The sequence below is a fragment of the Pseudoalteromonas obscura genome (assembly GCF_030135505.1).
GTDB classification, from domain to species: Bacteria; Pseudomonadota; Gammaproteobacteria; order Enterobacterales; family Alteromonadaceae; genus Pseudoalteromonas; species Pseudoalteromonas obscura.
Genome location: NZ_JASJUT010000009.1, coordinates 128,696 through 244,038, shown reverse-complemented (window position 1 = coordinate 244,038; position 115,343 = coordinate 128,696). Strand labels below are relative to the sequence as shown.

Below are 115,343 nucleotides of genomic sequence, written 5' to 3'. Positions count from 1 at the left end.
CTTCGAACGATTGGTAGCTGATGGGCTTTGAATGTGCGGTGGCTTGCGCGCGAAATAGTGTACAGATTTGGCTTTGACAGGTTTGAGGATCAGGCAGTACTTCGGTAACCATAATATTGGCAGGTACAGTGATATGCTCGAACAGGGACGCTGAAGAGACGAATGAAACGCTGGTATAGGAGCCTCTAAAGCCCGCTCTGTAGGCTTGGTTAATGAATGCAGATAACGGTTCATAAGTACCTATCATTGCAATGGCTGTGACCTGGGTGGTTAATATCTGTGTTAGGGCTTTGGCAACATCATTGGTATTACGTCTAAAGCGCGCAATCACGACTGGTTCAATCCCTTGGTTCTTGAGCGCTTGGCGATGGCTTTTTTCTAGCGTTAAACCAAATTCATCTGCTTGAATAAAAAGGGCTACGTTTTTGTGTCCTAACTCTTCTACAAGATATTTCACTTGATCCTTGGCCTCATCCAAATAGCTCGCCCGAAGTTTGAAGATCGGAAAACCTGGATTTTGATATAAAAATTCAGCGCCAGTATAAGGCATTAATAACGGCAGTTGGTGCTTTTTTAATATGTCTTTAATTGCATGGGTGGTGGGCGTGCCCATATTACCAATGAGGGCATCAACGTTTTGGTGTTTTATTAAATAGTGAGTATTATCGACGGCACGACTTGGTTCGTATCCGTCGTCTAAAACCAGTAATTTAATATGTGGTTGTTCAGGTCGTTTTTTCTGATTTGCATAATTGAAGTAGAGTTCATGGCCTTGTTTAAGCTGTTGGCCAATATGACTCGCTGGACCGCTCAGAGCGACGCTCATTCCCAGTTTTATGGTTGTTTTAGCGGGGGTCGCGAAACACAGCAATGATTGTAATAGAGCTGCACTAATGAGGATCGCTTTTAGAAATAATTTCAGCATAAACTTCCGATAACAGTGACTGATAGGCCTGTTGCACTTGCTTCTTAGATTGTAACCTTAGTTCTTGAGGTAATTCTTTTGGCTGATGTCGCTGTAATAATAGTAGAATTACATATTGTTGGGCAATCTTTGACAAGGAATTTATGATGCTAGGTTGTGTTTTTATGAGCTGCTCTACAAATGGTGCAATTTGTTGCTCATTGGCAAGTTTAGATTTCAGATAGGCGAGTTGTTTGAGCTGCGATTCACTGAGGTCTTTGTTTGGCGCTGAGCAGAGAAAGCTGCGTACCAGTTGCCAGGGAAGCTGCGCATACAATTCACTGAGCGCAAAATACAACTGTTCCGCAAATGTACTCAACTCTAGTTTTATGTCGATTTGACTATCTTTGTGGACCACCAAGACTGCAAATTCTCCACTGGCTTTATCTTGTTTGAAGCCGAGCTTTAACGGCTTAAATCCTAAGTTTTGCCAAAAATCGAGTAAATTCGCTTGCGCGCCAAAACTACTGCCGAAATAACTGACTTTGTCGGCAAGTTGGTGCATAGAAAAGCGGATCAAGGCACTGCCAATACCGTACTTTTGGTGGGATGGGGCCACAGCGATACGTGCTATACGCGCCCCTCGATGAGTGCAAAATTTACTGTTACCCATTAATTGGCTCAGTTGTTGCGCCATTAAATGGCCTGCTGGTCGTCGAGTTCCCAGTGCAATATGGGCGGCCAAGTCGCCATCAAGAGCCCCTTCTAAATTTACCAAGCAAACCGCGACAGGGTGGTTATTTTGAAAAGCAATAAATAAGCGATTACTTGGGCTGTCGAGCAGCTGTCGCAGATCATTAACCGACGTTTGATAGTGGGCCAATACAAGTAATGCAAAGACTTGCTCAAGGAGTGCCTCATTTTCAATGAGGACATTGTTGTCGACGCTGAGGTAGCTAATTTTGTCTAGCTGAGGCGAAAGAGTTGCATACTGACAGTCGAGAGCCAGCAATTGGCGCATATGTTGCTCCAACGGGTCGCCTTGGGCATAACGTATGGGTTCAGCCAAATGCAGATCTAAATAGTCGGGGTGTTTAGACTTTAAGTCGTCTTGAAATCGTAGTGTGTAACCGCGGCCATTGCCCTCATAGCCAACTAGGGTGCTCGCAAAAATCACTCTAGGGTAGCGCGCCAACAACTGCTTTAGGAGCGGCACGGGAATGGCTGCCGCTTCATCAACCAACAAGATATCGATTGCAGGCTGTGTAGCTAATAAAATATCAGGTGGAATATAACTCAGCGTACTAACTTGATTTTTATTTATTTCTGGTGGTGTCAATCCAAGCGCATTGCAAAAATGGATAAAGCCATTTTGCACTGCACGGCGCTGCTGAGCACACAAAACGATATTTTTGCCGGCAAACTGTGCTGCTATCAATCCAAGTGCGGCTGACTTGCCTCGACCCCTGTCTGCACTCAATAAGACGGGTGTGTTTGGATGTTGTTGCAGATGGGTGACTATTTGGCTGACAGCTTGAGATTGTGACGTTAAGTTCTGTGTCTGACATGAAGCACTGTATGTGGTGGGTAATTTGGGCCCACCTTGTTCACTGAACAGCCAGCATTGCTGCCGCTGCAAATGGTGGGCTAAGCGTGCCAAAAAAGGGCTCTTGTGCGTTTGTTCACCTTCAGAGAGCCAGCGTGCTAGGGCTGGATCGCACCATGTTGAAAGTGCTGATAATTCTGGTAGCAATAATACGAGTAATCCGCCAGCTTTGACTGTGCCTGTGCAAGCAGCCAGTTTGTTGGGAATAATACCGCTATAGCCATCATACAGAACAAACTCGAACTCTTGACCCAGTATTTGGTGCAAGTGTTGTGGCCACAAAGCCTCAGGCCAACTGGCATCATCGCTGAGTATCAATTGCTCAGCGGATTGAGCAAGCTGCAAAAAGCAACGCATCCCCCAATCCCTGCTGCCACACAACAGGAGTAATTGACGGTGCCTTGCTATTTTTAACCCTGCCAGTTGGGGTTTTAGACTAAATGGCTTGCAATCTTGCATACGCTGTTACGAGCCATTTGGTACCGACGTCATCAAAGTTCACTTGTATACGAGATTGTGCACCAACACCTTCGTAATTGAGTACGTTACCTGCACCAAATTTTGCGTGCAGCACCCGTTGTCCTAGGTTGAAGTCACTGTCTTCAAATGCGGCATGGCTGACTGATGCGCTGAAGCGATTGGTGCTAGCTGGCCTAGATACTTGGGTTTTAATGCGGATCTCTTCAGTACAGTCGTCAGGCAGTTCGCGCAAAAATCGAGAGGGACTATGGTATTTCTCTTGGCCATACAAACGACGGCTTTCGGCATGGCTGATATAGAGCTTTTGCATCGCACGTGTCATGCCAACATAACATAGGCGACGCTCTTCCTCTAAGCGGCCTGATTCTTCATGGCTTTGTTGTGAAGGGAACATGCCTTCTTCCACGCCCACCATAAATACCAGTGGGAACTCTAAGCCCTTGGCAGAGTGAAGCGTCATCATCTGTACCGCATCTTCGTGCTCGTCGGCCTGCCCTTCGCCAGACTCCAGTGATGTATAGGCCAAGAAACCTTGCAGTGGTGAAGTAAACTCTTCTTCAACTGGTAATTCAAACTGACCACAGGCATTGATCAATTCTTCCAAGTTTTCCACTCGTGCGCGGCCCTTTTCACCTTTTTCCGCTTGATACATAGCCAATAGCCCAGAGTGCTCTATGGTGGTTTTTGCTTGCTCAGCAAGCGCCAACTCGACTAAATTTTCATCAAGTTGTTCAATCAATTCAATAAAGCGTGTTACGGCTGTTGCAGCGCGCCCTGCTAAATGTTTTTGATCAATAACGGCTTTAGCTGCGTACCACAGCGGGAGAGATTCATTACGAGCGCAGTCGCGAATATGGCTCAATGTTTTGTCGCCAATCCCGCGCGCTGGTGTATTGATAACACGTTCAAACGCGGCGTCGTCATTACGATTGCTGATCAGGCGCAAGTATGAAAGGGCATCTTTGATTTCTTGTCGCTCGAAGAAGCGCATGCCGCCATAAATACGATATTTGAGCCCTTCTTGGAGAAGTGCCTCTTCCAGTACACGAGATTGGGCATTGTTGCGGTATAAAATGGCACAGTCTGTCAGTGCGTTACCATCTTGCAGCCAAGACTTAATTTTACCTATGGTGAAGCGTGCTTCGTCTAATTCGTTAAATGCGGCGTAAATTGAGATGGGTTCGCCTTGCGTGCCGTCGGTCCAAAGGCTCTTACCCATGCGCTCAGAGTTATTTTGAATGAGGGCATTGGACGCTTTCAAAATCGTACCTGTGGAACGGTAGTTTTGCTCAAGGCGTATTGTATCGGCATCAAAGTCTTTTAAAAAGCGTTTGATGTTCTCAATTTTTGCGCCACGCCACCCATAAATACTTTGATCATCGTCGCCAACGATCATGATGTTATTGTCGCCACCGGCAAGCAAACGCAGCCATTGATATTGAATGCTATTTGTATCTTGGAATTCGTCTACCAGCATATGTTTAAAGCGCTGTTGGTAGTGGCGTAGTAGAGTAGGTTGCTGCTGTAGTAATTCATAGCAACGCAGCAATATCTCCGCAAAATCAACTAAACCCGCTCTATCACAAGCCTCTTGATAGGCAGTATAAACATTGAGCATAAGCTGCTCGCTGGCATCATAGGCTTGGATATCTTTGGGGCGTAAGCCTTCATCTTTTCGCGCGCTGATATACCAGCTCAGCTGCTTTGCTGGCCACTTTTTCTCATCAATGTTCATGGCCTTGAGCAAGCGTCTGATCATACGTTGTTGATCGTCGGAGTCCAATATTTGGAATGACTCAGGTAAGTTTGCTTCGCGGTGATGGGCACGCAGAATACGATGAGACAAGCCGTGGAAAGTACCAATCCACATACCTCCGGCTGGGCTTTGTAGAGTTTCTTCGACACGTGAGCGCATCTCTTTGGCGGCTTTATTAGTAAAAGTCACGGCAAAAATACTGTAAGGAGAGGCGTGTTCTACCTGCATAAGCCACGCGATTCGGTGCACTAACACCCGAGTTTTTCCGGAGCCAGCACCAGCCAGAATAAGCATATTGCTCAGTGGTGCAGCAACCGCTTCACGCTGCTTGTCATTCAAGCCATCAAGTAATTCAGATACGTCCATCTTTGCGCCTAATTCGAAAAGTGAGGGCAAAGTATACCTAGCGTCTTATTTAAAGCCCAGTTTTCAAAGTGTAATTTGACAAGGGTGTTAGTTAGTTAATTGAAATTAAAAGAGATTTAATTTTTTATTTACTGTCTTTTTATACAGTTTTTTAGCCTAAAATCTCTTTTAACCGTTTTTGCATTTCTTGAACTAATAAATCGGGCTGAAACTTAGACAGAAATGCATTACACCCCACCTTTTCAACCATGGCTTGGTTGAAGCTGCCGCTCAATGAGGTATTCAATATGACATATAGGTCCTTGAGCCGTTCATCATTGCGAATTTCATAGGTGAGCCGATAGCCATCCATCACAGGCATTTCAGCATCTGTGATTACCGCCATGAGCTCTTTGTTAACATCAATGCCTTCATCAGCCCAGTGCTTGAGCAGGTTTAGGGCTTCTTGTCCGTCGGTTGCGGGAATAATTTCAATACCAATTTGCGCAAGCGTATCAGATACTTGGCGTCGTGCAGTGGGGGAGTCATCTGCGTGGAGGATTTTACGTCCCTTAAACTCACTCAAAATGGTGTTGTCTAGCACGCCTTCTGGGATCTCGACATCGTAATCAATGATCTCTGCCAAAACCTTTTCAACATCAATGATTTCGACGATGTGCTCAGCGCCATCTCGCTGAACTTTCGTCAATGCTGTCAAGTAGTGATTGCGGCCAACAGATTTCGGGGTTGGCATAATGTCTGACCATGTCGTATTGACGATATGATCTACTTTGCCAACTAAAAAGGCTTGGACGGTACGATTGTATTCGGTGATAACCAAGTTGCTGTCATCGTCATACTCTGTGGGGGGCATGCAGATGGCTTGGCGCAAATCGATAACCGGGATCGACTCACCGCGAATATTGGTTACCCCTGCCACTTTGGGGTGTGCATTGGGCATTTTGTTCAGGTGAGGTAGTTTTACAACTTCTTTAACTTTAAAAACGTTCAATGCAAACAGGTGTCTACTGTGTAAATGAAATAGCAATAATTCAAGCCGGTTTTCACCCACTAACTGTGTGCGTTGATCAACTGAAGCTAACACACCCGCCATACTTTCACCTCGTCATCTAGCTGCTTTTCAAAGTATACACATATAACTGTTAAAATTACGAGTTCTTTACCACAGTAATGCAAAAATGCAATATTTGCTGAAAATTTCTGAATAAATCAACTTTTTCCCTTGAAAGCATTGACTTGTTGCTTGACTGATAGATGATGTCATACAGGGATCAATACACAGTTTTGGGATAATAAATGCCGATCGTAATAAAGCGCATGCTGTTACAAATCCAAAATCACATCAATCGCGCCAGCTGGCAAATCCTTGTACTCGCCACAGCATGCCATATGCTGCTGACTTGGGGAATGTTATGGTTTGCACAAGAGCACGCGCTGTTACCGTTTAGTACCTTTGTTTATTATTATGTCGTGACCACATCGACAGTGGGGTACGGCGACTTCAGTGCTACTACTGAAATGGGTAGGTGGGCTGTTGCATTGGTGCAAATTCCATTTGGGTTAGCGCTATTTGGTGTTTTACTAGGGAAAGTTGGTCAAGAAATTACAATATGGGTAAAAAGAGCAATGAAAGGCGATAAAGATTTCTCTCATTTAAACGATCACATCATCATTTTTGGCTGGCACCCAACGCGCACCGAAAAAATGATCGAGTTTATTCTTGCCGACAACAAACGGATTGAACGGCGAATTGTACTTGCTGTGCATGAAGATATGGAGCACCCTTTACTGCGTTACCCTCAAGTGGACTTTGTGCGTCTTGCCAGTTTTACCGATGATATTGAATTGTCTCGCACTGCTATCGGCGCTGCTGCTAAAGTGATAGTTGACGGCAAAGATGATGATCACACATTCACCACTGCACTCAAGTTGAGTCCAATTGTGCAGGCTAGCGCACACATTTGTGCCCACTTCATCGATGAGACTAAGGCAGAGCTACTGCGTTTACATTGCGAAAATGTAGAGTGCTCAACGGCCATGTCAGCCGAAATATTGGTGCGTTCTATGCAAGATCCTGGTTCGAGTCGTATTCAAGAAGAATTGTTGTCAACACTGCGTGGCGATACACAGTTTAGTCTGCAAATACCAAGCTCGGTAACGAGTTGTAAGTTTGGCCAGTTGTTTATGTTTTTTAAAGAGCATCACAATGCCACTTTGCTAGGAGTTGCGCACGACCGAAGTGGTCAAAATATGGATTTGAACCCACCGTTGAGTTATGGGCTGACGGGCGGGGATATTATTCACTATATTGCACCTCAACGGGTTTTAGAGAAAGAGGTAGCTTGGGAGCAGTTATGAGCGAATTGATGTTGATGGTGGGGGTTGTGTGTGTTTATCTAGTACCCATTGCTCTGGTTGCTGGCAGTAAACGCTCCAAAGGCCATGAGAAGAATGGCTGGTTAATCGGTACCTTGTTCTTCTCGTGGATAGCCTTGTTGTTATATGTCACCATGATCCCCAAAACAGGACGAGTAAAACCTCGTGGCAAAAAGCATAGTTAGGGTCATCTTTTTGACATTTCAATGATGTGGCGCCACTCCTGCTCTGTCACTGGCATAATTGAGAGTCTTCCGGCTTTTTTCAGTGAAAGATCGACAATCGCATCATCTGCCTTAATCGCTTTGAGTGTCACCTGTGACGAAAGCAGCTCCACAAATTGCACGGTCACACCTATCCACCTAGGCTTGTCTGGTGTGGACTTTGGATCATAGTAATCACTGCTGGCATCAAACTGATAGGGGTCTGTTTCGGCAGCTTTGGTTACTTGTGCAATTCCTACTACAGCAGGGACTTTGCAACTTGAATGGTAAATAAAGACTTTGTCTCCTACTTGCATTTGATCGCGCATAAAATTGCGCGCTTGGTAGTTGCGGATCCCTTCCCAAAACGTACTCTGTTGTACATCACTTTTTAAGTCGTCGATAGAATATGCGTCAGGTTCAGTTTTGAATAACCAATAAGCCATTATAAGTACTCAATTAAAAGTAGATTAGTGTATTATTATCACTAATCGCAGTAACTACAATGGTGAGGTAGCGAATGAGTCAGGTTTTACAAAATTTGCTTGATTTATTAAGTTTAGAAGAGATTGAGCAGGGGATTTATCGCGGACAAAGTCAAGACTTAGGCTTTCCTCAGGTTTTTGGTGGCCAAGTGATGGGCCAAGCGCTGTCAGCCGCAAAATACACATTGCCTGAAGGCCGTTATATAAACTCTTTGCACTCATACTTTTTACGTCCAGGTGATGCGAGCAAACCTATCGTATATGATGTTGAAAATATTCGTGACGGGCGCAGCTTTAGCACTCGCCGAGTGAGTGCTATCCAGTATGGCAAGCCGATATTTTATATGACTGCGTCTTTTCAAGGCGACGAGCCTGGGTTATCTCATCAAGCGGAAATGCCCAACGTACCAGAGCCAGAAACACTCAAATCGGCATTACAGTTTTATCAAGACAATGCACATTTGATCCCTGAGGCGTTGAGGCCGAAGTTTACGCAAGAAATGCCCCTTGATATGCGGCCTGTGAACTTTCAAAACCCTTTCCAACCGCAAAAGGCGCAAGCGAAGCGTCATGTGTGGTTTAAAGCCAATGGTAAAATGCCTGACGAAAGGCGGATCCATAATTACTTGCTGGCCTATGCGTCTGATTTCGAGTTTTTACCCACTGCACTACAGCCCCATGGCTTGTCATTTATGCAGCCCAACATGCAAGTTGCCACGATTGATCACGCAATGTGGTTCCACCGTCCGTTTAGATTAGATGAGTGGATGCTTTATAGTGTGGATAGTCCAAGTGCGAGTAATGGCAGAGGTTTGGTGCGCGGACAATTCTTTACCCGCACAGGAGAGTTGGTCGCATCGACGATCCAAGAGGGCGTAATGCGCCAACGATAGTTTGGCGCATTATCTAAAGCTACACAGTATCGTTGATAGACTGCCAGATCCGCGCTGGCAGTAACTCAGTAAGGAAGGCTTGCAGCTCTTCCAGCTGTGTTTCTGCCTGAATCGTTTGCTGCTCAGAAATACTGATAAACCCCTGCTCGCGCAGTGCATTTATGAAGTTACTCAGAACCTTCTTATCGAAGAACTCTGGGCTCTTAATACCATGTAACGTCCCTAAGCGATTAGCCAAAATATCGCTCTCACGCTCTAAATCAACACGCTTTATCCCTTGGTTATTGATCACTAAACTGCTGGTAATGGCATAGCGCTCTAGTGTTAAATGACACACCTTGCCAAGCATTTCGAGTTTTGCCAGCGCACGATTATCTTTACTGGCTACGGCATTTGTTCCGTCAAAAGTGATCAACTCATGCTGTGCAAAGCTTTCTAATATCTCGGTGATATAGCCGTTTCGCATAGGGGTTAAAAACCACTCTTTGGCAAACAGTGGATACAGCGTTTTCAATTTTTGTTCAGCGTCTTTTACACTCATGCTGTAGCGGTTGAAGAGCATTTGGGCCAGTACACTTGGCACCGCAAAAAGATGCAAAATATTGTTGCGATAATAATTGAATAGGGTGCGCTCTTTTTCCTTAATGGTGATGATCTCACCAAGCTCATCTTGCAAGATGTCAAATTTTTCAAGCTTTAATGCATGGGCTAGCAGCGCCTCAGCATCTTCATCTGGCTGTGTGATGTGCTCGTTGTATTTGGCGTGCTTTTGCAGCGCCAAATAAAAACGCAGTTGCTCAAGTAGTTTTTGCTTGCTCAGCGCAAATTGCTCGTTGCAAAGTAGGATTGTTGCGAGCACATTAATGACGTTCAGTGCGGCGCTGGCGTTGATGTTGGTCATGATTTGATCAGCGACATTTGCCACTTGGCTATTCAGCCAATGGGGCTTGGTTGTCTCATCGGCACTAATGTCTTGACGCCAGTCTGGTTGATGCTCATTTAAGTACTGGTTTAGATGTATAGGTTGACCAAAATTAAGGTAGCCTCGGCCGTAATTACGGAGGTTTTTAATTGCTTTGAAAACCCCAAGCACAGATTCATTCTTTTTATGATTGCCGGCAAGTTCCTTGAGGTAAGTATTGATCTCCATAACATGCTCATAACCAATATAGACTGGCACGATAGAAATAGGCCTATCTATGCCTCTGAGCATAGATTGCATGGTCATGGCTAACATGCCCGTTTTGGGTGGCAATAATCTACCTGTGCGGCTGCGTCCACCTTCAGTATAAAACTTTACAGAGTAGCCTTTAATAAATAGCTGGCTCAAATACTCTTTAAATACGGCTGAGTAGAGTTTGTTGCCAGCAAATGAACGACGGATGAAAAAAGCCCCTGAGCGGCGGAAGATCCCCCCTGCTGGGAAAAAGTTGAGATTCACACCTGCCGCAATATGCGGTGGAACAAGACCTTGATGATAGATTACATACGTTAGTAACAGGTAGTCCATATGACTTCTATGACATGGCACATAAATGATCTCGTGACCTTTATCTGCGAGTGTACGGACTTCATCTGCATTTTTTACATCAATGCCGTTATAAAGTTTATTCCATAGCCAGGTGAGTACTCGATCTGCGACGCGCACCATAGCATCAGAATAGTTTGCGGCAATTTCGTCAAGTAACTCCTGAGCATTGAGTCTTGCCTCGTGGTGGCTTAAACCTTTGGCTTTAGCCTCTTCGGCAATGGCTTTTTTAATACTCGGGGCTGCGAGAATTGAATTAAACAGCGCTTCGCGTGACGGCAGTTTAGGGCCTGTGGCAGCGAGTTGCTGGCGGCGGAAGTGGACCCGAGCAACGCGCAGTAATTTTTGTGGCAATTCTTCGACATCGGCTTTGTCGTTCATCAGCTGTTCGATGGCGATGGGTGCTGAAAATCGCACTAGATTGTCACGACCTGAGAACAAAACGACCAGTGCTTTTCGCAACCAACTCGGTGTAAGAGAGTGGCCTAATAATGTTGCCAACCCCGGTTTTTCTTTACCGGGATCTCGACCCCAAAACACCGATACAGGCAATATTTGTGCTTGTGTTTCCGGGTTCGCTTTCAAAGCGTGAAAAATTTCTTTACTTAATTGCAGCGCGTTACTGGGTTTTGCTGACTTTGAAAAAAGTGGCGTAGGATTTTGCATCGCGATAAAACGCGGGACTTCTGAATTACCAATTTTTTGCATTTGCATTGGACTAGGCAGCCCCAGTTTTTGGCACATGCGATCAATGGCTGCGAGATCTGAATGTGAGTTTAATCTCGTGACATAAAAAGTTGGCAGGTTTGGATCTAAATCGAATTGCTCGACCGGGTTTTCTGGCAACAGTTTACTTTTAACTAAAAGCCAATTAGTCCAGCGTGCAAGCACGTTGAGACTTTGGGATATAAAGCGCATACGCAGTACCAAATAGTAATTTTTGCAATAGAATATCAAGGATTAACTGGACTGACCATTGTCCAGTGTGCTCCGTCCCCAGATGTTTGCTACCTTTGTGTATTGGCAGGGTTGCTGATTAGCATGGATCCTGAGTAGCCAATGTGTTGATTAGTATAGTAGATGCACAGTAGAACACATTTATTAATTAGGACGTAGTGACCCTTTATTTCTTTAAGTTGTGACAATAATTCGAAGCAATAGAATTACCTTATATTAGAGAGTCAGACTGTTAGTTAGGTGAGGCAAATTTATTGCATTTAGCTGTTGCATTTATCACCAGTATCATTATAATGTGCGAACTTTCTCGGCTTCTGGCCGCTGAAAGTATAAATGAAAGTCTGGATTTCAGGCTATTAAACAGGAACTCCGATTTGGAGTTCGATGGTAGAAATAAAAGAACAACCGACTTCTTAGGTATTTTAAGATAGTTTCGGCGGTTTTTTTATGCTCTTTTTAAATGCTCTTTTAATTGAGGTTTAAGAATGTCAAATCAACGCATTCGTATTCGCCTAAAAGCTTTTGACCACCGTTTGATTGACCAATCAACGGCGGAAATCGTGGAAACTGCGAAGCGCACTGGTGCTCAGGTACGTGGTCCAATCCCACTACCTACACGTTTTGAGCGTTTCACTGTATTGATCTCTCCGCACGTAAACAAAGACGCGCGTGATCAGTATGAAATCCGCACCCATAAACGTCTGATCGACATCGTAGAACCAACTGACAAGACTGTAGACGCTCTAATGCGCCTAGACCTTGCTGCTGGTGTTGATGTTCAAATCAGCCTGGGTTAATCGAAAGATTAGAGAGGTTTTAGGAAAATGGCATTAGGTCTAGTCGGTCGTAAAGTGGGTATGACACGTATCTTCACTGAAGATGGTGTATCTATCCCTGTGACAGTTATCGAAGCGACGCCTAACCGTGTAACTCAGATCAAATCTGACGCTACAGACGGTTATAACGCGCTTCAAGTTACTGCAGGCGAGAAAAAAGCAAGCCGTGTAAACAAACCAGCAGCGGGTCACTTCGCTAAAGCTGGCGTTGAAGCGGGTCGTGGCCTGTGGGAATTCCGTCTTAACGGCGGAGAAGGTGAGTTTGAAGTAGGTTCAGAACTAACTGTTGAACTTTTCACTGAAGTGAAAAAAGTAGACGTTACTGGTACTTCAAAAGGTAAAGGTTTCCAAGGTGGTGTTAAGCGCTGGAACTTCAGCATGCAAGACGCTACACACGGTAACTCTCTATCTCACCGTGCTCCTGGTTCAATCGGTCAAAACCAGTCTCCTGGTAAAGTTTTCAAAGGTAAGAAAATGGCCGGTCAAATGGGTAATGTTCGTTCTACGACACAGAACCTTGAACTAGTTCGTGTTGACGCTGAGCGTAACCTGCTTTTAGTTAAAGGTGCAGTACCTGGCGCTATCGGCGGCGACGTTATCGTTAAACCTGCTGTTAAAGCATAAGTCCTGGAGATTTAGTGATGGAATTAGCAATTAAAGGCGCTGGTGCGCTTGAAGTTTCCGAAGCTACTTTTGGACGTGAGTTTAACGAAGCATTAGTACACCAAGTAGTTGTTGCTTACGCAGCAGGTGCTCGTCAAGGTACTAAAGCTCAGAAGACGCGTTCTGAAGTACGTGGTGGTGGTAAGAAACCATTCCGCCAAAAAGGTACTGGCCGTGCACGTGCTGGTACAATCCGCAGCCCAATCTGGCGCAGCGGTGGTGTGAGCTTTGCAGCTAAGCCGCAAGATCACAGCCAAAAAGTTAACCGTAAGATGTATCGCGGTGCGATCAAGAGCATCTTATCTGAACTAGTTCGTCAAGAGCGTCTTGTTGTTGTTGAAAACTTCGGTTTAGAAGCACCTAAGACTAAAGAGCTAGTAGCTAAGCTTAAAGAGCTTGAGCTGAAAGACGTATTAATCGTGACTGAAGAAGTAGATGAGAATCTATTCCTTTCATCTCGTAACCTGTACAAGGTTGATACTCGTGACGTAGCTGGCATCGACCCAGTAAGCCTAATCGCTTTCGATAAGGTTCTAATTACTGCAGGTGCTGTGAAGCAACTTGAGGAGTCATTAGCATGATCAGTGAAGAACGTCTTTTAAAAGTAATTCTTGCTCCACACATCTCTGAGAAAAGCACTATCTCTGCTGAAGCGAACAACACTATTGTGTTCAAAGTAGCAAAAGATGCAAACAAAGCTGAAGTTAAAGCAGCTGTTGAAAAGCTTTTTGAAGTAGAAGTAACTGGTGTTCGCACTCTAAATGTTAAGGGTAAAACAAAGCGTACAGGCATGCGTTTCGGCCGTCGTTCAGACTGGAAGAAAGCCTACGTTACTCTTAAAGAAGGCAGCGAGCTAGACTTTGTCGGCGGCGCCGAGTAATAAGGGGAGTTAGAATTATGGCACTTCAAAAGTGTAAACCAACTTCTGCGGGTCGTCGTCACGTCGTTAAAGTGGTTAACCCTGATCTACATAAGGGTAAGCCATACGCTCCGCTACTAGAGAAGAACTCTAAATCAGGTGGTCGTAACAACAACGGTCGTATCACGGTTCGTCACATCGGTGGTGGTCACAAGCATCACTATCGTGTAATCGACTTTAAACGCACTAAAGACGGCATTCCAGCTGTTGTTGAGCGTCTAGAGTATGATCCAAACCGTAGCGCAAACATCGCTCTTGTATTATATGCAGACGGTGAGCGTCGTTACATCATCGCACCTAAAGGTGTTAAAGCAGGTGATGCAATCCAGTCTGGTGTTGATGCACCAATCAAAGCTGGTAATACATTACCAATGCGTAACATCCCAGTAGGTACTACAGTACACAATGTTGAGCTTAAGCCTGGTAAAGGTGCTCAGATTGCACGTTCTGCTGGTGCATATGTACAGATCCTAGCGCGTGAAGGCCAGTACGTGACTCTACGTCTACGTTCAGGTGAAATGCGTAAAGTTGAAGCGGATTGTCGCGCAACTATCGGTGAAGTAGGTAACGCTGAACACATGCTACGTTCACTAGGTAAAGCTGGTGCTAACCGTTGGCGTGGTATCCGTCCTACAGTTCGTGGTGTTGCCATGAACCCGATTGACCACCCACACGGTGGTGGTGAAGGTCGTACATCTGGTGGTCGTCACCCTGTGTCTCCATGGGGTAAGCCTACTAAAGGTGCTAAGACACGTAAGAACAAGCGTACTGATAAATTTATCGTACGTCGTCGTACTAAGTAATAGTTGAGGAATTGCCATGCCACGTTCTCTCAAGAAGGGTCCATTCATTGACCTACACTTGCTGAAGAAGGTAGAGAAGGCGTTGGAAAGCGGTGACAAGAAGCCTATCAAGACTTGGAGCCGTCGTTCAATGATCATCCCTAACATGATCGGATTGACCATCGCTGTCCATAATGGTCGTCAGCACGTACCTGTATTCGTTACAGACGAAATGATCGGTCACAAACTAGGTGAATTTGCACCTACACGTACTTACCGCGGTCACGCTGCGGATAAGAAAGCTAAAAAGCGTTAATCGGAGGGTATGATGGAAGCATTAGCTAAACACAAATTCGCCTCTGGTTCGGCGCAAAAAGCACGTCTAGTTGCTGATCAGATCCGCGGACTTCCGGTTGATCGCGCGCTAGAAATCCTAGCGTATAGCCCAAAGAAAGCGGCTGTATTGGTTAAAAAAGTACTTGAGTCTGCTATCGCGAATGCGGAGCACAACGAAGGTGCTGACATTGATGAGCTTAAAGTGGCTAAAGTATTTGTAGACGAAGGTCCTACAATGAAGCGTATTATGCCACGTGCTAAAGGACGCGCAGACCGCATCCTTAAGCGTTCAAGCCACATCACTGTTGTGGTTTCAGATAGCTAGGAGATATAAGTAATGGGACAAAAAGTTCATCCTACTGGTATTCGCCTAGGTATCTCAAAGCCTTGGGTATCTACTTGGTACGCGAATACAAAAGATTTCTCTGAGCAGCTTTTTGGCGATCACAAAGTGCGTCAATACCTTACTAAGGAATTGAAAAACGCTTCTGTGTCTAAAATCGTTATCGAGCGTCCAGCTAAATCGATCCGTGTAACAATTCACACAGCTCGTCCTGGTGTTGTTATCGGTAAAAAAGGTGAAGACGTTGAAAAGCTTCGCCAAGCTGTAACTAAGCTTGCTGGTGTACCTGCACAAATCAACATTGCAGAAGTACGTAAGCCTGAGCTAGATGCACAATTAGTTGCTGACGGTATCTCTTCACAGCTAGAGCGTCGTGTTATGTTCCGTCGTGCTATGAAGCGCGCAGTTCAAAATGCAATGCGTCTAGGTGCTAAAGGTATCAAGGTTGAAGTTAGTGGTCGTCTAGGCGGCGCTGAAATCGCACGTTCTGAGTGGTACCGTGAAGGTCGTGTACCTCTACACACTCTACGTGCTGATATCGATTACGCTACTTCAGAAGCTTTGACTACTTACGGCATCATCGGTGTTAAAGTTTGGATCTTCAAAGGCGAAGTTATCGGTGGTCTTCCACTGAAACAAGAGCAAGAGAAGCCAGCTAAACGTGCACCGAAGAAAGCTAAGAAAAGTGCTAAGTAAGAGGTAGCGACTAATGTTACAGCCAAAACGTACAAAATTCCGCAAGGTACACAAAGGCCGCAACCGTGGTCTTGCTACTAGCGGTAACAAAGTTAGCTTCGGTTCTTTCGGCTTGAAAGCGACTGGCCGTGGCCGTATGACTGCTCGTCAAATCGAAGCAGCTCGTCGTGCTATGACGCGTCATATCAAGCGTCAAGGTAAAATCTGGATTCGTGTATTCCCAGATAAGCCAATTACAGAGAAACCGCTTGAAGTTCGTATGGGTAAAGGTAAAGGTTCTGTTGAATACTGGGTTGCTGAAATTCAGCCTGGTAAAGTACTTTACGAGATGGAAGGTGTTTCAGAAGAGCTTGCTCGTGAAGCATTCGACCTAGCTGCTCGTAAATTACCTTTCAAAACAACATTTGTAACTCGGACGGTAATGTAATGAAAGCTAGCGAATTAAAAGACAAAAGCGTAGAAGAGCTTAAAGCTGAACTTCTAGAGCTTCTTCGTGAGCAGTTCAACCTGCGCATGCAAGCGAGCACTGGTCAGCTAGCTCAAACTCACGAGCTGAGAAAAGTACGTCGCAGTATTGCGCGTGTTAAAACGGTTATTAACCAGAAGGCAGGTGCATAATGAGCGATAAGATCCGTACTCTTCAAGGTCGTGTAGTTAGCGACAAAATGGACAAGTCAATCGTTGTTGCTATCGAGCGTCAGGTTAAACACCCGATCTACGGTAAATTCATCAAGCGTACAACTAAGTTGCACGCACATGATGAGAACAACACAGCACTAGCAGGTGACGTCGTGACTATTCGCGAATGTGCGCCAATCTCTAAGAAAAAATCTTGGACGCTAGTTGACGTGATTGAACGTCCTAAGAAAGCTTAATTTTTAATTAAGTTTACTTATTAAAACCCCGGCCTTGGTCGGGGTTTTTGTTTTTCTAAATATCAGTAGAGCTTCATGAGCATTTCAATTCAATGGGCACTCTATTGAAATGGCATTAAAATATCTGCTTTGTTGTATTTTTAGGGTCAAAATGAGCTGTAGGTGACTTATCCATGCGAAATTATATTTATTTATCAATAGTAACGGGTTTGATGCTGGGTGGGTGTAGCATGATCCAAGTAGTAGAGGATACCTCCGTCATACTCCCAACAGAGTTACAGTCAGATACACAGTTGCTGCGTTTGAAGCGACCTGAGCGCGAGCTTTTTGGTGAAATTGTTGACTATCAGATTGACAACTACACCATCACCGAGCAACGAGTATCAGAGTTAGAAGCAGAAGAGCGCCTTATAGCAAAAGATTTCCAACGCACTGGGGTAATCGACTTTTTCCTCTTTGATGGTGCCGTCTCTTACCTGAAAAAAAAGTATGCCATAAATACTGCGAGATCATTTTCGTTTAACCTTGTGCAAAACCAACAGCAAAAAGTAGATGCTAAATGTTGGATGTATGCCTTGTCAGAACAAACAAGACAATCTGACAACAGTTTTGGCTTTAAGGGTCATATCAACAGCTCATCGACTGAGTTCTCATCACGTCAAAAAACAGAGCTGCTTTGTGAGTTGGCTCATGAAAAGAAAAGCTGGCAATTGCGTTTGGAGTCATCTAAAGAAGGGCCAATTGCATTGGAGCTTAAATCAGAAACGGAGGCGTTTGCAATTAAGACAATCGATCGTGCCGTTTCATTTTTATCAAGCAATAATGGCAGTGAAACTCGGGAATTACCAAGGTGGGCCTCCAAAGATGCTGGGGTGGAGCTATCTTATGACGGTGAAGTAGTCGCCGCATATTCATTTATTGGTCAGCAAAAAGTCTGGTTGTCATCTCAACTTAGTATAGAGCACAAAGAGTTGCTACTTGCGATGAGCCAGAGCTTGTCGATATTAAACTGGCAAGATAAGCAGTGGAACGATCGTGACTATTTTCAAATGTGAGTTTACGACTAAGCTATAGTGCTCTGATGCTAGGATATTCTCTTAACAATACACTCAAAAGCAACTTAGTGAAGTGGGGGCTTTTGATATCCAGATTTGACGGCTCCCTCAAAGCATTATTATCACTAAATTCAGCCGCATGTAAGATAGATTAATTAACGCCACATTAGTGTCAAACGTGTTATCGGGTCAGTTTATAAACTGACCCGTCGTTTAGATTAGATAACTCGAGAAAAGCGGGTATTTTTAATCTGTTGTTGTAAGTAAGCGTCAAAACACATGCAGATAATCCGGATAAATAATGTGCCTTTGGCTGTCACTGTGATGGTGCTCTGATCGTTGATAACAAGGCCATCTTTCTCCAATGGCGCAAGTGCGATACATGCATGCTCAAAATACTCATCGAAATCGAGATTGAACTGCTCACTAATAGATGATTTGTCTAGTTCAAAATGGCAGATTAGCTGCTTTATAACTGCCGCTCGAATGAGGTCGTCTTGGGTCAGTGATATCCCTTTACAAATTGCATTACCTTGTTCTGAGACAGCATGATAATAGGGTCTTAACTCTTTCTCGTTTTGTAATATGGCATTGCCAATCTGCGAAATGGATGACACACCCAAGCCTAATAAATCACAGTTACCATGGGTGGTATACCCTTGAAAGTTTCGGTGCAATTGACCCTCGCGCTGTGCAATTGCTAGCTCATCATCGTGTTTTGCAAAATGGTCCATCCCAATGTATTGATATCCCGCGTGTGTCATACGTTCAAGAGTCGCCTTGAAGATCGTCAGTTTTTGATCTGGCGTTGGCATATCTTGCTCTTTGAGTTTTCGCTGGGCTGCAAATCTATCTGGCAGGTGAGCATAGTTAAAGAGAGAAACACGATCTGGTGCCAGATCGATAAGTTGCTCTATGGTTGCCTTATAAGTCTCCGGGGTTTGATGTGGCAAGCCGTATATCATGTCCATATTGATGGATTTAAAGCCCAGAGCGCGCGCTTGCTGCAAAACCGTGAGTACTTCGTCAAGTTGCTGCGGGCGATTAACAGCAGCTTGTACTTCGTCATTAAAGTCTTGAACACCAAATGATACGCGGTTGAACCCCATCTCTTTTAGCGACACTAACATGCCATCAGCCAGAGAGCGCGGGTCTATTTCAATGCTGCGTTGTGCAAGATGGGTAAACTCAAAGTGCTGCTCGAGGGCTGAAATGAGCCGCACCATTTGAGCTGCGGTTAAAAATGTTGGTGTACCACCACCTAGGTGTAGTTGCTCGACATGATAATCCTTAAACAATGGTGCTTGCGCCTCGATTTCTTGAACTAAATGATCAAGATAAACATCGGCTTTGGACTGGTGGCGGGTAATAATCTTATTGCAGCCACAGTAGTAACATAGCTGATGACAAAAGGGGATATGGATATACAGCGACAACGCACGGTTAGATGAATTGGCAATGGCGTTGGTCAATGCAGTTTGATCATATCCGGAGGTCAATGATAAAGCGGTGGGGTAAGAGGTATATCTTGGACCAGAAATATTATACTTCTGGATCAGGGAATCTTCCCAATGAGGTAGTTTAATCACGATCGCACTCAAAAAATATTACACTTGTTCAGTATAGGTGTTACTAAATTAGCAGAGTTTGATCTGACGCAATGGGGTGATTATTAGGCAATACAGAAGGCCTCGTATTGCCTAAAAGTGCGTTAAAGTTGGTAACGTTTGGCTGTGGCAGCGAGATCTTCGGCCAGTGTGGCGAGTACAGTAGCATCAGTGGACGCTTTTTCTGCGCCTTGCGCCGTTTCCTTTGCTGTCCCAGTGACATCGCGAACCCCTTGGGAGACCTGCTGTGTTACGGCATTTTGCTGTTCGGTGGCACTGGCTATTTGGATACTCATATCACGGATCGCGATGACTGAGTCTGATACTTGTTGCAAAGTTTGTCCTGCTTGGTGAATTTGATCAGCTGTGGTTTCAGCATTGTCGACATTACTTGCCATGAGTTCTACTGAGCGCTGTGCTTCTTGTTGAAGCCTAGAGATCATGGCTTGAATTTCTTCTGTACTTTGCTGCGTGCGACTTGCTAGGCTGCGTACCTCATCAGCCACTACCGCAAATCCGCGGCCTTGTTCTCCGGCTCTGGCCGCTTCAATGGCAGCATTGAGTGCAAGTAAGTTGGTTTGATCTGCAATGCCACGGATGACATCAAGGATAGATCCTACCGATTGAGTTTCTTCTGCAAGTTTTGAAATGGTTTGGCTGACATTGTCAATGTCTGCTTTTAATGTAGTGATTGAGGTTGTTGTTTGTGCAACGGCATTCAGCCCATGTTGCGAAGATTCTTCTGCGGCTGTCGCTGTATCCGCTGCAGATTGGGTGCTTTGGGTGATATTTGAAACGGTCTGAGCCATTTCATCCATTGCTCTATCGGTATTCTCTAACTGCGCCATTTGTTGCTCAGCACCTTGCATTGCCTGTGTCGTGATGGCACTCATATTGTGCGCTGTCGCAGTCAGCGTATCTGTGGACTGATGGATCTGTTCGATAAATGTCCGAAGATTCGACACCATTTCTGACATCGCTTGGTATATACCACTATTGGTTTGGCTTTGATCGAAGTGAACAGTTAGGTCGCCTGTGGCAATCTTTCTTGCCATAGCTTCGATTTCTCGTGGTTCCCCGCCAATTGGTAGCTTGATAATTCGGCTAATAAACCAGCTAAAAAATACGCCACATACAATGATAAGCAATGCGAGTGTGATGACAATAAACTTGGCATTGGCGCTGGCTGCTTGCACTATTGGTCCTAACTCATCTTGTGATGCTTTGATATCTAACTTGATATTTTCAACTTGGGCTGCGACGTCTGGGCCAATTTTATCCAGTGACTGTGTTATTTCCGTATTACGTTTGATGATGACCTGATAAACCTCTTCTAGCCCAGCTTGATACGCTTCTAAGGGGGCTATAAACCGCTGATATTGACTTGTTTGAGATTGTTGCAATAATTGTGTTGCTTGCGCATTTAACGAATTTAGTGTGTCTTTCGCCACCTGGTAATCCCGCTCAGCATTGGCCACTAAAAACTGGTTTGTTGATAAACGGCCTTGTTGCAACAAGCTTCGTAGCGCACTGATTTTATTTACTTCCTCAATGGACTGCGCATTATCCATCATGGTGCGCAATTGATTATCTAGCTCAGGTCCATGTTTATTCAAAGTACTGTTAACTATTTGGTGGCGACGCTCATATAAAGTGATGACTTGTCTAAAGCTGCGTTCATATCGTTCTATTTGTTTTTGGCTATCAGTGATGATGCTGAGTTGGGAGGTGTCAGAATATTGGGCTTGGGCTTTATCGAGCAGCGTTTCTAGTAGTTCTAATCGCTGGTCAAATTGGGCAATATTTGCATCGCTTTGATGCTTTAAGTATTTAATGGCTTGTAACCTTACCTCTAGTAAATTCGCCTGAATCCGTCCAGCCAAATTACTGTCTCTTGCTTTGGTACGGTATTCGACAAAATTATTGAATCCGCTGCTCAATCCCCAAAAAGCCGTAATAGAGAGTACGATTATCATCAATATCATTACGCCGAAGGCGCCGTTAAGTTGTTGGCTTAAACGCCAGTTTTTTATCATATAACACCCTACATGCTCGCACGAGCTATGAGTTTAATTGCATAAAGGTAAAAAATAGTTCTTTTAAATATACTGCTTTTCTAATATTTTATTATTAATTTGGCGAAAAAAAATACCCAAGTAAAGGCTTGTGAGTGAAATTGTTTGATTGTGATCAATAGTCACATCTAATTTCTTAGCTGCTGATAACTAATGATATTCGTTGCAATAGATGAGATAACAAGTTGTTTTTGCTTGCTAATTGAGCAAGTTTGAAGTGTGGCAATATGAGAAAAATTTAAGTGGTTTTGGTACGACACATGTTATGTCGTACCAAAACTTTTTGGAGATTAAAGTTTAAATTGATTTACTGTGGCATTAAGTGCTTTGGCTAAGTCATTTAAGTCTCTTGCCTCATCTGCTAATAGGTGCGCGTGGTTGGCAGTGCTATTCACGAGATCATTGATGGCGTTAAGGCTATTGTTGATGTCTTCAGCTACCACTGTCTGTTCTTCCGTAGAGGTAGCAATTTGATGACTCTGGTCCTGTACAGTATTAACCGAATCTGTGATATTGCGTAGTGCATCTAGCACTTCTTGTGTCTGTTCCACAGAGCTTTGTGCACGTTCTTGACCTTGCTGCATCATGGTTGATGCTTGCTGCGCAATTTGCTGCAGTCGTGAGATCATATTGCGAATATCATCTGTCGATTCCTGTGTTCTGCTGGCAAGACTTCTCACTTCATCGGCAACCACAGCAAAGCCTCGACCTTGTTCTCCGGCACGGGCAGCCTCAATCGCGGCGTTTAAGGCAAGTAAGTTGGTTTGCTCTGCAATGCCGTTAATGACATCAATAACAGCGCCAATATTACTGGTTTCTTGCTCTAGCCCTGCCACTACTTTTGCTGCGTCGCCAATGTGGCTAGCCAGTTCAGTCATCACTTCTTGTGCTTGACTAGAGCGCTGTGCGCCATCATTTGTCATGGATTGTACAAGATCTGAAGCGCGGTTCGTCTCATGGGCATTGCGAGAGATTTCGGTAACGGTTGCAGCCATCTCGGTCACCGCTGCTGAGACACTATCGACCTGTTCTTTTTCTTGCTGTATCTCGGCATTGGTATTGTTAGAGACATCACGCAGTTGAGCTGATGCACCACTTAATTGTTCGGCTTGCGCAGCGGTATCAATCATCATGGCACGTAACTTGTCGATAAAGGTGTTCATATGCATGGCCAATTGACCCACTTCATCCTGACTTGAAATATTGATACGACGCGTTAAGTCACCTTCACCCGATGCAATGTCACGCATTGTGTCAGTTAGGGTGATGATAGGGCGTGTGATCATTTGCGTGGCGAGTAAAATCATCGCGACAATGATAGATAAAATCACAATCACCGCAGTTACCGTGCTCATGACGGCCTCATTGACCGGCTCGTCAATGAGGCTTACCGGGATCAAAATACCAACATGCCAGTCAAGTACAGGGGTATCTAGTTTTACACTGTTGAACACCACGTAGTACTCTTGGCCCTGCAGGGTTACCGTAGCTGTGCCATCGTCCTGTCGGTCAATTAGGCGGGTTAATTCAGTAAAACCACTGGTATCTTGGAATTGTTGCTCAAGGCCTGCTAATCCTTCTTTACCTCGTGGCCCTGCGTCAGTTGTAGACAAATTATGGCCAGTACGCTTTGATAGATGAACGACTTTTAATTCATTATCTAGTAAAAAGCCGTAGCCTTCACCGTCGAACTGAATATCTTCGACCATGGCGCTAATTTTATTTATTTGTAAATCTACGCCGCCTACCGCGACTAATTCACCTTGCTTATTATAAATAGGTTGTTGTACGACGGCAGAGACATCCCCTGTGTTGATATCAACAGAGAGCGCACCGACATAGAGCTTGCCGTGGTTCAAAGCGTCTTGCCACCAAGGGCGTTTATAGGCGTAATAAGGGCGTCCATCGGCGAAATTGGACGTACGCTCATTTTCTTTGAAATATTCACCAGTTCTAGCAGAAGCCATGAAAGCAGAAAGAATGTTTTCATCGCTTTGGCTGATGCGCTGAAAGTCTTCATTTACTTCGCTGTAGCCTTTATCTCCTGTGAGGCTTTGTTCCCTAACAGAATAATTGTCAAACCAATTCACGTTGTGCGGATTGGTTACGAATGTGCCAACTACTTTGCCGTATTGGGCGAAAAAAGATTCCATAGACAACTTTTCAGAGTAAATATAACTCTGTGCTTCGCGCTCGATACCTTGACGCGATATTGTTGCGATATGATTAACAAAATAAGTAGAAGCCAGCATAAGTAGCACAGAGATTGTGCCGCCGATTAAGATGAGAATTTTTTTACGAAGAGATAAGTTTTCAAACATGACATATTCTTTTTATTGGGACAGCGCTAACATAATAAAACCATATCTCAATTGATAGATCTACCTAATTTACACGGAGTATGAGCAAGGTGAGACATGAGCATTTATCATATCGCTCCAACAAAAATAAAAAAATAGTAAAGAATCATCAAATTGCAGTTGCAAATTTATAACCTAAAGCTGAGGAAATGCCGATAGCGTTTTTCATCATGCTGTACTAACATTATGACCCATTATAGGTAAAATTAAGAAAATATGATGAATAATAAGTTGATCGTTTTAGGGGCTGGGTGGTTAGGCAATGCCCTAGCACACAGCGCTAAATCTTGCGGTTGGAGTGTCCAAGCGACGCGAAGGCAGGCTGATGTATCAGAGGATATTCAAGCGTTCTGTGTGACTGATACTAAACTTCATCATTCTCTTACGCTATCTGATGCGTATTGGGTGTGTGCCATTCCCCCGCGCATGCGCCAAAGCGACAGTCATTATTTAGAGACTTTAACGTGCGCACTTGAAGCGGCAAAATCAATGCAGTGCAAAGGGTTTTTACTGTGCTCATCAACAGCTGTGTATGGGACTGAAGCGGGTACTTATGATGAACATTCGCCACTGGCAGCACAAGATTCAAAACGGCAACAGATTTTACAAAACGCAGAGCAAATGGTGCTGGCACAACAAGGCAAAGTAATACGTTTGGCTGGCCTCGTCGGTCCTGGCAGAGAGCCGGGACGTTTTATTGCCGGTAAACATTTATCAAGCTCTTCCAATGCTACGGTCAATATGGTGCATCAACAAGATGTGGTAGAAGGGATCATGTGCATTTTGACAAATTGGCATACAGCTCAGTCAATTTACAATTTGTGCCATCCATCTCACCCGACCAAGCAGCAATACTATCAAAACCATTGTGAGGCCTATGGTAGTGAACTTCCCAACTTTGCCAGCGACGAGGTTGTGTCTAGAGTGATCGATGGCGCAGCGATCACTGAGCTGGGTTTTCAGTACCGCAATATGATTTGAGCGCCTCTTACTTTTTGAACGTGAGGTGACCACCAAGGCGGTACTTACTGCCAGGCGATATAAGTCGTGCAAAGCTGACGATGCCTTGAGAGGACCATGTTCTTCTGATCATCTGTAGGCACGGCTCTTCGTTAAACATGTTCAGCCATTGGCAGACTTCTTCATTGGGCATAATGGCCTCAACGGTATGGCGAGCCTCAGTGAGCGGGGCAACATGGGTCAAATATTCATGGGGCGTCAAAGTGGTAAAGTTCTGTTGTAAATATTCTGGCGCAAGTGCCGGATTGACGAAACGTTCTTCGACTTGAATGGGCTCTTCATTTTCGTGATGGACAATAACACTGCGATAGACTTGACTGTCTATCTCTACACCCAACGCGATTGCAATTGGCGCGATAGCAGACATTGACTCCAGTGATAAAACAACACAACTGTAGTTGCCACCACGCTCTTCCACCTCATCTGCGATATTACGGATCTCTAACAGTGAAGATTGAGATTTAAGACTCGCAACAAACGTCCCCAACCCTTGACTGCGGGTGAGCACGCCATCTTCGGTTAACTCGCTCAGCGCTCGCCTAGCGGTCATACGGCTTACTTTAAATTGATCAGATAACTCATTTTCAGACGGTACACGTTGATGCTCTTGCCAAGTTCCAGCGCGAATTTGATCAATAATGTGTTGTTTAATTTGTGCAAACTTAGGTTGTTCTGGCACTGTCTGCTACCGTGTAATAAAAGCTTATTCATAAAGGTGGCATAGCTATCTTGTATATACAAGTATTCTTGCTAAACTTGTATCAATTTTCTCCAACTGAGTGTAGACAGTGATTGAAGTAGATTTAGTAATAACTGATGCAAATATAGCCACAATGGACGACCAAGTCACAGGCGCTTATGGCATCATAGAAAATGCCGCGATAATGATAAAGGGCGACACCATTTTTTGGTTAGGCAAAGAATCTGAGATGCCTGAGTTCGATGCACTTGCAACGCCAGTTACGTCGGCAAAAGGAGCCTGGTTGACGCCTGGATTGATCGATTGTCATACCCATATTTTATTTGCTGGTTCACGTGCGGAGGAGTTTGAAAAGCGTTTAAATGGGGTGTCTTATCAGCAAATTGCTGAGCAAGGTGGAGGTATTGCCACTACGGTTAAGGCAACGAGGCTGGCCTCTAAAGAAGAGCTTTTTGTTGTTGCAAAACAGCGTCTAAATGCGTTGCTAAAAGAGGGAGTGACAACCGTAGAGAGCAAGTCCGGTTATGGTCTAGATACAGAAAGCGAGCTTAAATTACTCGAAGTAAACCAGATATTGGATGACCATCACCCAATTCAAATTCAAAGCACCTTTTTAGGCGCACACGCATTACCGCCTGAATATAAGGGCAATAGTGATGGCTATATCGATCTAGTGTGTGACGAAATGTTACCGCTAGTTGCACAGAGAGGCTTGGCTGATGCAGTTGATGTTTTTTGTGAAAATGTCGGATTCAGTCACGCTCAAACAAAACGTGTTTTTGAACGTGCAACGGAATTGGGTTTAAAAGTTAAATGCCATGCAGAGCAACTCTCAAATCAACATGGCAGTGAGTTAGTTGCTGAATTTGGTGGGCTGTCAGCGGATCATATCGAATACCTAGATGAGCGCGGCGTGATGGCAATGGCTAAGTCTGGCACTGTGGCTGTGATCTTACCTGGTGCGTTTTACTTCCTAAGAGAGACGCAACACCCACCTGTAGAATTGCTGCGAAAGCATCAGGTTCCGATTGCAATCGCCAGTGATTTTAACCCCGGCACTGCGCCTCTATGCTCGCTGCGTCTAATGCTAAATATGGCGTGTACTCTATTTAAAATGACACCAGAAGAGTCGTTGTTAGGTGTCACGAGACATGCTGCAAAAGCGCTTGGGCTTTCCGACAGAGGAGTGCTGAAAGTCGGCGCGAAAGCAGATATTGCGATGTGGCAAATCCAACATCCCGCTGAATTAAGTTACCAGTTTGGCGTAAACGATCTGTTAAATCTGTGGATATCGGGTAGACTTACTCAATATTAAAGGTCAGTAGTGGTCGTGTAATGGCTAAATTTTCGTTGATAAAATATCTCTTTATATTGCTCAATATGTGCTGGGTATTTCCAACTTGGGGAGCAACGAAACTAGCTGATCTCTCACTGCATACCGTCATGTACTCTCCGCTGGCGGTGGCATTTTATGCGGGGGTGGTGGTGAGCTTGAGCTTAGTTGCCATCGCCCGTTCACACTTTGCTGTCAATCGTATTCTTCACGCGCTACTTGGTGCGGCAGGACTGGCTATACTCGCCTCTATGGGCGATATCGCACTTTACGTTTTAGTTGCCATTTTACTATTGCATATATGGCAAAGCGATAAATTGGGTCAAGGCCGTCATATTGTGATCTGTGCGCTGTGTGCAGTTGCTGCGACATTGTTGACGGTCAGCCATTTTTGGTGGCATTTACCAAGTGTTTATGTGGTTTTAACTCTGCTTCCTGTGTTTATCAGCGAATTATTTCTTGAAGGGCCGCGATTAGATGACAGAGCCCCGATGGAGTCTAATTTAGACTCTAATGCGGATATATTGGGGCTACCGGATAGAGCAGGTATTCGAGAAGCATTTAATGAGTATCGAGCGCGTGAGCCTGGGACAGCCATGTTGGTGATGGTGAGGCTTGAAGGGTTTCAACAAGTTAATTTTCACCTTGGTCGTGAGTTTGGTGACTTGTTGCTCGCGCAATCCGCAAATCGCATGAAACAACATTTACAATGCCACGATATTATGCCCATCGCGATGGGCAATGATGTTGAGCGATTAGCGCATCTAGGTGGATTGCATTTTGTATTTGTGTGTAGCCTAGCTCACCAGCAGCATCTTCACGAACAATTATGTGCAGAAATAATCGAGAGTACGCTAAAACCTTTCAATGTTGGTAACTGTATTATAGAGGTCAGTGCAAGGGCTAGTTATGTCAACTGTGATGAAGAATTGGGTCAATTTGACGAGTTGCTTACTTGTGTATTTTTGGCGCTAGACAGCAGCCCAGATAAAACCATCGCACCTTACCAGCAGAAAATGCAGATCGATAGATTAGAGCAACAAGCTAGACTGGCAGAGCTCGCGCATATTGACTTTAAAAATGAGTTGGAACTGTATTTTCAACCAATTGTTAGAAACAGTGACGGCGACATTGAATACGTTGAGTTGCTCTTGCGCTGGCAGCACCCCAAGCAAGGGATCTTAGCTGCGAGTAAGTTCATCGATGATATTCGTATCGCAGGGCTTGCACTGCCTTTGGCGCAGTATGTTATTGAACGTGCAGCTGAAATCGCGCTGGCGCTTCGGGTTGAAGGGATCCAAATGCCACTTGGGATCAACCTGTTTGGGCCTGAAATGTTGCACGAAGAGTTCATCGAGTTTGTTGATAGAATTTTGGTCGAACATCAGCTGATGCCGCAAGATATTATCATTGAGTGTCCATCACAGATGTTCACCACACTTGATCAACAAGGTGTCGCCATGGTGGCCAGGTTGCGCACTATGGGCGTGAAGCTCTGTGTAGATGGTTTTGGAGAATCTCCACTATTATTGGCTAAGCTGCCAAAGTTAGAAGTGGACTATGTGAAACTTGGGCGCTCATTGACGACGCCGAATCAGAGCCAAGGGAACTTTAAGGCTGTGGTGCGTGGCATCGTTGAAATGCAGAACGTACAAGAGTGTAAGGTGATCTGCGAAGGAGTAGAGTCTCAAGAGCAATTGCAGTTTGCCCAAAACCTCAATGCTTTTGCCGCTCAAGGTTATTTATTTACACGGCCTCTGAGTAGTATCGGCATGATCAGTTGGTTGAAGCAGTGGCGCTGGGAGCACCCTCTAGGAGATAGTCCCAACACCTCAGATGCTAGCTAGTTTTGTCGCGCTTTCAAATAGCTACATACTAGACCTGACAATACTTGCCCCGCCTCGATATATCCTTGAGCAGCCCCCTGAGGGTGATTTTTTGGTGCAGCTTCGCACAGGTGCAAATAGTGTGTATTTGCTTGTTTGGCACTCAGGTAAACAAAGTGCTCTGCATCATTAACGCTGAAGCCACAATTGGTATACGCACTGACTGGCATCCCTGAAATAGCATCGACATCCACCTCAATACCAAGAGGAAGATTTGGATCAAACCGTGTAGTTGCAACTTTAATAGCATCGGTGAGTGATGTGCTGCGAGATACCAAGATGTCTTGGTACGTAGTATAAGTAAACCCAGCGCTTTGCAATGAAGCAATGATGGTGTCATTGTTTTTCTGTTCATGCATACCGACAACGTGATAATCAGCAAGGTAACCGGCATGATGTGCGTAACTAAACCCGTTACCTGAATGTCTGCCTTCTATGGCTCTAAAATCAGCGTGGGGGTCAAAGTTTATTGCCTGACATTGTTTCTGTTGACTGTTTGACAGAGCTTGCAACAAACCAAAGCTGTTGTTGTGGCCACCACCTATCACAATTGGTTCTAGCCCCGCATCAAATATGGCTTTTAGTACAGCGCTAACACGCACATCCAGTTCTTCACACAAGGTTCTAAGTCGAGTGAGGTCGGCATCTAAGCTGTTATCCAGCGTCTCACTTTGTTGCTGTAAATCATCGGTGATGACCTCTCCCAGTAATAGCACATTGCTAGGAGTGAGAAACTGATTGCAAGGCAAATTTAAAAAACGTTTTAAAAATGCGTGCCAGCCATCCGTTGCTCCGCCGTTACCGCAATTACCGCGCGGTCCAATGTCTTCGTTGACGGCAACGAGAACATATTTTATGCCAAACTCTGCGGCATCTTTTAGTGCCTCAGGCAGCGGGGATTGTGACTTCAAAAAAGACAATGATTGCCAAAATCGTGTTTCATTTTCTCGTGTAGCTGTATATTCGCTGATGTTTGATTCGTTATAAATCTTGATCCAGTTATGTGCAGTCATGGTGTTTCAGGTATTAAAAGCAGGTTAGGGTAAACAGCGCCAAGCCAGGGCTCGTAAAGCACAGTGGCTTGGTGATGGACTTAAATAGTAGGTTAGGCGTCGTCTTCGTCTACTTCGAGCAATAACTCTTCAGCTGAAATAACAATGCCTGTCGAGTCTGCGTACAGGAAATCATCATCAAAGAAAGAAACACCTGCAAAATTGACAGGAATGCCTTGCACGCCCGTGCCCTCGCTGTCTGCGCCGACAGGAATAGAGGCAATGGCTTGAATGCCAAGCTCACATTCTTCGAGCTCTTCGACATGACGTACTGCGCCGTATACGACGATGCCTTGCCAGTTGTTCTCCAAGGCAAGCTCAGCGAGATCAATGTCGATTAAGGCGCGTCGTGTAGAGCCTCCACCATCAATCAATAAAACTTTACCAGTTCCATCTTGTTGCAGTACTTCGGCGATCATTTCGTTGTTTTCGAAACATTTCACCGTTTTTATACGACCACAAAAGGCATGTTGTCCGCCAAAGTTAATAAACATTGGCTCAAGTACGTCAATGGCATCGGCGAAGTGATCACACAGATCAGACGTGCTGTAATCCATCATAGTATCCTCAGAGAATGGCTAAACTGTTGTCAGTATACTCCCATTGAGAAGCTGCGCAATGCTTTGAATAAACTTACATAATTGTGTCACAAAAATGTCGCGGTATTGTTATTAAGCTCTTCTATGCTGAAATTGTGAACAAATGTAAGCAACTATGATGAAAGCACAAATAATTAAACTAGACACGGCGCTCTATTTTGCACTGTACAAGCCGAAACGGCGAAAATGGTTTAACTGGTTGATGTTAATGCTGTCTAAAAGTGGCAACGGTGGTCTATACGTCATTTTAGCATTATTGAATGGTTACTTTATGGGCAGTGATGGTAGCGCATTTGTACAAATGGTACTGGTTGCGTTTGCCATAGAGCGACCATTGTATTTTGTAATGAAAAAGCACTTTGCCAGGATAAGACCGTGCGATTGTCTGGCTGTAAAGGCAATGCTTACACCCAGTGATAAGTTTAGCTTGCCCTCGGGTCACAGTGCAGGGGCGTGGTTGTATGCCACGTGCCTGATTGATGTTTATCCGGTATTGACCATCCCTTTGCTGATTTGGGCGGCGGGAGTTTCGTTATCACGCGTTTTGGTTGGAGTACATTATCCAATAGATGTTGTGCTCGGAGCATTGATGGGCAGTGGGTGTGCTTTATTGGCCATCGGCATTTTAGGAGAGTTATGAGAATACTATATGGGATCCAAGGGACGGGGAATGGCCACATTACACGTGCACGTGTGATGGCGGAATGTTTTACCAAACTCGGAATTGATGTTGATTATTTGTTTTCCGGAAGGGATGCTAACCAATACTTTGATATGGGGGTATTTGGTCAATATCAGGTGAGACGCGGGCTAAGCTTTATTACTAAAGGCGGCAAATTAAATTATCAAGAAACCATGAAGCAGCTTAAACTTGGTGCCTTTTTACGCGATGTTCGACAGCTGGATATCAAGCAATATGACCTTGTGTTCAACGATTTTGAACCTGTGTCTGCATGGGCTGCGAAATTAGCGAAAGTGCCAGTCGTTGCGATGAGCCATCAAGCGGCATTTTTATCTCCAGAAGTGCCTTTATTTGGTGCTGGTTTTATGGAACGAGCTTTGATCCGTTGGTTTGCACCTGCAAATGTGCATTTGGGGGTGCATTGGCAACCGTTTGCAAAAAACATATTACCGCCTTTTATTGCTTTTCATGGTAATCAGACGGTATCAATTGCGAATAAAATACTGGTGTATTTGCCTTTCGAAGATCTGAATAGCATTGTTGAATTACTTGGGGATTTCCCTGATAGAGAGTTTTATTGTTATCACCCTGATGCGGTTGATCAGTCGATCAATCATATTCATTTGCGTGCGCCGTCCAGAACGGGATTTTTGGAAGACTTGACAAGTGCATCTGGGGTTGTTGCAAATGCTGGGTTTGAGTTGTCTAGCGAAGCGCTCAAGTTTGGCAAAAAACTATTATTGAAACCTTTACAAGGACAATTTGAACAATTAAGCAATGCGATGACGTTGCAGTCCTTGGGTTTGGCTGAGGTGATGAACTATCTAAACTCCGAAGCGTTGGGGGAGTGGTTAGAACATCCGGAGGGGCAAATAATCGATTTCCCTTCAGATGCAACGCCTTTGGCAAAGTGGCTTGCGAAAGGCCAATGGCAAGATTACGGCAGTTTACATGACAGTTTATGGCAACCAATACTCTATAACAGGAACAAAGTTGCATAGTATGTAAAAAACATGAAATATTTTTGATTAAACTTGTAGATTCAATTTCGGCGCAAGGTGAGTTTGGCTATACTGTATTGCAGGTTCTGTAATAATTAGGTAACTGTATGGCTCTACTTGAAAATCTAACCATAAAAAGGCGTTTACAGCTCAATGCTGTTGTTGTCGGTGTTGCTTTGCTGGTTATGCTGGCTGTGATCATCACTGAAGCCAATACAATGCGCCAGTTGAATGAGACCATTCAATATGCAGAAGAACTGGATGTTCATGAGTTGTCCATGCGAAAGTATGAGAAAAACTTTCTATTTTACAAAGATGTAGCTGCGCTGGAACAGTTTGAAAAGGAATATAAACAACTTAAGCAAAAAAAATCGCAACTTGAAGCTGTTTTTATCGACTTTGGCATCGATTTAGCGCAACTGAATCAGTTTGAACAGTTGGTTACCCAATATCACGCTGAATTTAATCGCGTTGTTGAATTACAAAAGACCATAGGCATGCACCCAAAAGATGCCCTATATGGTGAATTGCGAAAAGCGGTGCATGGTGTAGAAACGCTGCTAAAACAAAAAGAAGACTACAAGTTGCTGACAACCATGCTGCAACTTAGACGCGCAGAAAAAGATTTTATGCTGCGTCTAGATACCAAATATCTAGGTAAGTTTAATAAGCACATTGAGACGTTTGAGTCTCAGATCCGTGCATCCAGTCATAGCCGCGCTTACCAGCAAGAACTCATTGATTTACTCGGCGTGTATCAAGCCAAATTCAAAGGCTTAGTGGATGCACAGGTAACACTGGGTGTCGATTTAAATAGCGGTGCATTGGGCGATATGCGTACCGTGGTGAAGAAAAGCGATGCGGTGGTTGTCGCCATTGTTGAGCAGACCAAGCGTGAGATTTCAGAAAATGCAGAATTTGCCAAGTCGATTGCAATTCTAATTTTCTTTGCCGCAGCCGCCATTGTGATGGTATTGGTGTGGTCTACTAGCCGTTCTATTATTCGCCCTGTTGAGCGTGTTTATCAGACGATTGAGCGGATCAGACGAGAAAACAACCTCGGTATTTTGATTGAGCACAGTGGCAATGATGAAATTACCATCATGACACGCGACTTCAATAGCTTAATTGAAGACTTCAAAAACTTGATCGCAGATGTTAATCGCGCTTTAGTGACCATCAATGATGCCACATCACACCTTTCTGCGACCACAGCGCAAACCAGTGCTGGTATGAACGAGCAATTGCACGAGGCGGATATGGTGGCAACCGCAGCCACAGAAATGCAAGCGACTATTCAGGATATTTCACACAATACGGAAGCAGCAGCGCAAAAAGCAGAATCGACGAATAACAATGCACAGCAAGGCCGCAGTGAAGTGACATCAACCATAGATCACATTATGGCACTGTCTCATTCACTAAGTGGTGCCTCTGAAGTTGTTGGTCAATTGGAACGCGATGGTGAAACCATCGGTTCGGTACTTGATGTGATCAGAGGGATAGCCGAACAAACAAACCTACTGGCACTGAATGCGGCGATTGAGGCTGCTCGAGCGGGCGAGCAAGGCCGTGGCTTTGCGGTGGTTGCCGACGAAGTTAGATCTTTGGCACAGCGTACGCAAGACTCGACACAAGAGATTGAAAGTATCATTTCTACATTGCAACAGCGCACCCAAGATGTTGTAAGTATTATGGAAGAGTGCCGAAGTCAGAGTAATGAGAGTGTAGAGCAAGCAGAACGTGCTGGAGAGCTTTTAGGTTTGATCACAGAAGATGTTCAAAACATTATGGATATGAGTACGCACATTGCAACTGCCATTGATGAACAGAATCAGGTTGCGTCAGAAGTAAATAAAAATGTCGTTAAAATCCGTGATATTGCGCAAGGAGCATCTGAACATGCGGCTTCAAATGCGCAAAGTAGTGAAGAGTTGTCTGAACAGGCACGTGCACTACATAATGCCATTGACAAATACAAGGTGTGATTAACTAAAGCGTGTCTGGAGGAGTTTAGGCGCTCTTTTGCAAACAGCATCCATGTGATGCTGTTTTTGTTTCTAAGGCCTAAGGGACAAATTTAATCGGTACGCTGTCTTTGTTCTTATGGTGTTGCTGCACTTTTTCTTGATATTGTGCCCATAATACTTGGTGATCTGTACATAGCTTACGTAGGTACTGCCAACTAAATAGTCCAGAGTTGTGGCCATCGTCAAAACATAGCCTGACAGCATAATGCCCAACGGGCTCAATTGCGTTTAAGGTGACATTTTGCTTGTTTAATACCAGTTGCGCTTGTTCAGGACTGTGTCCTTGTACTTCCGCAGACGGAGAGTGGGTGCGTAAAAGCTCCGCACTGAGCGTGACTTTCATGCCGTCGTCAAAACTAATGTCGAGTTGCTTACTTTGTCGATGGTAATGGAGTTTGGTTACTTGATACATAAAAATTGGGCCAGCATCGCTGACCCAGTCTCCGAACTATAGAATGAAGCGGCTTAAGTCTTCATCTTGAACTAGCATATCAAGGTGCTGTTCAACGTATTTCGCATCAATTTGCAATGCTTGGCCTGCTTTGTCTGAGGCATCGAACGAGATCTCTTCCATCAGCTTTTCCATCACAGTATGTAGACGTCTTGCACCGATATTTTCAGTCTTTTCGTTTACTTGCCACGCAGCTTCTGCGATACGCTCAATCGCATCTTCAGTGAAATCGACAGTCACTTGCTCTGTTTGTAACAGCGCTTGTTGCTGCTCAGTGAGTGAGGCATGAGGCTCAGTCAGGATGCGCTTAAAGTCTTTTGCAGTCAGAGCTTCAAGCTCTACGCGAATAGGTAAACGACCTTGCAACTCTGGGATCAGATCAGAAGGCTTAGCCATTTGGAAAGCACCAGAGGCAATAAACAAGATATGGTCAGTTTTAACCATGCCGTGTTTTGTACTGACAGTAGAACCTTCAATTAAAGGCAATAGGTCACGTTGAACACCTTCGCGACTGACGTCTGGACCTGACGCTTCACCACGTTTACAGATTTTGTCGATTTCATCGACAAACACGATACCGTTTTGCTCAACGGCGAAGATAGCTTGCTCTTTTAGCTCTTCAGGGTTCACCAATTTAGCGGCTTCTTCTTCGATGAGCAGCTTAAAGGCATCTTTAATTTTAAGCTTGCGATTCTTTTTCTTGTCGCCAGACAAGTTTTGGAACATGCCTTGTAGCTGGTTGGTCATTTCTTCCATACCAGGAGGTGCCATGATCTCAACTTGCGGTGATGTTTCCGCGATATCGATATCGATTTCTTTGTCGTCTAGTTGACCTTCGCGTAGCTTTTTACGGAACACTTGACGAGTTGAGCTATTTTCAGCTGGTTGTGCTTCACCCCATGCGTCTTTAGCTGGTGGTAATAGCGCGTCTAAAATACGCTCTTCGGCAGCTTCTTCTGCACGGTGTTTGTGCTTTTTAGTCTGTTGCTCTCGAGTCATTTTGAAAGAGACTTCAACTAGATCGCGGATAATGGTTTCAACTTCTTTACCCACATAGCCCACTTCTGTGAACTTGGTTGCTTCAACTTTGATAAACGGTGCGTTGGCAAGTTTAGCGAGTCGACGTGCGATCTCGGTTTTACCTACACCAGTTGGACCAATCATAAGAATGTTTTTTGGGGTAACTTCAGCGCGAAGGTCGTCATTGAGTTGCATGCGACGCCAGCGATTTCGAAGAGCAATAGCAACTGCTTTTTTAGCTTTGTCTTGACCAATAATATGCTGGTCCAATTCATGAACGATTTCTCTAGGTGTCATTGCTGTCATGGATTTTCCTATTACAATTCTTCGATGGTCTGGAAGTTGTTTGTGAATACACAAATATCACCCGCAATTTTCAAGCTTTTCTCGACAATTTCGCGTGCACTCAAGTCGGTATTTTCAATCAGTGCTGTTGCAGCCGCTTGGGCGAAGTTACCGCCGCTGCCAATGGCAATAAGGTCATGTTCTGGTTGTACAACATCGCCGTTACCTGTGATGATCAGTGAAGCCGTTTCATCCGCTACAGCAAGCAGCGCTTCGAGCTTTCTGAGCGCGCGGTCTGTTCGCCAATCTTTGGCCATTTCAACAGCCGCACGAGTGAGGTGTCCTTGGTGCATTTCCAATTTAGTTTCGAAACGCTCAAATAATGTAAATGCATCGGCAGTACCACCGGCAAAACCTGCCAGTACTTTACCGTTGTAAAGGCGACGCACTTTTTTGGCATTGCCTTTCATCACCGTATTGCCAAGAGACACTTGGCCGTCGCCACCGATAACAACTTTGTCATCACGACGAACGCTTACGATAGTAGTCATAGTATTCCTTAAAAGAGGCCTTTGCCTCGGATAATTATATCAATAAATGCTTAAATGAGGGCAGCTAGGCTAATTTCAAGTCCAGCCCCAAATTCCGCAGTCAACGATTTTGATGCGCTGCAATCTATTTTTATCGCTTTCAGCATCGCGCTTTTTGTCATAGGGCCCTAAACGCACACGGTACCAAACACCGTTACTCCCTTCAGTGCGGCGAATTTCAGATAAGAGGCCTGCAAAGGCAATGCGCGCTTTGCGCTTTTCCGCTTGTTCATAGGTTCTGAAAGAGCCACACTGCATTTGAAATGGACCCCGTGATTTAATGACTTTAACCTCAGCTTCCACTTTCGCTTTTTTCATATCATCGATGAACGGAGGTGGACGAGGCAGCTCTTTTTTATTTTCAACCACAGCGGTAGGTTCCGCCGGTGTTTGTGCCTGTTGGACTTTGGCAGGATCAGCATGCTCTTTGATAAACCACAAGCCATAGGCGAACCCGCCGATCAGCAGCATTGCGAAGGCAGCAAGGACTTTCGGAAAAGGTTTCTGCGTTTTAGGTTGTTGTTTCTTTTGTCCCTTTTTCTTCGGGGTTTTGTTTATATAATCGTGTTGTGCCATATCAGTTTAATAGGTATCCATAGGATCAACATCAATATTCCAGCGCACCCGTGTGGCAAGTTTGTGGCTGCTTATATATTCCTTAAGTTGCATGAGATATTGATGCAAAACATTGCGTTGCGTTGCCTGTATATGTAATTGATAACGGTACTTTCCCGCGAGGCGCTCCATGGGCGCCGGGATCGGACCTAGCAATTGTATACCAGAGAATGGCTGCGCTGGAACCAAATCGGATAAAAATGTCATGACAAGGTGCGCGGAAGTTGCTTCTGCTCTGACCAACGCGAGATGTGTGTATGGTGGAAGCATTGTCTCTTGGCGCTCTGTGAGTGCGTAGCGCGCAAAGTCTTGATAGCCATTATTAACTAAATCTTGCAGCAGTGGATGTTCGGGAAAGTGGGTCTGTAATATCACCGTGCCAGGCTCTCCACTTCTACCTGCTCGACCTGCTACTTGGGTTATCAATTGGGCCATATGTTCAGTTGCTCTAAAGTCACTTGAATATAAACCACTGTCGACATCCAAAATAACCACAAGCGCGACATCGGGGAAATGGTGACCTTTCGCCAGCATTTGGGTGCCGATCAGCACTTGAGCCCCACCTTGGTGGATCTGCTCAAGGGCACTTTCTAAGCTGCCTTTCCTTCTGGTTGAATCTCTGTCAATACGACAGATAGGGATGTCTTCAAATTGAGCAGAGATAAACTCCTCCAGCTGCTCTGTACCAAGTCCTGTGGGCATAATCTGCGTACTACCACAATCTGGGCATTGGTGAGGAACAAATTGCTGTTCACCGCAGTGGTGGCACACCAAGCGCTGCATTGATTTGTGATAGGTGGCGCTGGTACTGCAGTGTTGACAGTCACTTATCCAAGCACACTCATGGCAAATCAATGTCGGCGCGAAACCTCGGCGATTAAGAAAGATCATAGCCTGCTTACCCATAGCCAGAGTACGCTCAATTGCTTTTAAACTTGTGCTGGCGAACCCACCTTGCGTTTGTTGGGCTTTCATATCGACAAGTAAAAATTGATTGTCTTGACTGGTTTGCGCACGTTTACTTAGTGTCAGCAGTTGAAACTTATTATCCAGTGCTTTTTTTAAGGTTTCCAGCGCGGGTGTTGCTGTCCCTAAAAGCAGCGAACACTGCGCTTGATGAGCACGGTAAGCGGCCAAATCTCGAGCGTGGTAGCGCAAACTATCTTGCTGTTTAAACGAATGATCATGCTCTTCATCAACGATGATCATCGCGAGGGATTTAAACGGTAAAAAAATACTAGAGCGAGTGCCAATGACAAGCGCTGTGGTGGCTTGCTGAGCACGACGCCACGTATGCAAGCGCTCGTTATCAGTGAGATTGGAATGCCATAGATCAATTGGTAGGCCAGGAAAGCGACGCTTAAACCGGTTTACTGTTTGCGGAGTTAGACCTATTTCGGGTACCAATACTAAAGCTTGCTTTCCTGCTTTGAGTACTTTTTCTAAGCACTGTAAATACACCTCGGTTTTACCACTTCCGGTGATCCCTTCAATTAAAAATGTGCGAAAACCATCGGTATGATTTACTGCACTGCAAGCGGTTGCTTGTTCTTCATTTAAAGTGGGTTTAGTACCAATAGATAGCGGTTGGTTTTGCCAAGAAGTATCTGGGCGAAGCTCTTCACAAATGAGCTTTTTTTCTTGTAAGCCTTTTATTTGTGCTTGTGTAAAGCCCAAAGTTTTGAGCTCACTATGTGTCGCATCCCCGGCACTGCGCAATTGTTCTAGTAATGCAAGCTGCTTCTTGGCTCTCAATTGCGTGGTTTCTCGCCCCGCGTCGGTGAGTGTTAAAAAGGGCAACTGCGTTTTATCTACATTCTGACCGTCACGCAGTGCGCCTGGTAATGCGGTAAATATTGTCTCACCGAATGGGTAGCAATAATATTGACTGGCAAAAAGTAAAAAACTTAAATGAGCACTATCTAGAATGGGTGTGCTGTCAATAACAGATTCAAGCGGCTTTATTTTATTTTCTGGGACGTCACTATGTGTTTTTAATTCGGTGACGACGGCGACACAACGCCGATTGGCAAATTTGACCCAGACTCGACCGCCGACACAAGGGGTCATGGAGGGTTGGTAGGTGTAATCAAAAGTCTTGTGTAAAGGGACTTTTATTGCGACAGCTGCAAATGGCATGTGCTCTCCAAGTGATCCGCCTATTGCGTACAAAGTAAGAATGCGAAGTGCCAGAGTATACCTCAACACTTTCTACTTGTGAGGGTAAATTCCGGATAGTAAACAGGAATAATAAAAATCTAGTTAGATACTAATTTATTGCTTGTAGTTTGAGTATGAAAGTCCTAAAATACGCGTCCAATTTATTTGTATAACGACGTATGGTGCCAAACTTCGGGTTTGGAGAGCGATACGGCCTTAAATTAGAGGTTTCCTATGAAAGAAGGTATTCATCCTAAGTACGAGACGATCTCAGCAACTTGTTCTTGTGGTAACAAATTCGAGACGCGTTCAACACTTTGTAAAGACATTCACCTAGACGTATGTTCTTCTTGCCACCCGTTCTACACTGGTAAGCAGAAGATCCTTGATACTGGTGGTCGTGTTGATCGCTTCAACAAGCGCTTCGGTGCGCTATCTGCTAAGCGTTAATCACTGCTTAGTTAATGAAAGAAAGCACCTACGGGTGCTTTTTTCGTTTTAGTACATGCCTTTTTCTTCATACATGTGCTTCAGCATTCCCCCGAATAAAAAATAATATGCAATTTGGTATTGTATTAAAAAGTTGCCATATTTGTTCTATAGCATATGTCTAACTAAGTGGTTTAATTGGCACAGCTCCAATGTGCTTTTTGCACTGAAATTATGAAGCAAAATGTGAGATGTGTGTTTAAAACAGTCTTTGTTTTGAATAGTTATGCTTGTTTAATTTTTATTTAAAGTTAGTTAAATTCATCTAAATGTCACTAAATGTAGTTATTTTCATTTAACTGTATGGTTTTGTTAGTGAATTGATTCTTGTTCGTCATATGTGGTTTTTTTGCATATAAATTAACCTTTCATGACCAAGAATTATGGATGTTACCGTTAATTTATTGCTGTAAATTTTGATGAAAAGTAGCTTAAAAGTCGCTAAATACCAAAGAATATCGTCTAACAGGATAGACCTGATAGTGCTTGAATTAATTTTCAAAAGAGGTATTGTTGAAAGCAGTTAGCGAATTTTTATCTCACTCTCACTTTTAACTTCTCGTAGGAAAAAATCGCGTCATGTCAGATTTACGTGAAAAAGCATTACATTACCACGCTCACCCCGTCCCAGGTAAAATCAGTGTTGAACTGACAAAACCTGCTGAATCCGTCAAAGATCTAGCCTTAGCTTATAGTCCAGGTGTTGCAGAACCCGTGCGCGAAATTGCGGCAGATCCTGCAAATGCATACCGATATACAGGTAAAGGCAACATGGTTGCTGTGATCAGTAACGGTACTGCTATTTTAGGTCTGGGTAACCTAGGACCTTTGGCGTCTAAACCCGTAATGGAAGGTAAAGCGCTTTTATTTAAGCGATTTGCAGGTTTAGATTCGATTGATATCGAAGTAAAACACCGCACAACTGAAGATTTTATCAACACCGTTGCAAATATTGCAGATACGTTTGGTGGTATTAACTTAGAAGATATTAAAGCGCCAGAGTGTTTTGAAATTGAAAAAGCTTTAATTGAGCGCTGTGATGTTCCTGTTTTTCACGATGATCAGCATGGTACAGCGATCGTAACTGCTGCTGGCATGCTAAACGCTTTGGAAATTCAAGGTAAAGACATCAAAGAGGCGATCATTGTTTGTTTGGGTGCAGGTGCAGCCGCAATCGCTTGTATGGAATTGCTAATTAAATGTGGTGCTCAACGTGAACACATTTACATGTTAGACCGCAAAGGTGTTATCCATACACGTCGCGATGACTTAAATGAGTATAAAACGCTGTTTGCCAATAACACTGATAAGCGTACATTGCAGGATGTTATTGCTGAAGCCGATGTATTTGTTGGTGTATCTGGTCCTGATTTGCTATCACCAGAAGATCTTAAACTGATGGCTAATAAGCCTGTGGTTTTTGCTTGTTCGAATCCAGATCCAGAGATTAGCCCTGAAGTGGCACATAGCGCTCGAGACGACTTAATCATGGCGACAGGTCGCTCTGACTATCCAAACCAAGTTAATAACGTACTGTGTTTTCCGTTTATTTTCCGCGGTGCATTAGATGTGCGCGCTACTGCTATCAATGATGAAATGAAAATTGCAGCGGTAGAAGCTATTCGTAGTATTGCAAAAGAACCTGTACCGGAAGAAGTTTTGGTTGCAGCAGAAGTAGAAAGCTTAGAGTTTGGCTCAGAGTACATAATTCCAAAGCCTATGGACCCTCGTTTACTACCTCGTATTGCAAAAGCAGTTGCACAAGCTGCAATTGACTCAGGTGTTGCACAGATTGAACTACCTGAAAATTACATGGCATAGATTTTACGGCTAAGTCTTGTAAGGGGCTTAGTGTGTTACATGATATAAAAAAGCCTCACATTAGTGAGGCTTTTTTATATTTGATAGGGACTGATTATTCTTCGTTTATCTCAGGAATATCTAATCCCATTTTTTCCATAATCTCGCGAACTTCTGCTGGGATCTTCTCTGGATTATCTTTTCTTAAGTCTTCGTCATTTGGCAAAGGCTGGCCAGTAAACGCATGTAAAAACGCTTCACACAGTAATTCACTATTTGTTGCATGGCGCAGGTTGTTAACCTGTCGACGAGTCCGTTCATCTGTCAGTACTTTAAGTACATTCAAAGGAATTGAAACAGTGATTTTTTTCACCTGTTCTGATTTTTTACCGTGTTCTGCATATGGGTGAACATATTCACCGTTCCATTTAGCCATAATTGTGTACTTGCCTCAGTGTTTACCTTGAATGTGAATAAGACTGGATTTTGTTTGCTGAGTGCACTGCTGACGGTTTGTACCATATACAAGCTAATTGCTGTGCACTGTACAGGAAATTGGCAGAATACTCGGTCTTTTGCCATATTAGGTCAAAGATTCAGTCTTATTGGCATCCTTTATCGCTTTCGTGGCGAAATTTTATCGGTTTGAATAAGATAGTCAAATACTAGTTATTTAGCCATATAGAAGTATAAATGTTTTGACATCTCACAATTGTTCATCTAACCTTTTAGACGTCTAAACATCCAAGTATCCAGGTGACCTATGAGCCAAAGTAAGAAGTCAACGATTGCCGTGAGAAATGGCATCGATGCAGATAAGCATCATGGTGCAGTTGTGCCTCCTTTATATCTCTCTACGACCTATTCTTTCGCTGATTTTGATAAAAAGCGGGATTATGATTATGGTCGCAGTGGCAACCCAAATCGAGATATTTTAGCCGATACACTCACTCAGTTAGAAGGTGGCGAAAAAGGCATTATTACCGCAACTGGCATGGCTGCGGTTCATCTTGTGACACAGTTATTAAACCATGACGATACTTTGGTGATCCCGCATGACTGTTACGGTGGCAGTTATCGATTATTTACCTCTTTAGAAAAGCGTGGCTTATTAAAAGTAGAAGTACTTGATTTAACTCAGCCTGAAAGTCTGCAAAAGATTGCGGATATTGCGCCTAAGATAGTTTGGATAGAAACTCCGAGTAATCCAATTCTAAGACTGACAGACATTGAAGCTGTGGTGAAAGCTGCGCACGGTTGTGGCGCCTTGGTAGCTGCGGACAATACATTTTTATCACCGGCGCTGCAAAACCCAATCGCTTTTGGTGTGGATATTGTTGTGCACTCTACGACTAAGTTTATCAATGGTCACTCAGACGTTGTTGGTGGAGCTGTCATTGCTCGCACGCAAGAATTGGGGGAAGAGCTTGCTTGGTGGGCAAACAATATTGGCATTACAGGTTCACCTTTTGACAGCTACTTAACACTGCGCGGACTTAGAACTTTAAAAGTGCGCCTAAAGCAGCATGAGCACAATGCATTGGCGATAGCTCAGTATTTAGAATCTTCTCCATTTGTTGAGCAAGTTTATTATCCCGGTTTAGCTTCCCATCCACAGCATGCGCTCGCCAAAAAGCAGCAGCATGGATTTGGTGGCATGGTAAGTTTTGACATCAAAGGGGGTCTGAAAGACTCCGCTGCATTTTTAACTTCTTTGTCCCAATTTTCTCTAGCTGAATCTTTGGGTGGTGTAGAGAGTTTGATTTGTCACCCAGCTACGATGACCCATGCAGGGATGGATCCACAGGCTAGACTTGAAGCGGGCGTAGGCGATACGTTAATCCGAATTTCCGTTGGAATTGAAGACGTTGAAGATTTGTTAGCAGATCTTGAGCAAGCGTTTAAAAAGGTGTACAGTCCTGTAAGCGGTGATTCTGACGATGCCAAAGACTTTAAACTATCCCCTGCACATACGGTTTTATGGTAACAATATGACAAAAGTAGTACACAAATTTGGCGGCTCTAGCCTTAGTTCTGCAGCGCGCTATCAAGCGGTTGCTAATATCATTTTAGGCCAATGCCAAAGAGGTGATTGTGTCGTTGTGTCAGCAGCGGGTAAAACCACAAATACGCTAGTGAAGTTATGGCAAAGTTATTTACAAAAAGATGATAATGCCTTTAATGACATCTTATTGCAGGTGGAAAACCATCAAAATCAACTGCTGACAGAGTTGTTTACGAGTCAGCAAGCAAATACTCTATTAGAAAAGCTAAAAGATGAGCTACAGAGCATTGCAAAGGCGGCAGCAGATTTAAACTTACATGAAGCATCGTTATTGGCACATGGCGAAGTATGGTCTGCACGTCTGCTAGCACATTTATTGTCGACATTAAATGTCAGTGCACTTGATGTAGATGCGAGAAGTTTATTTACCCAGCATCAAGGTCAATTGTTACATGCACAAAATAAACAAGCGTGTATAGAACAATTAAGTGGCGAAAAAATTCACATAGTGACTGGGTTTATTGCCTCAGATTGTGACGGTAATACGATCACTCTGGGCCGCAATGGCAGTGATTATAGTGCAACCCTGTTGGCTAATTATATTGATGCGCAGGCTGTATCAATTTGGACTGATACTCACGGTGTGTTCAGTACCGATCCGCGTAAAGTAAGTTCAGCAATTAAATACCCTAAGGTTTGTAGAGCGCAAGCGAATCTGCTTGCTCGTCTTGGTAATCCTGTGTTGCATGCAAAAACGTTATCACCACTGAAAGACACCAACATTAAACTTCAAGTGCGTAGTAGTTATGACCCTGAAGCCGTAGGCACGGAAATCGTGAAACAAGGTTATAGCAAAGATAAGCGGTTTATCACCACATTTGAGGAACTTGATTTAATTCGGGTTGAGGGACTTGCTACGGGTGAGGTGCGAACCTTAAGCCAATTAATACAACATAGTATTCACCACTTTAGTAAGGGTGGTGAAGATTATCTCCTAGTACCGAGTAATGACACCCATGCTGTAGCTAGCCATTTGCAAGGCAGGGGGAATATTGTTGAGTCTCACTTGAGAGGCTTGGCAATAGTAGCGCCTAGCCATGAAACACATCAATTAACTCAGCAAGTGGCTGCGGTTTTAGAGCAGCAAGATGTGGTTGTACGTTTTACTCACAGTGATGGGCGTTATGCATTATTCTTGACAGATCAATCTATCGATAGCGATGTACTTGCTATTTTACATGATAAGGTAGTCAATAAAGGCCGAGAATTAGCTGTGATCATTGCGGGCCTTGGCAATGTGGGCGAAGTGTTCGTTGATCAATGTCAAAAGCAAGTTGAGAAGTTACAAGCAAACTTTGATCTAAAGATTGTGGCTTTGGTTCGCTCTAAAGAAATGTTGTTTTGCCCAAGTGGTATCAATATTCAAAACTGGCAACAGCAATGGCGAAGCGAGGCGCAAAGCTACCAGCAGTCAGATTTGCTTGAGCGTATCGGTGAACTCGACTATGAGCACAAAGTAGTGATTGATATTACTGCCAGCGATGCTTTTAGCGATATGTATCCGAGTTTTGTGGCACATGACTGTCATTTGATAAGTGCCAATAAATATGCCGGTACAGCAGCACAAGCTTGGTATGGAAAACTACTTGAGCAATTACAAGAGCGCAACTTACACTGGCGTTATAACACGAGTGTTGGTGCTGGATTGCCGATCAATTTTGCATTGGCTGATTTGCAAAACAGTGGGGATGCTGTGACGCGTATAGAGGGGGTATTCTCTGGAACTCTTTCTTGGCTATGTAGTAGCTTTGATGGTACTAAACCTTTTTCTGATTTGGTGTTAGAAGCACAGGGGATGGGCTATACCGAGCCGGATCCGAGAGAAGACTTATCAGGTCGAGATATGCAGCGTAAATTGCTTATTTTGGCCAGAGATCTAGGACTTGAACTAGACGTTGAAGATATTGCCCTAGAGCCATTGATGCCAGAACATTTGGCCACAGGTGATTGGGACTCTTTTCTTGCTAAGCGTCAGGATTTAGATACATTTTATCAGTCTCGTTATGAGCAGTCGCAATCTGAAGGCAAGGCACTGCGTTACACAGGGGCTTTAGATATCGATGAGCAAGGTCAGGTTAGTGCTAAAGTTGGCATTGCCTATGTTGAGGCTGGCAGTGCAATTGCGAATTTAACCCCTGGTGACAATATTTTTGTGATCACCAGCCAGTGGTATGAAAGTAACCCGTTAGTGATCCAAGGGCCGGGTGCCGGTAAAGAGGTGACAGCAGCTGGGATCCACTCTGATTTATATTGGTTAACACAAAAGCTCAAATAATAGAGTTGTTTACATAAACGATATTTTGCCAATTTAAAAGGCCATGCACTGCATGGCCTTTTTGTTTTTCTGTTATCTAAAATAATTCTTCTGACGCTGGCAGGCTATCGTCAAAAGGTGTGCTACTGCCTGAGTCTAAAACATACTTTGTCGGAGCGGTTCCTCGTTCAAAATATTCAAAGCGGCTGGTGTAGTCATTTTTTTCACTCAGTAGACCCGTTTTTAAATCAATACGTATTGATACAAGCCCAGGAGGGGGCTCTATGGGTGCCAATGGCTCTTCTTGGAGCGCATGACGCATAAAACTCACCCAGGCAGGCTGTGCCGTCGTCGCACCGGCTTCCCCACCTACAATCTGCTTTTTGCCCAAGTTAGTATTGTAAGCCGCGCGACCAAGTGGTTTGCTGGCATCATCAAATCCAACCCAAACTGTGGTAAGTAAATTTTGGTTAAAGCCGGTAAACCATGTGTCAACGGCATTATTTGTTGTGCCGGTTTTGCCTGCCAAGTCTTTTCGCTTAAGTGTCTGAGCTCGCCAACCTGTCCCGGTCCAGCCTGTTTTATGTCGCCAACTGCCGCCACCCCAGATGGCACTTTTTAATGCATCGGCAACTAAAAAGGCATTCTTTTCCGAAATGATCCTAGGTGCGCATGTATACGGATCGGCTTCAAGTGCTTCTTCACTGCACACACGCAATGGACTTGCTGTGCCTAACTCATTGCCAAACGCATCGGTTAGTCTGTCAATAAAATAAGGTTCAATTAGGTGCCCACCATTGGCAAATGCGCTCATTCCTCTGGCCATTTCTAACGGTGTCATCGCGGCACTACCTAAGGCGAGTGATTCGCTACGTACCACATCTTCGTCACTAAATCCGAATTTGAGAATGTGATCTGCAGTGTTGTTTAAACCAACACCGCGCATTAAGCGGATTGATACAACATTTTTAGATTGCGCTAATGCTCTTCGAATACGAATTGGTCCACTGTATACATCTGGGCTGTTTTTCGGTCGCCAAGCCACTCCTAGGCTGTTATCCCAGTGGTTGATGGGCGCATCGTTAATAATTGTGGCAAGCGTATAGTCACCTTCCAAAGCTGCGGAGTAGATAAAGGGCTTAATGTTTGAACCCACCTGTCTCTTCGCCTGAACCGCCCGGTTATATTGACTTTGCTTAAAGCTGTAACCACCCACAAGCGCTTTGATTTGACCGCTTTGAGGATCAAGAGACACGAGTGCACTTGCCGGCTGAGGAAGTTGACTGAGAACCCACTTTTGTTCACTTTGACGCACCCATATTTGCATACCTGGAGCGAGAATATCGCTGGCAACTTTTGGCGCTCTACCTTGGCGTCGCTCTGTGATATATGCTCTGGCCCAGTTCATTGCGCTCCAATCTAGCGTAATGGTATTGCCAGAAGGCATGACAATGGTGGCTGACTGTTCTTCTAGTGCTGTTACTACCGCTGCATGTAGTGGTGCGATGGCTTTTACTTTTTTCAGTCGAGCGGTGATCTGTTCTGTTGTCCACGGAGTTTCTTCTGGTTGCCAATAGCGAGCGTTGGGCCCTCTAAAGCCATGACGCCTATCATAGTCGTGTAGATTGTTGATGAGTGCTTGCTGAGCTGCGGCTTGGTCGGCTGCATCGACAGTGGTATAAACCCTGAAACCTGAATTGTAGGCGGTGTCAGTACCATACTTTTCAACCATATATGCGCGTACCATCTCTGAAATGTACGGTGCGTATAGCTCTATTTCGGCACCATGGCGTTTTGCAGTAATTGGTGCATTTACAGCGGCATGATATTCGGCTTGTGTAATGTATTTCTCGGCAAGCATTCTGCCCAATACCACATTTCGTCTCGCTTTGGCTCGAGTTGGGTTGCGTATTGGGTTTAGTGCTGATGGCGCTTTTGGTAGGCCAGCGATCATGGCCATTTGAGGTAACGTCAACTCATTGAGTTCTTTACCGTAGTATACTTGTGCTGCGGCTCCAATACCAAACGAGCGGTGGCCTAATTCGATTTTATTGAGGTAGAGCTCAAAAATTTCATCTTTGCTCAACAGCCGTTCAATGTGCAGCGCAATAAAAATTTCTTTGACCTTACGTATATACGCCTTTTCTCGGGTCAAGAAGAAGTTTCTTGCGAGCTGCATGGTAATGGTACTTGCCCCTTGCTTTTTTTGCCCTGTGCTAACTAAGACAATAAACGAGCGTACAATCCCAATAGGATCAATACCGAAATGCTCGTAAAAACGATTGTCTTCTGTCGCCAAAAATGCATTGAGCATAGGCTCTGGTACATCAGATATTTTAACTGGTATACGGCGTTTTTCACCAAATTGATTGATGAGCTTTCCGTCGCGTGTAAAGACCTGCATTGGAGTTTGTAGCTGAACATCTTTGAGCACTTTGACGCTGGGAATATCGGATTTCACATAGAAATACAAGCCGATTAGAATCAGTACGCCAAAAAGGCCAAAAACGAAAACAGTCTGTAATAATCTTTTTAATAAATTCACGAATTTATCCCTAGTGAGACTCCCAATTGCAAGTGGACGCTGTTAGTATATCCTGATTAAAAAACGATTAATAACTTTTGCGTAAATTCTTCAACCCGAACAGGTGTTAAATAATGCACCGTTGTTGTTTGGTAAGTATAATGCATAATACTTAAGGCGTATCAAATGTTAACTTCTAACCAAGAGCGCCAAAATAACGACTAATTTAAATACTTGGGTAAATTGCATGTTCGATCAAATATTTAAAAAGCACGCACCAATGATGGTTGGAGTAGATATTGGCTCACACTGTGTAAAAGCCGTGTTGCTTGCCGAGTCCAGTGCAGGTTACCGGGTCGAAGCTGTCGCGATCGAGCCTTTACCTAAAGGTGCAATGAAAGAGCGCGCTATTCAAGATATCGAAGCAATTGGTCGTGTTATCGCTAAATTAAAAAAGCGTCTTCCCAAAGGCACACAGTTTGCGTCAGTTGCTGTATCTGGTCAAACAGTCATCACGAAAATGATTTTTATGGATGTTTCGTTAACTGATGCTGAATTAGAGTCGCAAATTGCAATTGAGGCTGACAGTTTGATCCCATATCCATTGGATGAAGTCAGTTTGGACTTTGAAAAGTTGTCAGTAAATGAAGCGGATCCCTCTAAAGTGAATGTACTGCTGTCTGCTGCTCGAACTGAAAGCGTACAGGCTCGAGTAGGTGCACTTGAAGAGTCTGGGCTTAAAGCCAAGGTAGTCGATGTCGAAAGTTATGCTTTGGCACGCTCAGTGGATGTACTCTATGAGCAATTGCCGTCTGATGCCTATGACAAAGTTGTCGGCATTATTGATATCGGCGCAGTTGTAACCTTGATTAGTGTGGTACAGTCAGGCAAGACTTTGTATACAAGAGACCAAGTTTTCGGCGGTGAACAATACACTAACAGCATTGTTGCTTACTATAATAAAACTTTTGACGAGGCGGAACTTGCGAAAACAACCGGTGATCTTCCTCCAAACTATACTTTTGAAGTACTCGCGCCATTTCAAACTTCTCTCTTACAGCAAATAAGGAGAGCGCTGCAAATGTTTATGACCACCAGTGGGCATGATCAAGTGGACTATATTATTTTAACTGGTGGAACTGCACTTGTTGAAGGCTTAGACAGACTACTGGTTGATGAGTTAGGTGTGCATAGCATTATTGGTGATCCATTTGCGAATATGGAAATTGCTCCTAAAGTAGATAGAAGTGTACTTAACCGCCATAGTGCGCAATTCTCGATAGCGACGGGACTGGCATTGAGGAGCTTTTCTGCATGCCACATATAAATCTACTCCCTTGGCGAGAGCAGCAACGACAGGCATCGCAACAAAAGTTTTTGACAATTTTGGCCGTTATTGTCGCGACCAGTTTGGCACTTATGTACTTAATGGGTACATTTTACGACGGACTAAGGCAGGGTCAGGAGATAAAAAACCGTTACCTGCAAGGAGAAATTGCTAAATTAGATGAGCGGATAGGCGAGATTGAAGGACTGAATAAACAAAAAGAAAACTTGCAACGTAGAATACGATTGATCGAAGTATTACAAAGCAACCGAAACTTAGGTACTCAGATTATCGATGAAGTAGCTAGGGTAGTGCCTGCCGGTGTTTATCTGACAAGCTTAGAGCGCACTGAAGATATGATTAAAGTTGTTGGGCGCAGTGAGTCTAATAATCGTTTATCGCAAATGCTTCGCGCTGTGGAGTCATCTTATTTACTAGAAAAACCGGTTATTCAAGGTATCGTAGCTGGCAGTAATGACGATAGATTGCTGAGTGATTTTATGATGCACTTTTACGTAAAATCCTTTGAACAGATGGAGCTTGAGCGTCAACAAAATAGCAGCGTCGAATCAGGAGTACCTAAATCGTGAAGCTTGATATCAAAGCATTGCAAGAAATCGACTGGAATGAAGTTGAGCTAGATAATATAGGTGAGTGGCCACTACCAGTTAAAATCATCTGTTGTTCGCTAGTTGTATTGGTCATGCTGATCATTGGCTACACTATGTTGGTTTCAACGTCGATAGACAGGTATGAGTCGGCAGTGAGCAAAGAGCAAGAATTACGTAAAAATTACCGCATCAAGTATGGCCGAGCCAATAATTTAGAGTTATATCGACAGCAAATGCTGGATATGGAAGATCAATTTTCCCAACTACTCAGAAAGTTACCGACTTCTAATGAAACGCCCGGTTTATTGGATGATCTAACCTATGTAGGTACTTCCAGTGGTTTAACCTTTTTAAAAATAGGCTGGTTGCCAGAAGTTAAAAAAGAATTTTATACAGAACTACCAATAAATCTTGAAGTTGTCGGTACTTACCATGAATTTGGCGAATTTGTCAGTAAAGTTGCGCAGCTACCTCGAATCGTGAGCTTGCATGATTTTAGAATTGAAAACGCAGGAAATAACGCGTTGGTTTTTGGGGTGGTTGCCAAAACTTATCGATATGAGCAAGGAGAGAGTCAATGATTCGGCTTGCGCCAACCTTGCTCACTTTACTGTTCATTGCTGGGTGCAATGATGATACCGCAGAACAAAAAGAATTTATTGATCGGGTCCAAGCCAGTGCAACGCCGTATATAGAGCCAATTCCTGAAATGATGAACTTTGAACATTTTCAGTATCAGGCGTCCGATCTACGAAGTCCTTTTGTTGCCCCTCAGCCTGAAGTGATTGAAAATCGGTTAGTACAAATTAAAAACTGCCTTCATCCAGATCCAGAAAGGTTGAGAGATCCATTGGAAAAATACCCATTGGACAACCTTATAATGAAAGGCATAATTGCAACAGAAGTAACAACTTGGGCATTGATCAAAGCTGCTGACCAAGGTTTATATAGGATCAGAGAGGGGCAGTATATGGGGCTCTATCATGGCGAAGTAGTTGGTGTGCACTCTGATAGAATTGAGTTAATGGAGCTTATCCCTGACGGTACTGGTTGTTGGAAAGAGCGACTCACAACAGTTGAGATGCCTGAAGCTGAAGAAATGGGCGCGAGTGAATAATAAAAAGGTGATACGACTATGACGCGCAACCTAGCAAATAGTTTTGCGAAAACATTAATTGGCGGTGCATTTTTAGGGGCTTCTATGCTCTCTTATGCTATCCCCATGCTCTATGATGTACGTTACAACCCAATAGCCTCGGGAGAGACTGAATTACAGTTGGTGTTCGATGAACAGCTAGAAACCGAGCCTCAAGTACAAGTTTTGAGTGAACCTGCGCGATTGGAACTGTTTTTTGTTGGTGCGGAATTCGAAGAAAGCCTCAAGGAGTTGGCGATCAATAAAGCAGGGATCCGTGCAATTAAAAGTAATATGGAACCTGATGGCTTTAAAATTACTATCATGTTGGAAGAGTTAAAGTTATATAAGACAACGGTCAAAAATAACTTGGTGTATCTACAGGTATCTGACCAGCCAATTCCAGACGAGAGCTCAGCCGAACAAGCAAGTCAATATATTAATGGAATTCAAAGTATAGACTTTAAACGTACCTCCGAGGGGGCGGCACAAATTCTCGCATTTTTAGATTCGGCGCAAAGTGCAATAGATGTGCAACAAGTGGGTGATAAAATCATCGCAGATTTCCACCATATAAGTATTCCGGACGAGCATTTATATGAGCTGGATGTAACAGACTTTGGCACCGTCGTTGGTAAAATTGAAACGTTTCGAGAAGATACTAAAACGCGAATTGTTATTGAGCCAAACTCTGCGTTTAAGTTCAACTATCAGCAGTTAGAAAATATTTTCACTTTGACAGTTGAGAAAGACAGCAATGAATTTCAATTTGGTGAAAGCAAATCCTATCAAGGGCAACCTATCACTTTAAATTTTCAAGATATCCCGGTTCGCTCTGTACTACAGATAATTGCGGATACCAATAATTTTAACTTGGTAACCAGTGATTCAGTATCGGGCAATATTACGTTGCGCTTAGATGGGGTCCCGTGGGATCAAGCGTTAGATGTGGTGTTACGAGTTAAAGGCCTTGATAAGCGTATGGAAGGATCAATCTTGATGGTTGCACCTTCTGAGGAGTTGAGTGCGCGAGAAGCAAAAGAATTGCAAGCGAGAAAACAAGTAGAAGAGCTAGAGCCTTTATATACTGAATATATTCAGCTGAATTATGCGAAGGCGCAGGAGTTTTCCGACTTGCTTAAAACTGACGTAAACTCAATTATCAGTTTACGTGGTAGCGTCTCTGTCGATGCGAGAACAAATACATTATTAATTAAAGATACCGCACGTAGTATCGAAAGTATCAGGCGGATGGTTGAGAAGCTCGACGTTCCTGTCAAACAGGTACGTATTGAGTCTCGTATGGTGACCGTGACGGATAATATTCAAGAAGATTTGGGGATCCGTTGGGGATTTAGTGATCAGCAGGGCAATGATGCATTATCAGGTAACTTAACTGCTGCTGATTTATTGTCGGGTGGGACGATCCCGGGACTGGAAGATAGATTGAATGTAAATCTACCAGCGCCTTCTACTGCTGCGAGTGTTGGTATGCACATTGCCAAGCTGTCTGACGGAACGTTAATAGACTTAGAGTTGTCGGCACTTGAGCAAGAAAATAAAGGTGAAATCATTGCGACGCCAAGTATTACAACGGCCAACCAAAAAACGGCCCGAATAGAGCAAGGTACAGAGATCCCTTTTGTTGAAGCGTCCTCTAGTGGGGCAACGGCTGTTGAATTTAAAAAGGCCGTGTTAAGTTTGGAAGTAACACCGCAAATTACACCAGATAATAAAATTATTTTAGATTTAATTATCACTCAAGATACGCGAGGTGATACAGTACAAACCGCCAATGGTCCTGCAGTGGCAATTAACACCCAACAGATCCAGACCCAAGTATTGGTCGACAACGGCCAAACTGTTGTTCTTGGCGGTATTTACCAGCAAGAAACAACAAATGCGGTGAGTAAAGTACCACTTCTTGGAGATGTGCCGTACCTTGGGGTGTTGTTTAGAAACACTAAAGAAATTAATGAAAAGAAAGAGTTATTGATTTTTGTCACGCCCAGAATTATGAATGACAATTTGTAATGGTGATAAATTAACAAATAAAGGCGGATTTTACGCCTTTTGACTTGAAATGTTGAATAGAATACTGAGATAATCCCCTCCTTAATTTTGGGGCCAGGTCGTTAGGCGGGGTTTTATTTCAAATTTTAGAGTTCGTTTGTACTAAATAGATATGGCTGAGAAACGTAATATATTTCTAGTAGGCCCTATGGGGGCTGGTAAAAGCACAATTGGTCGTCACATTGCCGATCAGTTACACCTTGAGTTTTTTGATTCAGATCAGGAAATAGAGCGCCGCACGGGTGCTGATATTGCTTGGGTCTTTGATATCGAAGGAGAAGAAGGTTTTCGTAAGCGTGAAGAAACTGTAATTTCAGACTTAACTGAGAAGCAGGGTATCGTACTGGCGACAGGCGGTGGCTCAGTGATCAGTAAAGAAGTGCGCAACAAACTGTCAGCTCGTGGGATTGTAGTATATTTAGAAACGCCCATTGAAAAACAAGTGGCTCGAACACAGCGAGATAAGCGCCGTCCTTTATTACAGACAGGTGAAGACTCAAGAAAAATTTTAGAAGATTTGGCTGAGCAACGAAACCACTTATATAGCGAAGTGGCTGATATTGTTGTACGCACTGATGAGCAAAGTGCCAAAGTAGTCGCAAATCAAATTATCGATAAATTAGATTTTTAATTGCCAATATAAAAAGGAGGGTGTAGTGATGCTTGAATTGAATGTGGATTTAAACGAGCGGAGCTATCCCATCTATATTGGAGAAAATCTACTATCGGATAAAGGGCGATTAATTGAACATGTAGGTCAAAGTCGCCCTGTGATCATTAGCAACGAAACAGTTGCTCCTCTCTATCTCGAAGTCATTGAATCTCAACTCAGCGACTTATCTCCACTACACTTCATTATTCCAGATGGTGAACAATACAAATCCTTAGATTGGTTTGAGAAAATTTGTGCTTTCTTGCTTGAAAATAACTGTGGTAGAGATACTTGCTTAATCGCCCTTGGGGGCGGTGTTATCGGAGATTTAACTGGGTTTGTTGCGTCAGCATATCAACGTGGTGTGCCATTCATTCAGATACCAACGACTTTGCTTTCTCAGGTAGATTCATCTGTTGGTGGTAAAACGGCTGTTAATCACCCTCTTGGGAAAAATATGATTGGCGCGTTTTATCAGCCTAAAGCCGTTTTTATCGATACAAGCTCATTAAACACCTTGCCCGCACGCGAATTTTCCGCTGGCATGGCTGAAGTGATAAAATATGGCCTGATCTATGATGCTGATTTTCTTACTCGTTTAGAAAGTGATGCAGCCCAATTAAAATCGCTTAATATTGAGAGTCTCAATCAAATTATTTATCGCTGTTGTGAAATCAAAGCAGAAATTGTTGCTAAAGATGAAAAAGAAGCAGGTTTGCGCGCTTTACTCAATTTGGGACATACCTTTGGTCATGCAATTGAGGCGCAAATGGGCTATGGCAATTGGCTGCATGGTGAAGCGGTTGCAGCAGGTATTGTACTGGCCATGGAGCTTGGACAACAGCGGGGTGACATTAATACAGCTGAAGTAACGCGTGTGTGCAATTTGTTGGCTCAATATGATTTGCCTACTTCACCCCCAAGAGAAATGACGTCTGAACAGTTTATTCACCATATGCGCAAAGACAAGAAAAATAAACAAGGCAAAATCAGATTTATAGTACCCACTTCGCTGGGGGTATGTGAGTTGGTAGATGACGTGTCTGACGCTAATGTAGGCCATTTAATAGGGCAGTAATGCAGTCTCAAATATTGCCAAGCCGTTCTGCCTTGGTCGATAGAATTGCAATGCAATTTGAATATGGGCAGAGCTTAATTTGTCTGGTCGGTAATTCAGGCTTAGGTAAAAGTTATTTGGCTGAAAGCTTTATTACTGATAAATACAGTGATTTTTCGAAAGCCTTTATCCAATTAAGTGCACATTCCAAAGATGTCGATATTATTCGACAACTCATGGAGCATACTTTTCGTGCGCCACTGGTGGATCAAAAACTTTCCCTGACGGAAAACTTCTTCGTTTTAAACAGTGAACAGCCAGCAGAGCCGTGTTTATGGGTACTTGATGGTGCAAGACACCTCAGTGATGAACTGATCCAGGAGCTGCAAAACCTCGCAGTAAGAGCGCCACATACCTTATACATTTTAGTGACCGCACAAGCTCCCAATATGCTGCCAAATGCATTGGATATTCATTTGGAACCGCTTTCGCATGCTGAATCCAAGCAATTGATGAAAATGTTTTTTACGCAATTGCCACCAGATGATGATCCTATATTTAAAACATTCATAACCGAAGCTCGGGGTAACCCTAGTGTGCTGCTTGATTGGAAACAAGAAGAGCAGCAGCTTGACTTGAGAGCAGATTCACAACCAAAATTAAAACAAAAGCACTTTTTTATTGCAGCCTTTTCATTGATCCTCACCCTGTGTTTGGTTGCCGCTTTGTACAATAAACAGTTGCTTGATCTACTTGGGGAAAAGCAAGAAGTAGCAAAACAGCAGACTGCTATTTTATCTGAGCCGACAGTGCTTGAAGCAGAGCAAGTGCTTGAAGCAGAGCAAGTGCTTGAAGCAGAGCAAGTGCAACCAAAAGTTGACGTGGTATCTAAGGTGGCTAAACACGCAGCAGAGGTACAAAATAAACCAGAGCAAGAACAAGTCTCAGCGGTATTAAGCGCATTGCTATCAGCGCCTACGAAAAGTGCAATGAATAGTGAAATGGCAGTCGACACTAAGAAGCACAGTGAAGTTACTTCCACAGAGCTCGCTCCTGAGCCTGACGAGCAAGAGGTAGAGCAAGTTGCTACAGCGTTACAGCCTACTAAACGCACTGAGAGTTCAACTGATGCTAACGTTCAAGTAACGCCTAAAAATACCGTTCACAGAGTAGATGTATCTCACGATAATCAGTGGTTTTTATTAAGGTCTGATACAGAGTGGAGCATTCAGTTATTGGCCGTGACAGAAAGAAAAGTAGCTGATGATTTTATTGCCAAGCACGCTTTGCCCAACATTAAAGTGGCTGAAGTGAGAAGAAATGGCAAAGTTTGGTGGTTTGTTACTTTGGCACCTTTTGCCCAGCTAGATGATGCTAAGCTGGCTCGTGGTAATTTAAATGCTGAATTGTTGGCTGCTAAGCCCTTTTTTAAACGGATCTCCCAAATAAAGCAGCAAATCCAACAGTCACAGTAAAAAAAATAGTGTAAAATCCCGCTACTTTTGAGTAATTAGATCGATCATGCAGAAAAAAACCAGAGCCTTTCTTAAATGGGCGGGCGGAAAATATAGTTTAGTGGAGGAAATCACTAAACGATTGCGCAGTGCAAACAGTGAGGCAGAAACTTTGGTTGAGCCTTTTGTAGGTGCTGGCTCTGTGTTTTTAAATAGTGACTTCAAGCGTTATGTGTTGAATGACATTAATGCCGATTTAATTAACTTGTATAAAGAAATTCAGCGTGCACCTGATGAATTTATCGCAGATGCGAAAAAGTTGTTTGTTGAACAAAATAACTGTGCAGATGCTTACTATGAATATCGTCAGCAATTTAACGAGTGCGTTGATGTCTATGAGCGGGCTATTTTATTTCTGTATATGAATCGCCATGGCTACAATGGGCTGTGTCGATATAATTTAAAGGGGATATTCAATGTGCCCTTTGGTAAATACAAAAAGCCCTACTTTCCGGAAAATGAGTTATACCACTTTGCAGAGAAGGCTCAAAATGCAACCTTCACCTGTTTAAGCTATGAGCAAGTGTTTAAACAGCTACCTAAAAACTCAGTGATTTATTGTGATCCTCCCTATGTACCACTGAGCAAAACAGCCTCTTTTACAAGCTATGCAAAGGGTGGGTTTAACCTCGATGATCAAGCCCAACTGGCAAACCTAGCTGAGCGTGCGGCATTTGATAACAACAAACCAGTGCTTATCTCAAATCATGAAACTGTATGGACGAGAAAAATATACAGTGAAGCGCAACTGGATGTAATCCAAGTAAAAAGAACAATCAGTCCAAAAGGTAATGGGCGCAATAAAGTCAATGAGCTGATGGCGCTGTACAGTGCACAACCATCGCGTAATTACTGACTTTGTGCGGTAGCAATAACGCCATTAACAAGAAAAATTAAGAAAACAACGAACATAACTACGAAAAGGGTTCCGATAACGGCGTATGGCCAAAAGTGATTGCTCTTGAAGTCGTGGTGATATTTTTTGTGGCTTTGTACGCCAAACATAGCAGCGAGGACGCTTTGAAAGATGCTTAAGAAAACCATCATGATGCGTCCTTTATGCTGTCAATTAAATTTTAGAAATGCTCGAACTGTCTTGTTGGTCATCAGAGCCAATTAAGAGCTCTAATAAGTCTAGGTAGTGAAACTGTGCATTGCTGCTACCACCAGTTAACCACGCATACCAACTTGTATGTGCTTCGCGTTTGCAGTGCTGTTCATTGTAATTGTAAGTTGAGTCGACACACTCACACTGACTAAACTGCGCAGTTTCAATATCGTCATCTCCAAATGAAAATACACCTACCGAAACCACAGCTGCGATTGCCAACAATACCGTCCGTGTTTGAAGCCATGTTACCATAACTATCCCCTCAGCGATTAGCTATCCTTAAATAGTACACTATGGATATTTATTAAACAATCAGTTTATCTCTTTTCTCTGTAAGTTGCTCGCAAATTGGCCATTGCTTGCTCGTGTATTTCCGGACAATTTGAGTTAAAGTAGCGGCGGAAGCTAACTTTAAGGGGAACTCATGTCTTCAGTAAATGCACAACCTGAATTTCTAATTGCACCATCTATTTTGTCAGCCGACTTCGCACGTCTAGGTAGCGATGTTGAAAAAGTAATTAATGCAGGTGCAGACGTCGTGCATTTTGATGTGATGGATAATCATTATGTACCAAACCTGACATTTGGGCCAATGATCTGTGAGGCACTAAGAAACTATGGTATTACTGCGCCAATTGATGTGCATTTAATGATAAAACCGGTAGATGCGTTGATCCCAAGCTTTGCCAAAGCGGGGGCTGATATCATTACATTTCACCCAGAGGCGAGTGAGCATGTTGACCGCAGTCTTGCTTTGATAAAGGAGCAGGGGTGTGAGGCCGGTCTGGTACTTAACCCTGCTACGCCGTTGCATTGTCTTGACTATGTTATGGACAAAGTTGATCAAATATTATTAATGTCAGTAAACCCTGGCTTTGGTGGGCAAAGCTTTATTCCCAATACACTCGATAAACTAAAACAAGTCAGAGAGCGTATTGAGGCGTCAGGCAAAAAAATTCGTTTGGAGGTTGATGGTGGTGTCAAAGTAGACAATATTGCGCAAATTGCAGCAGCAGGCGCAGATATGTTTGTGGCAGGATCAGCCATCTTTAATCAACCGGACTATAAATCGGTAATTGATGCGATGCGTCAAGAGCTTGCTAAGGTAAGGTAATGAATATTCAGGGAGTTTTACTCGATCTTGATGGCACCTTAGTCAACAGTATTCAAGATATGCACTTAGCGCTCAATTTAGCGCTATCAGATGTTGCTTTTCCAGTAGTTTCATACAAGCAGGTACAGCTATGGGTCGGAAATGGCATAGATACACTCGTCCAACGTGGACTGAGCTGTGATAGTGACATTAATCCTGACCTCTCAGCTACGCTTGTAAAACAAGCAACGGAGAGATTTAAAGCGCACTATCAACAATTAGTGGGTGAGTATGCCGAGCTATACCCAGGTGTAGAAATAGGTCTATATGAACTCGGCAATGTGCCAAAAGCATTAGTGACAAATAAAGATAGAGCATTTACATTACAACTTTTGCAAAAGCTTAACATTGCCAAGCATTTTGATGTTATTGTATGTGGTGATGATGGAAACAAAAAACCAGATCCACAATTGCTTAAGCTAGCGTGTGAGCAGCTCGGTGTGAGCGCTTCTCAAGCAATTATGATAGGTGATTCAAAAAGTGATATTTTAGCGGCCCACAGCGCGGAGATACCTGTGATCGCTTTGAACTATGGGTATAATCAAGGGGAAGCACTCTCGCAATTTAATCCACAGTACCTCTGTGAGCAGTTCTCAGATATAATTCCCATTTTAACAAACCATAATTGAGATAAAGGAACAAGATGACAAAACCAGTAGTATTAAGTGGCATTCAGCCAACCGGTGGTATGACAATAGGCAATTACGTAGGTGCCATAAACCAGTGGCTTAAGCTACAAGAGGATCACGATTGTTTCTTTATGTTAGTTGATCTTCACGCGATTACAGTGCGCCAAGACCCAGCAGCTTTGCGCGAGCGCGTATTAGATGGTATTGCTATGTACACTGCATGTGGTATCGACCCAGAGAAATCTGCATTATTTGTACAATCTCAAGTGCCTGAGCATGCACAGTTAGGCTGGGTACTAAACTGTTATGCACAAATGGGTGAATTGAATCGCATGACCCAGTTCAAAGACAAGTCGTCGAAGCATGCGAACAATGTCAACGTAGGTTTATTTTCATATCCAGTGTTACAAGCTGCCGATATTTTATTATATCAAGCAGATCAAGTACCGGTAGGTGAAGATCAGAAGCAACACTTAGAGCTTACTCGTGACATTGCGACGCGTTTCAACAATATTTATGGTGATGTATTTAAGGTACCAGAGCCTTATATTCCAGAGCTAGGCGCGCGTGTTATGAGCTTGCAAGATCCATTGAAAAAGATGTCAAAGTCTGATGACAATCCCAATGCGTTTGTCTTGCTATTAGATGAACCAAAAAAGATTGAGAAAAAGCTCAAAAAAGCTGTGACGGACTCGGACGAACAGGCGCGTATTTATTTTGACCGTCAGGAGAAACCCGGTGTATCTAACCTGCTCACTTTACTATCGGTTGCAACAGGCCGTTCAGTAGAAGCACTTGTGCCAGAATATGAAGATAAAATGTATGGCCACTTGAAAAAGGATACGGCTGCTGCTGTGGTTGAAATGCTAACGCCAATCCAAGCGCGTTTTAAAGAAATTAGATCTGATCAGGCGCTACTTGAAAATATTATGCGCAGTGGTGCAGAAAAAGCAGGTGAGCGTGCTGAAAAAACACTGAAATCGGTTTATGACGCTTTAGGGTTTATTCCTCGTCCATAGCCTACTGAGTGTAAATAATAAAAAAGCCACCGTGTGCACACGGTGGCTTTTTTACTTTTAAAGGGAGTCTAGCGTGTAACGCAGTAGATCCCCTGATTAGTCTTACAAGCATCGCCAGTCGGGCAAGTTCTCTGTCTAACTGTAGTGGTTGCAGGTGTTGGCCATGATCCCGTACCGCCTGCTACATGGGGCGTATTTTCATTAGGTAGTAATTGTTTATCTTGTGACAGGGTTTTTAGGTGCTTTTTATTTATTTGCATTTTCATCATTATCTCCTTTTAAAAATCTGCATTTACGAGCCAATAGGCTGTTTAAAATTAAACCACTTGTAAAGTGAGATAAATTCAAATACGCAAAAGGAATTCTAAAGGTGGCAGGTACGAGAGATATGGTGAAAAATTGAAAAAAGGGTGGCGACCATGTCACCACACCTTAGCAAGTAAGTCTCAGACCTACCTACTCTCACGCAATTTTTTATAGTTCAAAGTAATTAGTAAATAACTTATACAGTTCGGTACCTTGGTTTACGCTTGCTGAAGCAAAGTGCAATATGGCGATGGCATCACGATCAAACGTAATCGGGTTTAATGCTTCACCTTGCGCATACTTGTCCATGCGCAAAATATTGACGAGTGTCTCGCCGGCTTTAATATGCGCACCAAGCGCTGCTTGGTATTCCACCATACCGCCTATCGGGGCGTAAAAAGCCACGTAGTCTTGCAAATAGCAGGCGTATCGCTGTATTGGTTTAGGTTGGTATGTGCTATCTAGGATAACTTCTTTATGAGTCAGGTAGCTCAGAAGACTATCAGCATCTTGTTGTGCTTCGCTCAGGTCAATGTGCTCCTGAGATCCAAGCTCTACAGTAAATGCTTCATTTGTCGTTGTAATCTCTCTACCCAGTGCGCTGAACGCTTCACTGAGTTGCCACCAAGGGCAAAAACAAGCTTCGTCCATCGCACCATCAAATTCATTAGGTATCAGTAGGGTGTGAGGGATGTCAAAGTATTTGGCGCTCGCTTGTGCATATTCTGGACAGTACAAATGTTTTGAAGAGATTGGCCCCGTATGTAAATCAAGGACTAAGTCAGCCTCATGAGCAAGGCGCTGAAGATTAACCGCAATGCGCTTGCCAGTTTTGAGCTGGTGCAACGGTTGGGCAAGTATCTCATCCGTTTTACTAATTAATAGCTGTTTAAATTCACTGCGGATCACCTGCTCTGAAGCATCAACGTACTTTGCAGCAAAGTCGACGACCAGATGAGTATGATCATGATATAGGCGATTCCAATTCTCTCCCGTGATGGGGTCGAAGCGGCCCAGTGTAAACTCTCCTGACTTTTGATTACAGCCAATCGGATTTGCATAGGGGACCAAGGTAATTGAACCATTAAGCTGAACTGTTTTTAGTTTTTCTAGTAAGGCATAAATCACGGCATTGCCCTGTACTTCGGCGCCATGCATATTTGCTTGAATGTAGACTTTGGGCCCTTTGTTTCGATCACCAACAGTAAACACAGGAATAGACAAAGCTTGGCCATTCGCCAGCTCTGCTACTTGAATGGATGTTTGGGCTATCTGATTCATTGTTACCTCAAATAATTCTGTGGTGTCAGTGGTGGTCTAACACAGCGGGTTTGGCCGGACTGGTAGGTGTACTCGCTTGGCAATGTATGGCAGAGAAAGTAGGGCATGCTTTCAGTGAAACCATAGGCACCACATTGACTAAATACAATCCAGTCTTGCTCGGTTATATCGCCTGGTAGTGTGTGCTCTCCCAAGTGATCTAAGGCTGTGCATAGCGGACCGTGCAGGGTAAACGTCTTTGGCGTAGATGTACTGTCACGTAACAGTTCGGCAGGAAATGCCTGTGTGGTTACTGCTGGTCGTAAAATATGATTTATGCCGCCCGCTAATATCAACTGATTGCTACTGTAGTTGCGCTTTTGTTCCACGACAGGATTAACGTAATAGCCGCATTCACCCACGGCATATCTACCTAATTCCATCCATAACTCATCAACATTAGCTTGTTTCTTAATGTTTTCTAAGCTGTCTAAAATTACACTCCAATCAATCGCTGATTGAGATGCGGCGTATGGAATCCCCAAGCCTCCACCTAAATCTAAAACACGCAAATTAATATCTAGCTGTTCGGCTAAGGTGACGAGGGGGTCAATCATTTGCTGCCAGAGGGAAGCTAATTTCTCTGCGTCTAACATATTACCCCACTGGAAGATATGCAGACCGACAAAATCCAAATGATCATATTCACTGATAGATAGAGATGACCACTCCTGTGTTCCTAAACCAAATGGCGTTAAGCTATCTCCGCCTAATGGATTTTTTTCATTATCAGGCCAGCGCAACTGAATGCGTAGCAAGATACGTAATTGGATTTTATGACGCTTGGCTGCATCTTGCAGCCAAGCAACCTGATTGAGGCTTTCCGCTACAAAGGTGGTTACACCTAAGCTTAAGAATTCTTCAATTTGGCGTTTGGACTTAGCTGGTCCTGTATTGAGTACGCGGTTAGCATTGATACCTTGCGCTAAAACCTGTTGCAATTCACCACTACTGGCAACGTCAAAATCAAACCCTGCTTGATCTAATGTTTGAATGATACTAGACAATGGGTTTGCTTTGACTGCATACCAAAGTTTCACAACGGTTTGTTCAGTTAATTGTGTTAAATGAGCGTGCAACGCATCTAAGTCGTAAAAATAGAACGGTTCGTGCTGGTTCTGTACCAGATCAGAAATCGCTGTTTTTACTGGCGTACTCAAAGCTGGCATTAGCGAAGCACCTCTTCTAACTCAAGGGCTGCGTCACTTTGCTCATCGCGGTATTTGACGATAAGAGCACAGGATAAGCTCAGACCCTGCTGTTGCGCCCATTCACCATTCGCAGGACGAGAGCCAGGGATCACAATGGCATTTTCAGGGATTGCTTCGCCTTTTTCCAACACCCTTTCGTTAACACAGTCGTACACGGGAATACTTGCCGAGAGGCGAACTCCTGGCGCTAATACAGCACCTTTTTTCACTACAACGCCTTCAACCAAAACGCAACCAGCGCCAATGAAAGCATCGTCTTCTACAACCACTGGGCTTGCCCCGACAGGCTCTAATACTCCGCCTACCTGTACGGCCGCGCTGAGATGTACATTTTTACCAATTTGTGCACAGGAGCCAACCAACGCATGGCTATCTACCATAGTACCTTCATCGATATACGCACCGATATTAACGTAAGCTGGTGGCATAATTATTGTGCCTGAAGCGACGTATGCACCGCGTCGAACACTGCTTCCACCTGGGACCATTCTCACACCGGCTTCAGCTGCGAATCCTTGAGGTGCTAAGTTATCTTTGTCGACAAAGCCGCCTGGATATTCTGTATTTGTGCCGTTTCTGAAAGCTTCTAAGATACCTTCTTTGACCTCGACATTGGCATGCCAGTTGCCTTGTTCGTCCTGTGTCGCTGCACGAACAGTGCCATTTTCTAGGTTGTTTAATAGGGTTAACCAGCTCATGTATACTTCCTTAACTCCAAGATAAAATAGTTGAATTTGCGGTTTTGATAAACGTTGTATCACTGAGCTCCAAGTGGGTCAGTGGTGGGCGAAGACGCGGCGAAGCCAGCTGTCCTTGCAAGTGCATTAAGACCTTGACGGGGATCGGGTTGGCTACGCTAAATAAGCTGTTTACCGCGTCTGTCCAAGTGGTAAATAAATTTGGAAACGTGCCAGCAAGCGAGCGCTTTACAAACTCGGCTGTTTGCTGAGGCCAAGCATTGGCTGCAACAGAGACAAGGCCGGCCGCTCCCGCTTGTGCAAAGTACGGCATCAATCCATCGTCTCCACTATAAATAGCGAGATCAGGTGATGCTTTACGGAAAGATTCAAAGGTAGCAATATCACCACTGGCTTCTTTGAGCGCCCATAGTTTGGGATGGGAAGCAAGATTTTCAATAACATTTGGACTTATTGAAACAGCGCTGCGTCCAGGAACGTTGTACAACATACATGGGCGATCACTGGCATCCAATAGTGTTTTAAACCAGTGTGTCAGACCCACGTTACCTGGCTTCGCGTAGAGCGGTGAGCCAACCAAAAAGGCATCGATCGGTTGGGTGTTGCAAAATTCAACCCAGTCGAGTTGTAACGCAAGATCATGGCCGCCAATAGCAACCATCAATGGGACCGTTGGCGACAGTTCACAAACATAACGCACTATGTCACGCTGCTCTTGCTGTGAAAGTGCAAGCCCTTCACCGGTACTACCGAGTAAAAGTATGCCATTACCAGCTTGTTGTTGTGCAAGTACTAGCTGCGCTAACGTTTGAAAATCAACGTGGTTGTTATCGTCGAACGGCGTAACAAGCGCTGTCCATAACGGGTAGTCAGATAAGTTGTATTTAGATTTCATCTCTACCGAACTTAAATGCAGCTCGGAAGGTGACTTGAAGTGCAAATCCAGCTTCCGAACAATTAAAATTCGAAGAGCAATGGACTTAAAACAGCATAAGGCATGGCCTTATCTTTCTAAGACCAGAAGCTCTCCACCAAATATGTTGGTGACAGTCGCTGGGATTCAGCCCATGCGCCCGAAAAAATCAATTAGCAAAGATGATTTCTTCTCGGCGTTAATTCCCCTCACTAAATGTCATCGGAGTTTGCTCTCCTCAATTTAGCTACCTGAATAACGCACCTCTTCCAGCCCTCAAAATAGCCATTACAGCTACTTTGCGATAATAGGGTCAGACGGGATTGAAACATTTTGGCCGTCTAGGTGTCAAGCTCCAATCTGTAAAAGACTGAAATTAAGCTACACTTCTGTTTGTATGCAGCTCAATTTTATCTCTATTATTTTGCACCAAACACGGAGGCAGCCGGTTGCTTAAGATATTGAAAACATTTCGCTTCAGGTACATTTTAGCGATTTCTATTATGGTCATTGTCATCACAACAGCGATGGCAACTATGCAGATACTATTATCTCAACAAGCTGCCAGTACGTACGTGATCAATACGGCAGGGATGCAGAGAATGCTGTCGCAAAAAGCGGCGTTATTATTAGGTGCTGAGTACATACGCGAGCATCCAGGTACGTTTGATGAACAGCAAATGCTGCGTGATGCATTAGATAAAATGGCTGAAAACCAAGCTTTTTTATTAGCAAAGTCGGGTGGGCGCTATGCTCACTTATCTTCTGATCTACAACAGTTTTATTTTCAACCTCCGGTTGCTTTGGCAACTCGGGTTGAAGAGTACATTGATTTAGTCAAAACTGCGCACAGCCTTGCCCTTGTCGGCAATTTGAAAGTAGAAAAGTTGATCCAAGTTCAATCCCGAGCTAACGAACTTTTAATTGCGCTAGATCAGGCGGTTACGCTACATGAGTTAGTAGCTACTAACAAAGTAAAGAAGCTGCAAAATGTTGAGCTATTCATTTGGCTTTTTGGGCTCATGATCCTCATTATCGAAGCGCGTTGGATTTTCTATCCGATGGAAAAAAGCATTCAGAAGAAAATTACACGGCTTCAGACACTACGCATTGAAGCCAATCGTCTAAAGCGCAGTAAGAGTGAATTTTTGGCACGAGCAAGCCATGAGATGCGTACGCCGCTGCAAGCCGTTATGGGATATCTGGCACTGTTTAAAGAATCAGCTCAACCTGCTCACCTAGAGGTTGTCGAACACGCAGCAAAGCAGCTTAATATTCTGCTCTCAGCAATAGATGACTACAATGTGCTGTCAGAGAATAAAGAAATTAAGTTAGACAATAAAACCGCTTGTCTGTTTGATACTTTATCTCACTCGTTAGCAATTTATAAACCGCTTATGCAGCAGAAATCGCTAAGTTTTACAACGGACTTAGGGGCTGGTTTGTCACAAGTTGTCGAATGTGATCACAATCGTTTGGCTTGGTTGGTTGGGCAAATATTGGACAATGCCGTGAAGTACACTGAATACGGAGAAGTGAGGCTAGAAGCGGATTGTCACCAAAGGTGTGAAGAAGAAGCCATCTTTCACTGCCTGATAACAGATACGGGACCGGGTATTAACCAAACCCAAGCCAAAATTGATGAAGAGGAAAATTATCAAGGAATGCAGTTGGGGCTTACTCGCGCGCAGCTCATTATCAATATGCTCGGTGGTGAAATGAGCTTTACGGAAAATATACCAACCGGTACCCAGGTATTATTAGAGATCCCTGTGAAAGTGGCTAAATCTGCTGCATTGACACCGTTTGAGTTGAGTAGAGAAAACCCGGCTCTGTTGGTGGAGGACAACTTACTAAATGCACGTGTTGTTGTGACATTATTAGAAAAGTTGGGCCTGTCAGTGATACATGTAGTAAACGGGCAAGAAGCGCTATCTGAGTTACAAAAGCAAGAGTTTAGTTTGGTATTGATGGATTTGAATATGCCTGTGATGGATGGTTTCACAGCAATAAAGATGATCCGTCATAACCTTGGATTAGAGTTGCCCATATTGGTACTTACCGCAAATACCACAGAGCAGGCTATCAATAGAGTGTATGAATTAGGAGCGAACGCCCACTTATTTAAGCCCGTTGATTTAAAAACCTTACGAGAAAAAGTCGAACTGCTAATAACCCCCTCGGTCGTGAACGACTCACTGTCTTGATTATTGGTTTTCAAGGAGGTTACAGTACGTGGCGGCATGTTTTTGGTAGATTAAAGGGTTAGGTGTAAGGTATTCTTACACCTATCAATTTATATTCTCTTGACTATAAAGCCCTGTGCTTTTAGTAATTCAATCAAGCCATGTTGTTTGGGTAAGTGCAGTGCGCCTACAGCAATAAAATGCGATGTTTTACTCATGTCGGGGAGCAGAGTACGGACCCAAGTATGGTTGCGCTCAATCACTAGTACTTGTTCAGCAAGTCGTGCATATTTGGAATCATCAAAGCTCAGCTCGTAATACTTGCTCAATATAGCATCGTCGCCCGTTTTCCAGGCTTCTATCATATCTTTAATAAAGTCATCAGCTTCTCGCATTTGGGAGAGGGTTTGTGTCACCATCTCATCACTCATAATCGCGATCTGGCTGAACATTTCTAATTGTTGCTCAAATAGCTCTAGCTCTTTGATGTTTTTTTTATGTTTAATAGCGTGTGCAATAACTTGTTTATCTATGCCATACGTATCAGTTAATCCCGCCTTTTGATATTCAAGCTGCACAATTGTGAGGATGACAGCCCACGCTGGCGTACTGTTGAATAGTGCGATATTGATCCCCCGCTTGGTAAAATAGGTTTCGAGTTGTTTATAAACTTTTTGGGATACGGCTTGTGGCAATGGACGGCTATTGGAGTTGGCTATAAATGCGGCTGTTTTGTTCTGAATTTCAAATGGCGACAGTGCACTCATATTGAGTTCTACAACGGTATTTTCAGACTGCTCGATGGCACTTTTAACCTTGTCAGGCAAACCTTGCATACTGGGATCACCAACATGAACAGTACCGAATAAATAGGAAGTCACCTCATTTTTTTCTACGCTCCACAGTGCTGGAGCAGCTTGACTTAGTGTGCTAAAAAATAGCAACAAGCAAAATGACGAGACTAATTTAAAAAACGAAATGTGTTTCACTGCAGTGGTCCTTTTATGTCTTGGATTAAACATCATAATCAATTGAATAAGTAAATCACAAAAAATTAATACAGAAATCTGATATGCATAATTGTCTTCGATATATTGAGGTAGTTTACCCTTATGTAAGTTTGCCTCTGTTGCTTTGGATAAATATACTTGGAATGTGTTGTTTTTGGGTTTTTTATTTCTTTATTTGCATTTTTAAACAGTGAAGTGGCATAGTTTTTATGGTTGACATGTCGCCTGTCGCAGGTTACTAATAGAATAAGAACACGCAGACAGTATTTGTCTGCCAGAGAATGCAATCAAGCACAGTACAATTTTTTGGATTTGGATTTATGTTACTAACAGCAAAGCTACTAGTCGTGATTATCAACGTGGTGATTATTATTACCGCGGGGGCTTTGTAGTGCTGTAAGAAAAGAATCAGCTAAAAGCCCCCCGCACTGAAAAGTTCGGGGGGCTTTTTCGTTTTAGGGCAAAAAAACAGAGCAAAGGGCAATGAGCAAAACAATGACAGGCGCACAAATGGTAATCGATATCCTTGTTAAACAGGGTATCTCAGACGTATTCGGCTACCCAGGCGGGGCAATTATGCCGATTTACGATGCGTTGTATGGTGCGCCACTCAAGCATTATTTAACTCGCCATGAGCAAGGAGCAGGGTTTGCGGCAGTTGGCTATGCACGCAGCACTGGTAAGTTAGGTGTTTGTTTTGCTACTTCGGGGCCTGGCGCAACGAATTTAGTGACTGCACTGGCTGATGCAATGATGGACTCGGTTCCGCTTTTGGCAATCACTGGGCAAGTTCCTACTGCGGCAATTGGTTCTGATGCGTTCCAAGAGGTTGATGTTTTAGGGATGTCTTTATCGTGTACGAAACATAGTTTTATGGTAGAGCGCGCAGAGGATTTGGCTGAAGTACTGCAACAGGCGATGCACTTAGCGGTATCAGGAAGACCTGGGCCCGTATTAGTTGATATTCCAAAAGATATTCAACAAGCGCTAGTGCCTTTTTCTCCTTGGAGTGCAGACACTCAAGCACAAGAAGCATCGATATTAAATGATCTAGCATTGGCCAATGAGCTGTTGAAAAAAGCCTCAAAGCCAGTGGCGTATGTCGGTGGCGGCGTTCATAGCGCTGATGCGCAACCAGCATTGATGGCATTTTTGGAGCAAACTCAGATGCCTGCAGTATCTACTTTGAAAGCGCTCGGCAGTGTTTTACCTGAATACGAATACGACTTGGGCATGCTGGGTATGCACGGGACAAAGGCGGCAAATTTAGCTGTGCAAGAATGTGACTTACTGGTGTGTATCGGTGCGCGATTTGATGATCGAGTGACGGGAAATCTAGCCAAATTTGCCGCCAAAGCGAAAGTGATCCACTTAGATATTGATGCTGCTGAAATTGGCAAGCGCAAGCCAGCAGCGGCTTCATTGGTGGCTGATTTAACTGTCTCTTTGCCTTTATTACAGGGCGTTTTAGCACCTGCGGATTGGCGTGCGCATATCAGCCATATGCAGCGAGAGTATGCTTGGCGATATGACTACCCTGGAGAGAAAGTTTTTGCGCCTTATTTGCTGAATAAACTGAGCCATGATGTACCTCAAGATACAGTTGTTTGTTGCGATGTGGGTCAGCATCAAATGTGGGTTGCACAGCATATGAAATTTAGCCATCCGAGCAACCATCTTAGCAGCGGTGGCGCTGGTACTATGGGATTTGGCCTGCCAGCGGCAATTGGGGCGAAAATCGCGCGTCCGGACAACATGGTTATCACGGTTTCAGGCGACGGTTCAATCATGATGAATATCCAAGAGTTAGCGACTATCAGAAGAAATAACCTTGCCGTCAAGATAGTTATTCTAGACAACCAAAGACTGGGTATGGTGAGACAGTGGCAAGAGTTATTTTTCTCGGCGCGATACAGCGAAACAAACTTGTCAGATAACCCTGACTTCGTGCAGTTGGCCGCTGTGTTTGGGATCCCAGGGCAAACTATCACCCATGCATCAGAAGTAGACGATGCAATTGAAAAACTAGTAAATAGCTCAGGTCCTTACATTTTACATGCCTGTATTGATGATAAAGAAAATGTTTGGCCTCTTGTACCGCCGGGTGCGGCAAATGATGAAATGTTAACGGAGAACACACAATGAAACATCAATTAACTGTGGCTGTAAAAAATCAAAGCGTTGCTGTTGAGCGTTTTCTACGTGTGGCTCGACACCGTGGATTTCGTCTAATGCAATTGCAGTTAGAGGGGCAGGATGAGTTGTTTCTCGTCAAAATGACAGTAGATAGTGAGAAACCTATCTATCTATTAACATCACAATTAAATAAGCTAGTGGATGTGCAGTCGGTTGATTTGCATACATTACAGCAGCAGGCAATATAACAATATTAAGGTTTTAAAGAATGACACAAACATCAGAACTTATTTGGCACAACGGTGAAATGATCCCTTACCAAGAGGCGAAAACGCATGTTTTGAGCCATGCACTACATTATGGTAGCTCGGTATTCGAAGGGATCAGAGCATATGATACGCCAAATGGTCCTGCCATATTTCGCTTGGACGATCATATTCAACGCTTGTTTGATTCCGCGAAAATTTACCGCATGGAGATCCCGTTTTCTCAAGAAGAGGTTAAAGCAGCGTGTAAGCAGGCGGTCAAAGAAAATGGATTCAGCAATGCTTACTTGAGACCATTTGCGTTTCTAGGCCATGTCGGGCTGGGACTTAACCCTAAATCACATATTGCTGACGTTACTGTCGCAGCAATGGAGTGGGGGGCATATCTAGGTGAAGACAGCTTAGCTGAAGGAGTAGATGTGTGCGTTTCGTCTTGGAGTCGTCTTGCACCAAACACCATGCCAACGGCTGCAAAAGCAGGGGGTAATTACCTTTCTTCACAGTTGATTTCAGGTGAAGCTAAACGCAATGGCTATGTAGAAGGTATTGCATTGGATGTGAATGGTTACTTAAGTGAAGGTGCGGGTGAAAACCTCTTTATGGTTAGAAAGGGCGTGCTTTATACACCACCAACTACAGCGTGTATATTACCTGGCTTAACCCGCGATACCATTATTCATTTAGCAAAAGAACGTGGCTATGAAGTTAGAGAAGAGCCGATTGCTCGTGAAGCGTTGTACTTGGCTGATGAGTTTTTCATGGTAGGAACCGCAGCAGAAGTAGTTCCTGTACGCAGCGTTGATAAGATCCAAGTTGGTGCGGGTAAACGCGGACCTATCACAGCGGAGTTACAGCAGGCTTATTTTGATTTAGTTAAAGGGCAATCAAAAGACCCAGAGGGTTGGCTAGATTACGTGAATAGCTAAAACGTTGTAGGTTAATTATTTTTTGGGAATGAGGTACTACCGCGCATCGGTAGAATTGAGAAAGAGGGGTAGACATGGCTAAGTTACGAAGTAAAACAACGACTGAGGGTCGCAAACGTGCAGGCGCGAGAGCACTATGGCGTGCGACAGGAATGACAGACGAAGATTTTCACAAACCGATGATTGCGGTAGTCAATTCATACACACAATTCGTACCTGGTCATGTACACCTTAATCAGCTCAGTGACTTGATGGCTGATGCCATCAGGGAAGCAGGCGGTGTGCCGCGCGAGTTTAATACGATAGCCATTGATGATGGGATCGCTATGGGTCATGGAGGTATGTTGTATTCTTTGCCCTCGCGAGACCTGATAGCTGACTCTGTTGAATATATGGTGAACGCACACTGTGCCGATGCAATGGTCTGCATATCAAACTGTGACAAAATTACCCCAGGTATGTTGTTGGCGGCTCTAAGGCTTAATATTCCAGTAATTTTTGTCTCAGGTGGACCAATGGAAGCGGGCAAAACCCGCTTGGCAGATATCGACTTGAAGCTCGATTTGGTCGATGCGATGGTAAAAGGTGCCGATCCAACTGTGAGCGATGAAGATTCAGATCAAGTTGAGCGTTCTGCTTGCCCAACATGTGGCTCTTGTTCAGGTATGTTTACTGCGAATTCAATGAACTGTCTTCTTGAGTCTCTTGGACTGGCTTTGCCTGGTAACGGCACAACACTTGCGACGCACAAAGATAGAAGACAACTATATGATGGCGCAGCAAAACGCATTGTCGCGCTATGTGATGAGTATTACCAACAAGACAATGACTCAGTGTTACCGAGAAATATTGCCAACCAAGCCGCTTTTAACAACGCAATGACGCTGGATATTGCAATGGGCGGTTCATCAAACACGGTACTGCACATTTTAGCTGCTGCACAAGAAGCTGGGGTCGATTTTGATATGGCAGATATCGATCAGCTGTCGCGAAATACGCCATTCTTATGCAAAGTTGCACCGGCGACTCAGCAATATCACATTGAAGATGTACACCGAGCAGGTGGCATTATGGCGATTTTAAATGAATTGGCAAAAGCCGGGAAATTAGATCTTTCTGTCGGTCATGTTGCTGGTGGCACACTCGGTGAGGTATTGGCGCGTTGGGATGCCAATGACAGCACAAATGAAAAGGCTCAAACATTCTATCGTGCTGGCCCTGCGGGGATCCGTACAACAACAGCGATGAGCCAAGAGTATCGCTGGGATACACTAGATTTGGACCGCGAGGGCGGGTGTATTCGCAGTGCCGAACATGCATTTCGTCAAGACGGTGGTTTGGCGGTTTTAACTGGTAACTTAGCACCAGACGGCTGCATTGTGAAAAGTGCGGGTGTGGTTGATGAAATGCTTGAGTTTACTGGGCCTGCGGTAGTGTATGAATCTCAAGATGATGCGGTAGAAGGGATCTTAGGCGGCGATGTCAAAAAAGGTGATGTCGTCTTGATCCGCTACGAAGGTCCAAAAGGTGGACCTGGGATGCAAGAAATGCTGTACCCAACTAGTTACCTGAAATCAATGGGATTAGATAAAGATTGTGCGCTCTTAACGGATGGACGTTTTTCTGGTGGTACATCAGGCTTGTCGATTGGTCATGTATCACCGGAAGCAGCAAGTGAAGGGACATTAGCGCTAGTAGAAAATGGCGATCTTATAGCGATTAACATTCACACTCGTTCAATTGATGTGTTATTGGATGATACCGAATTAACTCTGCGCCGTGAAAAGCAAAGCGCACGAGGTAAAGAAGCCTATAAACCGCTTAATCGCGAGCGTGTGGTAACACCTGCATTAAAAGCATATGCGCTATTGGCAACCAGTGCTGATAAAGGCGCGGTAAGAGACCTGGAAAAATTAGAGGAGCTCAGTTAGCTATGGTGGCACAAGAGCTAGACTACTTTAGGGCTATTATTCAGGCAAATATGGCACCATTGGTGAAGCAAACGGATGTGAGTCACTTAAAAGGGTTGTCTGAACGGCTCAACCATCAAGTTTGGCTAAAGCGTGAAGATCAGCAGCCTGTTTATTCATTTAAACTCAGAGGCGCATTTAATAAGTTGCGCCAACTCCCTGAAAACTCGCATGTGATCACCGCATCTGCGGGGAACCATGCTCAGGGAGTGGCTCTGAGTGCTGCGCACTTGGGGCACAAAGCAACCATTGTGATGCCTGTGACTACGCCTGAAATTAAGGTTAACGCAGTGAGGAATATGGGGGGACATGTTGTTTTGCATGGTCACCACTTTGATGCGGCGAATGCCCATGCACAAACGTTGTGCCAGCAACAAGGCGGTGTGTTTGTACCACCATTTGACGACAAAGATGTGATTGTTGGACAGGGCACGGTGGCACGAGAAATGATGCAACAGCTAGATAAACTGGATGTTGTATTTATCCCTGTGGGGGGAGGCGGACTGTTGGCGGGAATGGCAGTATATATAAAGTCCCTGCGTCCGGATATTCGTGTTATCGGTGTTGAAGCCACGGAAAGTGCTTGTTTGTACGCAGCAATGGAGCAAGGCGAACCCGTTGAGTTAGAACAAGTCGGGTGTTTTGCCGATGGTATTGCTGTCAAGCGTATTGGAGAGGAAACCTTTCGGCTAGCACAAACATATTGTGATGAAGTGATGCTGGTGACAACAGATGAGATCTGTGCGGCAGTGCAAGATATCTTTATCGAAACGCGCGCCATTGCTGAGCCTTCAGGGGCGGTTGCCCTAGCGGGATTAAAGAAATGGAGCGCCACGCACTCTCAGTCATCAATGTCATTGGCAGCTGTATTATCGGGGGCAAATCTCAATTTTGACCGGTTGCGCTATATTGCAGAGCGAACTGCCCTTGGTGCAAAAAGTGAAGCGCTTCTAGGCGTAACCATAGATGAACGAAAAGGGAGTTTTAAGCAGTTTTGCAATACGCTTGGTGGGCGTTCAATTACAGAGTTTAATTATCGATTTGCCGGAGGCAATAAGGCCCAGATCTTTGTTGGGATAGGGCTGCGCAGCGCGGAAGAAGAGTTACAAGAGTTAAAAGCCAGTTTAGAAGAGAATGAATATGAGTTTACCGACTTATCAGACAATGAGTTGGCTAAGTTACATATTCGATATATGGTTGGTGGAAAACCGCCTGTGGCTATTCAAGAAAGGTTGTTACGCTTTGAGTTCCCAGAGTACCCAGGTGCATTATTGAGGTTTTTAGAGATGCTAGGTTGTGAGTGGAATATTACTCTATTCCACTATCGTAATCATGGCGCTGCAAAAGGGCATGTTTTAGCTGGGTTTGAAATGGCTCCGCAAGATCATGCAAAATTTGAAGAGCACTTGTGCCGCTTGGGTTATGACTATCAAGATGAAACTAACAACCCCTGTTTTAGTCAATACCTCAAATCAGATCAGGACTACGCTCGCAAAGTGAGTTGAGTTTAATGCCCTGACTGTCTTTTCTGTCCTTAGCCTTCTATATTCAATATAGACAGACTAAGGATAGCTTATGCTCCGTTGCCTCATTTTACTTATATTTGTTTGTGGAAGTGTATATGCCACGGTGCTAGAGCCTGTAACACTGCAACTGAAATGGGTGCATCAGTTTCAATTTGCAGGTTACTATGTTGCGAAGCAAAAAGGCTTTTATCGGGAGGCTGGGCTAGATGTCAATATCATGCCAGCTCAAATGCACCAACCTGATGAACAATTTAAAGTACTCACCGGTCAGGCACAATTTGGCGTGACACATTCAGGCTTGTTAGAACAGCGTATGTCAGGAAAACCGCTCGTCGCACTTGCTGCGGTGTTTCAATCTTCACCCTACTGCTGGATGGTACACGCCGATAGTAATATTTATTCGCCTAAGGATTTTCAAGGTAAAAGAATTAGTCACTTAGGTCGTTCCGAAGGCGCTGAACTTGTGCTCATTTTGGAGCGGGCAGGTATAGATGTAAGCCAATTACCAATTTATTCTGGCATGTCTCCTTTGCAGGATTTTAAAATGGGCAAGTTTGATGCGTTGCAAGTATATATTTCCAATGAACCGTTCAAAATGGCGCAGCAGGGTATAGCGACAAGGCAGATCTGTCCTAAGCATTATGGTATCAATGTGTATGCGGATATATTGTTTACTTCTGAAGACGTATACACGTATCGGCCTGAGTTGGTAGCGAAATTTCGTAGTGCCAGTTTGCGAGGGTGGCGATACGCGCTGGCAAACTTAGATGAAGCACTGCAGATCACTAAACTATATGCTAAGCAAAAAAGTTATGAAGAACTGGCCAATGAGGCGGACAAATTACTTCCTTTTATTAAGGCGCCAGGGATCCCTGTTGGCAACATGTCATTGGCGAGATGGCAGTGGATCGCGCAGTTGTACCATCTGGACCTTATAAGTTTCCATGAGCACAAGAGTGCTTTTTTGTATTCAGATAGCAGTAAAACAGAAATTAATTGGTCTTGGATGTTGATCCTAGCCATCGTGTTAAGCATTTTGTGTGTGCCAATGTACATTAGTTTAGTATTACAGCGGAAAAGCTATAGTTTGCAAGATTGATTATGAAGGCTTGAAGATTTTCTAATCTGTCTCGGATAGATTACAATAGCGTGACTTGAAGTAACCTCTATTGCTTATGATCTCCTCTTACACTTCGCATTTTCAGTCACTGGATAGACTACTCTATGAAACCCGACAATACTGGCAGCTATTGGCTTTTGATCACCTGACAACGCCGTGGCCAGAATTGGATGATTACCTATTGCAACTTGATGAAGCCACGTTGAGTGCATTGGATAGGGACCAAACAGCACTGCAGCATGCGTTGTCAGCGCATATTCCTCAACTGACGCAGATCAGTGAATTAACGAAAATTAATATGCCACTTCGGGACCGTCCAGAACTCCCATTTTGGTTAAGTAACGGTATTAAAGGGCGTAAAGTTGGACAGCTGCAAGACTTTGTCGCTGCGCTCAATGAGCGAGAACTGCCCATATTAGAGTGGTGCGCAGGTAAAGGGCATTTGGGTCGGATATTAGCTTATCAAGGGGTTCCATATGTTGATAGTATAGAGCTGCAGGCGCATTTGTGTGAGCAGGGCGCGCACAGTGCCGTTCATCAAAAGTTAGCGATGACATTCCACTGTGCGAATGTCTTGACAGAACCCGTAGGTCATCACTTTAAACCACGCCAGCACGCAGTCGCACTGCATGCATGTGGTAAGTTGCATCAGAACTTTATGCATGAAGCTACACAGGTAGGTTGTGAAAAAATAAGTTTGTCGCCATGTTGTTATCACTTGTTCACCAGTGATGAATATCAGGCCATGAGTGACGTGGGTAAGCAGAGTAAACTGCTATTAACACACAACGATATGAAACTTGCACTACAAGAAACGGTTACCGCGCCTTCTCGCGTAGCAAAAGTGCGTAAAAAAGAAGTTTTATGGCGATTAGCCTTTGATGCGCTGAGGCGTGATATTACACACAGTACCAATTATGTTAGTGTGCCTTCAGTTAATAAAGCAATATTCTCTGGTGAATTTCACGAATTTTGTCACTGGGCGGCAGAACAAAAAGGACTAGAGCTGCCCCAAAAAATTGACTACCAACATTATTTGGCTCAGGCTCAAAAACGGCAAAAAGTCACTGAGCGCATCGAGCTAGTTCGCCACGGTTTTAGGCGTGCAATTGAATTGTGGCTAGTGCTAGATAGAGTGTTATATTTACAAGCTGCTGGGTATGATGTGACACTTGAACAGTTCTGTGAAAAGTCACTGACACCAAGGAATTTATTGATACAGGCAACAAAGCGCCAGTAGATAAGGGGATAGATATGTGCCAACAACAAAAAAGTCATCTAGCGCACTTGCTGGAAAATAATCGTCAGTGGGCTGAGCGTACACAATTACGCGATCCAGAGTTCTTCAAAACGTTGTCGATGCAACAAAACCCAGATTATTTATGGATCGGCTGCTCTGATTCCAGAGTACCAGCCAATGAGATCGTTGACTTACTTCCTGGCGAGTTATTCGTACATCGCAACGTCGCGAATGTGGTTGTACATACGGATCACAATTGTCTATCTGTCATGCAATACGCTGTAGAAGTTTTGAAGGTGAGTCATATCATGGTTGTTGGGCACTATGGGTGTGGTGGAGTTAAGGCTGCATTGGACGGGGCCAAGTTTGGGCTGATCGACAACTGGCTTAGGCATGTTGTTGATATCAAAGAGAAGCATCAAGCAGTATTGCGAGAAGTCAACGCCTCTGTGCGCAGTGACGTTTTGTGTGAGCTCAATGTCATAGAACAAGTTCGTAATGTATGCCGCACAAGCATTGTGCAAGATGCATGGCACAGAGGACAAAAGCTAGAAGTGCATGGCTGGGTATACGGACTTGAAGATGGGTTATTACATGAACTAGTCCCTGGCGTTAGCTCAGACCCAGGCTTGTCATCAAGCTATGAGCAAGCACTACTGTCATTGGTGACCCGGTACGTTGATCGCGGAGATCAACAAGCGGGCTAATCGATTGGTTATAAGCACACAGAATTGTGTGCTTGTCTACATGAAGTGATTATTCTGCGTCGTTTTGCTTTTCCAGCCTAGCTTCTAACTCGGCAACTTTGGCTTCTAATTCAGTTAGCTTTTCACGTGTTCTGATTAAAACTTTACTTTGAATATCAAATTCTTCACGACTTACAAAGTCCATTTCTGTCAATTTCGTTTGAATGGCTTGTTTGGTTTTCGCTTCAAATGTTTCTGCTAAATTACGCACACCTTGTGGCATGTTACTTGAGATCTGCTTTGCGATCTCTTCGATCTTTGCTGGGTTTATCATGTCAGTGCCTTATAGCTAGTTATTGCGGTTATCTTACCGTAAACCGTTGGCTCTATAAAAGTATTTTAGTGCGCTTGGAGCCGGGATAAACCGCGTAGATTAATCATAATCAAAACTTTGCAAATTGGTATTATGGCATGAATAAGATAAACTAGGCGGTTCCAGTTGGTCAGGATACACGCCTTTTATGAAACTCAATCCCAAACAAGATGAAGCCGTTAAGTATATTAGTGGTCCATGCCTCGTACTAGCGGGGGCGGGCTCCGGAAAAACTCGTGTGATCACAAATAAAATCGCTTATCTCGTGCAGCATTGTGAATATAAGGCGCGCAACATCGCCGCGGTGACATTTACCAACAAGGCTGCTAAGGAAATGCGCGAACGTGTATCGCAGACGTTAGGAAAACAAGATGCAAAAGGGTTGTGGATCTCTACATTTCACACTTTGGGGTTGAATATCATTAAAAAAGAGGTGAAGACACTCGGTTTTAAACCTGGCTTTTCACTTTTTGATGATCAAGACACTAACCAGTTGCTGGCTGAGTTAACAGAGAAAGAGCTAGAGAAAGACAAAGACCTTTTGAACTTACTCAAGATGCAAATTGGTAACTGGAAGAATGATCTGATCTTACCAGAGCGTGCAATCAGAGAAGCGCGAGAACCGCAAAAAGCGCTGTTTGCTCAGCTCTACGCGCGTTATCAAACTCAACTTAGAGCGTACAATGCCCTAGATTTTGATGATCTGATCATGATCCCTACGTTGTTACTCGCTAGCTCAGCAGATGTGAGAGAGCGCTGGCAAAATCAGTTTCGGTATTTGCTGGTGGATGAATACCAAGATACCAATACCAGTCAATATCAGTTGGTGAAGCTGTTAGTGGGTGAGCGAGCACGATTTACAGTGGTAGGTGACGACGACCAATCAATTTATTCTTGGCGGGGGGCAAAGCCGCAAAACTTAGTACTCTTGAGTAAAGACTATCCCGGACTGCGTTTAATTAAACTAGAGCAAAACTATCGCAGTGCAGGGCGTATCTTGAAATCTGCTAACATTTTGATTGCCAATAACCCTCACGAATTTGATAAAAAGCTATTCAGCGAATTGGGATATGGAGATCCACTGCGTGTTATAGCAACCCGTGATGAGGAACATGAAGCAGAGCGCGTGGTTGCAGAGATCATTTCTCACAAATTTATGAAGCGCACTAGTTATAAAGATTATGCGATTTTGTATCGCGGGAATCACCAAGCACGGGTATTTGAAAAGGCCCTGATGGCGAACCGCATTCCCTACAAGATAAGCGGGGGGATGTCGTTTTTTGCGCGCAGTGAAATTAAAGACATCATGGCTTATTTACGGCTATTGGTAAATCAGGATGACGACAATGCGTTTCTGCGCATTGTGAATACACCAAGACGTGAAATAGGCCCTGTTACCCTAGAAAAGTTGGGAAGCTTGGCCAATGACAAACATATTAGTTTGTTTGAGGCATGTTTTGATCCGGATTTGACCCAACGTCTGACTGGTAAAGGGTTTAACGCATTAGCGGGTTTTGCGCGTTGGGTTGTGGAATTAAGTGACCGAGCCGTGCGTGGAAATACGCTTGAAGCAGTTAAAGATATGATCCGTGAGATCAATTACGAAACGTATTTATATGAGTCATCGACTAGTGCTAAAGCAGCAGAAATGAGAATGAAAAATGTTTCTGAGTTGTACCGCTGGATCAGCGATATGTTGACAGGCGATGCGGACAATCCGCCGATGACTCTGGCTGAGGTAGTGACCAAATTGACACTTAGAGATATGCTTGAGCGCAACGAAGAGGAAGATGAGAGTGATGCAGTTCAACTGTTAACATTACATGCTTCGAAAGGTTTAGAGTACCCTCATGTCTTTATGGTGGGTATGGAAGAGGGCTTGTTGCCACATCAAACCAGCATCGATGAAGACAATGTCGAAGAAGAGCGACGTCTCGCCTATGTTGGGATCACGCGTGCTCAGCAGACATTGACATTGACATATGCGAAAAGCCGCCGCCAATTTGGCGAGCAAATTACGCCAGAACTCAGCCGTTTTGTACAAGAGCTGCCTCAAGATGACTTGCAGTTTGAAGGAAAAAAAGCAGTTGTGTCGCAATCAGAGAGAATGGAAAAAGGGCAAGCCCGAGTCGCTAATCTACGCGCAATGTTAAAACGTTAGAGTTTCTTGCTCGTTGACGCAGTTGCTGCTTTGACGAGCACTTTTTAAATTTTGCTGCTTGCCAAAAAATAACTGCAACCCATGTTTTTCTAAGAGGCTTCTAAAGTTCAAGATTGCGGGCCCTTTAGCAATGACTTGAATCGATTTCAGATGTGTTATTGCTAAAATCCCTTGCAGTTGAATATCATAGCTGTTTTGTTGCAACACGCGTTTACTAAATACTGAACTCAACAGTACATATTTGAAATCAATGCTGCTTAAAAAGGCTAAATCACAGCGTTCTTTGGCAAAGTCATTGAGGCCAATATTCACGCCTAGCTGCGGTAACTCTTTGAGATTTTCTAATTGCACGCTTGAGGCGTATCGCACTTCATTCTCATCAAACATTAAACACAGCTGCGTGTTATTTTGACTGAGCATATGTTTTAGGGTAACAAAGGCAGAAGACTCTAGAACGATGGTGGAACAAGCAAGCAGTACATCTTGATTGTAGCTTTGTGCAATCTTAAGAGCTTTCTCCAGTAATCCTAATTCAATATCTAATTGCTCATCTTTGGCCGCAGCAAATTTTTTCAAGACATCGAAGCTAGTGCTGCCCAATACCGGGTGTTCGCCAAAGGCTTCCAGTGTGACGATTTGTGTCGCGTGATTACCAAAGTCAACGATTTCAGTGCTTCTAAAGTGAGTTGGCAGCGCGGTCAAGTGATGTTGTTCTTCCGCTTTTGTGGCGCTTCCAGAAGAAGCCGTAAGCAATGGATGGTAAAACTCGTAGCGACCACGGCCGGCATTTTTTGCGTAGTACATGGCGGCATCGGCATCGCGAATGATCTCATCGGTATTTTTATACTCTTTATTGCTGTATGTAATACCAATACTGGCACCACTTTGCATGCATACACCTTTCATGCAGAATGGCTGTTGCATGACGCGAATAAGGCGTTTGGCAACGTCTTCAGCTTGCTGCTTATCGGTAAGGTGATCGAGTAAGATCACAAATTCATCACCAGCCAAACGTGCTAGTAAATCATGTTCTCGAATACACTCAGAAAATGCAGAACTCACCCAAATTAAAAATTGATCGCCGGCTTGGTGTCCTAATTCGTCATTAATGACTTTAAATTTATCAAGGTCGATAAACAATACCGCAAAGTTGTGTTCAGGGTAGCGCTGATATTTTTGCAGTGTTTTTTCTAGTTGTGTCAAAAACAGGCTACGGTTGGGTAATGAGGTGAGTGGATCATGATGCGCATCGTGATAGAGCTGCTGCTCGATTTTTTTACGCTCTTCAATTTGCATTTGCAAATGTAAATTGGTTTGTCGCAATGCTTTGGTTTTTTCTGCAACTCGGTGTTCGAGTTCTTGGTTACTTGCTTTGAGTGCTTGGTTGGCTAGATGTGTTTGTAAAACAGAGGCGATCTGATTTGAGACAAAGGAAATGAGCTCTACATCTTCATGATTATATTCGTATTCATGATTGTAAGCTTGACAAGCAATTAGTCCAATTACCCCTTTAGCCGTTTTTAGAGGTGCACCCAGCCAGCTTGTCGCTGTTTCCAAGTCATCGTAATCAGGAGGGCGTTTCACCACACCGCCATCAATAAGTATATCGGCGCGATTGGTGTCTATAAGTTGGCTTCGCTCAGTGGTGATCACCAATTCACTATAGCCCTTGGCAAAGGGTCGAGGACGATATTCCGTTACTTCATCCACACAATAAGGGAAGCTCAGCCAGTTAGAGCCTGTATCATGTAGCGCAATGTACAAGTTATTGGCAAATGTGATAGAGCGAATGATCTTATGAACCTGCTTATAAACATCGTCGATATCACTGAATTGTGTCGCTAATTCAGAAATCTTAAACAGTATTTGTTGTCTTTCTAAGGCGCGTTTACGCTGTTCTATTTCTTTGTTAAGCGCATCATTACTCTGCATCAAAGCACGTGTGCGGATTTTGACTTCTGATTCAAGTAACTCCCGCTTTTTAACTCTTTCAATGGCGGTTGCCAAATATAGAGACATCACCTCAAGGAGCTCAATTTGATGTTCGTTATAAGCTTGTTGAGGTTGATAGCTCTGAGAAACCATGACGCCAATGATATTTTTATCTCTGAATATGGGCACACCAACCCAATGTTCAGCAGGGCTACCCAAGGCTTTGAATTTATTGTCGTCTATCATCAGCTGCATTTCATCTTTGCTTAAATACAGCACTTTTTTAGTCTTGAAGACATATCCAGTAACACCTTGATCAAAATGGTGGGATTCATGAAGTGGTACGGAGATCCCATCTTTTTCATCGACAAAATAGGATAGTTCAAGAGTTTGAGTAAATTGATTTTGCAACACAACATAAAAGCTCTTACTCGGTAAATGTTGCTCAAGTATGCTGTGAATTGCGGGGTATAGAAGAGTTAGCTCGGCAACCGTACTAGCCTGTTCAGAGAGCTGGATCAAGGCATGTTGCAAGTGATAGTTTTGTTTGTATTTTTTCAGCAAGGACTCTAAGCGGCGATTCTTACGAGTAAGCTTGCGAATTGCAACGTCGTTTGGATCTTCCAATGATTAAACCAAAGGCTATTATTGTTTATTTATTAAACTTTATATTTTCACTTTTGACTTGGAGGGTCAAGTGTAAAATGTTAATTCAGTTCTTGGGTAAACATTTTGCCTTAATAGAGACAAATAAGCGAGTATTTGTCTCCGTTTTTTATACGACAGCTATTTGATCATAAACTCAATAGCAGCAGCGATTTCTTCATCACTACAGTCCATGCAGGTTCCTTTTGGCGGCATCGCATTAAATCCATTAATTGCGTGATCAAGTAAGACGTCAGAGCCCTTAGACAAACGGGTAGCCCACTCATCCGCGGTCTTTGGTGCTCCGAGCGCCCCTGTGCCGTGACAAGCAAAACAAGATGCTTGGTATACTTGCTCGCCAGAGCGTGGTCCTGTTGGAACCGCCGCCGCAGTATCTTCGGCACCAGCCAAATACACTGAGCCTATAGGGGTCAAGCGCTTTTTGATGGCTTCTTCGGTTAGAGAATTATCATACGGCTGGGCAACGGCGGCCGTGGATAGCATTAAGAGTGCTGCTGACAGTTTCTTCATTTACCTTGCTCACTTCAAATTTAATGTCTTCGATCACGAAGCACGACGGATGACGGTTCCTAATTGAGTATAACGTCACCACCAAATTAGTTAAAATTTAAACTTGATCTTAAGCGTATAAAAAACATCTTTTATTGCGTTAGGGCAAAGATTTGGCATTTTATGCTTAAAATCAAGTAAATTATCTATGAGCAGTTAATCGATCGGTTAATCGATAAGTTGAGCTAGCCTTTTAATTGCTTTTTCAATACCCGCAGATGCTTCGCTGATATTGCCAGCTAACATATAAGCTGGTGTGCTGATGACTTTTTGCTGTTCATCCACAATGATATCGGTGACGGCACATTCCACATGTTCTGCGCCCAGTGCCGTAACCGCTGCGGCAGTGTCGGCATCATTCCCGATTGTTGCTTTAGTGCCCGGCTGATGTATATGACCAATAAGTGCAGGAGCGATGCATAGGTAGGTGATTGGTTTTTGTTGTTTGTTAAACTGTTGGCAAATGTTTTTCAATACGTCTAGCACCTGAGACTCAGGGCCTTTGAACGCAAAGTCAGATAAGTTCTTAGCCACACCAAATCCGCCAGGGATAACAAGTGCTGCAAAGTCATCAGCGTTAAGTTGTTCGAGATCTTGAATGTCACCGCGCGCTATACGTGCCGCTTCAGTCAATACATTGCGTGTTTCAGCTTGCTCTTCGCCCGTTAAGTGATTGATGACATGATGTTGCTCGATATTGGGTGCAAAACAGCGGTACTGAATACCTTGTTGTTCAAGGTGCAACATGGTCAGTACAGATTCATGAATTTCTGCACCATCAAAAACCCCACAACCACTAAAAATGATTGCTACTTGTTTCATTATTAATCTCCAAAGGCTGATTCTGCCTGCTATATTCAATGTAAGAATGTCGAGTGTGAAAAAAAATATAAAGGATCTGCTTTGATCTTTGATCATTTATGTTAGTATACGCGTCCGCTCGAAAAAACGGGTCGTTTTATCACCACTTTTCAATGGTGAAAAATACATGAGTTGTGAGATTTCCACAAACTCATTTTATAAAGAATAAAAATTAGCTTATGTATTTTGTTATAAAAATCAGAAGTTTATGATTTGTTTTCACTGGCTTTATTTTATCGCCGGTGTTTTTCTTGTGTTTATCTACAAAGTTATCCACAGTTTTTCCTTATAAAGTTTCATTGCACTCCTCTCGTTTTATGCTAAGCCTTGTGGCATTCTTAGCGAGTTTTTAAATCTCTTTAATTAGGATCCAAAATATTATGCCTCAGATCCCAGAAAACCCTTTAATTTTGGTGGATGGTTCTTCCTATTTATTTCGCGCTTATCATGCGCCACCGCACTTGACGAATTCTCAGGGTGAAGCAACTGGTGCGATCTATGGTGTAATCAATATGCTGAAAAGCTTGGTTAAACAGTTTGATCCTAGCCATATGGTGGTTGTTTTTGATGCCAAAGGGCCTACCTTCAGAAACGACATGTATTCAGAATACAAGGCCAATCGCCCTCCGATGCCTGATGATCTCCGCACCCAAATTGAGCCTATTCATGAAATTATTAAAGCGATGGGTTTGCCTTTGGTTAGTATTGCTGGCGTTGAAGCTGATGATGTGATCGGTACATTTTCCCGTATTGCTACGGAACAAAAACGTCATGTGTTGATCAGTACTGGCGATAAAGATATGGCTCAGTTGGTAAATGAGCACGTTACCTTGATCAATACCATGACAGATACAGTATTGGATCCGGCTGGGGTTGAAGACAAATTTGGCATCGGTCCAGAGCTTATCATCGACTTTTTAGCGCTCATGGGTGACAAGGTCGACAATATCCCAGGCGTTCCTGGAGTGGGAGAAAAGACCGCGCTGGCGATGTTGCAAGGCTTGGGCTCCATCAAAGAGTTGTATGCCAACCTAGATCAAATTGCGCCATTGGGTTTTCGCGGCTCAAAGAGTATGGCGAAAAAACTAGAAGAGCACAAAGCACAGTTAGAGCTGTCCTATGAATTGGCTACTATCAAGCTCGATTGTGACGTGGAAGAAGATCTAGACACATTTAAGATCCAACCAGTGGATAAAGATCGCTTGATTGAGCTGTATGGTCAATGCGAATTTAAACGCTGGCTTGCAGAGTTGCTTGACGGTAAAGCGGCACCGCAAAATGGGGCACCAACAGCAACTTCAGCGCCTCAACCAGAAATTGTAGGTAATTACGAAACCATCTTAACGTCTGAGCAACTGAATATCTGGGTTGAAAAGCTCAAAGGTGCAGAGGTGATGGCTTTTGACACAGAAACAACCAGTTTGGACTATATGCAAGCTGATTTGGTAGGAATGAGCTTTGCGGTTGAAGCGGGTGAAGCTGCATATTTACCTTTGACCCATGATTATATGGGAGCGCCGGAGCAGCTTGATAAACAGCTCGTTTTTGAGCTTTTACAGCCAATTTTGGAAGATCACAGCATCAAGAAAGTTGGTCAAAACTTAAAGTACGATAAGAGTGTACTGGCACGAGCTGGCATCACCTTAAATGGCATCGAGTTTGATACCATGCTTGAGTCTTATGTATTTAATAGTGTAGGTACGCGTCATGACATGGACTCGCTTGCACTTAAGTTCTTGGGCCACAAAAATATCAGTTTTGAAGATATCGCGGGCAAGGGCAAAAAACAGCTGACATTCAACCAAATCGAACTTGAAAAGGCTGCGCCTTATGCCGCTGAAGATGCCGATATCACGCTCCGTCTGCATCAGCACCTGTGGCCTCTAGTGGAAAAAGAAGCCAGTTTAGTCAGTGTGTTTCGTGACATTGAGTTACCACTGATCAATGTACTGTCTGATATGGAACGTACCGGTGTTAAAATAGATAGCACCATGCTTGGAGAGCAAAGCCTAGAGATTGAAAAGCGGCTGGCTGAGCTTGAACAAGAAGCCTATGAGCTGGCAGAAGAAGAGTTTAACTTAAGCTCAACGAAGCAGTTACAGGCGATTTTGTTTGAGAAGCAAGGTTTACCGATATTAAAGAAAACACCAAAAGGTGCCCCCTCAACTGCTGAAGAAGTACTGCAAGAATTGGCACACGACTACCCATTGCCAAAATTGATCATAGAGCATCGTGGTTTGGCCAAGCTAAAGTCAACATACACGGACAAGCTACCAAAGCTTATTAATGATGAGACTCTGCGTGTTCACACCTCTTATCATCAGGCGGTGACTGCGACAGGTCGTTTGAGCTCCACAGATCCAAACTTGCAGAATATTCCAATTCGTAATGAAGCGGGGCGTCGTATTCGCCAGGCGTTTGTTGCGGATGAAAACCACGTGATCCTAGCGGCGGACTATAGCCAAATAGAACTGCGTATTATGGCCCATTTATCACAAGATAAAGGGTTACTCAGTGCTTTTGCAGAGGGAAAAGATGTCCACAGTGCAACGGCATCCGAAGTTTTTTCTGTGCCACTCGAAGATGTGACCTCAGATATGCGTCGTAAAGCAAAGGCGGTTAACTTTGGCTTGATTTACGGCATGAGTGCCTTTGGTTTAGCCCGTCAGTTAGATATTCCTCGCAACGAAGCACAGCACTATATGGATAAGTACTTTGAGCGTTTTCCTGGCGTGTTAGAGTATATGGAAAGCACACGTGAAAAAGCCGCTGAGCAGGGTTACGTAGAAACACTATTTGGCCGTCGTTTGTATTTGCCTGATATCAAAGCGCGTAATGGCGCGCGTCGTAAAGCTGCTGAACGTGCAGCAATCAATGCGCCAATGCAAGGCACAGCTGCAGATATCATTAAAAAAGCGATGATCAAGGTACATCAGTGGCTGCAAGAACATAGCCAAGATGAGATCAAGTTGTTGATGCAAGTACACGATGAATTGGTGTTTGAAGTCAAAGCCGACAAAGTGACTGAGTTTAGTGAGCACATTTGTTGTCTAATGAGTGAAGCTGCGGCATTAGACGTCCCCTTGGTTGTCGAAGCGGATCATGGTGATAACTGGGAGCAAGCGCACTAAATTGTGTGTCCAGTGAGAGCATGGGCTCACCATGCTCTCATTACTTTAACATATTACGATTGATTTAATGATTGTAGGTCCACAGTGAGCAAATCACTGAACAAAACAAATTTTCAGGTTACGTTCGGAACGTGTGGATTAAGTCGGCTTAAATCTATATGCCTCCCTGACACTTTCTGATTGTTCATTCATCAATGTCTGTTTGATGTCAGAAAAGCTCGGAATTCCTGCGTTGTCTATTTTATCCATAATAAGTTTGGTGAGGGTAAATCTGTACTGCGATCCTTTAATTTTACGGTCATCTGACGGTGGTTCAACTTGATTATCTGTGCTTTGGTGTTTGTGGTCGGATGTTGCACTTAATGTCTGCACGCCTGCCTCCTGCTAATATTAGGTTTACTCGGCACAATTTACGGTGCCTTCACCATTAAAGTCGCAGTTGTTCGGTTAATGTGATGTCATGTTTTTCAAGTCGTCTCTATGATATTCATTTTTAGGTCAGGAGATCGCCAACGAATTTGGCCAAGCTAAAATGCCTCTATGTCCCGAATTTACTGGGCTTGTGTAAAGCTAACGTAAAAAACATCACTTACTTGTTTAAAAACTATCAAATTGGCTCGTTATTTGCTTTGCGCTGTTTATTTCTAGATGGCTATTTGCTACAGTTCGCGCCGTCCTCATCCTGTAGGACATCCTGTTGATGATGTATCTCTCGAAAGAGGATACTGTGTATTGATAGCTTCTCCCCAGATTGCTATAACGGCTCGTAAAAGGTTTATACGAGCCGATTTTTCTCTTCCATTTGATATCTGTCGTATCTAAGGCTGTTTTGTGTCTTGCTATCCTGTAATTTAGTAAGAGCGAATCCATTTGACACCATCCTAACTCTCTTCATATTTATTTGTTAAGATGTGAGAAACTTTTACATACAGGAATACGTCATGCTTAAGCCTCTATTGATCGGTAGCTTATGTTTTATGTCTCAAGCCGTGTCTGCTTGGCAATTAAATAATGAACTGAGTGATCTGAGTTTTACTTCAATCAAATTGAACAGCATTGCTGAAAATCATCATTTTACTTCGCTGTCAGGCCAAATAAGCGATACAGGTAAACTTAATATCGCTATTGACTTGAGTAGCATAGAGTCTTTGATCCCGATCAGAAATGAGCGCATGAAAAAGGTGCTTTTTGAAGTCTCGGAATATAAAACGGCAACAATTGAAACGAACCTAACACCGTGGCTACCTCAACTGAAAGAGGGCATGCAGATTATAAAGGCTCTGCCTGTTACGCTTAATTTACACGGCAAAAATTTAGTATTGAAGTTGGACCTAGTTATTAACAAACTGGGTAAAACAATGCATGTATCTCCTCAGCGCGCTGTATTGATCAACAGCCGTGATTTTGATCTCGAAGGCGGAGTTGAGGCACTGCGTAAATTAGCTGGTTTAAATCATATTTCGCAAGCTGTGCCAGTTACATTTAATTTGGTATTCAATGACCAGTAAACTTGAGCAGCTATTAGCACACTATGTTTCATCACACTCACCAACGGAGCGCTGGCAAGCTGGTGAGTGTGGTGTCGGTGAGTTTTTAATCGACGCGAGTGGGCGCTGGTATCATCAGGGTGATGAAATAAAGCGGCTTGCTTTAGTAAAGCTGTTTGCCAGTGTTTTATGCCGTGAAGATGGAGCCTATCGGTTAAAGACACCCACTGAAACTTGTGTTGTCTCTGTTGATGCGAGCCCATTTGTTATTGTTGCTTGGCATGAATGCCAAATAGCTGCTCAATATGGGATTGCGGCGACGATTATATGCGAAGATAACTTAGGGCGGTTTTGGCCAATTTGCGATACTTTTCCTCTATATTTAGACGATTATAAAGGGCAACAGATCCCACACTTGAAGCTAAATTATGGCTTACACGCGCGGATAGATCGCAATGTATTTTATCAATGGGTAGAGATAGCAGAGCTCAATGAGCAAAATGATATGATGCTATTGCGCTCTGCTGGAAAGACGTTCGAATTGAATTAGCTAGTTTGTGCGTCTTCATCCGCTTCTTCTTTAACGTATGGCCCTAAAAACCAATCATCTAACTGCCAAGCGAGTTCTTTCAAACCAAGCCCTTTAAGAGATGAGAATGCGTGTACGGTAATATCACCATCAAGTTCCGACAGTGCTTTACGTACTTGTAAGACTTCTGCTTTACGTTTACCTTGTTTTAGTTTGTCGGCTTTGGTGAGTAGTGCAAGTACGGGGATATCACTGCCAACAGCCCAATTGATTAGATCCATGTCCAAGTCTTTCATAGGGTGACGAATATCCATCAGGACAACAATGCCTTTTAAGCTTTGGCGCTTTTGTAGGTATTCACCCAAAGATTTTTGCCATTTCTTTTTCATTTCAATAGGCACTTTTGCAAAGCCGTAACCAGGCAAGTCAATAAGTCTTCTTTCTTCATCGAGTGCAAAAGTATTAATCAGCTGGGTGCGACCAGGTGTTTTACTGGTACGGGCGAGTTTTTGATCGGTCAGCGCATTTAATGCGCTTGACTTACCGGCGTTGGAGCGTCCGGCAAAAGCGACCTCTATGCCACTGTCTGCGGGAAGGCGGGAAATATCAGGTGCGCTGGTAATGAAAGTAGCGCGATTATATGGCATGCGAGATTTTAACACTCTAACTCCTAGGCGGATTAATTGATTCTTTTGTTCATACGTATTTTATTACATCTGTCACACAATGCAAAAGTAGAGAAAGTCGACAATTTTTAGCTGCGTCAATAGAATTTCTGAACTAAGTTTAATCTATGTCAATTACCTATAAAATTTGTGGTTTTATAATAGCCGCAAAGCATGGCGGGGCTTTTTTTATTGTCTAGAATTTACAAGTTACAACGTAAAACAAAAACATTGAGCGTCACTTAATCCACTTAAGTCAATGTGCATAGATTAGCATCTGCCCAGTGTCGAGAAATTTAGCGTATTTCTATTGGGTTGATAGTTACAGGGTCGGAACAGAGAATTTACCATGAAAAAAATAGCATTATCTTTAACTATGCTACTAAGTACGTTGTCATTTAACAACGCAGTAGCATTCGATGGGGACGCCGAGGCTGGTAAGGCAAAAGCGGCAACGTGTGCAGCATGTCATGGACCAAATGGCAATGCTCCTGTAACTATGTACCCAAAAATAGCAGGTCAGCACGCTGACTATATGTATAAGCAGCTAAAAGAATTTAAGCTTGGTATGACATCGGGTGGCGCTGAGGGCCGTATGGATCCGGTAATGAGTGGCATGGCTATGCCGTTGTCAGATCAGGACATGAAGGATTTATCAGCTTACTTTGCCAATATGCCTATGAGTGCTGGCACTACGCCTGAAAGCGTAGTCGAAAAAGGGCAAAAACTTTACCGAGCAGGTGACGCTGAGCGTGGTATTCCATCTTGTATGGCATGTCATGGCCCCAGAGGAAATGGCACGTCCTTGGCAAAATTCCCAAAAATTTCTTTCCAGCATCCAGAGTATATAAAAGCGCAGCTCGAAAAGTTTCGTGATGGCTCTCGTGAGAACGATGCCAACGGTATGATGAGAGATATTGCAGCGAAATTAACGGATAAAGACATTGAGATTTTATCTAAATATCTAGGCGGCTTGCACTAAAGTCGTATTTGATTTTACGCGACTTCGCGTAAACTTTTAGTATCTAAAAAGGCAGCGTGATCGTTGCCTTTTTTTGATCTGTGCGGTGTGAGATATTTCTCACTTTGTATGTAGGATAGTGACGTTCCTAAATTGTAGGACTTAACGCAAATTAAATTTGTTTTTTTGTGTAAGTCTATGTATTTAATTTGTTTTTATTTTAACCGCTGTTGCTGAGGTAATAATTTTGTTATTGATTAGTTGTAACTGTTTAAAATAAGCGTAGATTAATCCCTGTCGTCGAGACAATACAAAAACAGGGACAATTCGAAACGGAAGCGTAGACGACACATATTAAGTATTCATTTGAATACAATCTAACAAGGATGATTACAAAAGCGTTAGGAAGACCGAAAAGAAAAAAAGCAATGGAAGTTTGATAACAAAAACAATATGGAAAGTCTCACGGAAGTACAATAAAAACAAAATGGAAGATAAATAATAAGAAAAATAAAGACTAAAAGTCGAAGGGAGAAGTGTCCGAATTGTGACGCTCAGATTAGCAGACGGTAGAGAGTAATCTCTGCCGTCTTTTTATTTGTACACTTTTTAATTGCTGTTACAATACTCCTTTTAAGTACGTTTGGTTCATCACCTTTGCAAAATCCACAAATGCTCCAATGTGGCCTCTGTGATTCAGAGCTGCTCGAACATTACCACCAAGATAAGTTTCGCAATTACTGGCAGTGCCAGCAGTGTAAATTAGTCAGTGTGGCAGCCTGTGACAGACTATCTCCTCAAGAAGAAAAAGCCATTTACGACAGCCATGAAAACGACTTAGATGATACGGGATACCGCCGATTTTTATCGCGTGTGTTTGAGCCCGTTCACTCGCGTTTGCAAGGCCATAAACAAGGGCTTGATTTTGGGTGTGGTCCGGGGCCTCTGTTGGCAAAGATGTTTGAAGAGGTTGGGCATTCTGTCGCGTTGTATGATTTATACTATGCTGACAACCCTGAAGTGTTGCAGCGACAGTATGATTTTATTACTTGTACAGAGGTAATTGAGCATATTGGTCAGCCTAAGTCTGTGCTGACGCAGTTATTGGCGATGTTAAAGCCCGGTGCTCCACTTGCATTGATGACCAAACTGGTAATAGATCCGAAACGTTTTGCATCTTGGCATTACAAGAATGACCAAACACATATCTCATTTTTTAGTCGCGAAACGTTTGAATATATAGCAAAGCAATTTGGCACCAAGCTCGAGTTTATTGGTAATGACGTGATCATTCTAAGTAAACAAGAGGTGGTAAAAGTAGATGGTAGAGAAGCATGACTAGAAAGAAAAAATCACGCAAGTTAGGTGAAAACGGTACACCGAGATTAAGTAAGGAAAAGCTTCAAGAGTTACGCGCTATGAAAGAGCAGCGTGTAAAAAAGAACAAAGGAAATAAAGCGGGCTCAAGAAATGCCCAAGAAGCCAAAATCGAGATCAAGTCTCAGGCTGGATCACAGAAAGATCCGCGCGCAGGTAGCAAGAAAAAGATTGCATTGACACCTGAGGCCGTCCAGCCGCAAACTGAGCCGCAGATGAAGCGGCACCTGACACCGCAAGTAACGCTCACTAAAGCAAAAGATCCGGAGCTGACTCTTGAGCAAGAGTTACAACAGTTGGAAAATGATGAGCGACTGATGAAACTGCTTGAGCGTCACGAGCGCGGAGAGTTATTAACAGGTAAAGATGCGAAGTTCTTTAACCGTGCCATTGCACGCCATCAAGAGTTGTGTGAGATCCTTGGCATTGATGATGAGTTTGAAGAAGAAGATATGATTGAAGCTGATCCATTAGCGGATTTTGTCAGTAATGATCTGGCAGATGAGTGGTTAAGTGATGATGAGGATGAGCGATGAGCACAATGTGGGTAGTCGCATTAGTCGCTGGAGCTTTGATTGTTGCGGGTTTGGCTTTTTATGCCGGTAAGCTGCTGTGGCAACTCAAAGTTCAGAATGACACGATTGCTAAATTAAAAGAAGAGCAAGCGCAAAAACTTGAGCAGTCTCGGCAAGAGCGTAATGGCAAATTGGCGGACAGCATTAATCTGATCGCTAAAGCGATGAAGCAAAAGCAGTGCGAATATTCTGAAGGGTGTTTGCGGGTTTGGGTCCTGATCTCTCAATACAGTTTTGACTCCGAGGTGGCTTTGGAAAAAGTCTATCCTGGGGTATATGAAATGTATGATGAAGTAAAGGAAATGCCCACACATGATGCGCGTAAAAAGTATTCGAAAAAAGAGATTTTTAAAATGGATACGCAGCGCTGGCGTGCAGAAGAACGACTTGAAGCGCAAATTCTGCAAGATTGCGATAAACTGCTTGAGGAGTTCAAAGCGTTACCAGGTAGTGAAAACGTAGTTTTTCAATAAAGCTGTGTGGAATAAAGCTGGGTCGAGGTAGTGTGGACCCAGCTATACGCTCATTTATGCTGTTTTACAAGTTACATCCTGGCCTGCGGAGAAACCATTGTCTGGAGATTTAAATGCGCCACCGGCGACGAGCACGGTTTTTTGAGCGCTGATGGCCTGATTGTCAGATAAGTTTTTGATGCATTTCTTTTTGATTGTGAATTTCATTTTTTTTTCCTTATAGTTGTTTGCACCGCTTAACTATTTTCGTTTTTTTTCTACTTGTCCAGCGGTCATATGTAACAGATTGTGTGCCACTATTGCATAAAGTTGATAATTGAGGTGGGTGAACTCAGAGGTTTTGCCAGTGGTTTGACAAAATGTGTTACTATGCACGCCTTATGTAGCTATTGCCTTACTGTTTATGTTTATTGAGAGCGTGACAAAGGGGTGGGTCGGATATTGATGTAGTATGCACAATGGTGAGTCTTAAAAGTTTAGAGGTAAACGCTGAATGTTATTAATGATAGACAACTATGACTCGTTCACATTTAACCTCGTTCAGTATTTTCAAAAGTTAGATCAAGATGTGTTGGTCAAACGAAATGATGAAATATCTATTTCACAAATTCGGCAACTTAATCCCGATCACATTGTGATATCACCTGGGCCGTGCAGCCCTGATGAAGCGGGTATTTCTTTGCAGGCTGTACAACAATTACAGGGGCACTTCCCGATTTTAGGTGTGTGCTTGGGTCATCAAACGATTGCGCAAGCTTTGGGTGCACGCGTACATCGGGCGAAATCAGTGATGCACGGAAAGGTGTCGCGAATTTATCATGCAGATAAAGGTATGTTTGCAGGCTTGCCCAGTCACTTTAATGTATGCAGATATCATTCCCTTGCGGTAGATGCTGCGACTTTACCTAGCACATTACAAGTAACTGCCTGGACCCAAACCCAGCAGGGGAAACTAGATGAAATTATGGGCTTATGTCATACTGAGCTTGCATTGGAAGGTGTGCAATTCCACCCTGAGGCAATCTTAACCGAGTATGGATTAAGACTACTTGATAACTTTATTGCTCGCTTCTAACCTTTAAAGAGCTTTCTTTTAATATACCGAAAAAGACTATAATTGATGACACAAGACATTAGGCAGTCACACATTGCTAAAGCAATCGCTCAGCGTGCACATGACGTTCTAATTAGCCATAACTTTGCTCAACAGCAGATAGGTTATATTCATACATTTGACATGAACTTTGGTGAGTCTATCCCACAGCGCACGATGCTTGAAGTAGAGCTTGCGGCTGCGGCAAAACGTCAAGAAAAAAGCACCAGTCATCACAAGTACATCGCAAAAGCGAGCAATCATTTACACCAAATTATTGAAAGTGGAATAGAGACCCAGTTAAGCGATTTAGATTCTATCTATACCGATGTGGTCGGCGTACAAGACGCGGTTCCAACTGTATTGGATATTCTTGCTGTTAAATCTGCATCAGTTGGCCGTTTGGAACCTCTGGTCAATGATTTATCATGGCTCGGAAGAGACTTAGTGTCTCTGGTGAATTTACCCCAATATCGTAAAGTAAACAGCAAAGGCACGTCGGTTAAAGTCGATACACCTGCACTGGCCTTACGCTATTTGGGTCTGGAAAACTTGCAAATGGTGATCCCAACGTTTGCGGTGCGTCACTGGATGCCACATTCAACAGAGCCCTTTCCATTATTAAAAAGAAAGCTTAGAGATGTGAGCATGGCCAGCGCAATTGCAGCCAAAGCGCTTGCCCCACTCTATGATGTCAAAGAACAGCATGCTTTTACTTTAGGGATGTTACTCGATCTGGGCAAAATTGCATTGACACGACTCTACCTGCGGACGTTTGAACGTGTTTGGCAAGCAAAGGTAAAGATTGCCAGAGATAAAAATCAAAAAGATTTGCATACAGCACTACTAGAGCTAGGGCCTGATCCACTATTTTTGAGAAATTTACTGTTAGAGCATGCGGCGATTGTATCTCAGCGACTGATCGAGCAAATGTCGTTTAAGTACCTGCCTTTTAATGCTGCGATGTCAGAGTTCGCGCAAAGTTATTTGCCGGACGTGAATAATAATATAGATGAATTGTTACCTTTAACGCAGGTATTGAAAAAAGCGTATGGGTATGCGCAATACCAACTTTTAAAAGACAGTCATTTAATTGAACCAGATGAAGCAAAAGATTGGTTCATCTATCTCAATTTAACTGATCAAGAAGAAAAATTGTTGGAAAAAACGTCTTTACAGAGCCTTCAGCTGACAATTTTGTAAAAAAACTGGAAATTTTTTCACGCTTATTCATTCATTCGCCCCATCGTAAAGGATCGACTAAAATCCTTGTATGATGGGCGCGTATCCAATCATGTCGCTAATAGTTATTCACTGTTCATGAAAAAATATACTAAAGCCTTGAATATCAAGGCTTACAGGAATGTTTTATATGAGACATACCGGTATTTTTTTGGAATAATGTGCGTATGAAATTTGCGCCAATTTGGGTAAATTCGGATCTTTTACAGTATTGCTTAAGGTGATTTCGTGTAATGCCGGCCACTCAAATTTCAGTGCTGAACTCGCTAAAATGAGGAATTAAAATGACTATTAATCGTGAATTATTCGATCAAGTAATGGTACCTAACTATTCACCTTCTGCTGTTATCCCTGTGAAAGGTGAAGGTTCTCGCGTATGGGACCAAGAAGGTCGTGAATACATCGATTTTGCAGGTGGTATCGCTGTAAACTGTTTGGGTCACTGTCACCCTGCACTTGTCTCTGCACTTAAAGAGCAAGGCGAAAAAATCTGGCACTTATCCAATGTCATGACCAATGAGCCTGCACTACGACTAGCAAAGAAGCTAACTGATGCGACATTTGCTGACAAAGTTTACTTTGCGAATTCAGGTGCTGAAGCGAATGAAGCGGCACTGAAACTAGCTCGTCGTTGGGCGCTTGATAAATTCAACGCGGAAAAGTCTCAAATTATTGCCTTCAATAAAGGTTTTCACGGTCGTACTTTCTTCACTGTAACTGTGGGTGGTCAAGCGGCGTATTCAGATGGCTTTGGTCCAAAACCTGGCGATATCGTACACTGTGACTACAACGACCTAGCTGCGTTTGAAGCACTTATCTCTGACAACACATGTGCTGTGATGATGGAACCTTTGCAGGGTGAAGGTGGTATCGTGTCTCCTGAAGCTGAGTTTGTGAAAGGTGTACGTGCGCTTTGTGATAAGCACAATGCGCTGCTGATTTTTGACGAAGTACAAACTGGTGTTGGCCGTACAGGTGAGCTTTATGCGTACCAAGGTCTTGATGTAACACCTGATATCCTAACAACTGCAAAAGCTCTAGGTGGTGGTTTCCCGATTGGTGGCATGATCACAACGACTGAAATCGCACAGCACCTTAAGATTGGTACTCACGGCTCAACTTATGGCGGTAACCCGCTGGCGTGTGCTGTGGCTGAAGCTGCATTTGACACAGTTAATACACCTGAAGTATTGAATGGCGTGAAAGAAAAAGAAGCGTTATTCCGAGAGCTGTTGACAGCTATCAATGATAAGTACCAAGTGTTCTCTGAGATCCGTGGTAAAGGTCTATTGATTGGTGGTGTGGTGACAGAGAAGTATGCAGGTAAAGCAAAAGAGTTCTTAACTGAGGGTGTGAAAGAAGGCGTTATGTCACTGGTTGCCGGCGCAAACGTGGTTCGTTTTACACCATCTCTAGTGGTGCCAGAAGCAGATATCCGTGAAGGTATGGCTCGCTTCGAAAGAGCGGTTGCTCGCGTTGTAGAGAACAACGCTTAAGTTGTCGCGCAAACCATAGCGATAACCAACGTGGCGTTCTGTTGAGCGCCACCTGTCTAAAGGTTTACTGAGGAGTAAGCGGGCTCATGATGATCCTTCGCCCAATCCAAAAAAGCGATTATCCAGCGCTTTTGAACATTGCCCAAGAGTCGGGGCATGGTTTTACTTCATTACCTCTAAATGAAGAGTTGTTACAAAACAAGATTGATCGTTCAATGACGTCTTTCAGTAAAGAAACAGATGTGCCATTTGATGAAGGGTATCTGTTCGTGCTTGAAGATTCAGAGACGGGAGAGGTTGTAGGCACCAGTGCTATTGAAGCGGCTGTGGGGCTGGACGACGCGTTTTACCACTATCATTTGAGTAAAGTTATCCATTCTTCTCGCACTTTAAATGTTTATAAAGCAGTGGATATTCTAACGCTGTGTAATGACTATACCGGTGCGACAGAGTTATGTACTCTGTTTTTGAAAGATAAGTACCGCAAAGGCTTAAATGGTAAGCTTTTGTCCAAGTCTCGTTTTATGTTTATTAATCAGCATAAATCACGATTTGCTGAAACGGTCATTGCGGAAATGCGTGGTGTTTCGGACGAGAATGGCAGTAGCCCATTTTGGAAGTGGTTAGAAGAGCACTTCTTTTCGATGGATTTTCCAACCGCAGATTATCTAACTGGTATTGGCCAGAAAGTATTTATCGCAGAGTTGATGCCAAAGTATCCAATCTACGTCAATCTACTGAGTGAAGAAGCGCAAGCCGTTGTTGGTGAGGTGCACGACAATACACGTCCTGCGATTGAGCTTTTGAAAGGCGAAGGTTTTACTTTCAATGGCTATGTCGATATTTTCGATGCGGGTCCTACAGTTGAAGCGAAAGTTGACAATATTCGTACTATTCGTGCAACACAATTTTTCAAAGTGTGTATTTCCAAAGCAGGAACAGAGCACACAAATGGTTCCCCAGTACTTATTGCTAATGATAAACTTGCAGGCTATCGTGCTACGGCAGTTGAGCTTGAAGTGCCACAGAGCGGTGACGAAATCACCATCTCGGCAGAATTGGCAAATGCGCTTCAGGTAACTGAAGGCGACACTGTTAGCATCGCAACTCTTTAATTGGGATAGAATTATGACAACTCATGCAGCACAATTTATCAATGGTAAATGGTCAGCGGGCGAAGGTGCGGAATTTGCATCTATCAACCCGGCAAACAACGAACAAATTTGGTCAGCAAACGCCGCGACAGCGGAGCAAGTTGATGGCGCAGTAAAAGCGGCACGCGAAGCATATTACCTTTGGAGTGACCTAACTTTTGAAGCGCGTTTAGATGTAGTGAAACGTTTTGCCGAGGTTCTGAAAGAAAACAGTGAAGAGCTTGCTATTGCGATCGCAAAAGAAACGGGTAAGCCACTTTGGGAAACGCGTACAGAAGCAGGTGCAATGGTAGGTAAAATTGCCATTTCAGAAAAGGCGTATCACGAGCGTACTGGTGTTGTCGAAAATGCGATGCCAGTAGGTCGTGCAGTGATCCGCCACAAGGCACATGGTGTTGTGGCTGTTTTTGGCCCTTACAACTTCCCAGGTCACTTACCGAATGGTCATATTGTACCTGCACTATTAGCTGGTAACACGGTAGTATTTAAACCGTCTGAAATGACGCCATATGTAGCAGAGTTAACGCTAAAATTATGGGAAAAAGCGGGTCTACCTGCTGGTGTTATTAATCTAGTGCAAGGTGAAGTAGAGACAGGTAAAGCTCTTGCGTCACACAAAGGCATTGATGGGTTATTCTTTACTGGTTCATCTCGCACTGGTCATTTCCTTCACGAGCAGTTTGCCGGTCAGCCAGGTAAAATCTTAGCACTTGAAATGGGTGGTAATAACCCACTTATCGTGAAAGATGTAACCGATACCAAAGCGGTTGTGCACGACATTATCCAATCTGCATTTATTTCTAGCGGCCAGCGTTGTACTTGTGCACGCAAATTATTCTTACCACAAGGTGAGCAAGGCGATGCGATTTTAGAGCAGCTATTACGCGCAACTAAAGCCATCAAGATCGGTAACTTTGATGACGCTGATCAGCCGTTTATGGGGTCAATGATCTCTGCAGCAGCTGCTGCGGGCATGGTTGCTGCACAGCAACAGCTAGTTGAACTAGGCGGCGAGATCTTACTGGAGCTTAAACAAACTCAAGGCACAGGTTTTGTAACGCCAGGTATTATCGAGTGTACAAATGTAACAGACTTCCCTGATGATGAGCACTTTGGTCCTCTACTTAAGGTATTCCGTTATACAGACTTCGATGCAGCTATTGAACTTGCAAATGATACGAGTTTTGGTTTATCTGCGGGTCTATTGAGTGACAATGAAGCTGATTATGATCACTTCTTGCGTCGTATTCGTGCGGGTATTGTAAACTGGAACCGTCCAATCACTGGTGCTTCGAGCGCAGCTCCATTTGGCGGTATTGGTGCTTCAGGTAACCATAGGGCAAGTGCATACTATGCAGCAGATTATTGCGCATATCCGGTTGCTTCTGTAGAACTTGAAAAAGTTACATTACCAGGAAGCTTGAGTCCGGGCCTATCGTTAGATTAAAATTACCTTCATTAGGTAATTCACAATGTTGTTTTGTGCAACGTTGTGATGTGTGAGGTTGGCCTCACGCTTTATTCTTAAAAAAGCAGCATTTGCTGCTTTTTTTATTTTTCTGGGCCGCTCAAAAGTAGCAATCAGATCAAGTTTCTGCTTAAATCAATAGGAGATGTCATTGGTAAACTCAGGTGGGCAATATATGGTTTTAGATAAACAAGGATATGATGAGTTAGTCATGTATCTGACACAAAATTTAGCCTTGTTTGAAAAGCCGGGTGTGGTAAAGCCAAATGCACCTAAGGTCGTCGAATTAATAGAAGACGTAATTGCGGAACATGTAATTCGTTTATGCGAACAACACACTGGCTTATCAACGGAACAGCGTAGCTTGATTGTGCGCGAGGTTGATGGCATTGTATACGACTTACAGGAAGTGCTGTCGAGCGTAGTAGATCAACGTGTTACAGAAGAACAGCAAGAGTTTATCGAAGAGTTTGCTGGGCTGGTGAAGAACTTATTTGATTCAGCCATCCAGTAGTCTTAATCTAATTTATTGTATTTTTAAACACCGCCTGCTGGGCGGTGTTATTCGTTTAGGGAGGTGCTATATGAAAGCAAGTGTGAAGTGGGTTGGAGGTGATACGTTTTTAGGGCTGTCTAACTCAGGGCATAATGTGGTATTTGATGCTGGTGCGGATAGTGCGGCACCCAGTCCCATGGAAATGGTTCTAATGTCAGCTGGTAGCTGCGCTTCTGTGGATGTGGTGAGTATTCTAAAAAAAGCAAAACAAAGCGTACAGAGCGTCGAAGTACAACTAACAGCACAGCGCGCTGACTCAGCGCCTAGAGTATTCACAAAAATCAATCTACACTTTGTAGTTACTGGTGATAACGTGTCGGAAAAGCACCTAGCTCGCGCAGTAAATTTATCTGCTGAAAAGTACTGTTCAGTTGCCTTAATGCTTGAAAAAGCAGTTGAAATTACACATACCCACGAGGTAGTACAAGGCGGATAAAAATAACGCTTTTTAAGCTGCTATTTTTCGTATAAAATCCGCGAACTTTTAGTTCTGCAGTGCAGATTTTCTTGTTTTAAGGTGGGTCTATCGTGAACAAGCCCTTTAATAAAATTAAACTCCATGGCTTTAACAACTTAACAAAGAGTTTAAGCTTTAGTATCTACGATATTTGCTACGCCAAGACTGAGCAACAGCGAAAAGAGTATATCGAATATATCGATGAGCAGTACAGTGCTGATCGCCTAACAGATATTCTTAAAGAAGTGGTTGATATCATAGGTGCCAATGTACTTAATATCGCTCGCCAGGACTATGACCCGCAAGGGGCCAGTGTAACGATTTTAGTATCAGAAGAGCCTGTAGAAGGTACGGTACCCCATTCACAAGAAACACCAGGGCCTTTGCCAGATTCAGTGGTTGCACACTTAGACAAAAGCCACATATGTGTTCATACATATCCTGAAGCACACCCTCACGATGGCATTTGTACATTCCGTGCCGATATTGAGGTATCGACATGTGGTATCATTTCACCTTTGAAAGCACTGAATTTTTTGATCCACTCATTGGAATCTGATGTTGTGACGATCGACTATCGAGTGCGCGGTTTTACGAGAGATGTGAACGGTGTAAAACACTATATTGATCACCCAATTCACTCAATTCAGAATTTTATGACTGAAGATACAAAAGACGCTTACCAAATGGTGGATGTTAATGTGTATCAAGAGAACTTATTCCACACTAAGATGATGCTTAAAGAAACTGATTTGAATACCTATCTATTCGGTATTACAACAGATGAGCTCACTGATGAGGAAGAAGAAGAGATCCGCAATAAATTAAATCGTGAAATTCAAGAAGTCTTTTACGGTAGAAATTTACCTGATCCAGAATAAAGTCAAAAATAACAGTAAAAACGGCGCTTTAAGCGCCGTTTTTTATTAAAGTGTATAGTTAAACGTTAAGCCATATACACGAGGCTCTGCATACTGTACATAAGTATCTGTTGCCCAGCCATTTCTCGGATCATTACCAAATTGGAAGCCACGTACAGGTACATCTCTATCTGCTAAATTTCTGCCCCATGCTGTTAGGCTCCAGCTATCGCTATAATAGGAAACACTGGCGTTGATCAGGTTTTGATTGGGCGCCTGCGAATTATGACTATCAGAGAAGAAGTAGTCATCTTTGCCTTCAAAGCCTAATTGAGCACTGATGTTGTCACTCAAATCATAGGTTAATGAGAAAGCAAACTGATATTTTGGTGATTGCGCTTGTTCTCGGCCATCAAAGTCGTCACCACTGACAGTGATAAAGTCTTCAATCTTAGTGTCTAAGTAGCCTAAGCTGTATTGTAAAGATAGAGCATCAGATAATTGACTCGCACCTTCGATTTCAAGGCCATAATTTTTACCTTTGCCCGCATTGCTAATAAAGCCAGCAAACTGTACACCTTCTAATTGCCACTGCTTAAGCTGCATATCTTCTCTGTGCATATAAAATGCAGTGAGGTGTAATGTATGACGTTTGTCTTTAGATTGGCCTTTAACACCAAACTCGAGATTCCAGAGATACTCTGGATCGAATGTAAAGCCTGATTGAGGGATCGAGATGCCATCATCTTTGGCCTTCGCGAGTGCTTCGCCGTTTACGCCACCCACTTTATAACCGCGGTTTAAACTCGTATAGATCATTGTTTGCGGAACAACTTGGTATTCAAGTGCCACTTTACCACCGACCATGGTGTCATCCGACTCAAGATCAAATGCATTGCTATCTAAGTAATCGCTAGAATAAGACTCTACTCGAAGCCCAGTAACTAACCTGACATCCTCTTGTAGGGCCGTTACTTTGTGCGCAAATATAGCGTGGTTTTGGGTTTCAAAGGTCGATTTGAATTGTGTTGGCATATTTCCAAATTTGCTTCTTTGGCGATCTAAATCGACATCATGTCTGCGGCTGACAACACCAATAACCCAAGACTTATCTTTACTTTTAACTCTGATCTCAGCAGAGCCTCTTTCATGATCGCGCACATAGGCATCAAAGTATTGACCGTAGTACTCAATGTGATCAGGGTGCAAGCCTGCTTCGCATAAAGTTGGCTGCGTTGTATCGGCACAAACCCAGTCTTCGTCATAGCTATATTCGGTATCAGCTTGCAGGCCACTGGTGAGTATTTCAATATCGACGGACGATAAGCCGGTGTAATCGGCTGTCAGTGAGAACGCGTCACTTTGTTGAGTGTCTTTACCTGGCTGGCTAGCAACGCTTTGGCGAGTATTGTCCAAAGTAAAGCCATCATAGCCGTTATCAATATCAATGTGGTGATATACAAACCCGAGGTTTAAATCGTCGCTGGCTGCATAATTCAATTTAAAGCGTGCGACACTTTCATCCAGATCTTGTGTATCGTCGTTGAGATAGATGTTATCGACAAAACCATCGGATTGTTTTTGGTAAAGGCTGGCGCGTGCGGTGATATTCTCTGATAAGCCTGTGCCAACGGCAACGCCTGCTTCGTGAGTTCCATAGTTGGCAGCCCCCAATTTTAGATTGAGACTCGGTGTATCGGTTGGGTTATTTGAGTGAATATCGATGATCCCACCCATGGCATCGGCACCAAATTTAGTCCCTTGAGGACCGCGATAAATAGCTACTTGGTCGGCATCAAACAGCAATGCACTGCCGCCTAATCCTGAATAGTTAATGTTGTCGATTAAAACGCCCACACTAGGCGTAATGGGATCTACAAACTGGGAGCGAAGACCCACACCACGGATCTGCACGAAGCGTCCACGAGAAGCGCCAGCCGTAAAATTAACATTAGCGGCACTATTGAGGATTTCATCTAAATAACTGGCGCCACGTGTGGTAATTTCTGCTTCTCCAAAGACTGATGCACTGGCACTTAATGTTTGAAGTGATTCTTGCTGAAAATCGCCACTAACTTCGATGGTTTCAATGTTATTTGCTGTTGCTGAGGTTTGCTCGTCGGCAGAGCTTGAAAATGCCACCATCAGTCCGAGGGTGAGTAAAGAGAGTTTTAATTTCATTCGTTTATATGTGTCCCGTGTTAGTTGCGCACTAGTTTAGCAAAAGCCCGACCAGATGACTGAATATTTGTGATATAAACTTTTGCAATCAATATAGAGGACGAAATATGACGTTTAAAGTTGACTTTAAAGTAAGAGATTATGAGTGCGATTTGCAGGGGATCGTGAATAACAGTGTGTATTTTAATTATTTGGAACATGCGCGCCATGAGTTCTTGGCATACAAAAACATAGACTTTGCCGCTTTGGCTGAACAAAAAGTCAACTTAGTCGTGATCCGCTCAGAAATGAATTACAAAGGTTCACTGCGACCGGGTGACACATTTTATGTTGAAGTAGAGGTCGAAAAGGTCAGTAAATTAAAATTTGCATTTCATCAAAAAGTAGTAAGAAGCAGCGATGAAAAGCTGATGCTAGATGCGGTTATAACGGGTACATCGGTGAATGAGCGAGGTCGTCCGTTCCTACCTCCGGAAATTGACCTATTATTTTCTTAAAATTTGGCTAGATAGGCAATTTATTACATATTTTTACTGCCTATTATGTGACTCCAAGCGTTATAATTAACACTGATTATCAAACGATTGGTTTACCATGAAAATTTCCTTTTTATTATGCTTTTTGAGTGTGATGTTGATGGGATGCTCAAGTACAGGGACGGTAAACGCAGACACACTCAAATATTCTAGCTGGCAATTTGTACCGAAAGATACAGGGGCCAAACATGAACCTATTCGCATTGAGTTTTTAGATGCGTTTCGGGTAAATGGCTTTGCTGGCTGTAACCGTTTCTTTGGCCAAGGGGAGGTCAAAGAGGGACAACTGTTTGTCAGTGATATAGGCATGACAAGAAAACTATGTGATCCGGCGACAAACGAACACGAGCAAGCATTTTTAAACATGCTGCAAATCGGTGTGCCGCTTCAACATAGTCAAAATGAGCTAGTTTTGCTGGGCGACTCGAAATGGCACTTTAAATTGGTAAAAGGTCACTTTGACTAATGCTGTGACATTCAGTAGACTTTGACTCAATTCGTTACTTGTCGGAGTGCCCTTGTGGGCTGAGATCGCTGTATTGCGGGATCCGTGGACCTGATCAGGTTAATACCTGCGTAGGGAACAAGCTGTCCTAGTGTATCGCCATGTTATGTATGGATACTAAGGCTGCCAAGTTTGTTAGCGTCGTGCTAATAAAACTATCCACCTGTATCACCCAAGTTATAGAGCTGCTTTATGTATCTTATTAGCTTGTGTGGACCCAATCTCTTCCGTTTTGGAATTCTGACAAGACACCTTAACTAACAATGAGGCATGTCATGTCAAATAACAGTAGCAAGTTGTCACGTCGCGAGTCTCGCGAAGCGGCTTCGGAATTTATTTATAACCTCAAGGGTCAACCTTTTCCAAACTCAAAAAAAATCTATGTAGATGGAGAGCAAGAAGGTGTTCGTGTCGGCATGAGAGAAATCTCATTGAATGACTCTTTTGTTGGGGGCACAGAAGAAGAACCGATCTTTGAGAAAAATGAACCGGTCAGGGTATATGATACATCTGGTCCATACACAGACCCTGAATTCACTTTGAATGTGCGCGAAGGCTTACCTAAGTATAGAGAAGACTGGATCGTTAATCGTGACGATACTGAATTATTGAACTCGGTAACCTCAAAGTTCTCTCAGCAGCGTATGGCTGATGAAGGGCTAGATCATATCCGTTTTGAAAACCTACCTAAAATTCGCCGTGCAAAGCCAGGTAAAAATGTGACACAAATGCACTATGCACGTCAGGGCATCATTACGCCGGAAATGGAGTTTGTTGCAATCCGTGAAAATATGGGTCGTGCAAAGATCCGTGAAGAGCTGCTTGCGGAGCAGCATGAGGGGCAATCATTTGGAGCAGAGATCCCTGACTTTATAACACCTGAATTTGTGCGTTCGGAAGTTGCCCGAGGCCGCGCGATTATTCCAAATAATATTAATCACCCTGAGTCTGAGCCAATGATTGTGGGCCGTAACTTTTTAGTTAAAGTGAACGCTAACATTGGTAATTCGTCGGTTACTTCTTCAATTGAAGAGGAAGTGGAAAAACTAGTTTGGTCAACTCGCTGGGGCGCGGACACTGTAATGGATCTATCTACAGGTCGCTATATCCATGAAACGCGTGAATGGGTGGTACGTAACTCACCAGTACCAATTGGTACTGTACCTATTTACCAGGCGCTGGAAAAAGTTAATGGTGTTGCAGAAGACCTTACGTGGGAAATTTTCCGTGATACTTTAATTGAGCAAGCCGAGCAGGGGGTGGATTACTTTACTATTCACGCTGGTGTGTTACTACGCTATGTGCCAATGACTGCGAAACGTGTTACGGGTATTGTATCGCGTGGTGGCTCAATTATGGCTAAGTGGTGTCTTGCACATCACAAAGAAAACTTCCTATATACGCACTTTGAAGACATCTGTGAAATCATGAAGCAGTATGACGTGTGCTTCTCGTTAGGTGATGGTTTACGTCCAGGATCGATTGCCGATGCAAATGATGATGCGCAATTGTCAGAGCTGCGCACCTTGGGTGAACTGACAAAGATTGCATGGGAGCACGATGTTCAGGTATTCATTGAAGGCCCGGGTCACGTTCCTATGCATATGATTAAAGAAAATATGGATGAGCAATTAAAACACTGTCACGAAGCGCCTTTCTATACGCTTGGCCCGCTGACGACTGATATTGCCCCTGGTTATGACCACTTTACATCAGGTATTGGTGCTGCGCAGATCGCTTGGTACGGCACGGCAATGCTATGCTATGTAACACCAAAAGAGCATTTAGGTTTACCAAATAAAGAAGACGTAAAAGAAGGCCTGATCACCTATAAAATTGCTGCACATGCAGCCGATCTTGCAAAAGGTCACCGCGGTGCACAGATCCGTGATAATGCATTATCAAAAGCGCGTTTTGAATTCCGTTGGCACGATCAGTTCAATCTGAGCCTTGATCCGGAACGAGCTCTGTCGTATCACGATGAGACGTTGCCGCAAGAGTCAGGCAAGGTTGCACATTTCTGCTCAATGTGTGGGCCTAAGTTCTGCTCAATGAAGATCACCCAAGATGTGCGAGATTACGCAAAAGATCTTGAAGCACGCGGCATTGATCCAAACAATGTTGGCGATGCAATTGAAATAAAAATGGTTGATGTAGAAGCTGAAATGAAAGCAAAGTCAGAAGAGTTCAAGAGCTCAGGTTCTGAAATCTATCACAAAGCCATTTAACCTTATCGCGCTGCAATCTTTTATTGCAGCGCAAAACAACTGGAATTCTCATGACAGAGTACGGAGCAAAACCGTCCGTTGCTATCGTAGGGTTTGGCTTAGTTGGCAGAGTGGTTGCGTTGGAGTTAATGGCGCAATATCAGCTAACAATTTTTGAAAAAGATCCTCAAGACGCCCAAACTGGCGCGGGTACATTAGCGGCAGCGATGTTGGCACCTTTGGCTGAATCGGTGATTTGCGATCAAGCCCTAGCAGAGCAAGGCTTAAAGAGCATCGCCATGTGGCCAAACTTGCTGGCCAAATTAGACTCTCAAGTATTTTTTCAACAACAAGGCAGTTTGATTGTTGCCCATCAGCAAGATAGAGGCGATCTGCAGAGCTTTCAACAGCGCTTAAAGCCATTAAAGCAACACCGGGCAGAGAGCGTTAATCAGATAGAGATTGCTAAGCTTGAACCTGAACTTGGCAACAAGTTTAGTCAGGGTCTGTTCTTGCCATGTGAAGGTCAACTCGATAACCATGCTTTTTTTACCAGCAGTTATGATACGCTTGTCGCTCGTGGCGTGCAGTTTCACTTTGCTCATGAGGCAAAAATTGAAGCGGGTAAGGTAAACAATCAAGCATTTGACTGGATTATAGATTGCCGAGGTTTTGGCGCTAAGCAGGATAAACCTGAGCTGCGGGGTGTACGCGGTGAGGTAGCGCGGATCTATGCGCCTGAAGTTAAGTTACAGCGCCCTGTTCGATTGATGCACCCAAGATACCCTATCTATATCGCGCCCAAGCCAGATCATCAATTTGTGATAGGTGCAACCGAAATAGAGTCGCAAGATGCGGCTGATATTACGGTGCGCTCTACACTAGAGTTATTGTCGGCAGCATATACGGTGCACAGTGGTTTTGCCGAGGGGCGTGTGATGTCACTTAACGCAGGTTTGAGACCAGCTTTTGTAGATAATCATCCACATATTGATATTCAAGATAATGTAATTTCAATTAATGGATTATATCGACACGGCTATTTACTTGCGCCAGTTGTTGTACAGCAAGCACTTTCAAAGGGGCTATTATGAATCTAACTTATAACGGAGAGGCTATTTGCGTAGATAGCGAACAGTCTTTGCAGCAAATTATTGTCAGTAAAGGGGCGCAACCGCCTTTTGCTGTTGCGTTAAACGGCCAATTTGTACCAGCCGGACAACTATCTGATACTAAGCCCAACAGTGGTGACAGTATTGAAGTGCTTTCACCTATTCAGGGAGGCTAAGTGAGCAATTCAGCGTACGATCAATTGAATATATACGGTGAACATTTTGATAGTCGCCTGCTCATTGGGTCAGCTTTGTATCCGTCACCACAAATTATGCAACAGGCAATACAAAGTTCTGGTGCGGACATAGTGACAGTCTCACTGCGCAGGCAAAACTCAGTATCTGCGGGAGAAGACTTTTGGCAGCTGATCAAGGAAACAGGCCTAAAAGTATTGCCCAATACCGCAGGCTGCCACAGTGTAAAGGAAGTAATAACACTGGCACAGATGTGCCGAGAAGTATTTAAAACCGATTGGATTAAGTTGGAATTAATCGGTGATGAATACAATTTACAGCCTGATCCATTTGGTTTACTTGAGGCTACCGAAATACTCCTAAAAGAGGGGTTTAAAGTACTTCCTTATTGTACTGATGACTTGGTGTTGTGTCAGAGGCTTGCGGATCTCGGCTGTGAAGTACTGATGCCTTGGGGAGCGCCGATTGGCACGGGGAAAGGCTTAATTAACACATATAACCTGAAAACCATACGAGAACGTTTACCAGATCTCACCCTGATTGTCGACGCGGGCTTAGGTGTGCCTTCACACGCCTGTGCAGCTTTGGAGCTTGGCTATGATGCCGTGCTACTAAACAGTGCTGTTGCGGGGGCCGGTGATCCGGTTAGAATGGCAAAAGCATTTTCCCACGCAGTTGAAGCTGGTCGAATGGGCTATGTAGCAAAAGCGATGCCGGAAAAAGAGGTCGCAGCGCCTTCAACCCCAACAATGGGAATGCCTTTTTGGCATCAAAATTAAAGAATTTAGGAGTTAAAGTGTCGAAAGTTGTTTGGAGTATCGCAGGTTCTGACTCGGGAGGTGGGGCAGGTATTCAAGCTGATTTAAAAGCAATGCACAGTTTTGGAGTGCAAGGTTGCACTGCGATAACTGCACTGACTGCGCAAAATAGTTTGGGTGTAGAATCTCTCAACGCGGTATCTACTGACGTGATCGAAGCGCAATTATTGGCGCTTGAATCCGATATGAAAGCGTCAGTCATAAAGATTGGTATGCTTGCTAATGTACAGCAAATTCAGCTTATTGCTGAACATATATCACGCTACAAGCAAAGTTGGGAGACACCACCTACTGTGGTATATGATCCTGTGGCGATTGCGACAAGTGGCGATGCTTTGACTGAAGAAGATACCGTCGATGCACTTAAAACCCACTTACTTCCCTTAGTAGATGTGATAACGCCAAACACGCATGAAACCCAGTTGTTGACAGGTGTGTATTTGATCGGACCTGATGCGGTGCGAGAAGCGGCTGAAAAGTTGCGTGCATTCGGTGTTCAATCTGTGGTGATTAAAGGTGGGCACTGGGATTATCCAAAGGGATATTGTATTGACTATTGCTGGCATCAAGATGAAGAGTATTGGTTGGGGAATGAATCAATAAACACGCCACATACACATGGTACTGGGTGTAGTTTGTCATCTGTGATCGCTGCAAGTTTAGCAAAAGGATATCCGTTAAAGGATGCTTTTATTTTGGGCAAGGCGTATATCAATGCGGGTTTAAAATCTGCGGTACGCTACGGAGAAGGTATTGGGCCGGTGGCACATACCGCATTTCCTCATAACATCGTTGACTATCCACAGGTTATTGAAGCGGGGAGCTGGTTAGGTGATGAACTTGAATTTTATGTGCCAGATAATTACAACTATGCAGCCGGGTTTGCCCCTATTGAGGGAGATTTAGGTTTATATGCCGTTGTTGATACCATTGACTGGGTTGAGCTTTGTTTAAAGCATGACGTTAAAACAGTCCAGCTTCGTATAAAAGATGCGGACTCTCCAACCCTTGAGCAGGATATTGCTAAAGCGATCGAGCTTGGTAACACCTATGGTGGTCGTGTGTTTATCAATGATCATTGGCAACTTGCGATAAAACACGGTGCGTATGGCGTGCACTTGGGACAAGAGGACTTAAATGTTGCGGATTTAAATGCCATTAAACAAGCTGGATTACGTTTAGGCTTATCGACGCATGGTTTTTATGAAATGTTGCGTGCGCATAACTATCGCCCAAGTTATTTGGCCTTTGGTGCTATCTATCCAACTACGACCAAGGATATGACGGGACAAATTCAAGGGTTAGAGAAGCTGCGTCATTTCGTACCATTAATGAAATCGGAGTACCCGACGGTTGCTATTGGCGGGATCGATTTAGGGCGAGCCAGTGAAGTGGCAGACACAGGAGTAGGCAGTGTTGCAGTTGTACGTGCAATTACTGAAGCGAAGTCACCTGAGCAAGCGATTGTCAATCTTAAGCAGGCTATAGGCGAGCCATGAGTGAAGAATTAACCGATAGAGAGCGGCTGAGGTACAGTCGACATATCTTGTTAGATAAAGTCACAGAAGCAGGCCAAATACAGCTCAAATCAGCTCATGTAGCAGTTATTGGTTGCGGCGGGTTAGGTAGTCCTGTTTTATTTTATCTGGCGGCCAGCGGCATCGGTACTTTATCATTTTATGATGATGATAAGGTCGAGTTGTCTAATCTGCAGCGTCAAATCTTGTATAAAGTTAATCATTTGGGTCAAGGCAAAAGTCTTGCTGCTAAAAAAGTGTTGGCAAGTTTGAACAATGATATTCAACTCAATCCATATAATCTTCGCCTCTCCAAAGATAACATTGAAGCGCAATTAAAAGAGGTTGATTGGGTTGTGGATTGTAGTGACAACTTCGCCACACGATATTTACTCAATCAATATTGCTTTGATAATGGCAAGGTGTTGATCTCGGGGGCGGCGCAAGCTACTAGTGGTCAGTTTGGCTTTTTTGATTACCGTGAGCAGAGTGCATGTTACGCATGTTTATTTCCTGAAACAGAGCAGAGTCGTGAAGGTCTTAACTGCCAAAATGCAGGGGTGATGAGCCCGTTGCTGGGTATGGTTGGTTCAATGCAAGCACAAGCTGTGTGTAACGCGATATTAGGTTTGCAAAAAGGAGAGAGCTTTTTTGTGAGCATTGATGCATTAACACTTATGCAAAGGCGGTTTGCTTTAGCGAAAGACCCTGCATGTAAAGTGTGTAACTAATCAATTTACGCAAAGTGCAGGCTAAGATGCATGAAAAGGCCCAGAGTGGGCCTTTTACGTTTGTTATTGATTGATGGTCGCAAATGGCGTGCCCATTCTTGTCACTGTCTCTGGTTGCTGGTCTGCCAAAAACTCAGCTTTATCTGCACCCCAAGATAAAATCACCGTTGAGCCTAGTTTAAAGCGTCCCATTTCGTCGCCTTTTTTGAGTTTAATTGCCTGAGGCCCTTCGCTCGGGTAATCCCAACTAAAGATGTCTTTGCCCGCTGGTGGAGTTACTGTACCAGCCCAGATTGTTTCGATGCTCGCTACGATGGTCGCACCAACAAGCACCATAGACAGAGGACCGATCTCAGTATCAAAAATTGCTACGACCCGCTCATTTCTAGCAAAAAGGTTCGGGACATTTTGTGCTGTTAATGGATTTACGGAGAACAGATCTCCAGGCACATAAATCATTTTTTTAAGTACGCCATCTACTGGCATATGGATTCGGTGGTAGTCTTTCGGCGCCAAATAGATGGTCGCGAATTTGCCACCAAGGAACGGAGCGACGTCTTGTTCATTGCCCCCTAGCAGGGTTTGAAGACTATAGTCATGGCCCTTTGCTTGGATAATTTGGCCATCAACTACATCACCTAACTGGCTGATAGCCCCATCCACAGGATGCGCGATGATATGATCTTCAGTGGCCAATGGACGGATCCCTGGCTTCAGAGGGCGAGTAAAAAACTCATTGAAGGTCTTATAATGCGCAGGATCTTCGTACAATGCCTCACTCATATCAATCTTATACTGTTTGATAAACAGCTTGATCAATTGAGTTGTCAGTGCGCCGGCTTGGGCTGCGGCAAGCTTCCCCACTAAACGTGACACCGCGTGTTTAGGCAGAGCATATTGCATTGCAATTTTTATTTTATCCAAGTTCACATTATTTTCCTGAAGTATCTTGCCAAGAGCGTACCCGCTGCCTTTGGCATTATTTAATTTAACTATCTAAATCCGATGATGGATAATATCAAACTCTGGGTGCACGTGCACCTGCGCGGCCATCAGCCATTGATTCTAAGATACGGTGGTAGCTGTCAAAACGCAGTTCACTGATTGCACCTTGCTCTACGGCTTCAGTGATCAAGCAGCCTGGATCATTTAAGTGCTTGCAATCTCTGAAGCGACATCCACCGATAAATTCTCTAAATTCCTTAAAGCACCAAGTGACGCGTTCTACTTCTAAATGCCATAAGCCAAACTCTCTGATCCCTGGGCTATCAATGAGGTTGCCGCCGGTAGGCAGGTGATGGAGCTTTGACACAGTGGTAGTATGTTGCCCAAGACCACTATTTTCGGAGACTTCCTGCGTGAGTATATCAGCGTCGGGTAAAACGGTATTGACCAGAGTGGATTTACCGACACCTGATTGTCCGACAAAAATATTATTCTTGTCTTTTAATAAATCTTTCAGCTCATCAATACCTTCACCAGACTTGTTACTAACAAGTAGCACGCGATAGCCCAAATCACGATAGATATCGAGTACCTCATCGACATACTCTAGGCCTTCTTGATCAAGTAAATCAATTTTATTGAGCAGTAATATGGGCTCAATACCCATGTCTTCACAGGCAACTAAATACCTATCAATAATTTGAGGTGTAAATTCGGGCACGACCGCTGAAACCATTAATATTTGGTCAATATTGGCTGCGACCACCTTCACGCCATCGTAAAAATCTGGACGGGTGAGCTGAGAGCGTCTTTCTTCAACAGCTTCAATAACGCCAGCTAAATCTCCCTCGCTTACTTTTGCGCGGCGGAAAATAACATTGTCACCGCATACAAGGCTACCGACGGTGCGACGGATGTTGCAACGCAGCACATCGCCTCCTTCGACTTCAACATCTGCATGTTGGCCAAAACGGCTTACAACAATCGCTGGCTCGGTTGGTCCGAGGTTGTCTGACTGCCAATGTAATTCAGCAGTTTCACTGTGTTTGGCCTTAGCCAAACGTTTTTGTTGGTTGGCCTTAATCCGTCTGGATTGGCCTTGACTGAGTTTTTTACGTTTTGCCATATCTATAAACTCACGAGACGAATTATTGCGAATGATTGGTGTATAAGCCATTCATAGGCTATAACTCAATAAAAATGCCCCGCTTTGTAAAAAAAAGCTTTTGGTCGAGTGATGAAGCTAATATGATATATCTAATTGCATTGGATCTAAAGGAAAGTACCGTTAAGGTAATGTATGTCTTTTCATGAATCAAACTTGGTCTGGCTCGACCTAGAGATGACAGGGCTAGAACCTAAAACAGATAAAATTCTCGAAATTGCAACTGTGATAACAGATTGCGATTTAAATGTGCTTGCTGAAGGTCCAGTGATCGCGATTCATCAAAGTGATGAGTTGCTTGATAATATGGATGAGTGGTGTACCAATCAACATGGCCGCTCAGGGTTAACAGCCCGCTGTAAAGCGAGTACTTTAAGCGAAGCAGACGCGATAGCACAAACTCTCGACTTCTTGAAGCAGTGGGTACCACCTGGCAAATCACCAATGTGTGGCAACTCTATTGGCCAAGACCGTCGTTTCCTTCACAAGTATATGCCAGAACTTGAAGCATACTTCCATTATCGCAACCTTGACGTGAGCACAATTAAAGAGCTTGCAAGGCGTTGGCGACCAGAACTTTTAAATGATATCAAAAAGAAAAGCTCGCATTTAGCGTTGGACGATATCAAAGACTCCATTATGGAGTTGAAGGTTTATCAAGAAAAATTCTTCAATTTATAAAAAAAGCTTGCAAAGCATTTTGTATCTTGTAGAATCCTGCCCCGCTTGAAACGACAAGCTCTTAAGGCTAAGAGCGAGTTGATTAAGCGGGTTTTGTTCAAAATATCTGAGCAAACTATGAAGCGGCACTAGCTCAGCTGGTAGAGCGCGACCTTGCCAAGGTCGAGGTCACGAGTTCGAACCTCGTGTGCCGCTCCAACAAAAAAGTCTTATTAAATAATAAGCAAATGTG

General features: G+C 43.7%; 108 protein-coding genes, 1 tRNA gene and 2 riboswitches (1 of these 111 cut by a window edge). Of the genes, 72 read left to right on the top strand and 37 right to left on the bottom strand.

Annotated features, from left to right (window positions below; all coding sequences use genetic code 11):
• The 4 genes from QNM18_RS19350 to QNM18_RS19335 all read right to left on the bottom strand — a co-directional run.
• Positions 1–925, bottom strand: partial view of an ABC transporter substrate-binding protein gene (locus QNM18_RS19350; RefSeq protein WP_211012911.1) — the 5' portion only. It extends 185 nt beyond the left edge of the window; only the first 925 of its 1,110 coding nucleotides appear in the window; its start codon is at positions 923–925; its stop codon lies beyond the left edge, outside the window.
• The gene (locus tag QNM18_RS19345) at positions 891–2,969 is read right to left on the bottom strand and encodes a GNAT family N-acetyltransferase (RefSeq protein ID WP_284138157.1); all 2,079 of its coding nucleotides are present in this window, start codon (positions 2,967–2,969) and stop codon (positions 891–893) included. Before QNM18_RS19345 ends, QNM18_RS19350 begins: the two co-directional genes overlap by 35 nt.
• On the bottom strand, positions 2,947–5,112 hold the full coding sequence (uvrD, locus tag QNM18_RS19340; protein WP_284138156.1) for a DNA helicase II: 2,166 nt from the start codon (positions 5,110–5,112) through the stop codon (positions 2,947–2,949). The genes QNM18_RS19345 and uvrD overlap by 23 nt, the downstream gene beginning before the upstream one ends.
• 151 nt (positions 5,113–5,263) lie before the next feature.
• Complete coding sequence (locus QNM18_RS19335) at positions 5,264–6,205, bottom strand: chemotaxis protein CheV (RefSeq protein WP_211012914.1); 942 nt, start codon at positions 6,203–6,205, stop codon at positions 5,264–5,266.
• 203 nt (positions 6,206–6,408) lie between these two features.
• Between QNM18_RS19335 and QNM18_RS19330 the strand changes: the two genes are divergently transcribed.
• Positions 6,409–7,470, top strand: coding sequence for a potassium channel family protein (locus tag QNM18_RS19330; protein WP_211012915.1), 1,062 nt, complete (start codon positions 6,409–6,411; stop codon positions 7,468–7,470).
• Complete coding sequence (locus QNM18_RS19325; protein WP_023398462.1) at positions 7,467–7,673, top strand: hypothetical protein; 207 nt, start codon at positions 7,467–7,469, stop codon at positions 7,671–7,673. The genes QNM18_RS19330 and QNM18_RS19325 overlap by 4 nt, the downstream gene beginning before the upstream one ends.
• A gap of 2 nt (positions 7,674–7,675) precedes the next feature.
• Here the strand turns inward: QNM18_RS19325 and QNM18_RS19320 are convergent, their stop codons facing one another.
• Positions 7,676–8,137 carry an EVE domain-containing protein gene (locus QNM18_RS19320; RefSeq protein WP_284138155.1) on the bottom strand — a complete coding sequence of 154 codons (462 nt, stop codon included), beginning with the start codon at positions 8,135–8,137 and terminating at the stop codon, positions 7,676–7,678.
• A 74-nt stretch (positions 8,138–8,211) separates the two neighbouring features.
• Here QNM18_RS19320 and tesB point away from each other — a divergent pair, with 74 nt between their 5' ends.
• Positions 8,212–9,069, top strand: a complete 858-nt coding sequence (gene tesB / locus QNM18_RS19315) for an acyl-CoA thioesterase II (protein WP_211012917.1) — start codon at positions 8,212–8,214, stop codon at positions 9,067–9,069.
• A gap of 19 nt (positions 9,070–9,088) precedes the next feature.
• On the opposite strand, the gene plsB is transcribed toward tesB, so the two are convergent.
• Entirely contained in the window at positions 9,089–11,515 is a 2,427-nt protein-coding gene (gene plsB, locus QNM18_RS19310; RefSeq protein WP_211012918.1) for a glycerol-3-phosphate 1-O-acyltransferase PlsB, read from the bottom strand.
• Between the two features lie 524 nt (positions 11,516–12,039).
• On the opposite strand from plsB, the gene rpsJ reads away from it, so the two are divergent.
• From rpsJ to QNM18_RS19250, 12 genes are all read left to right on the top strand, one after another.
• Positions 12,040–12,351, top strand: a complete 312-nt coding sequence (gene rpsJ / locus QNM18_RS19305; RefSeq protein ID WP_005495349.1) for a 30S ribosomal protein S10 — start codon at positions 12,040–12,042, stop codon at positions 12,349–12,351.
• Between the two features lie 27 nt (positions 12,352–12,378).
• Positions 12,379–13,014, top strand: coding sequence for a 50S ribosomal protein L3 (gene rplC / locus QNM18_RS19300; RefSeq protein WP_010376387.1), 636 nt, complete (start codon positions 12,379–12,381; stop codon positions 13,012–13,014).
• Between the two features lie 17 nt (positions 13,015–13,031).
• The gene (gene rplD / locus QNM18_RS19295; protein WP_023398458.1) at positions 13,032–13,634 is read left to right on the top strand and encodes a 50S ribosomal protein L4; all 603 of its coding nucleotides are present in this window, start codon (positions 13,032–13,034) and stop codon (positions 13,632–13,634) included.
• A complete protein-coding gene (gene rplW, locus QNM18_RS19290; RefSeq protein WP_023398457.1) occupies positions 13,631–13,933 on the top strand; it encodes a 50S ribosomal protein L23 in 303 nt (100 codons plus the stop codon). Before rplD ends, rplW begins: the two co-directional genes overlap by 4 nt.
• Positions 13,934–13,950: 17 nt before the next feature.
• Positions 13,951–14,775: a 50S ribosomal protein L2 gene (gene rplB, locus QNM18_RS19285; RefSeq protein ID WP_023398456.1), complete on the top strand. Its 825-nt coding sequence runs from the start codon at positions 13,951–13,953 to the stop codon at positions 14,773–14,775.
• A 16-nt stretch (positions 14,776–14,791) separates the two neighbouring features.
• The gene (gene rpsS / locus QNM18_RS19280) at positions 14,792–15,070 is read left to right on the top strand and encodes a 30S ribosomal protein S19 (RefSeq protein ID WP_010367084.1); all 279 of its coding nucleotides are present in this window, start codon (positions 14,792–14,794) and stop codon (positions 15,068–15,070) included.
• 12 nt (positions 15,071–15,082) lie between these two features.
• A complete protein-coding gene (rplV, locus tag QNM18_RS19275) occupies positions 15,083–15,415 on the top strand; it encodes a 50S ribosomal protein L22 (protein ID WP_010386167.1) in 333 nt (110 codons plus the stop codon).
• Positions 15,416–15,427: 12 nt separating this feature from the next.
• Complete coding sequence (gene rpsC, locus QNM18_RS19270; protein ID WP_023398455.1) at positions 15,428–16,129, top strand: 30S ribosomal protein S3; 702 nt, start codon at positions 15,428–15,430, stop codon at positions 16,127–16,129.
• Between the two features lie 13 nt (positions 16,130–16,142).
• Entirely contained in the window at positions 16,143–16,556 is a 414-nt protein-coding gene (gene rplP / locus QNM18_RS19265) for a 50S ribosomal protein L16 (protein WP_023398454.1), read from the top strand.
• Positions 16,556–16,747, top strand: a complete 192-nt coding sequence (rpmC, locus tag QNM18_RS19260; RefSeq protein WP_046358406.1) for a 50S ribosomal protein L29 — start codon at positions 16,556–16,558, stop codon at positions 16,745–16,747. The genes rplP and rpmC overlap by 1 nt, the downstream gene beginning before the upstream one ends.
• A complete protein-coding gene (gene rpsQ / locus QNM18_RS19255; RefSeq protein ID WP_023398452.1) occupies positions 16,747–17,004 on the top strand; it encodes a 30S ribosomal protein S17 in 258 nt (85 codons plus the stop codon). The genes rpmC and rpsQ overlap by 1 nt, the downstream gene beginning before the upstream one ends.
• A gap of 173 nt (positions 17,005–17,177) precedes the next feature.
• Positions 17,178–18,059, top strand: coding sequence for a hypothetical protein (locus QNM18_RS19250; RefSeq protein WP_284138154.1), 882 nt, complete (start codon positions 17,178–17,180; stop codon positions 18,057–18,059).
• A 218-nt stretch (positions 18,060–18,277) separates the two neighbouring features.
• Here the strand turns inward: QNM18_RS19250 and hemN are convergent, their stop codons facing one another.
• From hemN to QNM18_RS19235, 3 genes are all read right to left on the bottom strand, one after another.
• Positions 18,278–19,648: an oxygen-independent coproporphyrinogen III oxidase gene (hemN, locus tag QNM18_RS19245; RefSeq protein WP_211012920.1), complete on the bottom strand. Its 1,371-nt coding sequence runs from the start codon at positions 19,646–19,648 to the stop codon at positions 18,278–18,280.
• A gap of 122 nt (positions 19,649–19,770) precedes the next feature.
• Complete coding sequence (locus tag QNM18_RS19240; protein WP_211012921.1) at positions 19,771–21,702, bottom strand: HAMP domain-containing methyl-accepting chemotaxis protein; 1,932 nt, start codon at positions 21,700–21,702, stop codon at positions 19,771–19,773.
• A 329-nt stretch (positions 21,703–22,031) separates the two neighbouring features.
• A complete protein-coding gene (locus tag QNM18_RS19235) occupies positions 22,032–24,062 on the bottom strand; it encodes a methyl-accepting chemotaxis protein (protein ID WP_284138153.1) in 2,031 nt (676 codons plus the stop codon).
• Positions 24,063–24,317: 255 nt separating this feature from the next.
• On the opposite strand from QNM18_RS19235, the gene QNM18_RS19230 reads away from it, so the two are divergent.
• Positions 24,318–25,082 carry an NAD-dependent epimerase/dehydratase family protein gene (locus QNM18_RS19230; RefSeq protein ID WP_284138152.1) on the top strand — a complete coding sequence of 255 codons (765 nt, stop codon included), beginning with the start codon at positions 24,318–24,320 and terminating at the stop codon, positions 25,080–25,082.
• A 7-nt stretch (positions 25,083–25,089) separates the two neighbouring features.
• On the opposite strand, the gene hutC is transcribed toward QNM18_RS19230, so the two are convergent.
• Positions 25,090–25,800, bottom strand: a complete 711-nt coding sequence (gene hutC, locus QNM18_RS19225) for a histidine utilization repressor (protein ID WP_284138151.1) — start codon at positions 25,798–25,800, stop codon at positions 25,090–25,092.
• Positions 25,801–25,954: 154 nt separating this feature from the next.
• Here hutC and hutI point away from each other — a divergent pair, with 154 nt between their 5' ends.
• Complete coding sequence (gene hutI, locus QNM18_RS19220; RefSeq protein ID WP_284138176.1) at positions 25,955–27,136, top strand: imidazolonepropionase; 1,182 nt, start codon at positions 25,955–25,957, stop codon at positions 27,134–27,136.
• A gap of 128 nt (positions 27,137–27,264) precedes the next feature.
• Positions 27,265–29,001, top strand: a complete 1,737-nt coding sequence (locus QNM18_RS19215; RefSeq protein WP_417714840.1) for an EAL domain-containing protein — start codon at positions 27,265–27,267, stop codon at positions 28,999–29,001.
• On the opposite strand, the gene QNM18_RS19210 is transcribed toward QNM18_RS19215, so the two are convergent.
• Positions 28,998–30,053 carry a formimidoylglutamase gene (locus QNM18_RS19210; protein ID WP_284138150.1) on the bottom strand — a complete coding sequence of 352 codons (1,056 nt, stop codon included), beginning with the start codon at positions 30,051–30,053 and terminating at the stop codon, positions 28,998–29,000. The two genes, QNM18_RS19215 and QNM18_RS19210, sit on opposite strands and share 4 nt — an antisense overlap.
• A gap of 92 nt (positions 30,054–30,145) precedes the next feature.
• Positions 30,146–30,649, bottom strand: a complete 504-nt coding sequence (gene rraA, locus QNM18_RS19205; RefSeq protein ID WP_036975546.1) for a ribonuclease E activity regulator RraA — start codon at positions 30,647–30,649, stop codon at positions 30,146–30,148.
• A gap of 157 nt (positions 30,650–30,806) precedes the next feature.
• On the opposite strand from rraA, the gene QNM18_RS19200 reads away from it, so the two are divergent.
• From QNM18_RS19200 to QNM18_RS19190, 3 genes are all read left to right on the top strand, one after another.
• Positions 30,807–31,331 (top strand): phosphatase PAP2 family protein, encoded by a 525-nt coding sequence (locus tag QNM18_RS19200; protein WP_211012928.1) that lies wholly within the window; start codon positions 30,807–30,809, stop codon positions 31,329–31,331.
• Positions 31,328–32,374: an MJ1255/VC2487 family glycosyltransferase gene (locus QNM18_RS19195; RefSeq protein ID WP_284138149.1), complete on the top strand. Its 1,047-nt coding sequence runs from the start codon at positions 31,328–31,330 to the stop codon at positions 32,372–32,374. The genes QNM18_RS19200 and QNM18_RS19195 overlap by 4 nt, the downstream gene beginning before the upstream one ends.
• 107 nt (positions 32,375–32,481) lie before the next feature.
• Positions 32,482–34,362, top strand: coding sequence for a methyl-accepting chemotaxis protein (locus tag QNM18_RS19190; protein WP_211012930.1), 1,881 nt, complete (start codon positions 32,482–32,484; stop codon positions 34,360–34,362).
• A gap of 79 nt (positions 34,363–34,441) precedes the next feature.
• Here the strand turns inward: QNM18_RS19190 and QNM18_RS19185 are convergent, their stop codons facing one another.
• From QNM18_RS19185 to priA, 5 genes are all read right to left on the bottom strand, one after another.
• Entirely contained in the window at positions 34,442–34,816 is a 375-nt protein-coding gene (locus QNM18_RS19185; protein ID WP_284138148.1) for a gamma-butyrobetaine hydroxylase family protein, read from the bottom strand.
• Positions 34,817–34,852: 36 nt separating this feature from the next.
• Positions 34,853–36,181, bottom strand: a complete 1,329-nt coding sequence (gene hslU / locus QNM18_RS19180) for an HslU--HslV peptidase ATPase subunit (RefSeq protein WP_211012932.1) — start codon at positions 36,179–36,181, stop codon at positions 34,853–34,855.
• 11 nt (positions 36,182–36,192) lie between these two features.
• A complete protein-coding gene (gene hslV / locus QNM18_RS19175; RefSeq protein ID WP_023398436.1) occupies positions 36,193–36,711 on the bottom strand; it encodes an ATP-dependent protease subunit HslV in 519 nt (172 codons plus the stop codon).
• A 75-nt stretch (positions 36,712–36,786) separates the two neighbouring features.
• A complete protein-coding gene (locus QNM18_RS19170; RefSeq protein WP_211012933.1) occupies positions 36,787–37,326 on the bottom strand; it encodes an SPOR domain-containing protein in 540 nt (179 codons plus the stop codon).
• Between the two features lie 6 nt (positions 37,327–37,332).
• Positions 37,333–39,504, bottom strand: coding sequence for a primosomal protein N' (gene priA / locus QNM18_RS19165; protein WP_284138147.1), 2,172 nt, complete (start codon positions 39,502–39,504; stop codon positions 37,333–37,335).
• 255 nt (positions 39,505–39,759) lie between these two features.
• Here priA and rpmE point away from each other — a divergent pair, with 255 nt between their 5' ends.
• Positions 39,760–39,975 carry a 50S ribosomal protein L31 gene (gene rpmE, locus QNM18_RS19160; RefSeq protein ID WP_023398433.1) on the top strand — a complete coding sequence of 72 codons (216 nt, stop codon included), beginning with the start codon at positions 39,760–39,762 and terminating at the stop codon, positions 39,973–39,975.
• Between the two features lie 618 nt (positions 39,976–40,593).
• Positions 40,594–41,835, top strand: coding sequence for a malic enzyme-like NAD(P)-binding protein (locus QNM18_RS19155; protein WP_284138146.1), 1,242 nt, complete (start codon positions 40,594–40,596; stop codon positions 41,833–41,835).
• A gap of 94 nt (positions 41,836–41,929) precedes the next feature.
• Here QNM18_RS19155 and metJ read toward each other — a convergent pair whose 3' ends face one another.
• Entirely contained in the window at positions 41,930–42,250 is a 321-nt protein-coding gene (metJ, locus tag QNM18_RS19150) for a met regulon transcriptional regulator MetJ (RefSeq protein WP_023397680.1), read from the bottom strand.
• A 327-nt stretch (positions 42,251–42,577) separates the two neighbouring features.
• Here metJ and metB point away from each other — a divergent pair, with 327 nt between their 5' ends.
• Both metB and metL read left to right on the top strand, forming a co-directional pair.
• Positions 42,578–43,801: a cystathionine gamma-synthase gene (metB, locus tag QNM18_RS19145; protein WP_211012935.1), complete on the top strand. Its 1,224-nt coding sequence runs from the start codon at positions 42,578–42,580 to the stop codon at positions 43,799–43,801.
• A 4-nt stretch (positions 43,802–43,805) separates the two neighbouring features.
• A complete protein-coding gene (gene metL / locus QNM18_RS19140; protein ID WP_284138145.1) occupies positions 43,806–46,154 on the top strand; it encodes a bifunctional aspartate kinase/homoserine dehydrogenase II in 2,349 nt (782 codons plus the stop codon).
• Positions 46,155–46,230: 76 nt separating this feature from the next.
• On the opposite strand, the gene QNM18_RS19135 is transcribed toward metL, so the two are convergent.
• On the bottom strand, positions 46,231–48,678 hold the full coding sequence (locus tag QNM18_RS19135; RefSeq protein ID WP_211012937.1) for a penicillin-binding protein 1A: 2,448 nt from the start codon (positions 48,676–48,678) through the stop codon (positions 46,231–46,233).
• A gap of 226 nt (positions 48,679–48,904) precedes the next feature.
• Here QNM18_RS19135 and QNM18_RS19130 point away from each other — a divergent pair, with 226 nt between their 5' ends.
• The 9 genes from QNM18_RS19130 (at position 48,905) to QNM18_RS19090 (ending at position 57,882) form a co-directional block, all read left to right on the top strand.
• Positions 48,905–49,984, top strand: coding sequence for a pilus assembly protein PilM (locus tag QNM18_RS19130; RefSeq protein ID WP_023397684.1), 1,080 nt, complete (start codon positions 48,905–48,907; stop codon positions 49,982–49,984).
• On the top strand, positions 49,972–50,574 hold the full coding sequence (locus tag QNM18_RS19125; RefSeq protein ID WP_211012938.1) for a PilN domain-containing protein: 603 nt from the start codon (positions 49,972–49,974) through the stop codon (positions 50,572–50,574). The genes QNM18_RS19130 and QNM18_RS19125 overlap by 13 nt, the downstream gene beginning before the upstream one ends.
• Entirely contained in the window at positions 50,571–51,176 is a 606-nt protein-coding gene (locus QNM18_RS19120; RefSeq protein WP_023397686.1) for a type IV pilus inner membrane component PilO, read from the top strand. The genes QNM18_RS19125 and QNM18_RS19120 overlap by 4 nt, the downstream gene beginning before the upstream one ends.
• Positions 51,173–51,712 (top strand): pilus assembly protein PilP, encoded by a 540-nt coding sequence (locus tag QNM18_RS19115; protein ID WP_211012939.1) that lies wholly within the window; start codon positions 51,173–51,175, stop codon positions 51,710–51,712. The genes QNM18_RS19120 and QNM18_RS19115 overlap by 4 nt, the downstream gene beginning before the upstream one ends.
• 18 nt (positions 51,713–51,730) lie before the next feature.
• Positions 51,731–53,764: a type IV pilus secretin PilQ family protein gene (gene pilQ / locus QNM18_RS19110; protein ID WP_284138144.1), complete on the top strand. Its 2,034-nt coding sequence runs from the start codon at positions 51,731–51,733 to the stop codon at positions 53,762–53,764.
• A gap of 151 nt (positions 53,765–53,915) precedes the next feature.
• Positions 53,916–54,434, top strand: a complete 519-nt coding sequence (gene aroK / locus QNM18_RS19105; RefSeq protein ID WP_036975093.1) for a shikimate kinase AroK — start codon at positions 53,916–53,918, stop codon at positions 54,432–54,434.
• A 28-nt stretch (positions 54,435–54,462) separates the two neighbouring features.
• Positions 54,463–55,533, top strand: coding sequence for a 3-dehydroquinate synthase (aroB, locus tag QNM18_RS19100; RefSeq protein ID WP_284138143.1), 1,071 nt, complete (start codon positions 54,463–54,465; stop codon positions 55,531–55,533).
• On the top strand, positions 55,533–56,987 hold the full coding sequence (locus tag QNM18_RS19095; RefSeq protein WP_284138142.1) for an AAA family ATPase: 1,455 nt from the start codon (positions 55,533–55,535) through the stop codon (positions 56,985–56,987). The genes aroB and QNM18_RS19095 overlap by 1 nt, the downstream gene beginning before the upstream one ends.
• A 46-nt stretch (positions 56,988–57,033) precedes the next feature.
• Positions 57,034–57,882, top strand: a complete 849-nt coding sequence (locus QNM18_RS19090; protein WP_284138141.1) for a Dam family site-specific DNA-(adenine-N6)-methyltransferase — start codon at positions 57,034–57,036, stop codon at positions 57,880–57,882.
• Here QNM18_RS19090 and QNM18_RS19085 read toward each other — a convergent pair.
• Positions 57,876–58,070 (bottom strand): DUF2970 domain-containing protein, encoded by a 195-nt coding sequence (locus QNM18_RS19085; RefSeq protein WP_284138175.1) that lies wholly within the window; start codon positions 58,068–58,070, stop codon positions 57,876–57,878. The two genes, QNM18_RS19090 and QNM18_RS19085, sit on opposite strands and share 7 nt — an antisense overlap.
• Before the next feature lie 25 nt (positions 58,071–58,095).
• A complete protein-coding gene (locus tag QNM18_RS19080; protein WP_211012943.1) occupies positions 58,096–58,389 on the bottom strand; it encodes a hypothetical protein in 294 nt (97 codons plus the stop codon).
• Positions 58,390–58,561: 172 nt separating this feature from the next.
• Between QNM18_RS19080 and rpe the strand changes: the two genes are divergently transcribed.
• The 3 genes from rpe to trpS are packed head-to-tail and all read left to right on the top strand — an operon-like array spanning position 58,562 to position 60,938.
• The gene (gene rpe, locus QNM18_RS19075; protein ID WP_211012944.1) at positions 58,562–59,251 is read left to right on the top strand and encodes a ribulose-phosphate 3-epimerase; all 690 of its coding nucleotides are present in this window, start codon (positions 58,562–58,564) and stop codon (positions 59,249–59,251) included.
• Entirely contained in the window at positions 59,251–59,919 is a 669-nt protein-coding gene (locus tag QNM18_RS19070; RefSeq protein ID WP_284138140.1) for an HAD family hydrolase, read from the top strand. Before rpe ends, QNM18_RS19070 begins: the two co-directional genes overlap by 1 nt.
• Before the next feature lie 14 nt (positions 59,920–59,933).
• Positions 59,934–60,938, top strand: coding sequence for a tryptophan--tRNA ligase (gene trpS / locus QNM18_RS19065; protein ID WP_211012946.1), 1,005 nt, complete (start codon positions 59,934–59,936; stop codon positions 60,936–60,938).
• Positions 60,939–61,006: 68 nt separating this feature from the next.
• Here trpS and QNM18_RS19060 read toward each other — a convergent pair whose 3' ends face one another.
• From QNM18_RS19060 to dapA, 5 genes are all read right to left on the bottom strand, one after another.
• Positions 61,007–61,207 (bottom strand): hypothetical protein, encoded by a 201-nt coding sequence (locus tag QNM18_RS19060; protein ID WP_211012947.1) that lies wholly within the window; start codon positions 61,205–61,207, stop codon positions 61,007–61,009.
• Positions 61,208–61,412: 205 nt separating this feature from the next.
• Positions 61,413–62,525 carry a succinylglutamate desuccinylase/aspartoacylase family protein gene (locus QNM18_RS19055; RefSeq protein WP_284138139.1) on the bottom strand — a complete coding sequence of 371 codons (1,113 nt, stop codon included), beginning with the start codon at positions 62,523–62,525 and terminating at the stop codon, positions 61,413–61,415.
• A 2-nt stretch (positions 62,526–62,527) separates the two neighbouring features.
• A complete protein-coding gene (locus QNM18_RS19050) occupies positions 62,528–63,733 on the bottom strand; it encodes a PLP-dependent decarboxylase (protein ID WP_284138138.1) in 1,206 nt (401 codons plus the stop codon).
• Positions 63,733–64,473: a 2,3,4,5-tetrahydropyridine-2,6-dicarboxylate N-succinyltransferase gene (locus QNM18_RS19045; RefSeq protein WP_023397701.1), complete on the bottom strand. Its 741-nt coding sequence runs from the start codon at positions 64,471–64,473 to the stop codon at positions 63,733–63,735. The genes QNM18_RS19050 and QNM18_RS19045 overlap by 1 nt, the downstream gene beginning before the upstream one ends.
• Before the next feature lie 10 nt (positions 64,474–64,483).
• Positions 64,484–65,368, bottom strand: coding sequence for a 4-hydroxy-tetrahydrodipicolinate synthase (gene dapA / locus QNM18_RS19040; RefSeq protein ID WP_211012993.1), 885 nt, complete (start codon positions 65,366–65,368; stop codon positions 64,484–64,486).
• A gap of 118 nt (positions 65,369–65,486) precedes the next feature.
• A riboswitch (Lysine riboswitch) is annotated at positions 65,487–65,663 on the bottom strand.
• 259 nt (positions 65,664–65,922) lie between these two features.
• Between dapA and QNM18_RS19035 the strand changes: the two genes are divergently transcribed.
• Positions 65,923–67,593: a response regulator gene (locus QNM18_RS19035; RefSeq protein WP_284138137.1), complete on the top strand. Its 1,671-nt coding sequence runs from the start codon at positions 65,923–65,925 to the stop codon at positions 67,591–67,593.
• Positions 67,594–67,682: 89 nt separating this feature from the next.
• On the opposite strand, the gene QNM18_RS19030 is transcribed toward QNM18_RS19035, so the two are convergent.
• Complete coding sequence (locus QNM18_RS19030) at positions 67,683–68,561, bottom strand: TraB/GumN family protein (RefSeq protein ID WP_284138136.1); 879 nt, start codon at positions 68,559–68,561, stop codon at positions 67,683–67,685.
• 516 nt (positions 68,562–69,077) lie between these two features.
• Between QNM18_RS19030 and ilvG the strand changes: the two genes are divergently transcribed.
• The 8 genes from ilvG to can all read left to right on the top strand — a co-directional run bounded on the left by ilvG (position 69,078) and on the right by can (position 78,473).
• Complete coding sequence (gene ilvG / locus QNM18_RS19025; protein ID WP_284138174.1) at positions 69,078–70,727, top strand: acetolactate synthase 2 catalytic subunit; 1,650 nt, start codon at positions 69,078–69,080, stop codon at positions 70,725–70,727.
• Positions 70,724–70,966, top strand: coding sequence for an acetolactate synthase 2 small subunit (ilvM, locus tag QNM18_RS19020; protein ID WP_023397706.1), 243 nt, complete (start codon positions 70,724–70,726; stop codon positions 70,964–70,966). The genes ilvG and ilvM overlap by 4 nt, the downstream gene beginning before the upstream one ends.
• Positions 70,967–70,986: 20 nt before the next feature.
• Complete coding sequence (locus tag QNM18_RS19015) at positions 70,987–71,910, top strand: branched-chain amino acid transaminase (protein WP_284138135.1); 924 nt, start codon at positions 70,987–70,989, stop codon at positions 71,908–71,910.
• A 74-nt stretch (positions 71,911–71,984) separates the two neighbouring features.
• Positions 71,985–73,841 carry a dihydroxy-acid dehydratase gene (gene ilvD, locus QNM18_RS19010; protein WP_211012952.1) on the top strand — a complete coding sequence of 619 codons (1,857 nt, stop codon included), beginning with the start codon at positions 71,985–71,987 and terminating at the stop codon, positions 73,839–73,841.
• A gap of 2 nt (positions 73,842–73,843) precedes the next feature.
• On the top strand, positions 73,844–75,385 hold the full coding sequence (ilvA, locus tag QNM18_RS19005) for a threonine ammonia-lyase, biosynthetic (protein WP_284138134.1): 1,542 nt from the start codon (positions 73,844–73,846) through the stop codon (positions 75,383–75,385).
• Positions 75,386–75,455: 70 nt separating this feature from the next.
• Positions 75,456–76,505 (top strand): ABC transporter substrate-binding protein, encoded by a 1,050-nt coding sequence (locus QNM18_RS19000; RefSeq protein ID WP_284138133.1) that lies wholly within the window; start codon positions 75,456–75,458, stop codon positions 76,503–76,505.
• 76 nt (positions 76,506–76,581) lie between these two features.
• Positions 76,582–77,766, top strand: a complete 1,185-nt coding sequence (locus tag QNM18_RS18995) for a methyltransferase (RefSeq protein ID WP_284138132.1) — start codon at positions 76,582–76,584, stop codon at positions 77,764–77,766.
• A 14-nt stretch (positions 77,767–77,780) separates the two neighbouring features.
• Positions 77,781–78,473 carry a carbonate dehydratase gene (gene can, locus QNM18_RS18990; protein WP_211012956.1) on the top strand — a complete coding sequence of 231 codons (693 nt, stop codon included), beginning with the start codon at positions 77,781–77,783 and terminating at the stop codon, positions 78,471–78,473.
• A 49-nt stretch (positions 78,474–78,522) separates the two neighbouring features.
• On the opposite strand, the gene ubiK is transcribed toward can, so the two are convergent.
• The gene (gene ubiK / locus QNM18_RS18985) at positions 78,523–78,786 is read right to left on the bottom strand and encodes a ubiquinone biosynthesis accessory factor UbiK (RefSeq protein ID WP_023397713.1); all 264 of its coding nucleotides are present in this window, start codon (positions 78,784–78,786) and stop codon (positions 78,523–78,525) included.
• 187 nt (positions 78,787–78,973) lie between these two features.
• Here ubiK and rep point away from each other — a divergent pair, with 187 nt between their 5' ends.
• Positions 78,974–80,986 carry a DNA helicase Rep gene (rep, locus tag QNM18_RS18980; protein WP_211012957.1) on the top strand — a complete coding sequence of 671 codons (2,013 nt, stop codon included), beginning with the start codon at positions 78,974–78,976 and terminating at the stop codon, positions 80,984–80,986.
• Here the strand turns inward: rep and QNM18_RS18975 are convergent.
• The 3 genes from QNM18_RS18975 to elbB all read right to left on the bottom strand — a co-directional run bounded on the left by QNM18_RS18975 (position 80,975) and on the right by elbB (position 84,955).
• Positions 80,975–83,545 carry a diguanylate cyclase domain-containing protein gene (locus tag QNM18_RS18975; protein WP_211012958.1) on the bottom strand — a complete coding sequence of 857 codons (2,571 nt, stop codon included), beginning with the start codon at positions 83,543–83,545 and terminating at the stop codon, positions 80,975–80,977. The two genes, rep and QNM18_RS18975, sit on opposite strands and share 12 nt — an antisense overlap.
• Before the next feature lie 159 nt (positions 83,546–83,704).
• Positions 83,705–84,094, bottom strand: coding sequence for a c-type cytochrome (locus tag QNM18_RS18970; RefSeq protein ID WP_284138131.1), 390 nt, complete (start codon positions 84,092–84,094; stop codon positions 83,705–83,707).
• Between the two features lie 207 nt (positions 84,095–84,301).
• A complete protein-coding gene (gene elbB, locus QNM18_RS18965) occupies positions 84,302–84,955 on the bottom strand; it encodes an isoprenoid biosynthesis glyoxalase ElbB (RefSeq protein WP_284138130.1) in 654 nt (217 codons plus the stop codon).
• 419 nt (positions 84,956–85,374) lie between these two features.
• Between elbB and polA the strand changes: the two genes are divergently transcribed.
• Entirely contained in the window at positions 85,375–88,125 is a 2,751-nt protein-coding gene (gene polA, locus QNM18_RS18960) for a DNA polymerase I (RefSeq protein ID WP_284138129.1), read from the top strand.
• A 138-nt stretch (positions 88,126–88,263) separates the two neighbouring features.
• On the opposite strand, the gene QNM18_RS18955 is transcribed toward polA, so the two are convergent.
• Positions 88,264–88,497 carry a hypothetical protein gene (locus QNM18_RS18955; RefSeq protein WP_284138128.1) on the bottom strand — a complete coding sequence of 78 codons (234 nt, stop codon included), beginning with the start codon at positions 88,495–88,497 and terminating at the stop codon, positions 88,264–88,266.
• A gap of 569 nt (positions 88,498–89,066) precedes the next feature.
• On the opposite strand from QNM18_RS18955, the gene QNM18_RS18950 reads away from it, so the two are divergent.
• Positions 89,067–89,633, top strand: coding sequence for a YceI family protein (locus tag QNM18_RS18950; protein WP_211012963.1), 567 nt, complete (start codon positions 89,067–89,069; stop codon positions 89,631–89,633).
• Entirely contained in the window at positions 89,623–90,162 is a 540-nt protein-coding gene (locus tag QNM18_RS18945; RefSeq protein WP_211012964.1) for a DUF1285 domain-containing protein, read from the top strand. Before QNM18_RS18950 ends, QNM18_RS18945 begins: the two co-directional genes overlap by 11 nt.
• Here QNM18_RS18945 and yihA read toward each other — a convergent pair.
• Positions 90,159–90,803 (bottom strand): ribosome biogenesis GTP-binding protein YihA/YsxC, encoded by a 645-nt coding sequence (gene yihA, locus QNM18_RS18940; RefSeq protein WP_211012965.1) that lies wholly within the window; start codon positions 90,801–90,803, stop codon positions 90,159–90,161. The two genes, QNM18_RS18945 and yihA, sit on opposite strands and share 4 nt — an antisense overlap.
• A 352-nt stretch (positions 90,804–91,155) precedes the next feature.
• On the opposite strand from yihA, the gene QNM18_RS18935 reads away from it, so the two are divergent.
• From QNM18_RS18935 to QNM18_RS18920, 4 genes are all read left to right on the top strand, one after another.
• A complete protein-coding gene (locus QNM18_RS18935) occupies positions 91,156–91,788 on the top strand; it encodes a c-type cytochrome (protein ID WP_284138127.1) in 633 nt (210 codons plus the stop codon).
• 651 nt (positions 91,789–92,439) lie between these two features.
• Positions 92,440–93,105: a class I SAM-dependent methyltransferase gene (locus QNM18_RS18930; RefSeq protein WP_284138126.1), complete on the top strand. Its 666-nt coding sequence runs from the start codon at positions 92,440–92,442 to the stop codon at positions 93,103–93,105.
• A complete protein-coding gene (yihI, locus tag QNM18_RS18925) occupies positions 93,102–93,680 on the top strand; it encodes a Der GTPase-activating protein YihI (protein ID WP_211012968.1) in 579 nt (192 codons plus the stop codon). Before QNM18_RS18930 ends, yihI begins: the two co-directional genes overlap by 4 nt.
• On the top strand, positions 93,677–94,192 hold the full coding sequence (locus QNM18_RS18920) for a DUF2489 domain-containing protein (RefSeq protein WP_211012969.1): 516 nt from the start codon (positions 93,677–93,679) through the stop codon (positions 94,190–94,192). The genes yihI and QNM18_RS18920 overlap by 4 nt, the downstream gene beginning before the upstream one ends.
• Positions 94,193–94,246: 54 nt before the next feature.
• On the opposite strand, the gene QNM18_RS18915 is transcribed toward QNM18_RS18920, so the two are convergent.
• Positions 94,247–94,399 carry a hypothetical protein gene (locus QNM18_RS18915; protein WP_284138125.1) on the bottom strand — a complete coding sequence of 51 codons (153 nt, stop codon included), beginning with the start codon at positions 94,397–94,399 and terminating at the stop codon, positions 94,247–94,249.
• A gap of 286 nt (positions 94,400–94,685) precedes the next feature.
• On the opposite strand from QNM18_RS18915, the gene QNM18_RS18910 reads away from it, so the two are divergent.
• From QNM18_RS18910 to speD, 8 genes are all read left to right on the top strand, one after another.
• Positions 94,686–95,267 (top strand): anthranilate synthase component II, encoded by a 582-nt coding sequence (locus QNM18_RS18910; protein WP_211012971.1) that lies wholly within the window; start codon positions 94,686–94,688, stop codon positions 95,265–95,267.
• Between the two features lie 45 nt (positions 95,268–95,312).
• Complete coding sequence (locus tag QNM18_RS18905; protein ID WP_284138124.1) at positions 95,313–96,488, top strand: HDOD domain-containing protein; 1,176 nt, start codon at positions 95,313–95,315, stop codon at positions 96,486–96,488.
• 323 nt (positions 96,489–96,811) lie between these two features.
• Positions 96,812–98,023 carry an aspartate aminotransferase family protein gene (locus QNM18_RS18900; protein WP_211012973.1) on the top strand — a complete coding sequence of 404 codons (1,212 nt, stop codon included), beginning with the start codon at positions 96,812–96,814 and terminating at the stop codon, positions 98,021–98,023.
• An 86-nt stretch (positions 98,024–98,109) separates the two neighbouring features.
• The gene (astA, locus tag QNM18_RS18895; RefSeq protein WP_211012974.1) at positions 98,110–99,138 is read left to right on the top strand and encodes an arginine N-succinyltransferase; all 1,029 of its coding nucleotides are present in this window, start codon (positions 98,110–98,112) and stop codon (positions 99,136–99,138) included.
• 13 nt (positions 99,139–99,151) lie between these two features.
• The gene (gene astD / locus QNM18_RS18890; RefSeq protein WP_284138123.1) at positions 99,152–100,624 is read left to right on the top strand and encodes a succinylglutamate-semialdehyde dehydrogenase; all 1,473 of its coding nucleotides are present in this window, start codon (positions 99,152–99,154) and stop codon (positions 100,622–100,624) included.
• A 196-nt stretch (positions 100,625–100,820) separates the two neighbouring features.
• Positions 100,821–101,159, top strand: a complete 339-nt coding sequence (locus QNM18_RS18885) for a DUF3802 family protein (RefSeq protein WP_172642397.1) — start codon at positions 100,821–100,823, stop codon at positions 101,157–101,159.
• A 70-nt stretch (positions 101,160–101,229) separates the two neighbouring features.
• The gene (locus QNM18_RS18880; RefSeq protein WP_211012976.1) at positions 101,230–101,637 is read left to right on the top strand and encodes an OsmC family protein; all 408 of its coding nucleotides are present in this window, start codon (positions 101,230–101,232) and stop codon (positions 101,635–101,637) included.
• Between the two features lie 92 nt (positions 101,638–101,729).
• Positions 101,730–102,539 (top strand): adenosylmethionine decarboxylase, encoded by an 810-nt coding sequence (speD, locus tag QNM18_RS18875; RefSeq protein ID WP_211012977.1) that lies wholly within the window; start codon positions 101,730–101,732, stop codon positions 102,537–102,539.
• Between the two features lie 45 nt (positions 102,540–102,584).
• Here the strand turns inward: speD and QNM18_RS18870 are convergent, their stop codons facing one another.
• Entirely contained in the window at positions 102,585–104,699 is a 2,115-nt protein-coding gene (locus QNM18_RS18870) for a TonB-dependent receptor (protein ID WP_284138122.1), read from the bottom strand.
• Positions 104,700–104,806: 107 nt separating this feature from the next.
• On the opposite strand from QNM18_RS18870, the gene QNM18_RS18865 reads away from it, so the two are divergent.
• The 8 genes from QNM18_RS18865 to QNM18_RS18830 all read left to right on the top strand — a co-directional run bounded on the left by QNM18_RS18865 (position 104,807) and on the right by QNM18_RS18830 (position 112,320).
• A complete protein-coding gene (locus tag QNM18_RS18865; protein WP_211012979.1) occupies positions 104,807–105,196 on the top strand; it encodes an acyl-CoA thioesterase in 390 nt (129 codons plus the stop codon).
• 97 nt (positions 105,197–105,293) lie between these two features.
• Complete coding sequence (locus QNM18_RS18860) at positions 105,294–105,701, top strand: META domain-containing protein (RefSeq protein WP_284138121.1); 408 nt, start codon at positions 105,294–105,296, stop codon at positions 105,699–105,701.
• Between the two features lie 32 nt (positions 105,702–105,733).
• A riboswitch (TPP riboswitch) is annotated at positions 105,734–105,835 on the top strand.
• A 180-nt stretch (positions 105,836–106,015) separates the two neighbouring features.
• Positions 106,016–107,968: a phosphomethylpyrimidine synthase ThiC gene (gene thiC / locus QNM18_RS18855; protein WP_247687540.1), complete on the top strand. Its 1,953-nt coding sequence runs from the start codon at positions 106,016–106,018 to the stop codon at positions 107,966–107,968.
• Positions 107,969–108,018: 50 nt separating this feature from the next.
• Positions 108,019–109,041, top strand: a complete 1,023-nt coding sequence (locus QNM18_RS18850; RefSeq protein ID WP_284138120.1) for an FAD-dependent oxidoreductase — start codon at positions 108,019–108,021, stop codon at positions 109,039–109,041.
• Positions 109,038–109,235, top strand: coding sequence for a sulfur carrier protein ThiS (thiS, locus tag QNM18_RS18845; protein ID WP_211012982.1), 198 nt, complete (start codon positions 109,038–109,040; stop codon positions 109,233–109,235). Before QNM18_RS18850 ends, thiS begins: the two co-directional genes overlap by 4 nt.
• Positions 109,236–110,033, top strand: coding sequence for a thiazole synthase (locus QNM18_RS18840; RefSeq protein WP_284138119.1), 798 nt, complete (start codon positions 109,236–109,238; stop codon positions 110,031–110,033).
• 17 nt (positions 110,034–110,050) lie between these two features.
• Positions 110,051–111,571, top strand: a complete 1,521-nt coding sequence (thiD, locus tag QNM18_RS18835; protein WP_284138118.1) for a bifunctional hydroxymethylpyrimidine kinase/phosphomethylpyrimidine kinase — start codon at positions 110,051–110,053, stop codon at positions 111,569–111,571.
• On the top strand, positions 111,568–112,320 hold the full coding sequence (locus QNM18_RS18830) for a HesA/MoeB/ThiF family protein (RefSeq protein ID WP_023397745.1): 753 nt from the start codon (positions 111,568–111,570) through the stop codon (positions 112,318–112,320). The genes thiD and QNM18_RS18830 overlap by 4 nt, the downstream gene beginning before the upstream one ends.
• Before the next feature lie 63 nt (positions 112,321–112,383).
• On the opposite strand, the gene asd is transcribed toward QNM18_RS18830, so the two are convergent.
• Both asd and rsgA read right to left on the bottom strand, forming a co-directional pair.
• Positions 112,384–113,250 carry an archaetidylserine decarboxylase gene (gene asd, locus QNM18_RS18825; RefSeq protein ID WP_211012985.1) on the bottom strand — a complete coding sequence of 289 codons (867 nt, stop codon included), beginning with the start codon at positions 113,248–113,250 and terminating at the stop codon, positions 112,384–112,386.
• Between the two features lie 88 nt (positions 113,251–113,338).
• Positions 113,339–114,391: a small ribosomal subunit biogenesis GTPase RsgA gene (gene rsgA, locus QNM18_RS18820; RefSeq protein WP_284138173.1), complete on the bottom strand. Its 1,053-nt coding sequence runs from the start codon at positions 114,389–114,391 to the stop codon at positions 113,339–113,341.
• 174 nt (positions 114,392–114,565) lie between these two features.
• Between rsgA and orn the strand changes: the two genes are divergently transcribed.
• Both orn and QNM18_RS18810 read left to right on the top strand, forming a co-directional pair.
• Complete coding sequence (gene orn / locus QNM18_RS18815) at positions 114,566–115,111, top strand: oligoribonuclease (protein ID WP_211012986.1); 546 nt, start codon at positions 114,566–114,568, stop codon at positions 115,109–115,111.
• A gap of 122 nt (positions 115,112–115,233) precedes the next feature.
• Positions 115,234–115,309, top strand: a tRNA-Gly gene (locus tag QNM18_RS18810).
• The last annotated feature ends 34 nt before the right edge of the window (positions 115,310–115,343 follow it).

Coding starts and splice junctions, on each gene's coding strand:
- QNM18_RS19345 (WP_284138157.1), bottom strand. CDS start 2,969: ATGCAAGATTGCAAGCCATTTAGTCTAAAACCCCAACTGGCAGGGTTA.
- uvrD (WP_284138156.1), bottom strand. CDS start 5,112: ATGGACGTATCTGAATTACTTGATGGCTTGAATGACAAGCAGCGTGAA.
- QNM18_RS19335 (WP_211012914.1), bottom strand. CDS start 6,205: ATGGCGGGTGTGTTAGCTTCAGTTGATCAACGCACACAGTTAGTGGGT.
- QNM18_RS19330 (WP_211012915.1), top strand. CDS start 6,409: ATGCCGATCGTAATAAAGCGCATGCTGTTACAAATCCAAAATCACATC.
- QNM18_RS19325 (WP_023398462.1), top strand. CDS start 7,467: ATGAGCGAATTGATGTTGATGGTGGGGGTTGTGTGTGTTTATCTAGTA.
- QNM18_RS19320 (WP_284138155.1), bottom strand. CDS start 8,137: ATGGCTTATTGGTTATTCAAAACTGAACCTGACGCATATTCTATCGAC.
- tesB (WP_211012917.1), top strand. CDS start 8,212: ATGAGTCAGGTTTTACAAAATTTGCTTGATTTATTAAGTTTAGAAGAG.
- plsB (WP_211012918.1), bottom strand. CDS start 11,515: ATGCGCTTTATATCCCAAAGTCTCAACGTGCTTGCACGCTGGACTAAT.
- rpsJ (WP_005495349.1), top strand. CDS start 12,040: ATGTCAAATCAACGCATTCGTATTCGCCTAAAAGCTTTTGACCACCGT.
- rplC (WP_010376387.1), top strand. CDS start 12,379: ATGGCATTAGGTCTAGTCGGTCGTAAAGTGGGTATGACACGTATCTTC.
- rplD (WP_023398458.1), top strand. CDS start 13,032: ATGGAATTAGCAATTAAAGGCGCTGGTGCGCTTGAAGTTTCCGAAGCT.
- rplW (WP_023398457.1), top strand. CDS start 13,631: ATGATCAGTGAAGAACGTCTTTTAAAAGTAATTCTTGCTCCACACATC.
- rplB (WP_023398456.1), top strand. CDS start 13,951: ATGGCACTTCAAAAGTGTAAACCAACTTCTGCGGGTCGTCGTCACGTC.
- rpsS (WP_010367084.1), top strand. CDS start 14,792: ATGCCACGTTCTCTCAAGAAGGGTCCATTCATTGACCTACACTTGCTG.
- rplV (WP_010386167.1), top strand. CDS start 15,083: ATGGAAGCATTAGCTAAACACAAATTCGCCTCTGGTTCGGCGCAAAAA.
- rpsC (WP_023398455.1), top strand. CDS start 15,428: ATGGGACAAAAAGTTCATCCTACTGGTATTCGCCTAGGTATCTCAAAG.
- rplP (WP_023398454.1), top strand. CDS start 16,143: ATGTTACAGCCAAAACGTACAAAATTCCGCAAGGTACACAAAGGCCGC.
- rpmC (WP_046358406.1), top strand. CDS start 16,556: ATGAAAGCTAGCGAATTAAAAGACAAAAGCGTAGAAGAGCTTAAAGCT.
- rpsQ (WP_023398452.1), top strand. CDS start 16,747: ATGAGCGATAAGATCCGTACTCTTCAAGGTCGTGTAGTTAGCGACAAA.
- QNM18_RS19250 (WP_284138154.1), top strand. CDS start 17,178: ATGCGAAATTATATTTATTTATCAATAGTAACGGGTTTGATGCTGGGT.
- QNM18_RS19240 (WP_211012921.1), bottom strand. CDS start 21,702: ATGATAAAAAACTGGCGTTTAAGCCAACAACTTAACGGCGCCTTCGGC.
- QNM18_RS19235 (WP_284138153.1), bottom strand. CDS start 24,062: ATGTTTGAAAACTTATCTCTTCGTAAAAAAATTCTCATCTTAATCGGC.
- QNM18_RS19230 (WP_284138152.1), top strand. CDS start 24,318: ATGATGAATAATAAGTTGATCGTTTTAGGGGCTGGGTGGTTAGGCAAT.
- hutI (WP_284138176.1), top strand. CDS start 25,955: ATGGACGACCAAGTCACAGGCGCTTATGGCATCATAGAAAATGCCGCG.
- QNM18_RS19215 (WP_417714840.1), top strand. CDS start 27,265: ATGTACTCTCCGCTGGCGGTGGCATTTTATGCGGGGGTGGTGGTGAGC.
- QNM18_RS19210 (WP_284138150.1), bottom strand. CDS start 30,053: ATGACTGCACATAACTGGATCAAGATTTATAACGAATCAAACATCAGC.
- rraA (WP_036975546.1), bottom strand. CDS start 30,649: ATGGATTACAGCACGTCTGATCTGTGTGATCACTTCGCCGATGCCATT.
- QNM18_RS19200 (WP_211012928.1), top strand. CDS start 30,807: ATGATGAAAGCACAAATAATTAAACTAGACACGGCGCTCTATTTTGCA.
- QNM18_RS19195 (WP_284138149.1), top strand. CDS start 31,328: ATGAGAATACTATATGGGATCCAAGGGACGGGGAATGGCCACATTACA.
- QNM18_RS19190 (WP_211012930.1), top strand. CDS start 32,482: ATGGCTCTACTTGAAAATCTAACCATAAAAAGGCGTTTACAGCTCAAT.
- QNM18_RS19185 (WP_284138148.1), bottom strand. CDS start 34,816: ATGTATCAAGTAACCAAACTCCATTACCATCGACAAAGTAAGCAACTC.
- hslU (WP_211012932.1), bottom strand. CDS start 36,181: ATGACAGCAATGACACCTAGAGAAATCGTTCATGAATTGGACCAGCAT.
- hslV (WP_023398436.1), bottom strand. CDS start 36,711: ATGACTACTATCGTAAGCGTTCGTCGTGATGACAAAGTTGTTATCGGT.
- QNM18_RS19170 (WP_211012933.1), bottom strand. CDS start 37,326: ATGGCACAACACGATTATATAAACAAAACCCCGAAGAAAAAGGGACAA.
- priA (WP_284138147.1), bottom strand. CDS start 39,504: ATGCCATTTGCAGCTGTCGCAATAAAAGTCCCTTTACACAAGACTTTT.
- rpmE (WP_023398433.1), top strand. CDS start 39,760: ATGAAAGAAGGTATTCATCCTAAGTACGAGACGATCTCAGCAACTTGT.
- QNM18_RS19155 (WP_284138146.1), top strand. CDS start 40,594: ATGTCAGATTTACGTGAAAAAGCATTACATTACCACGCTCACCCCGTC.
- metJ (WP_023397680.1), bottom strand. CDS start 42,250: ATGGCTAAATGGAACGGTGAATATGTTCACCCATATGCAGAACACGGT.
- metB (WP_211012935.1), top strand. CDS start 42,578: ATGAGCCAAAGTAAGAAGTCAACGATTGCCGTGAGAAATGGCATCGAT.
- metL (WP_284138145.1), top strand. CDS start 43,806: ATGACAAAAGTAGTACACAAATTTGGCGGCTCTAGCCTTAGTTCTGCA.
- QNM18_RS19130 (WP_023397684.1), top strand. CDS start 48,905: ATGTTCGATCAAATATTTAAAAAGCACGCACCAATGATGGTTGGAGTA.
- QNM18_RS19125 (WP_211012938.1), top strand. CDS start 49,972: ATGCCACATATAAATCTACTCCCTTGGCGAGAGCAGCAACGACAGGCA.
- QNM18_RS19115 (WP_211012939.1), top strand. CDS start 51,173: ATGATTCGGCTTGCGCCAACCTTGCTCACTTTACTGTTCATTGCTGGG.
- pilQ (WP_284138144.1), top strand. CDS start 51,731: ATGACGCGCAACCTAGCAAATAGTTTTGCGAAAACATTAATTGGCGGT.
- aroK (WP_036975093.1), top strand. CDS start 53,916: ATGGCTGAGAAACGTAATATATTTCTAGTAGGCCCTATGGGGGCTGGT.
- aroB (WP_284138143.1), top strand. CDS start 54,463: ATGCTTGAATTGAATGTGGATTTAAACGAGCGGAGCTATCCCATCTAT.
- QNM18_RS19095 (WP_284138142.1), top strand. CDS start 55,533: ATGCAGTCTCAAATATTGCCAAGCCGTTCTGCCTTGGTCGATAGAATT.
- QNM18_RS19090 (WP_284138141.1), top strand. CDS start 57,034: ATGCAGAAAAAAACCAGAGCCTTTCTTAAATGGGCGGGCGGAAAATAT.
- QNM18_RS19085 (WP_284138175.1), bottom strand. CDS start 58,070: ATGGTTTTCTTAAGCATCTTTCAAAGCGTCCTCGCTGCTATGTTTGGC.
- QNM18_RS19080 (WP_211012943.1), bottom strand. CDS start 58,389: ATGGTAACATGGCTTCAAACACGGACGGTATTGTTGGCAATCGCAGCT.
- rpe (WP_211012944.1), top strand. CDS start 58,562: ATGTCTTCAGTAAATGCACAACCTGAATTTCTAATTGCACCATCTATT.
- QNM18_RS19070 (WP_284138140.1), top strand. CDS start 59,251: ATGAATATTCAGGGAGTTTTACTCGATCTTGATGGCACCTTAGTCAAC.
- trpS (WP_211012946.1), top strand. CDS start 59,934: ATGACAAAACCAGTAGTATTAAGTGGCATTCAGCCAACCGGTGGTATG.
- QNM18_RS19060 (WP_211012947.1), bottom strand. CDS start 61,207: ATGATGAAAATGCAAATAAATAAAAAGCACCTAAAAACCCTGTCACAA.
- QNM18_RS19055 (WP_284138139.1), bottom strand. CDS start 62,525: ATGAATCAGATAGCCCAAACATCCATTCAAGTAGCAGAGCTGGCGAAT.
- QNM18_RS19050 (WP_284138138.1), bottom strand. CDS start 63,733: ATGCCAGCTTTGAGTACGCCAGTAAAAACAGCGATTTCTGATCTGGTA.
- QNM18_RS19045 (WP_023397701.1), bottom strand. CDS start 64,473: ATGAGCTGGTTAACCCTATTAAACAACCTAGAAAATGGCACTGTTCGT.
- dapA (WP_211012993.1), bottom strand. CDS start 65,368: ATGAAATCTAAATACAACTTATCTGACTACCCGTTATGGACAGCGCTT.
- QNM18_RS19035 (WP_284138137.1), top strand. CDS start 65,923: ATGCAGATACTATTATCTCAACAAGCTGCCAGTACGTACGTGATCAAT.
- ilvG (WP_284138174.1), top strand. CDS start 69,078: ATGACAGGCGCACAAATGGTAATCGATATCCTTGTTAAACAGGGTATC.
- ilvM (WP_023397706.1), top strand. CDS start 70,724: ATGAAACATCAATTAACTGTGGCTGTAAAAAATCAAAGCGTTGCTGTT.
- QNM18_RS19015 (WP_284138135.1), top strand. CDS start 70,987: ATGACACAAACATCAGAACTTATTTGGCACAACGGTGAAATGATCCCT.
- ilvD (WP_211012952.1), top strand. CDS start 71,985: ATGGCTAAGTTACGAAGTAAAACAACGACTGAGGGTCGCAAACGTGCA.
- ilvA (WP_284138134.1), top strand. CDS start 73,844: ATGGTGGCACAAGAGCTAGACTACTTTAGGGCTATTATTCAGGCAAAT.
- QNM18_RS19000 (WP_284138133.1), top strand. CDS start 75,456: ATGCTCCGTTGCCTCATTTTACTTATATTTGTTTGTGGAAGTGTATAT.
- QNM18_RS18995 (WP_284138132.1), top strand. CDS start 76,582: ATGATCTCCTCTTACACTTCGCATTTTCAGTCACTGGATAGACTACTC.
- can (WP_211012956.1), top strand. CDS start 77,781: ATGTGCCAACAACAAAAAAGTCATCTAGCGCACTTGCTGGAAAATAAT.
- ubiK (WP_023397713.1), bottom strand. CDS start 78,786: ATGATAAACCCAGCAAAGATCGAAGAGATCGCAAAGCAGATCTCAAGT.
- rep (WP_211012957.1), top strand. CDS start 78,974: ATGAAACTCAATCCCAAACAAGATGAAGCCGTTAAGTATATTAGTGGT.
- QNM18_RS18970 (WP_284138131.1), bottom strand. CDS start 84,094: ATGAAGAAACTGTCAGCAGCACTCTTAATGCTATCCACGGCCGCCGTT.
- elbB (WP_284138130.1), bottom strand. CDS start 84,955: ATGAAACAAGTAGCAATCATTTTTAGTGGTTGTGGGGTTTTTGATGGT.
- polA (WP_284138129.1), top strand. CDS start 85,375: ATGCCTCAGATCCCAGAAAACCCTTTAATTTTGGTGGATGGTTCTTCC.
- QNM18_RS18950 (WP_211012963.1), top strand. CDS start 89,067: ATGCTTAAGCCTCTATTGATCGGTAGCTTATGTTTTATGTCTCAAGCC.
- QNM18_RS18945 (WP_211012964.1), top strand. CDS start 89,623: ATGACCAGTAAACTTGAGCAGCTATTAGCACACTATGTTTCATCACAC.
- QNM18_RS18935 (WP_284138127.1), top strand. CDS start 91,156: ATGAAAAAAATAGCATTATCTTTAACTATGCTACTAAGTACGTTGTCA.
- QNM18_RS18930 (WP_284138126.1), top strand. CDS start 92,440: ATGCTCCAATGTGGCCTCTGTGATTCAGAGCTGCTCGAACATTACCAC.
- yihI (WP_211012968.1), top strand. CDS start 93,102: ATGACTAGAAAGAAAAAATCACGCAAGTTAGGTGAAAACGGTACACCG.
- QNM18_RS18920 (WP_211012969.1), top strand. CDS start 93,677: ATGAGCACAATGTGGGTAGTCGCATTAGTCGCTGGAGCTTTGATTGTT.
- QNM18_RS18915 (WP_284138125.1), bottom strand. CDS start 94,399: ATGAAATTCACAATCAAAAAGAAATGCATCAAAAACTTATCTGACAAT.
- QNM18_RS18910 (WP_211012971.1), top strand. CDS start 94,686: ATGTTATTAATGATAGACAACTATGACTCGTTCACATTTAACCTCGTT.
- QNM18_RS18905 (WP_284138124.1), top strand. CDS start 95,313: ATGACACAAGACATTAGGCAGTCACACATTGCTAAAGCAATCGCTCAG.
- QNM18_RS18900 (WP_211012973.1), top strand. CDS start 96,812: ATGACTATTAATCGTGAATTATTCGATCAAGTAATGGTACCTAACTAT.
- astA (WP_211012974.1), top strand. CDS start 98,110: ATGATGATCCTTCGCCCAATCCAAAAAAGCGATTATCCAGCGCTTTTG.
- astD (WP_284138123.1), top strand. CDS start 99,152: ATGACAACTCATGCAGCACAATTTATCAATGGTAAATGGTCAGCGGGC.
- QNM18_RS18885 (WP_172642397.1), top strand. CDS start 100,821: ATGGTTTTAGATAAACAAGGATATGATGAGTTAGTCATGTATCTGACA.
- QNM18_RS18880 (WP_211012976.1), top strand. CDS start 101,230: ATGAAAGCAAGTGTGAAGTGGGTTGGAGGTGATACGTTTTTAGGGCTG.
- QNM18_RS18870 (WP_284138122.1), bottom strand. CDS start 104,699: ATGAAATTAAAACTCTCTTTACTCACCCTCGGACTGATGGTGGCATTT.
- QNM18_RS18865 (WP_211012979.1), top strand. CDS start 104,807: ATGACGTTTAAAGTTGACTTTAAAGTAAGAGATTATGAGTGCGATTTG.
- QNM18_RS18860 (WP_284138121.1), top strand. CDS start 105,294: ATGAAAATTTCCTTTTTATTATGCTTTTTGAGTGTGATGTTGATGGGA.
- thiC (WP_247687540.1), top strand. CDS start 106,016: ATGTCAAATAACAGTAGCAAGTTGTCACGTCGCGAGTCTCGCGAAGCG.
- QNM18_RS18850 (WP_284138120.1), top strand. CDS start 108,019: ATGACAGAGTACGGAGCAAAACCGTCCGTTGCTATCGTAGGGTTTGGC.
- thiS (WP_211012982.1), top strand. CDS start 109,038: ATGAATCTAACTTATAACGGAGAGGCTATTTGCGTAGATAGCGAACAG.
- QNM18_RS18830 (WP_023397745.1), top strand. CDS start 111,568: ATGAGTGAAGAATTAACCGATAGAGAGCGGCTGAGGTACAGTCGACAT.
- rsgA (WP_284138173.1), bottom strand. CDS start 114,391: ATGGCAAAACGTAAAAAACTCAGTCAAGGCCAATCCAGACGGATTAAG.
- orn (WP_211012986.1), top strand. CDS start 114,566: ATGTCTTTTCATGAATCAAACTTGGTCTGGCTCGACCTAGAGATGACA.